An 84058-nucleotide genomic window follows, 5' to 3' on the forward strand; every position below is an offset into this window, starting at 1 on the left:
GAGCGTGGTGGTGATTCTCCAGAGCATTTTTGAAATCGGCAGGGCGATGTTGTACAAGCCGACCTGTGCAAGGCTGAAATATGCCAGCACAAGCGTATCGGAATAGCCGAGGATAATGCCCGCGCCTTCACCGAGAATTAAGGGTAGGCCAAACAAGAATATTTTTTTGCAGAGTGATGGGGAGAGCTCCATTTTTGCAGCGAGAACCTTGGGTGTGTGGCGAAGTTTACGCAACAGCAACGGAAGATATACGCCGAGCGGAAGCACAAGATACGCAACAAGATATGCAATCATCGGCGCAGAAACACCAAAACCATACGGCAAAAGAAGCGCGGTGAGAATGAGGATGGTAGTTATTTTCAGAAAGTCAACAAGGGAATAGAGCGTGTGAAACTGAAATCCTTGGAACGTCGGCTTGAACATGGAATGCAGCGAATGAATCATGAAGCCGATGGAGTAAATAATGAGCGGTGCATACGCAGCTTGAGTATGGAAATAATGAGTTGAAAGAAATGAGCCGAGGAGAATCACGACAAGGCCAATGAGAATTGAAAGCGCGACCTGGACGAGCAGCACAAAAAAAAATGCACCTTTTATTTTTCCGTACTCTTTTGAAACGACAAATGACGCGATAAATTTGCTCAACGCTGGCCGGAGGCCAAATTCATTTGCCACGAGGAGCACACCAAAGAGAGAGAAGATTGCATAGACCAGTCCAAAGTCGTTAGGTGAGAGGGCGCGTGCAAGCAGCACTTGGAGGAGATACCCCGAAAATGAGGCAAGAATGCCCATGACAAAAAGAACTGATGCACCATGCACCATGCGGCGCGTATAGTTGTGCTCTGTAGTGTGCCCTGTTTTTTTAGCACTGTTTTTTTTGATTGATTTAATTTGGTTAGTTGATTTTCGAGGCATACAATCCGCAGACTGTGGCCGTTTAATAAAGTTGTATATTCTTGAGCAGCACAATATTTATAAATAAACAGAGGGCGTAATGACACCTAATTACATTTAATTAACTTTGGGGTGTCAATGATGGCAAAAGAAAAAGACGAAAAAAATACAGCAAACGGCGAAACTGAAAGCACGCACAATTACAGCACCATTTCTCTTCCCAAGCCGCTGGTTGAAAAAATAAAAAAACGATGTGAAGGCACTGGCTTTAATTCAGTCAGCAGTTATGTCACCTATGTCCTGCGCCAGCTTATTTCAAACATGGAACAAAAAGAGCCGGCAAATCCCCGGCCAGCGAACCCCGAATACCGAGCGCCGGCAAAAGAGGCCTTTTCAAAAGATGACGAAGAAAAAGTCAAGGAGCGCCTCAAGGCATTAGGGTATATACAATAAATAAGTAGATGATACAATAAATAGGTAGATGAATAGAATAAGTAAATGGACAGAATAGATAATATCGGTGACATGACATGGACTACCTCGACGAACTGGAAAACAAAAGCGTGTACATAATTAGAGAAGCATACAAACAGTATCGAAAACTGGGCATGCTCTGGTCCATTGGCAAAGATTCTACCACACTCCTTTGGCTCTGCAGAAAAGCATTCTTTGGAAAAATTCCGTTCCCTGTCATGCACATTGACACGACATTTAAATTTCCTGAAATGTACACCTTTCGCGACCATTGGGCACAGCAATGGGGGCTGAAACTAATTGTTGAAAAAAATGAGGATGCTGTTGCCCGCGGCATCGGCTATGCAACGCATGACGCATTCACCTGCTGCCACGAACTGAAAACCATCGCGCTCCAAAAAGCAATTGCGAAACACAAATTCGAAGCACTCCTCGTCGGCATCCGGCGGGACGAACACGGCATCCGCGCCAAAGAGCGATATTTCTCGCCGAGAAATGAGGAATTTAAGTGGGACTACAAAAACCAGCCGGCAGAACTCTGGGATCAATTCAAAAATAAAGCAGAGCACGGCAACCATCTCCGTGTTCACCCACTACTGCACTGGACAGAGCTGGACATCTGGAAATATATCGAACGCGAAGGCATTCCGATTAACGAATTATATTTTGCAAAAGAAGGAAAACGCTATCGCAGTCTCGGCTGCATGCCAATTACCAAACCGATTATCTCAACAGCAGCGACGGTTCAAGAAATTATCCACGAGCTTGAAACAACTAACACGCCGGAACGTGCCGGCAGGGCGCAAGACAAAGAACAAGCATACACCATGCAAAAACTCCGCGCGTTAGGATATATGTAATAGATGTAGGCTACAACTATGGAACCATTTTTTTCACTGATCATCATTGGCTTCGTCGCGCTTGTTATGGAAATGGTCGACGCAGGCATGGGTATGGGCTACGGCACGATACTCACGCCGGTTGCGATCGCCGCAGGATACGAACCAGCGATGATAGTGCCGGTTATTCTGTTGTCACAAGCAGTCGGCGGCTTCACCGCGTCACTGTTTCATCACCGGCTGGGAAATGTCAATTTCAAGCCCAAGACCGCAAACCCGAAAAGAATTGCCAAGGCGCTCCGAAAGCTGGGAGTTGTTGAATCATTCAAGCAGGGATTTACCCATGAATTCAAGGGCACGCTCATGCTCACGCTTCTCGGCGTGCTCGCGACATTTGGTGGGGCAGTCATCGCGACAAAACTGCCGGGCACAGCGCTGAAAGTATATATTGGCGCACTGGTGCTGGCAATGGGACTGTTACTCATCTTCAAGAAAAAGCCGTGGGTTTTTTCGTGGAAAAAAATGCTCGGCATCGGTGTACTCGCGTCGTTTAACAAGGGCGCGACCGGCGGCGGTTTTGGGCCACTGGCCACGGGCGGCCAAGTGGTCATTGGCAACGACCACAAAAAAGCAATTGGCAGCACCACGCTCGCTGAAGCACCTATATGTCTCACCGCGTTCCTCACCTATATCGGCCTTCAAGGAATTCCGAATGTGCCGCTCCTCATCGCCGCATGCGTCGGCGCCATGCTCGGCGCGCCGCTCGGTGCTCTGTGCACAAAAAAACTGAATGAAACAAAGATGAAAAAGAGTATTGCAGTTGCTATGGTACTGCTCGGCCTCTGGACGCTGCTGAAACTCGTGTGGTGAAACAATGCAAAACATCATGAACATCGTCATCGTCGGCCATGTGGACCACGGCAAGTCAACACTTATTGGCAGACTATTTTATGATACCGACTCACTGCCAGTTGGGGTGATTGAGGAGATCAGAAAGACCTGCGAAATGCTCGGCAGAGACATGGAATTTGCGTATCTCCTTGACAGCCTGTCAGAAGAGCGCGAACAAAACATCACGATTGACACCACTCAAAGCTTTTTCAAAACCGCGAAGCGAAAGTATGCTATCATTGACGCGCCGGGGCACAAGGAATTCCTGCGCAACATGATTACCGGCGCAGCGCAGGCAGATGCCGGCGTGCTGATTGTTTCAGCAGAAGAGGGCGTGCAGGAACAGTCAAAGCGCCACGCCTATCTATTGTCGCTGCTTGGACTCAAGCAAGTTATCGTCGTCATCAACAAGATGGACAAATTTGAATACGGCCAAACACGGTTTGACGAGCTAAAAAATGAGATGAGCGTTTTTTTAGCAAAGCTCGGCATGGCGCCGCAGCAAGTCATCCCCATCTCGGCGCGCGAAGGCGACAATGTCGCGCAAAAATCAAAGAATATGCCATGGTATCAGGGCGCAACCGTGCTTGAAGCGCTTGACGGCTTTGTCGCCAAAGACGAAGAAACACAAAAACCACTCCGCCTGCCGGTGCAGGATGTGTACAAAATTGACGACAAGCGCATTCTTGTTGGCCGCGTGGAAAGCGGCACCATTTCAACGGGCGATGCAATCGTGTTCCTGCCATCAGGCAAGGCCACCATGGTGAAATCAGTTGAATCATTTTTGAAAAACACAACAACCGCGTACCGCGGCGAATGCATCGGCATTACCACCACTGACCCGCTCTTTGTCGAGCGCGGCGAAATTGCCATCAAACAAACAGAGCAGAAACTCGTGCCCACAACAACGCTGAATGCTGTCGTGTTTTGGATGGCGCGCAAGCCTGTGATGTGCAACCAAAAAATACTTCTCCGCTGTGCAACACAAGAAGTGTCGTGTGTCATTGAGCGAATTCACAAACGAATTGATTCATCAAATGTCACGGTGATTGAAGAAAATGCTGTACAGCTCAATGAAACAGAAGTGGGAGAAGTTACTATTATAACAACTGCGCCGATTGTCGTTGAAAACCGCACTGAAGGCGAAGAACTCGGCCGATTTGTGCTGGTCGCGGACAATGATGTAGCCGGCGGCGGACTCGTTTCGTAGGTGATTATCATGGTGTATGTTATTCTTGGTTATGATGCACTTGAACATGAGTGTGTGATGAAATTTAAAAATAAAACTCTTATGCAGGAGCGCTTCGGCACAACAAACCTTGATGGTTTTTCAGAACCGCGCACTATGGTTATTTGGTCATCTTTTCTTGCAGGAAAAAATCTGGAAAAGGAAATTCTTGCCGGAGACTTATGGAGTTTTAAATTGAAATTCGAAGACACCTTTTTTTCACAGTTCAAAAGCCACGCCGCCATCGACGTGCCCGGTTACACATACGATGATGATGACCATGCGCTGAATCGGAAGCTTATGAAAGAGACCATGGAAAAAACGTGCAGCATTGAGGACTATGACAAGCAATGCTTTGACCACCACAAAAAAGTCAAACAGCAGTTTTTTTCTGCATTGGATACTGCATGTAAAAATAAGCAGGAAGGAAAAGAACACACCGAAATGGTCATGGGCTATTTTGCGTTGCCGGACACCGTTGGACATATCAGTTTCGGCGTTGAGCCGAAGATGCGGCTCGTCTATGATGAGATGGAGCGGATTACCAAAGAGGTTTCATCAAGAAAAGAAGTTGACACCATTCTGATTATTTCAGACCATGGCATGTATCCGATTGGACGGTTTGGTGACCATTCACGCTACGGATTTTGGTCGCTGAATAAAGACGTCGACGTGGGCACGCCGAATCCAGTTGACTTTCGTGAAATTATTCTGAAGATGTGTGGAAAAAAATGAGTGATGGGCACTATAAATATTTATAAGATCGATAGATACTCTCGAATGACATGCCCTCCTTGTACCTCGTGCATACAACGATATCACCAACATTCTTGAATCAACGCGAAACGCGGCACGCACCTGCATGGAACAGCCATGGAGCGTTTGTGAGAAAAATAAGGGATCAGTGTCCTGATGCGCACCTTCCGTATCTTGCACTGTTTGCGCATGGTAATGGTATAATTCCGGATTGTGTTGAAGCAGGAAGTATGGTCTACGCCAACGGAGGCGTAGTGGTGCCGATCATCGATCAATCGGTAAAGATAAATGAATCTGGAAGTATTACGCTTGATGATTTTATTAAAACGTGTATTGAAGGACAGCCGATTCCATCGCTCGTAACCACGCCGCGCATCGGCGGCATTGTCGAATTCTCGCCAACAGAGTTGTATCCGGCAGTGATGGAGCGGCTGGCGGAGCGATATGAGATACGACGAATAACCATCGAATAAAAACCCAAACCCTTAAATACCCTTTATTCTCATACAAATCTATGGAATACAAAGGCAAGATTTTAGACAAGTTTCAGGAAGACGCGATTGCCGCCATTGAAAAAAACCATTCTGTTGTTGTGTCAGCGCCAACCGGCTCGGGCAAGACGCTGATTGCCGATTACATCATCAACACGGACCATGCTCGTGGCATCCGTGTTGTGTACACCGCTCCCATCAAAGCTCTTTCAAACCAAAAGTACAAAGAATTCTGCGCTGATTACGGCGAGAAAAATGTGGGCATGCTCACCGGCGATGTGGTCAAAAATCCTGACGCGCCGATTCTGATTATGACCACGGAAATTTACCGGAACATGGCCATCATCCGCGACCCGATGCTTGACAATGTCTCGTATGTGGTGTTTGATGAGATTCACTACATCAATGACATTGAGCGCGGCTATGTGTGGGAAGAGTCGGTTATTTTTTCACCGCCGGAAGTGCGGTTTGTCTGCCTGTCCGCAACGATTCCAAACGCCGACGAATTTGCGCAGTGGATTGAATCTATCAGCAAGCATCCGGTGAAAGTTATTCGCCATGAGCACCGCAGCGTTCCGTTGGAGAAAAAGTTTTTTGATGTTGAGTTGGGCGTCACCACATTGGAACACATTCGCGATGTCAAGGATGTGCCTGATTACAAGCACGTATTTGGCAAGCAGCGGAATCGCCGCGAGCGTGTGCCCGGACCTTCACACGTTGACTTGGTGAGTGAACTGCTGGAAAAGGAACAAGTGCCGTGCTTTTTTTTCGTGTTCTCCCGTAAGAAAACCCAGGAGTGGGCGCACGAATTATCAAAAAAAAATTGGTTCAAAATTAACCCGGATATCATCCACCGCATTCGCGTAAAGCTTGAGAATGTGTCGCCGGAAGTAAAAAATCTTGAGTCAACACGGCTTCTTCGCCATGTCCTGCCGATGGGCATCGGCTTCCACCACGCTGGCCTGATTCCAATACAAAAAGAGCTGGTTGAAGAATTGTTTGGCGATGGTTTGCTGAAAATTCTGTACACCACCGAGACATTCGCCGTCGGCATCAACATGCCGGCAAAGACCGTCTGTTTTGAATCGCTGCGCAAGTTTGACGGCATCCAGTTCCGGCTGTTGAACTCCAAGGAATATTTCCAGATTGCCGGCCGCGCAGGGCGGCGAGGCATTGACAAGGAGGGATTTGCATATGCTATGGTTGACCGCCGTGAATTTGATTATGCTGCACTCAAGCGGATTACACTGGTTGATACTGAACCAATTAAATCACAGTTCCGGCTCTCCATCAACACCACGCTGAATTTGATTAAGCGCCACTCGCCGCAGGAAATCGACCTGATACTCTGCAAGAATTTTTACACCTACCAAAAATATAAACAAAATTTTGACACGACGCATAAAGGCGTTGTCCACCACACGTTTGGCAACCTCAAAAAAAAGCTGGAGAAACTAGGGTATGTTGATGGAAACACGCTCACTGAGAAAGGCGATTTTGGCGCAAACATTTACTCGGAAGAAATTTTGACCACTGAAATATTTTCAACGTCGTTCTACCCGCGGCTTGATGAGTATCAGACGTTATTGATGGTTGCCTCAATTTGCTATGAGCACCGCGAGCGCACCCAATTCCGCCAACTCTATCCGTCTCCGCCGTATCAGGACCTTATGCACAAAATCAATACCGATCCGTATTTATCAAAAGAAAAACGTTTTGGCCACCTAAAAGAATTAACCGCGTTTGTGCATCCCTGCTACCACGGCGACACAATTTTTGACATTCTTTTAAATACGAATTTGCAGGAAGGCGATTTAATTCGGCTGTTCCGCCAGATGATGGACCGCATGAACCAAATCAAAATGGCAACCCGCGATATGCAGCTGCGCGACCGCATGGAAAACTGCCAGCGCATGGTTATTGCGTGCCTGAAGGATATTGATGCGGTTTAGATAACGATAATAACCGAAAAGTTTAAATAGTTCTTTGTAGTTATTAGTGTTAACATGGCTGAAAAAGAAGTTATTCAAAAGAATTTTGAGGAATATTGGGAGATAGCAGAGTATTCAATGAGTAAGGGAAAATACAACGCGGCAGTCATTCTCTATTACAAAGCGCTGGTTGAGATATGCGATCGTGAGCTTCTGAAAGCAGTACACAAAATTGGCGCAAACCACACCGAACGATTCGCCTTGTTAGAAAAAAATGCCCCGGAGCTGTACGGTATCGCGTCACGATTGTTTCGCTTCTATCGCGATTCATACAACAAGGAGATAACGGAGACCGTGGCAAAACTCGTTAAAAATGAGGTGGAACATGCTCAAAGAATTAGCACCACTGTTCAAAAAAATTGAGCGGTGGATGGTACACGAGAAGGCATTAGATGTTATCCTCTTTGGCTCTGCTGCCCGCGGAAAAATGCAGCCGCAGGACATTGACCTCTGCATTTTGATATCAGATACCGATGAAGAAAAAAGCATCGAATTAGTTGATTCATTGGGGAAAATAACAGAAAAAGATGTTAAAACACATATCACGATTCTCACTGCAACAGCGTTGGTGAAAGGAAACACGCTGACCAGAACGCTCTTGAGTGAAGGGGTTAGCATTAAACACAAAACAGATTTTTCCCGCAGAGGGGGATATGAGAAAAAGACATTGTTTGTCTATTCGCTTAAACACTTTTCCGCATCACAACGTGTCCGCTTTCATTATCTGCTCAGGGGAAGATATGGTATGCGAGGCATACTTGCTGAGGTTGAAGGAAAACTTATGGGCACCGGCACGATGGCTGTGCCAACCGAAAAAGAAGACATCCTGAAAGAGGTTTTTGACCAGTGGAAGGTACCGTACACGATGCACCGAGTACTCTGGAGTTAATAATGATAACCATCAAGTTCATTTAGAAGTTAAAAGTTAGCACCATTAACCAGAGCCACTGAAAGGTTTAAATACAGCCCGAATTTCCCAGCAATCAATGACTCTATTCCGAAACGCTTTACTCGCCGGCCTTTTAGCTATTGTACCCGGTTGCTTAGATTTGCCAAAATGGCATGACGCACCACGAGATGCAGGAACATCAGAAAAATATGACGCAGATAAAAAGGAGGATGTGTACCAGCCAAGAGACGCCTATCAGTTCGCAGATGGAGTGCAAGAGAGCGGAACAGACGCAACACCACCTGCACAAGACGCAGGCACCGTGCCAAAATACGACGCAGAAAAAAAAGAAGATGTACACCAACTACAGGACATCGAACACCAAGCGGATATCCAGCTGGATACAGGTCAAGAAGAACATGACGCACGAACACTGGAAGATGTCGTGAGTGACGCTCGCATATCTTTACCTGATTCTGAAGGAGATGTGTATGATGCTGGCCCAGCAGATATGGGCACACCGGATGTTAGAATAGTACCTGAATGCGTTATTACCGGAAATCTTGAACCATTTTATACTGGACTTATAGAAACAGCAGGTCGTGGAGAATGTAAAATTGGGGAACGATTATGTATTGATAATAATGGCCGACCAACGTATGTTACGGTAACGCCGGAAGTAACTCCTTTACCTGAAAGTTGTAATAATAAAGATGATGATTGTGATGGTAACATTGATAACGGGTATGATGTTGGTGCAGCATGTGAAGTCGGACAAGGCATCTGCCATTCTCAAAGAACAAAAGAATGTGCACCTAATGGATTAGAAACACGATGCAACGCACCAGTGATTCAGCCGCAGGATGAAATATGTGATAATGGTATTGATGAAAATTGTGATGGTGAAATAGATGATCAAGTGATATGTAGAAGGTTAATAGCGTATATTTGTAAGGAAAATGATAATAAGGATGTTTGTCTTATAACAATTGAGGGCAATGATAAAATAAATATTACCCAAGGAGGAACTAATTGGAACGGTATTCAGGGTGATGGCAGCCTGGGGTACACCATTCCTGTTTCTTGGTCTCCGAACAGAAGAAAAATTGCGTTTATTTCTGCAGAACAAAATGGGGTTGTTTTGTATGATATTGTTAATGAAACAGGAGAAAGAGTAGACAATACCCAAGATGTTTCACAGATTCTGTATTCACCAACAACCGGAACAAAAATGGTGTACAAAACAAATGATAATCATCTGGGGATTTTAGATTTAGAGACTGGAGAAAAGAGAATTATGACAGTTGGAGTAACACCAGCATGGTTTCCGAACGAACAAAGTTTTGTGTATGGTGCAGCAAACTCGTTAGATAGAATCTATTTAGATGGAAGAGTTCAGACGATTTTTAATGATGTTGGCACCATGCCGGATGTTTCATCTAACGGGGAAAATGTTTTGTTTATTAATCACACCAGAAACGGAGTATACGGCATACAGAATGGATATGTAGAAACCGGAGAGGTACGTGGAGAACGGGAGGAAAATAATCTTCTTCCACGATGGTTTACTGATAATCAGCGGTTCGTTTTTGGTTCAAATGGTGAAGTTTTTTTTAAAACAATGGAAGTAGGTGATACAACAAACCTCACCAACAACCCTGCACGGGATGAAATGCCCGCAGTCTCCCCCGATGGAGCATACGTCGTATTCGTCACCGACCGTAATGGCACCAAAGATTTGTACAAAGTAGAAGTAGCAACCGGTATCCAAACCCGCCTCACCGACGACCCGGGCGACGAAGAAGCACCAGTGTTTGCGCCGGCGCACCAATAAAGAATTCTTTGAGGGATATAGAAAAGCTTATATATAAGTTATCTATTGTGAAGTGGTGACACTTAAGTTTGGTGTTGATTATGGGTAAAACAAGTTATGTTGTTGGCGGAATAATCTTTCTTATAGCAGCAAGCATATTAGTGTTTGCTATTCCTTTTCCTTATAGTGCAGTTGAAGCATACACTGTACAAGAACCTTATACAGCTACAGAAACTTATCTTGATTGGGAACCGTATATGGATAAAGAATATTACACTGAGGAAGTACCTTATACAGACAAAGAGCATTATACTGATCAAGTCCCTTACACAGACGAAGATTGCCGTAAAGAACTTCCGACAAGTACTGGTGAATTAGTTGTGAGGGGAATAACTGCCTTGTTTAGTGGCGATGAAAATGCTCTTTATCGAGAAGAATGTCAAAGCGTTTTAAAATATAAAACACAACAGAAAGAAAGAGATGTTCTGAAATATAGAACAGAACAAAAAACAAAAGATGTTTTGAAGTACAGACAAGTGCCCAAACAGAGAGAAATAACAAAGCATAGAAACGTACAAAAAGAAAGATCAGTTACTAAGCAAGCTACCGTGTATAATAAATGGGCTGGAAATGTTCAATATTATTACGCTGCTTAATCCAATTAGTAAAATTTTAATACTTAAAAAGATTAGGAGGAGAATATGGGACTCGGTTCATGGATAGCAGGCTTGGGTGTTACAGCTGGAGTATTTTTTGGAATTATCGGTTTGATGTTGTTAATGATCCCATTAATTGGTTGGTTATTTGCCGTTCCATTCTTTGCTGTTGGTATAGCTGCAATAATTGCAGGACTCACTGGAGGAGCTACTGCAGGAGTAGCAAAGAAAGTTTACCATTCAACGAATTCAACCGCATATTGCGAACAATGTGGCAATCAGGTGAATAAGTCAGCTAAATATTGCGGGGAATGTGGGGAGAAGGTATAAAGATGACCAAAGTGTGTTGTAGCTGTGATAGTGAGCTAAAAGAAGGAGACGAATATGTGTGTAAACGTTGCCGAAAGTATGTGTGTGAAAAGTGTGTAAGAGAAACTGGGCGGAATAATTATTGCAGGGATTGTTATTAAACCCCCAGCGACGAAGAAGCACCCATCTTCGCGCCGATACAGAGATAAGCGTAAAAACCGAATTATTTAAATAGGCTGATTCTTTAGAAAGAGAATATGGTCAAATTGATATACCCCAGCGCTGAAAGAATTGTTGAATATAATCTTCTCGTACTTGCGTTGGTTAAAGTTAAAAAAGCAGATAAAGGCCAAGTATTAGATATGGCTGGAATTAGAAGAATAGTGAGCGAGTGTGAAGAAAAAGAAGGAGATCTGTATGATAAAGCAGTGGTTTTAGTAAAGGGTTTGGTTAAAAAACATCCGTTTGCGAGTGGCAATAGAAGAACAGCGTTCATTGTGACAAAAGAGTTTATAGCAATAAACAAAGGAACGTGGGGAATTAAGGATGAACCCTCCTCTGCAACAATTATGCGAGGGATTCGGGAAGGATATTATTCAGACGAAGAAATAAAGGAGTGGATTAACTATGGCAAAATCAGAGAATTTAGACGATACCATTAGATTGAAGATCGTACGGGAAGAACTTGAACGGTTTAACAAGTTAGTACACGGAAATGAAAAATTATTAAGAGCGATTGGAGAACTTTGAAGACCAAACCAGTTTCACCTCCGGCAACGAAGAAGCGCCCGTGTTTGCGCCAATCCAGAGATAAATTAAGCCGGCACCATTTTAATTCCGTCTTTATCAGGAATCAGAATTAATTCTTCGTTGTTTTTTAGCTTATATTTTTCTGCAAGCTCTTTGGGAATGCGCACGCCGAGGCTCATGCCCCATTTTGAAATTTTGACGTGATACTTTTTGAGAGTGCGGTAGATGGTGGCGACCTCGTGGAGCTGTTCCATATTCACGATGCCTTCACCACAGCGTGCGCAGTGAAAATAGCGGTACGGAATATTGTCTGGCGTGAATGTTCGCCGTTCTTTCATTATTCCGCCGCAGTCATGGCATTTTTTCATGTTAGTTTCCTTGTTCTATAGTGAAAATGACGAGTTTGGTGCTGATAATCTGCCCAACACAGATAATAGTTCGCTTTCCTTGACTGATAAATTTAACTCCATGTTTGCCGTATCGTTCAACACGCCCTTTATAGAGTGTATCTTGAATAAGATCAGGATCTATTCCGCGTTGAATTGCGCGATCCAATACATGCCATCGAAGTTCAAGAGTATAACGGGAAATGTCCATGACTGGACTCCCGCAACGAGAGATAGTAAATGATATCTTTTGATATATAAATGTTTGTAGTTAGAGAGTATACAGTTCATAGAAAAGAGCGCATGATTTTTTATCTATCTCCCAACCCCCACATACTTAAATCCCTTCTCCTTCATCGTGGTTGGTTCCCACACATTTCTGCCGTCAACAACACAGTGCTGTTTCATCATCTGTTTCATCTTCTCAAAGTCCGGTTCTCTAAATTCATCCCATTCAGTCATCTCAACCAGGCAGTCAGCGCCGGAAAGCGCGTCATATGGGTCAGTTCCATATCGTATTTTGTCGCCGTATATTTTTTTGACATGTTCCATGGCTTCAGGGTCAAAGACAGAAACAGAAGCGCCTTCTTTCAAGAGTTGGTCAATCAAAACAAGTGATGGCGCTTCACGAATATCATCTGTTTTCGGCTTAAACGCCAATCCCCATACTGCAATTTTTTTGCCGCGTACATCGCCAACGAGTTCCTTAATCTTCGGCAATAAGCTTTGTTTTTGCTCCTCATTCACCGCATCAACTGCCTTCAATAATTTGAAATCAACATCGTGCGAACGCGCCATATCAATAATGCCACGCACGTCTTTCGGAAAACACGAGCCACCGTAGCCCGCACCGGCCTGCAAAAACCGTGAACCAATGCGGGTATCCAGCCCCATGCCGCGGGCAACTTCTTTGACATCAGCCCCGACCTTCTCGCACAGCCGTGAAATCTCATTCATAAAAGAAATACGCGTAGCTAACATGGCGTTTGACGCATATTTTATCATCTCTGCGGTTGGAATGTCAGTAAAAATAATCGGTTTCCCCACCCGCTCAATGGCGGAATACAGCTGTTTCATAAGCTCACGTGCAGTATCAGAATCAGAGCCAATAACAACGCGGTCGGGGTTTTGGAAATCATGCACCGCTGCGCCTTCGCGTAAAAATTCTGGATTGGAAACAACATCAAACGAATAGGAAGAGCCCATGTCTTTTTGTTTTTCTTGAATGAGCTTTTTAACTCGTGCAGCCGTGCCCACTGGTACTGTGCTTTTATTCACAACAACCTTGTATTCGTTGATATAGACTCCAATGTCAGCAGCAACCGCATCCACAAACCGCAGGTCAACACTGCCGTCAAGATTTGACGGCGTTCCAACCGCAACAAAAATAACGTCGCCGTGCTCAATGGCCTGCTGTTTATTTGTGGTGAATACCAGACGGTTCTTCTGGACATTGGCAAGGACCAAATCCTTCAGCCCAGGCTCGTAGATAGGAATCACACCGGAATTCAGTTTCGCAATTTTGTCAGCGTCAATATCTAAACACACAACATCGTTGCCGAAGTTTGCCAAGCACGCTCCCGAAACCAGTCCAACGTAGCCCGTGCCGATAATTGTAATTTTCATTCGTGCACCATGCTGTTTTTAACAAAGTCACTGCCCATGTTCATTAAATATTCTGCTTGTTCTTTCGTCCGCGCCTCGGTGAAGATGCGGAATTCAGGAGCGTTCTGGGACGGCCGGAATAATATCCATGCGTTGTTTTTGAACAGCACCTTGACGCCGTCCATGGTTTCAACACCGGCAACATGGTCGTCAAATTTGGCAATAAACTCGTGCTGGCAACGCTCTAAAATCGACTCATTCAATGAAGATGCACAATCAAATTTATCTTTGAGCTGATGGTACACTGGTACGTCCTTGCGCACCTCGTGCAGCGGGCGGTGGCGAAGCCAGTTGAGCACTTCTATCGTCGGTATGCCGCCATCTCGGCTAAAATGATACTCACCAAAAATACTGCCGCCGTTACTTTCAAAGCCGAAACATTTGGTGCCTTCAGAAAGAAGCTGTTTCATCTGGGAAACAACATACGGCGCGCCAACTTTGGTGCGGAAAACTTCTTTGTTCAGGCAGTCAATAACTGAGGAAACATTAATCGGTGTGACAATCGCTTCAAAGGAAGGGTTGCGTGCAATGAGCGTGCAGATAACATCCGGCACAATAAGTGTGCCGTCTTTTTGATAGAAAACAACACGGTCGCCGTCGCCGTCATACACTACCCCGACATCGGCGTTGTGTTCCTTGAGCGCTGCGGCAAGTTCTGGATGGCCTGTTAGTTTTTCCGTGTCAACGGCGATAAAACCAGTAGCAGGAGGCAGTTCATGCACCGTCGCTCCGAGCAACCGGAGAACGCCGGGGATAACAAACGATTGGCAACTGTTTCGTGCATCAACCACAACGGTCAACCCGTTGAATGGCCGCTGTTTGGTGTGGGTGATTTTGACTGCGTGCTTGCGCAGCAATTCAGTGTACAGCGAGTTTGCATCTGATGATTCAGCCACTGCATTTGCTCGCACCAGAGGGGTAATATGTTCAAGCTCGGCATAGATTTTTTCAAGTGCCGTCTCGTCATCTTTTAATATCTCGCCAGATGGTAAGAAAAATTTAATCCCATTCATGTGTTCAGGAATGTGGCTGCCGGTAATCATGATGCCGCCGGCACATTTTTTTTCCTTGACATAGTACGCAATCGCGGGTGTTGGCGTAATTCCCTGAAACGAAACATCACATCCTTCGTCGGTAATGGCTTGTATCACGGCGTCCTTGATGTGCGGACTGCTCGGCCGCAGGTCCATGCCGATAGCAAAAACGCCTTTGCGCGACTGCGGCGCTGCGTAGGCGAGAAAGGCGCGCGTGATGGCATAACAGAAACTATCAGTCAGAGAGATATAATCCTGTGCCGAAGTTGATTCTGCATAGCCACGAATACCTGATGTCCCGAATAATTTTGTTTGTTTCATAGGCGTTCAATAACCTCAGGCGTTATTTCGGAAAATGAGCCGGCAATCAGGTCGGCATGTTGGAGCTCTTCTGCAGTGTTGCGTGAATTGAGGATGGCAATGCATTTCATGCCGGCGCTTTTTGCCGCGGTGATGCCGGTCTTTGAGTCTTCAATAACCACACAGTGATACGGATCTTCTTCCAGCAGGTGGGCAATTTTGAGGTACACTTCAGGATGTGGTTTTCCAACTTTGACGCCTTCGCCGCCGATGATGACATTGAATTTGTCGTCGATATTCAGCGTGGAAAGAACCGCATTGACGGCAACCATGCTCGTGGTGCTACCCAAACCGAGCTTGTACCCGCCGGTGGAAAGCTGGTGGATGAGTGCAACAACGCCATTCCGTGGCTGAATCGTGCCGCGCATCATGTCGCCGGCAAGATGGTCTTTTTTCATGATGAGGAGCTCACGGAATTGCACATCTTCTTTTGAGAGGTGGTTGAATTCTTCGAGCACAAGCCGCGTGCTGACGAGCCCGTGCTTGCCGCATATTTTTGAAAAATAATAAGTTCGGTCAATCGGTATGCCGATGGCTGTGTAGGTTTTAATCCATGCATCGCAGTGGAAGTCTTCGCTTTCCACAATGACGCCGTCCATGTCAAAGATGACTGTTTTCATGGGATCATGTCCTTTAATTTTTCTGGTGGAAAATCAATGTGCGCAAAAAGTTCTTGTTCAACTTGTTTTGCTTTTTCGATTTCATGCGTCCATTTCGGCAGGATTTTTGAAAGCCTTGCTTTTTTCCGTTCGTAGGCCTCTGCAGCGCGCTCATCGATGGTGACAATCGTGTCAATAAATACGCGCCAGTCGCTGTACCATTTTATTTTTTCTTCGATGGACATGCGCGCAGTGTCGTGCTCACCGTTTGCATCTTTGGTGCCACGAATGATAGCTGCCAATTCAGGATAGTTGGTATGCAGGATTTCGTACGCAATGGCGTCTTCGTGCATGCCAGCGTATTTTTTGCGGAGCTGAGCGTGCATCGCAATCTGTGCAGGAGTTGGATAAAAATTGAGTGTAGGATTTGGCGTGCTGATGTTTTCAAAGACGACTGCTTTCATCAAATCATGCAGGAGGCAGGCGCGTGAAACCAATTCAACGTTGACTGCCATTCCTTTTTTTTTGAGTTCCTGCGCCAAAAACGTGCCGACCTCGCACACTTTTTTGCAGTGGCTGAAAATGTTTGACGGCACGGCGTACGTTTCAAAGAGCGCAAGCGCTTCAGCATGCGTTGGCAGATTCATTGGTTCGCCTGCTCAAACGATTCTGTGTGGTGAAAAACATGGCCTTTGTCCATAATGGTATAGTCGACATAGTTGAATTCTTCCATTGCTTCACTGCGCATTTTTGCAAGATTTTCTGGATTGGGTGAAAAGACAAGCACGCTACCGCCGCCTGCGCCGAGTGGAAACGTGGTGCAATTGTGGCGTTCTGCCATGGCCTGTAATTTTTTGTGCGACTCGACCATGTAGCTGGCGCAGAGCTGGACACGGATATTTCTATATTCGTTAATCGCGTCAACCATGGCATGCCAGTGCTTGTTGCGCAGCGCTTCGCGAAAATTATACGCGAGCTCGCATTTTTTCTTGTGGAGCTTGAATCCATTTACTTTGCGCAGTTCGTCGTGCCATTTGGCGTTGGTGTCGGCGCTGTACCGTTCGTGGGTAAAATAAATGTCCATTCTGCTGCGCACGTCTGCGTAGTCCTCGGGCTTGAGCAGTTCTTGTCTGATGGAGGTGCCGTAGAAGTTGTCCTGCCCGGGAATGCCCCACGGAAACCAGACATAGTCGCGAATGCCGCCGAACACCGCAGCGGATTGTTCCTGCGTGCCCGTGATGCTGACGCCGAGATCATGCTCAATCATTGAGGCCATGCCGATGATTTGATGATTGGTAAATCGGTTGCCAGTCAGCTTGTTGGCAAGCAAACAAACACCGACCGTAACGGCCGCACTGCCGCCGAGTCCTGCAGATTTTAATTCCGGGCGCTCGTTTTTTACGATGAATTTCACGCCGTCGAGATTGAATGTGTCCATGATGCGCAGCAGCCAGTTTTCTCTCGTCGGAGGAATGGCGTCTTTGTTGTAGATGTAACTAAATCCAAAATCAATACTCTCAACACCCAGCTTGCCCAACTCGATGGGCACCGCAGTAATTTCCGTGCCAACAGAAATGGAAATGCCAACGGTGCGTGGAAACGTGTTGCTCCATTCCATTTTCGGATCGGCATGCGGATTTGCAGGAATATCAGTAAGGTGCCAAAATGATTGCTGGAACATACGCAGGTCAAGGCTGGAGCCCGGCCCGTCGATTCTGTTGAATACTTTGATGCTGGGCAGTTTCCCTTCTTCCTTTGCTTTGGTGAGTATTGTATGGATGTGATTCATCGTAAACCCCCACTATGCCGACGAGCGACTACCGAACGCCGAATGCCTAACAAATGTCTTCCCATTCTTTAATCGCTTTTTCATAGCGTTCCATGGTGCCGGTGTCAAACCATTGGCCGTCCGATACAAACCCAAATAGTTTTCCTTCGCCCGCAAGTTTTGGAAACACACTTTTTTCGAGCATGCAAAAGCCCGGGCTGATGTACTTCAGTACGTCGGGCTCCATAATGTAAAACCCCGAGCTGATGAGATTGCTCGGCGCTTGTTCGCGGGCTGGCTTTTCAACAAACTCAAGGATGCGTTCTCCTTCAAAGCGCGCAACGCCGTACTGGCTGGGGTCTTCGACACGCACCAGCGCGATGGTGACAAGCGCGTTATTTTTTTTGTGGAGCGCGAGCATTTTTTGAATGTCGATTTTTTTCAGCTCATCGCCGTTGGAGCAGATGAATGTTTCGGTGAGCAGGTGCTTGCCGAGCAGCAGCGGGCCGCCGGTGCCCACCGGCTCGGTCTCTTCAATATAATCCAACGCAATGCCGAGCTTTTCGCCGTTTTGAAAGTGCGCACGAATTTTGTCCCGCATGTGGCCGACTGCCAGCGTGACATTGGTGACGCCGTGCTTTTTAAGCAGGTCAATAAGGTGCTCGGTTAATGGCCTGCCATGTACCGGAATAAGCGCTTTTGGAATCTCGTAGGTTATAGGCCGGAGACGGGTTCCAAGGCCCCCTGCAAGGATGACTGCTCGGTTGATCATTTGACCACGGTGGTACCAAGGGGTATTTAAATTTAATGAGCTCAAAAACACAACTTTTAAATACCCCCTCGTTGTTGTTCATCTTGAACGGCCATAGGGGCGTGGTCCTACCCGGTCCCATTCCGAACCCGGCAGTCAAGAACGCCTCCGTTTCCGGTTGTACTGCACTCCGTGCGGGAACCCGGGAAAGCTGTTCACCTTTTTTTCTAAAACAACAAAAAGAAGTGTACCAAAATGATACTGAATAGTTAAAAATAATTAAAAAAATTATTCTGGACGGTCAGGAATTCTCAACGGCAAGCGTGCTGTATTTTCGTAATACATGACGCTTAGATTTCCTGAATGAGGCATTCCTGCAGGAACACCGGGCTTGTAGAAACGTGAATCCTTCACAAAGCCAAGTTGAGCCATAGACCGGAGCTCAGGGAAGCGTGTTTCTGTTGCATCTTCGCTCACCAGAAAATCAACACCGCGACGCTCCATACGTGTAGCAAGTGCTTCCACCAATGCAAGGCCGTATCCTTGACGCCTGAATTCTGGCTCGATGCCGATGCGGATAACTTCGGCAACGGTTTTCGCCTCATATCGTTGAGGCTCTGTTGGAGCCGATTGGCGATCGTGCACTGCAAGAACGCGGTAATCAAGAAATCCGATGCTTCCTGTTTTCGTGTCTGACTGTGGTGAAACGTCGGAAAACACGCGGCGCTCTGAAGCAGAAACAACCGAACCAACAATCAGGCGTTCAGCGTGGATTATTATATCAGAACTCCACATCTCGGCGAAGTCTTGGCTTAGCTGTTCTTTTACCCAACCAATATAGTTGACTCGAACAATACCTTCTGATTCACTGGTAACCATGAGCAAAACCTCCGAACGACGGAATTATACGGTGATTTATAAGATTTTGCCTTTTTGGGCGATAGGTTTAAAAGCAAGGCCTTTTCGGAGTGGTTGCATGCTCGCTGAGAAGTTGAACAAGAGAAAAAGAAAAACAGCACTGTATGGAGCCATAGCACTCATCGGCATGGGCGCTATTAGGGGAATAGACCGCACTACGCCGTATGGCCAGAATCCCGAGCCAGCAGCCAACCGAGTGTGTTCAGTGCCGAATTATACGGTCGATGATATTCTTGAAGGTGTGCCAATTGAAAAAGCGGTTGGTGTTGGTGACTATCTTGATTTGAGAAGAACACACGCAGATATGGTGGTGTTCATGCACGATAATAGCCCCAGTTCGGTTGGGCTTGCACGCGTGGTGCAGAAGCTTGTTGCTGCATTTCCCCAAGCGTATTTTGTTGCGTATGAATCAGCCCGTGATTTCAATGATGAAGGCCAAAACATTGTGCTGCCGGCACTGGTGGTGTACCGTGATGCAGAACAGCGCAGAACCTATCAGGCGTATGCTGTACGCGAACGAAACATTGATGCAGCCGTTGCCAGAATTACTGAAGATGTTCAGCGAGTGTTTGCCCAGTAAGACAGATTGAGAAACAGATTTATTTTCCCTTCCAGTTTATGAAGGTATCTTTCTTTTTATTGATGAAATAGACCATCAGCAGGAACGTCACCACGAGTATAATGAATCCAAGTTTGCTGCGCGTGTCAAAGTAGCGGATGGTCGCGCCAAACGTCGTTGCGATGCTTCCCAAAAACAGCCCCATGGAGACGCTGTCTTTCAGTGCAGGAATAAACACTGCCCCTAACAGAACGACGAGGTTAAAGAGGGTGATGAAAACGTACTTTGTTCCTTCATACTGCAGTTTTTCCTGCTCCCATTTCTCCTGTTCCTGCTGGTTTTGCTGCTGGCACACGCGCTGTTTTTCTGAAATGTCGCCGCGCAGCGCTTCAGTGCCGTCTTCCGGCCGCGCAGGATAGGGATATTTGTTGTAGCAGTCAATCGATGGCTGATAATAGGAATGCGTGCCGGTATATTGCGGGAAAAAGACATTGGCACCTAAGAATACCATTGGGATGTAGAGGAGAACGATGATCAACACTGATATGAGTTTGGTCCAGTTCATAAAAGTAATGAGAGCACGTTGAGATTATAAAGTTTACGCATTAGCCCAGGTGACTCACGTGGCGTTCCTCAACAGGCACCGACGCGTAGTGCCGAGTGAGAGAGTCTGCGCGAAAAAAACCGGCGGCAAGGCTTCCCGTAAGAATCGTGAAAAATTGGACAGCGCCTTTGACCGGCGAGCCTCCTTGGTAATCAGTAATTGATGCAAGCGCGGAAAGGCCCATTATTGTAAAAATACCTGCACATGCGTATTTATAGAGTGTGCGTTCGTAAAGCGATGGACGGCCAAGAAGGGCAAGCGAATGAGCAGAATGAACACTATCATGAAACGACCCCTGCACTGCACGTTGCTCAAGTGTTGACGAGGATGAAAACAGGTGAGGAGCAACAAGCCCTGAGATAGAGGGCGCCGAGTCTCCGAGCAAAGCTGCTTTTTTAGCATAGAACATTTCTTGCCAACGGGGTATTTCAGGATACAACGTGACATGAGCGCCATCGACAACGCGATGTACCGGAATCGAGCGTTTTTTAAACATAGGGACAGATACAAATAACAAGTAGATAAACATTTCGGAAAAGCTTAAATACAGAGCCAAAAAACAGATACAAATGATAAGCGTAACTGATATTGGGAATTTGTTAGATGAATTGCTTGGAGAAGGAAGTTTTTCAGAAACAAGCCCTTTTGAAATAAGTGCTTATGATACACACACAAAATTTCTCTATGCGTGTCAACTTTGGAAGAAAAAAGGGGAAGTATATATTGAGGAACAAAGACAGGTAGATTATGTGATGATAAATATGAATGATTATAAACTGAAAAGAACAAAGAATGGATGGAAAATTGATTGGCGCGACCTTAAACCATGTCAAGAAGTTAGAAAGGACAAAGAAAGAGAGCTCGAAGAGACGTATGACCACATACGAAATGCGTTGGTGCCACAACAGCGAGAGATTGGCTCGCCATCAACACGTTTGATAGAAGGAAATTAATATCATTTCAACAAAATTTAAAAAAGAACAAACAAAACATAGTTCATGCTCACCGTCTGCCCTGAATGCAAGGAAAAGCTCCATGAAGGCCAGCATAAGTTTGCTGATGGATTCTACACAATAAAATATTGCAAGCAGTGTGGGTTCCGGGAAGAGAAGCCGGAGAACATAAAAAAAGTTAAAATAAATCCTTGTTAAACTTCAGCTGCAGCGACCGTGGCCCCAGCACGCAAATCTCGCTGACCATTCCTGGCTTCACGCCGTACGCCGTAAGTTTTTTCGGCAGCAGCGCAGCGATGGATGAGCCGACTTTGATGATTTTGCGGGAGGAGTGAATGTGCTGGTTGGCTTTTTTAAGTTCCAAAGCATATTCAGCTTGTGAACGCGAGAAGGTAATCTCTTTACAGCGAGTACATTGATAGCCAGGTATCAAAAATTCCATGAAAGGAACTTCTCCAACGGTGATAGTTCCTCCACAATTACAGGGATATTCTTTTTTACGCATTTCCATGTTTCCAAAACCTCGTGATGATTCGTAGTATGTTCGGTTTTATGTCGGTGATGACAAAATATGTTTTGTTGTATTCCTTAAAATATTTTTTGAAACAAATGCGACTGAGCTTGGCATTTGATCTATGAGGAACGATGCTTCCTTCGCGAACAACGACATCAAACAAATCGATTTCCTGGATATCTGACAGCCGTTCGTAAAGCAGATGATTGCTATAACCGATCGGCACTTCTTTTCGATCGATCATGTTCAGTTTATCTTGAATCCATTGTTCTTCCATGAGTAAACCTGTTATAATATTTAAAGCTTTTTATTATAATGGCTAATTAATCAAAAAAAATAAAAAAACAAAGAATTTACAGCTTGAACAGCCGAAATCCGTGGCGGTCCCGCCCTTTTTCTTCGTCATCGTCACCCGCGTCGCCTTCCATCACTTTCTCATAGTATGATGTCGGCCGGATGTCAGTGATCACGGTGCGGTGCACCACATAGTCACCGCTCTTGCTCTTGAAAATCTTTGACTCGATGTGCGGCATCTTCGCCAGCTTTTCCTTGTTCTGCTCTTCATACTTTTCATAGGTGTTTTCATGTTGTTTTTGTTTTTTTGCCATGTGTTTACTCCGCGCAGCGAGTTTACAAAACGAGAGATACATGGATTAATAAGCGTTTCCCAGAAAAATTCGGAAGAATTCCGACACTGCCGTAATGTTTTCGGCTCGGCCGGAAGATTTGCGAAAAAGAGCCAGAAATCCGGAATTATTCCGCCCCTACCGAAACTGTTTGTTCTTTCGACGACATAAGAGAGGGGGTTATTTTGCGTAAAGCGCCGTGCCGCCGAACGTAGCGTAGGCGACACATTTTTGCTCAAGCTTTTTTGCGCTCTGAGCGCAAAAAAGATTGTTTTGGAAGGTTTTCGGCAGCGCCGGAACGCATACTCGTGGCAGGCGGACAAATAGAAACCAACGATTGAAACTGCTAACTATCCGAATCCCAACTCAATCACCACGGTGCCGTTTTTTTCGTCAATCGCCGTTACAACGTCGTTGTTTTTGTAGATTTTTTTGACCTCATCCCACGACTTCTGTTTGCGCGCCGCGGTGATGACGTCGAGAATGTTCTTGACCAGTGCATAATTGTGGTAAATCAATTCGCCTTTGCGCTGGTTTTCTTCGACTGCGGCACGGAGGTTGCCAACTTGTAATTCCTGCGCTTCAACAATTTTTTGCGTTTTCAGCAAGTCCTGATTCGATTGGACACGCTGTTTTTCTGTTGATTTTTCAAGCAGGTGCTTGGTGAACACCTCGTCGAGCCCGTGGTTGAACGTGGCAACCGGAACTGAATCAAGGCCTTCGTAGAGTTGGAAGGGAAACGGCGTAACCGCATACGGGGTGCCAAGCTTGAAGACAATGCGCGGATCAAGCGATGCGCTGCGCACTGCTTCGATACCTTCAAAGAGATGCTGGAGGTCTGCTGACGTCGCGTCAAGCGGCCGAATAGTCTTGCGCACCTGTGCTCGGATGCACATTTCTTCGGCGTACGCACCGCCGACACCGAGGTCAGTGGCAAGGGCCTTGACGATTGCGTCCTGGGTGGTATCTCGCATGAGCTGGACAAGATCCTGCGGCGTGAGGGTAAACATATTGTACCCGCGTGCAGGGATCGTGTATGGTTCGCCTTTTTTGACGCTGCGCTCTTTCCACTCCTGCACTTCCCAGGGAGACATGATAACCTCTTTTTCGTCAAGGAGAATAACATTTCCCTTGCTGTAGAGCTCAAGGGCAAGCGTGCGCTGAAGCACCTTGTTGTCTTGTTTTATTTCAAAGCCGATTTCGACGATGCGCTCAAAGCCCTTTTGCGCAACAAACGTTACTCGAGCTTGCTCAAGCTGTTTGCGGAGGTACATGCAGAAACCGTGGGGCTCCGGTGGATTTTTGAACTTTGTTGAGGTGAGATACAGCATTTTTCCCGGCAGCACGCGCAGCAAAAACTTGCCGTGTCCAGTCTTGTGAAATATGAAGAGCAGTTCTGCACGCACGGGCATGAACACTTTGTCGATTTTTGACTCAACGAGCTGCTGAAGCTCTTGGACAATAAAGGAAAGGTCCACGGCGCTGATTTCTTCTTTCATACGCTCCAGCAAGCGCACATTCTTTATAATTCTTGATTACTACTCCGTTATACTAACAAAGATTTATATGAGCAAAAAAGCCAATACGGGGTATGTATGATATTATTATCGGGCGAGATGAAAAAGAGCGGGCTAAATTCGGCACTGAAGGCACTGTCCTGCTGGGCAGGCAATACATTCAAATGGGCAGAACCACGTCGCTCGCTAATAATATCCACCTCGACGTAACCCATGCGCACGTTGTGTTTATCTGCGGTAAGCGTGGTGGGGGAAAATCGTACACTATGGGCGCGATTTCTGAAGGCATGGCAGACCTTGCGCCGAAAATAAAACAAAACCTTTCATTTATCCTTCTCGACACTATGGGTATTTATTGGACGATGAAGTACCCGAACAAACAGGATGAGCTCCTGCTTGCTGAATGGAACTTTAAGCCCAAAGCGCTCGACGTCAAGATTTTTACGCCGTATAAATATTACGACCAGTACAAAAAAGAAGGAATTCCAACTGATTTTCCATTTTCCATCAACGCGTTTGAGCTTGACGCTTCTGACTGGCAGATGACGTTTGAGATGAGCCCGAATGAACCGGTTGGTGTGCTGGTTGAGCGTATTATTCATGACCTTCAGGAAAATGGAATCCGGTTTACCGTCGATGATATTATCAAAGCACTTCAAAAGGATGAGCACACTGACCAGACCACCAAGGACGCGGCAATCAATCGTTTTCTGACGTGCAAAGGATGGGGAGTATTTGCTGAGCACGGCGAGGGAACGCCCTTAAGCCAGCTCGCCATGGCTGGTATGGTTTCGGTCTTGGATGTCAGCTGTTACGCCACTATGCCGTCGGGTTGGAAAATCAAGCACCTTATTGTTGGCCTTGTTGCCCAAAAATTGTTTGTGTACCGCATGCTTGCTCGAAAAATAGAAGAGTTCAAATCAGTCAAAAGCGCGATTCATTATTTTACTGAGGATGTGGCAAAAGAAAAAATGGACATGCCGCTCGTATGGCTGGTTATTGACGAGGCGCATGAGTTTCTTCCTCGTGAAGGAAAAAATCCGGCAACGGACCCGTTGGTCACTATTCTGCGTGAAGGCCGCCAGCCGGGCATTTCGCTGATTCTCGCGACGCAGCAGCCGGGAAAAATTCACACGGATGTCATGACGCAGTCAGACACCGTACTCAGCCACCGCATTACGGCAAAGCTTGATGTGGATGCACTTGGCATGCTCATGCAGAGCTACATGCGTGAAGGCCTTGACGTGCAACTGAACAACCTACCGCGTATGAAAGGCTCTGCAATGCTGTTTGACGACACTAACGAACGCTTATATATGATGCAGGTTCGCCCGCGGTTCACCTGGCACGGCGGCGGCTCGCCGACGGCGTTGCGGGAAGAAAAGAAAGGAGTGTAAGAAATAAGAAATTGGTAAGAGGTCGGTACGACGATTAAGAAGCGTTTAAAGAATCATTCTCATGGAACACGTTCATGCGTATCTGTTCCATATCAACACCAGACGTCCGATTTTTCAGTGCGGCAGCAATCGACTCAAATTCTCGGATTGCTTCCGGAAGCACAAAACTGAAGCCGTCGAGTTTTTTTCCGGAAAGGAAAATTTCCAATCCCTGCTGCTCGTACGTGTAGGTCGTGAAGTGGCTGAGCAGATTAAGTTTTGATGGAGCGCCATACGTCCGGTACATTTCCTCTTTATATACACGGCCAATGTGGGTGGCATTTGCGAGAAAACGGTTGAACGGCTCTTTGATCGTGATGCGTGTGAGCTTGTTGTTGACAAAGTGAAACAACAAGCCAGTATGCGGCATGGCAAGGCCTTTGTTGTATTCAAAGTTGGTAGCGTTGCCAAAATCTCTGCTCAAGTCAGGCGCGCCAAGCTTTTTGATGGCATCCTCTTTGGTGTCGCCCAGCTGAACGCCAAAAACAGAAACGTCGGTGCCTTTCCAGTCTTTTTTTGCAAACAGGTCAGTTTTGGTGAGCTCATATTTTGGCGAGGCACGCACTTCAGTGCCGCCATACGCTGGGTAGAGATTCAGGCAGCCTGACAGAAGCAGCATACTGATTAGGAGAAGAGCAATGAAAAAGGATGTGTGTTGTCTCATACAGCCAAAAACAATGAGGGGTTATTTAAAGTTTGTGCATGCCTGGTTCTGTAGAAAAGATAGGGGCAGCGCCAATTTCGTGAGCGTTGAAGCGATAAAAACTGCGGTTGCGGAGGGGGACGTCCCTTACGGGGAGGTGCCACACTCGTTCAAAAACAGCAAAGGAGCGAACCGGCGCTGCCCCCGAGCCACGCAGCGGCGAGTTTTCTACAGAGCCGCATGCCTGAACGAGAAGAAGAGGGAGAAGAAAGAAGAAGTAATAGAGAGGAGAAGGTATGCTAACACATATTTCGCGCAGTACACCACGCGCTATAGCGTGCTTGTAGTTCTTCAAGCAGCGTCCGAGACTTCGTCACCGTGCGCTTTTTGTCGACTGAACGCGTCTTCATGATGGTGCGATTGAGCGTGATATTCCGGGGTCGGCTTTCCTGATGGTAGGTCACCACATCTTGGACATTCTTTGTTGTTGCCATGCCGACTTCGTCAGGGACGAACGTACCTATGTTTTTTGGCGTGCCGAGATAACCGCTCCGGGTCTTGACGCGGGTATTTTCCGGAGAAAATTGTTGGTATTCGTCCAGCAAGGGGAAATAATTCACCACTGAGTATTCAGGCGCGTTTTTGTTGGAACCGATAAACTTGTTCTTGCAGACCAATTTTCGTGAAACATCGCCCATTTCAAGCTGAATTGTTTTTTGCGGGTCAAAATCAGTAATCCAGACGAGCAGGCGCTTGAGGCAACTCTTGGCCGGCACCCGGACAATAAGATGGTCAAGGCAACTTACTTTTGTGGCGCCGGCGTAATGGCATTCGAGCAGGTCAGTACTCATGGTCTTTCGTTCTTGATTGCAGATGGTTGCCATAATGCGCACGGCACGCTTGAAATAACCTGCATGGGTCACGGGGTCATACGTGTTGTGCTCTTTGGCAGGTGGGCTATAGCTGATGTCGTAATCATACGGCTCGAGCAGGCAATCACCTTCAGGAATCAGTAGGGGATGGGACTCCAAACGATCTCGTGGTGTGTTAATTGAAATTGTTTTTTCTTCGGTAACCGACGCAAGATCAGGAATCAGAACGGAGTACTCCTCAGTGCTGTTGTAGAAGTCGATATCCTCATACGTTTCCTCAACAGGATACGTTTCTTCAGTGGTGTACGGCACAGAGACGTAGTCCAGTGCAACTGCACCGGCAAGAAGAACCACACAGAGTGCAAGCACGATACTGATGAGAAAATGCTTTTTCCGGTGCTTCTTGTGCATCGATGGAAGACTCATGCGATACCTCTTTTTTCTATATAATTTTTATATAACTACTGGCACCAAGGATATATAAAGGTTATGGTGGAAGATAAAAAAAAGAGTAAAAAATAAAAGAAAAATAAAAGAGCAGAGAGTGGTTGTAGTGATTAGACGGTGTGCACCATGTCGGATGATTTGACGCTGTTGATGCTCATCTCCTTGAACAGGTAGCGCTCAAGCAGATTTTCAATTTCACCGTTATACACTTGCACCATGAGGGGTACGCCGGCAAACTTGTCGATTGAAATCCGAACCGTTGCGCCATCAGCGCGCTGGTATTCAACAATCACGGCAGCGCGGTTTTCCACCTGCTCGCCGCCAACAACTTGAGTGGCATAGGGAAGTGAAAAAAGCCAGTCACGGGGCAATACGGTTTTGTAATCGGCATATTCAACCGTGAATTTTTTGGTGCGGTCTCCGCAGCGCTCCTGTTCATGCGACTCGCAGTACGCTTCAGCAGTCTGTGTCGATGAATCAAGGTAGACCGTGTCAAAGTAGGTGCGTTTGTCCCATCTGTTGGGCTCGTACAACTTGATTTTCACTTTCGAGCCCTTGACAAGATACTGGTCACGAAGCAGGTTCCAGTTTTCTGAAGTTGCATAGTAAAAACTGTAGCTGGCTGCTTTTTTGAAGCTCTCGATAAGATTTGCAACGCGCTCGTCTGCATAGCCCGACGCAGAGGCGGTGTAGGGAGATGGAGAATCAGAAGGAGGTGGAACAGGCGGAACTGGTGCAGGCGATGGTTGTGGTTCAGCAATGACCAGCGCAGGTGGTTCTTCAATTAGAATGGGAGGTGTATGTGGTTGTTCTGCCGGTGCGGCTTCAACAGGAACCGGTTCTTCAACGGGAGCCACCGGTTCAGGTACTGCTACAGGCGCAGGCACTGCGGGCGTGGGTACTTGTTTTTCTTTAGGAGTAAACGAACAGCCGCTGAATAGGAGAACAGCGCACAGGAAAATAACAAAGATACCAAAATTATTTTTGATTGATCGTTTCATTGATTCATCACCCAGTATTTTTATCAGCGTTGGTCAGTCAGCGTTTTCGGTCAAGCGCAAGGATGTCTTCAACCGGCGCGCGTTCCATGGATATGATGCTGGCAACACACATGATGCCAAACACCAGCATGAATGAGAAGGCAAAACTGGGAGAGAGTTTGCCAAAGTGATAATAGAGCGCAGAGAGGAACAAGCCAAGGATTGCCATGAAAAAAAAACTGCTGGGCAATGGCGCGGCATGGAAACGTTCAAGCATGAAATCACCTTTTCTGACATAGACAGGAGGTGTGGTTTTATATAGTTTTTGTTCTTGAATAGAAAAAGGAAAAAGATTACCGAGCCAACAGCATATCAACCACTTTTTCTGCTGCTTCTTTTTTTCGAGGAAATGCCGCCAGCGCGATCTTGAGGTGGAAACACGAGCCGCCGTCGGTCAGCAGCACATCATCACGAAGCAGGTGGGTTTTGTCGAACCGGACATAGAAAAACATGCTGTCGTCAATGCGGGATGATTTCTGGCGGCGAAGCAGTTCCTTGTCTGACGGCGAAAGAATAGTGGAGAGGTGGGTGAAAAAGAGTTTGAGGTGCTTTTGTTTGAGTATCACGAGTTCAAGGATGATTATTTTTTTCTCATTGAAGCCCGCTGCAACGGTTCGTGTAAGCGTGACCAACTCTTTTTTTTCAGTTGGAGCAAAACAGTCTTCAAGAAGGCCGGAGAGGTTTTTCAGCGCAGTGGTGATAGCTTGCTCTGATTCTCCTTCGTTGACAAAAACACTGAGTTTTGCGTTGTGCGCGTACTGCATACGATTGGGGAAATCTAAATATTTAAATAGTTTAGCCCTGTGGAGAGGATTATGAAGCATTCTCTGTATATAACGCTGATTATTATTGCATTATTTGTCATCACCCAGTTTGTTGGCTTGATGACGGTCAACCGGCATATTAAGGTAGAAACGAGTGAAACCGGCGAGACGATTATTGTCCATCCGGAAACCGTGCTCGGCCAACCGTTGGTAGTGGAAGAGAGCCAGAAAAGCTATTCATTTATCTACATCAGTATGGGCGTGCTGCTCGGCACACTGCTGATACTTCTGTTCATCAAATTCAATGTGCAGACCGTCTGGAAGTACTGGTTTCTGCTCGCGGTCATCAGCACGCTTGCGGTTTCATTTGGCGTGTATGTGAATTACACTCTTGCAGGTATCGCAGCAGCGGTGCTCGGATTATGGAAAGTCTTCAAGCCCAATGTGTGGGTGCATAACCTCACGGAAATTTTTGTGTATACAGGCATTACGATTATTTTCCTGCCAATTCTCAATTTGACGTCGGTGATTGTGCTGCTGCTGATTATTTCATTGTATGATATGTTCGCGGTGTGGAAAAGCAAGCATATGATAAAAATGGCACAGTTCCAGACCAAGGCGAACGTGTTTGCGGGATTGTTTATTCCTTATGCAAAGCCAACCGGATCTGTCAGCACACAAACTGCGCCTGCTAAAGGAAAGAAGATGCCGAAAACGATACCGATGCAGCAGCAGACAAAAAATGCTGTGCTCGGCGGCGGGGATATTGCATTCCCGTTATTGTTCTCATCCACGGTGATGGAACATTTAATCAGGAACATCGGCATGGTTAAGGAAGTGGCGTTGGGGGTAACGGCTATCATCACGGCAACCACAACGCTCGCGCTGTTCTTGTTGCTCTACCTTGCAAAAGAAGACCGATTCTATCCGGCAATGCCGTTTGTAACGGCGGGATGCCTTGCCGGATTGGGAATTATTTGGCTTTGTGTTATTTGAATTAATAGAAGTGTGAGATAGTATCGTTTAGTTATTTCTATTTACTCAACTTCCAATACCAAGAACTCATTCCGATAGCCCCAGCCACCGCAATCATGCTCAACGAGCGGGGAACGGACCATGTGCCAACGATGATGTCCCATTGGTAGACAAGTCTGAGAATATGAAGAAAGGCAATGATTCCAAAGATGACTGCGCCAATCCGTAATGCTGTTTTTTGGGCCATGAGAAAAAAAAGATAAAAAATAGATTTACATATTTTTACTGACGTGGCACAGGCCCCATAGCAGGAACGCAACTGTCCACCAGTTTAGGTTCCACCAGCTTGCCCAGCCCCAACCGAGGTCTTGTGCAAGGTACAGCACGCCCACAACGAGCAATGCCCATCCTTTCCAACCTGGAGATCCACACGTGTCTTTCTTCATAACAATCACCTTCTTTTTTTATTATTGATTGAGTATATACGGGAGGTTGTCCTTTAAAAAATTTGTGGAAAAAGCAGGTGTTTTAGCTTGTCCTAACATTCACGCCTGCCATTCGCTGAGACGTGGGGTAGGTAATGATAAGGTCATTATGGGTATCCCGTGATGAGCCCAGCACAAACAGCGCGCCGTAGGTGGTCATGCCTTCAACTGTTTTCGCGGCTTTGTTGTACGTTGTATTGAGATTGGGAAGCGTAATTCCAGCAGCGCTGCCCGACACGGCAACGCGGATGGTGGTTGTTTCATCTTCTGTTCTGTTTTCAAGATAGCGTTTCGGCGTGCGCAGCACCACATCAACGGTTCCGCCAGCTCCTCCAAGCTCAAGCACGCCATTGCCCGCAACATTGATGTTGACTGAGCTGCTGTCCAGCGTGCCATCAGCGTTCTGGTCAACTACCACTCTGTTGTTGTCCGTGTTGACAAAGAAGGTATATGACTGGCCGCCAACCATGAGCGTGCCTTTTTTGCCGCCCGCCTCAACCGCGCTGAACGTGGTAAAGTGCTCAACGCTGAATGTCAAGGTGTTGTCTTTGTAGCGAACATCTTTGCATTGTCTACAAATAGAGCCATCAGCAAGCAACGATGGATTTTTGAGGGCAAGATTTTCAATGGTCAAGATGGCTGGCTTGTTCAGCTCAGGAACAGCAACAACATCAACCGTGACTGTGCCTGAACTGATTTTGACTGTGCTGTCAAAGTCAATGCCGCGCGCGTCGATGGGTTCGAGGAAGTGCACGCCGCCTTTGCCGGGCACGGTAAGTTTCAAATTTGAAACACTCTTCAGCTGCTCGTCAGCCATTTCATGGAGGGGTGTAGATTCTGCATTTCTGAAATTCTCGTTTTTGAGGATCGATGTGTTTGCAGAAGTGTTTGCGGAAGGTGCCGGCGCAGATTCTTGCACGGGCTCGACAGGTGCGTCAGGAACAACACCATCACATAGTTTTTTCGCTTCATCACGCGCTGGAATCATTTTGTTGAAATAGACATCGTGCGCCTGTCGATATACATCATCGTATTGCGATTTTGCAGCGGCGTCTTTGTAGCCGGATGCCTGATACGCGTCCCACGCTGTACGCACTTGGGGAACAACAGATTCGTATTCCGCTTTTAGTGCAAGATAACTCTGTTTCGCCTCGTCACATTTTTTCTGTTTGTCTTTTTGATCGAGATCTGTTTTTGAAGGACACGCAGGGCCGTATGTTGATGGTGGGGGGATTTCATACAAAGGATTGACACATGTTTCTCGTGTCAAATCAGTCCGCACTGCATCCGCCGATGACTCACAATTTCCGCCTTCGAGCGGGAAGTAAAACCGCGTGCCGTCAGCCAGTGAAGGACAATATTCGCAGCAGGTGAATGTATCATTTGGTGACGTATCAGGTGGTGTCTGTGGTGATGAGTCCAGTGCAGGAGGAGTGGTAGTAGAGGATGGTGGAGTAAGAGAAGGAGATGTTGCGGGAGGAGATACCTCTCCACCTGGTAATTGTGCAGGCCCCATTCCATGCGCAGCGTTCCAGGTATCAATATCCTGTTGGAGTTTCGGCAGGCATTTGTTTTTATATTCTGAAAGCAGCCGCTCCTGCATGGCGTTCATGTCCCCCAGCTTTTCGCCGAGTTCGTTGCACAAGCGATTCACGGCGCCGAGCATCTGCTGATAGTTCGTGCATTGCTGCAGACCAGGGGGGATGTTCACGCTGTTTTTGCAGCGCGCTATTTCTGCTTGAATGGCTTGGGACGACCACGGGAATGCTTTTTCGACGACAAGGAAGTTGAAAAATTCAGAGCAGAGCGAAAAGGTATTTGCACCCCAGAGTGTCATGAAGAGTTCGCCGTTGCGCTCGGTCACGCCAATATCGCCAACCATATTCCCCAAATCAGTTTCAATTATGCGCAGGTTTTGGTCGCATTGCTGTTTGAATTTTTCTTGCTGTATTTCTGCTTCAATCTGTTGTTGGCGCGCGGCATTTTCTTCCGGCGTGCCAAAGTAGCCGCCTTTGTTATCTAGTACAGGATCAGGTTCAACTACCGGCGGTACTGGTTCAGGAGGAGCCAGAGCAGGTTCAGCAACGGGCGCAGGTGATGGCTCGACAGCAGGCTCTGGTTCTGGCACTGCAGGTGGCGATGGTTCAGCAACAGGAATCGGTTCAGGAGCAGGTAGGGACACAGGTTCAGAAGGTGTTGATTCTTTTTTTACATCTCCTTCTGCGGTCTGGAATCCGATAAGTGTTTCCAGCGGCACTTTAATTCGGTTCAGCCCGACATAGTCGTCAAACAGCGATGCAAACGCACCAGTGGGGAACAGCGGCACACTTTTGGTCCCAGTACTCAAGTCGGTAAATACCGCGTTCTGGCCGCTGATGCTCTCGAACTGGAGCACGTGGGTGGTGCCCTTGCCCTCATCACTTCTGCTGGTGACAATAAAATAATCATTCTCGTCGATATTGTAGTCGGATGCGTTTGCCCCTTCAGTAAAAATCAGGTCGTTGCGGTCAGTACCGTACCGAAGATTTCCACCAGTGATGGTGAGCAGGGGAACGGTGAATGAGAGGCCGGCATTGTTCGTGAACAAAAGGCGATATCCGCTGCCGGATGCGTCGAACTTTACCATGCTACCGGATACCGGACGCGCAACGCCAAGCGTACCAAGTCCACCGTAGCGGATGTCCCATACCGACGACAGCAGACCGAGTGGATTGCGCAGGTGTGCCATGATGCTGCTGCCCGACGCAACATACACATCACCATTCGTCATGTCTGCAGCGCGGAGACGGTAAGCAATGGAATCAATGGTAAAATGATTGCCGGTTTTCACCGCGCGAATTTTTATTTTGCCGTCGTTTATTTGTTGGCTGTTCACCACGACGCTGCCCGTGGTGAATTTGTCGTCGGTATAATCGGTATCTTCAAGAATAACCGAACGGGCACCGCCGAATGCAAGAATGACATGATCCCCAACGCCGCCCTCACCGGCTTCGTTGGTGAGAAGAGTGTTGATAAGAATGTGTACGCCGTTGTTGAGTATGATGAGTTTTTTCGCTTCAAGTGGCTTGCTCGTCTGGCCGTTGATGTTGAGTACCACACGGGGCGTGGCGTCGTTTGAAATCGTGACAACTGTAACCGTGTACTGCACACCGTCAATGAGGAGTGTTTCGCTTTTTCCCTCCTCGATTGTTTTGGTGACCGCACCACCGGAGAGCCGCAATCTCAGGTTATTGCCCGTCACCACGGCTTGGGTAACGGTAAATTCCTGGCCGAGCAGGAAGAGTTTTTCGTCGTCAATGTCCTTGAGCTGGTTGTGGTCGTCAATGGTACTTTGCAGGCCTGATGAAAAGGAAACACGATATTCAAAGAGGTCATCACCTTTTTTGCAGTGGAGAAAATTGCTGGTCTCGCCCTCGTTGTTCCTTCCGAAAATAACGCTGCACGCCTCGATGGGATCAGAGGAAGCTTGGTCACGGAAGACAATGTTCTGGCTGTACGTTGTTTTGCCGTCGGCATAGATGACTCCATCTGCAAGCCCATCCCATGTTTCTTGTGTGATGGTGCGGTACTCATCGCCGATGTTTTGGTTCAGCTGGAGATTGAGGCTCAAAAGGCCGGTGGGGAGAAACGAAGACGGCGCAAATGAAAACATGCCAGCGAGGATGAGAAGTAGAACTACCAGAAGAATAGTATTTCCATCACCTCTTTCTTTTCCCATAACGATAAAATTAATTTTTGTATTTTTAAATGTTGTCACAAATAATGAGAATTAATTAATCTTTGACTGAACATACTATATATTATACAGTTATGGCTGTTAGTTCTGGAGGAAGATCCTCTCCCATATCGTGATATATACTGCTTACAATACGCCTGCCATCCTGAGAAAGTGAATATTTCGATTCTGAACATACAATTATTTTCAATTCTTCTAATCTTTTAAGTTTTTCCTTAATCGCTTCAATAGAGATTGAGAGATTTTTTTGTAAATCTTGTACTGTGACGTTTGGATTAAATTCAAGGAGGTAAAAAAGTATTTTGAGTGTGTTTACATCGCCCATTGCTTTAATCCATTCATCAAATTTGAGAGTGACCATTTTCTTAATAAAGGATTTTTTACTTATAAAGTTTATGCTTCTCCAGAAGGTTTGCCCTGTCCATTGAGTGACATATAGACTAACCTAAAACTTTCTCTTATGGCTATTTTGGTTGCTTTGTCAATCATGTCTGCATCATCCTTGCAAAAGTAGATCCGTGGAAAATATAGTAAGTAAGTGTCTATTGACAAGGCACGTTCTAGAAGTTCAGAAGTTTCTTTGACAAAGAGATAAGTCTTTTCCTGGATATTTTTGTCACCAGCAATTAAAATATTTTCGCCAATGGCTCCTGCACCACATGATTTTTTGTTCTCAAGTTTTAGTATTACCGGATATCGCTTTAAAGCTTGTCTCTCGTTATGGATATGATTTCCTTCTCTTGAAACTTCTTTTAAGGGTATTGCTGAATAAAATTGAGTGCGTAAGTTTTCAATTACTTTTTCCATTACATTAAGTTCTGTGTTATCTGATGAGTGGTCGCCCAAGATCAGAATTGGCACTGTTCGCGTCAGTAGCCTTACCTGCCTATGTGTATCAGCCCACCAATCCGTTTCTTTAGCTACTAGTTCATTTAATCTTGCGTTTTTCTGTTCTTCTGTTAAGTCAGCCATAAACATCCTCGCTTCGCTCGGAGTCCCAGCGCTTCGCGCAACGACCAACCGCTAATCAGTTAGTATCCCCTATTTTTTTATTTTTTCCGTGCGCGGAGCGCTGTTTCCGCCGGAGGCGGAAACTCGTCGTGCACAACAGTTTTTTGCGAAGCAAAAAAATGTTGATGGGGACGGAGGGATTCGAACCCTCATTCATCGCTCTGGAGGCGATTGTTCTAGCCAGGTTATACTACGTCCCCGATGACAACGAAGAGAAAGATAATGGTATATAAAGCTTTTTGAGTCCCATAAAGAATATATACCTCCTCAAAATAGCAGAGCGGAATGGTTAAAAATATCATCTTTCCCGTCAACAACAAAGGCGGTGTCGGCAAAACATCGGTTCTTGCCGATCTGTGCAGCGCTCTTGCACAACGGTATTCAGTGGGGATTGTTGATTTTGATGACCAAGCGTCACTTGCGCGAACACTGCAAGGAACGGACAACGCATGCAGGGATATTGGTGAACAGGATATTGTGGTCGCTGATGTTGAGCTTGCACCGGCAACGACATTTGGTTTTTCTGATGCGCTGAAACGAGTTCAGTTGGATGTCGCGGCAACGCACGCTCGCATGGCAGTGATTCCTCCGGGCTTGACGTATGAATTTCCTGAACGAAAAGCAGATTTGGAAGCAGTCGTGAGAGAAGAAATGCACGATGCTGCGTTTATTGCGGTTGATTTGCCGCCGATACCACACCCCGGCATGATTTTTGATTACACCATACTGCCGTTGATGAAAGGAGCAGGAGAAGAGGGAGTCCGATTATTTCCGCTGATTGTCGCAACACCTGACCATAATGTGATTGATATTGCGCTGCGCGGCTTTGCAAAAATTGCAAAGTATTTCGAGAGCCATGGGGTTCGAGCAGACAACATACACCCGCTGTTTGTGCTGAACAAAGTGCCTATTGATGAGCAAAAAAATGAGGTTGGAGACGAAGATGGTGTTCCGAAACAGAGGATAACATACGCCGAATTTGACCGGGGTTTTTCAGCAAAGTTGGGTGAAATGGGAATGCTGTATGTTTCTCCCTCATGGAATCGGAGCCAACTCAATCATGTCAACCGCTCCTTTACCTACAATGGCAGAAGGTACCGCTCAGTCGTGTTTCCCTTGGTTGACGTCATAGACGGCTCATTTTCATTGTTTCATGGGAAAAAACTGAGGCTTGCCGAATATCCACATCTGGTTGACCTCGTGGCAAGCCATAATTTCCCAATTCCAAATGAAGACGGTGCACAAGAACGAGTCTATCGCTACGGGCTGCAACAAATGGTTAATTTTATCGCTGCCTATGCAGACGTGCGGCCGCATAAAAATTATGTGAGGAAAAAAGCAGTGTTTGATACAACTAGAGTAACCAATGCTGTTGTTGATGATTTGCGTACGGTGTTGAAGCAGTATTATGAACATGAGGGGAAAGAGTATTTTTATCCGGTCACTGAATTAGTAACAGCCCCAAATGGGGGATCTTCAGAGGAAGTGTGGTGGAACATTCCAAAATCAGTTTCGCTCAGACAGCTTGCAAAAGTGCTTCTCAAAGCACAACAAGAATGTGACCCGTCAAGAAAAGGCACTGTTGCTGATATTGAAACGATGCTTGATAGAAAAGATAGTTGGGGCCAAACAGATGAAGCCTGGTACGTAACTGACTCACAGGGTGAACAGATTGTGGGAGTGTCATATTATACTTATGACCCTCTGAAGATACAACTTGCGTTTCGTCGTAAAAACATGGATCCGCGGGACGGAGAACCGGTGAATCCAGAAACATACCTGCCAAAAGTGGAAATGGTCTTGCGAAATCTGGCACGGGCGATGGAACCACCACTAACGATTTAATACTCAATCCCCCTTCTCGCTCGTATCCCACGCTGCCACGGATGTTTCACCCGCTCAACAACAGAGACATAATCAGCGTGTTCGTAGAGTTCTTTCGGCGCGTCGCGGCCCGTTAAAAGAAGTTCGGTCTTGCCTTTGTTCTTGATGAGTTCGACAATCTCAGCCATTGAAATGAGTCCTTTGTCCAGCACGCAGTTTATCTCGTCGAGAATCAACACGTCACATGCGCCACCTTCCACTATTTTTTTTGCGTGGAGAAAGCCCTGCTGCGCTGCTTCGCGCTCAAGCGCATCGGGTTGGAATACAAAGTGGCCGGTGCTGTCTTTTTCAAGCAGGTTGGCTTGCGCTTTTTGTTTTTCTTTCCACGCGTCAGCGCCGAATTGTTCGATGGTAAAATGAGGCAGGTGTTTTGTCGCGTACAGCTCACCGGTGCCGCCGCTTTTTAGAAATTGGATCATGCAAACGGTGTAGCCCGAGCCGATGGCACGCAGCGCGAGGCCAAGGGAGGACGTTGTTTTCCCTTTGCCGTCGCCGGTGATGACGTGGACCATGCCGAGGTTTTCCTTGCGTTGGTCTCCCTCGACGACAATGGGTGTTTCTATTTTGGTAACCATGCGCAGCCTCTTTACTGTTTTCTTTGCACAGGAATTTAAAAAGATTTAGCTCATGAAATCTATACGTTTACAACAGTTTCCGTTTACGACAGTTTCTCCATCACCTGATGGCTCAAGCTTGTATCGCGGTAAATCGTGATGCCGTTGCAGTTGAGCTCCCACGCAAGCATGTAGGCCGTGCGCACATCCTCGATGGAACAGTCGCGGGGAAAATTAATTGTTTTTGATACGCCACCGTCACAGTGTTTCTGAAACGCCGCCTGCATTTTGAGGTGGTACTCAGGCGGCACTTCAGGCGCGGTGATAAAGACTTTTTTGTATTTCCGCGGCAGGTCAACAGTTTGTATTCCTTTCTTTGCAATTTCGGAGATGAGCAGGGGAGTGTAGAGCTGATCGGTGCGCAGTTTTGCTTCAAGCACCTTATTCACCTTGACGAGTTCGGTTTCCAGCACCAAGGTTTGGTAGCACAGCGCAAAATGCGGCTCAAGCGATGGGCTCACGCCGGCAATAAGGCTGATAGAACCTGTCGGGCTGACACAGGTAAGAGAAGCGTTGCGCAGTTTCATCTTTTGCTCTGCGTAAATGCTTTCCGGCCAGAGGGGAAATACGCCGCGCTCTGCAGCAAGCTGAGCAGATGCCGCGCGCGCCTCGTCGCGGATGAATTTCATGACCTTTTCGCCGAGTGCAACTCCCTCGTCGCTGTTGTAAGGAATGTCAAGATGGAATAAAAGGTCGGCAAAGCCCATCACGCCGATGCCAATTTTGCGCGTCTTCAGCGTCGCTTCCTTGATTCTTGCAGAGGTGAATTGGTTGACGTCAATTGCGTTATCCAAGAAATGCACCGCGAGATGGGCGAGCGCACGGAGCTTCAGCCAGTCGATGCGGTCGGCTTCTTTGTCCTTGTCTTTATCCTTTTCTTTTTCCTTCTCTTTTTCTTTATCACTCTCGTCATCCACTGGCTCGCGGATAATCGTCGTCAGATTGATGGAGCCGAGCACTGCACCCTCGAAGGGCAGCAGCGGCTGGTCAGCGCAAGGGCTGGTGCTTTCGATAGCGCCGGCTGATGGTGTTGGATTTTTTTCGTTGAGCAGATCAATGAAAACGATGCCGGGATCGCCGCGCTTCCATGCCATGGCGAGGATGCTGTCGAACAATGATTTTGATGACACTTTTTTCACGGGCTCGTTAGTCCGCGGATTGATAAGCTCGATGTCCCAATCGCTTTTCACCGCGCGCATGAACTTGTTGGTGAGCCCGACGGAAAGATTGAAGTTAGTCATGGTGACGCCGTCTGCCTTGAAGTTGATGAATTCAAGAATATCGGGATGGTCCACCCGAAGAATACCCATGTTGGCGCCGCGACGCTTGCCTCCGCGCTTGACGTGCTCGGTGGCAGCGTCAAAAATGGTCATGAACGAAAGCGGGCCAGTACTGGCGCCGGTTGACGACGATATCGAATCGCCTTGCGGCCGCAGCCGAGAAAAGGAAAAGCCCGTGCCGCCGCCCGCGTGGTGGATGATAGCCGCTTCCTTCACCGCTTCAAAAATGCTTTCAATTGAATCGTCGATGCCGATAACAAAACAAGAGTACAACTGCTGAAGCTTAGTGCCGGCGTTCATCAGCAGCGGGGTGCTCGGCAGAAATTCAAGATTTTTCATCGCTTCATAAAATGATTCAGCGCATTTTTTTACGTCGTCGCTCGTCTTGCCGTACTTCTTGTCGGCTGCGGCAACTGCTTTTGCCACGCGCTGAAACATTTCAGCAGGGGTTTCAGTGACACTGCCCGCTGCGTCCTTTGCAAGATAGCGCTTTTCGAGCAGCTTTAATCCATTAAGGTCAATCTTGGTCTGGTCGAGCTTGCCACTGAGAATGTTTGATTTTGCCTCACGCTCTTCGCGCCGCTTTTGCCGATAGAGAATGAACGCTTTTACCGTCGTGGCGTGCCCGGTCTCGATGAGCGCGATTTCAACAGCATCCTGGACTTCTTCAACTGTGGGAATGGAATTTTCTTTGTGTTTCTGCGTAAGGTGCTGCACTGCATGCTGTGCAAGCTGTTCTGCCAGCGTATGGTCTTTGCCGCCGACTGATTCAGCGGCGTTAAAGATGGCTTCTGCTATTTTTTCCGGGCTGAAATCAACCACGCGGCCATCGCGCTTGCGGACTTTCGTGAGTGCCATACAGTTGAGAAATGAGTAGGGTTATTTAAAGATTGAGGATGCGAATGAGCTGTTTGATTTGTTTCTGGAGCATAGGTGTGGTGCCTTCATTGCTGATAACAATATCCGCCATCGCAATCGGCCCGCCTTTTTCAAGCGTTTCAATTTCTGCGGCGTCGCGCGCAGCAACTTCGTTGGATGTCAATGGCCGGACGGCGCGTGTTGCAAGCCGTGCTGCTCGAATTTTTGGCGACGCGTGCACGGCAACAACCATAAGTTTGTCGCCGAATTCCTGTTTCAGCAGTTTGTATTCGCTCCAGCTGTACAGCCCGTCAATGAGCACATTGCCGCGCTCGAGAAGAAGTTTTATTTTTGGAAGATTCAGTTTGGCATACGCCGCCATGCCGTATTTTTTTCGCAGCTCTTCGCGCACTTTTTTTTCATTCTCTTCAGAAACCGCAAGCCCGCGCTTCTTCACCTCATCCATGGTAATGCCGCCGAAATGGATTTTCGTGAATCCTTTTTTTTCGATGGCGTCGCAGACCAGTGATTTTCCCGAGCCGCACATGCCGACGACGGCGATTATTTTTCTCATGCTACTCCCTTGTCCTCTTTTTCCTTTTCTTCTTTTCGTTCTTCTTTTTGGTCTTCTTTTTTAGTAGGTGTAAGCTTGTCCAGCTCACTTTTGAACATGGTAATGTCGGCAAAGTCGCGGTACACCGACGCAAACCGGATGTAGGCAACTTTGTCAAGTTTTCTCAGCCGGCGCATCACGAGCTCGCCGAGCGCCTTGGTGGTTATTTCCTCACGCTCTTTTCCCATGAGCTCGTATTCAACATCAGAAACAACTTGGTCAACTTTTTCGCCGGACACCGGGCGCTTCTCGCACGCTTTCAGAATGCCGGATTTGAGCTTGTTACGATCAAACTTTTCCCGCCTGCCGTCTTTTTTTACGACGTTGAGATTGACGACTTCAATGTGTTCGTACGTGGTAAACCTTTTTTCGCACTTGAGGCATTCTCGTCTTCTTCGCGTAACTGCTTCATTCTCGATTTCGCGCTTGTCAACCACTTTGGTTTCAGGAGAAGGGCAGAACGGGCATTTCATGAATGCATGGTGAGCGGTGTTTTATTTAAAGATTGTTATGAAGAAGAACGGAGCCTGGTATATGCCCTTTGCGCAGATGGTGAAGACGCAGGGCCCCCAAGAGATGCAATGTGGCCTACAAGTGTGGCACGATTGTTAACATACGTTGTATGTTCCGCGCTAAAATACTCGGATTTTTTCCGAAATGCGTCCAATTCCTTAACAGCGTCACGAAGACAAGAGACTGCATGAGAATACGTTGATGTTGCGCGGCGCAGCCATCCGCCTTCAGGTTTTTGAAGCGCTGCCGAAGTGAGACGATCACGAAAATCGTGTGTTGCACGATCGAGATGAATAAGATCGTCTTTGAAGCCGCCTTCAACATATAAGGCGTCATGAGTTTCGTAACGGTGAACAAACGCATTGGTTCCAAGACGGACAAACCGGAACCCAACATGAGTCATGGCCGCTGAAAGAGCTGTGGTCAAACTATACGCGAGAATAGAGAGGGTAGCATCATGGCCTTGGCCAGGAGGAGTTGCTTGCATAACTGAATTGGCAAGTGGGCCGCAGAAGATAGTGGTGGCAGCAACCACTGCAGTGAACAAACCATCATCAACCCAAGAAGCAATGCGGTGGCCTCGCTTATAATATTCGCCGCCTCTGCCAAAATGGTCGTGCTCAAAATTGACAAGCTGTGCCTTGTAGTCATCAGCCACTTCACGGCGAACAATGCCGGAGGTAACAAGATAGTCGATCCCAGCAATCGTTTTAGCAGAAAGTTTAAACGTAAGCAACTCCGGCAAACGGCGATGGAATGCCCGATCAATATGGCGCAGCTGTAATTCAAAATCACCGCGTGCTACAGCGCGGTTTTTGAGAGCTTTTTTTGCTGATTCTTCTATGAGGATATCGTGAAGAGTGGTTCTCATGAAAGCGGCGAAATGAGGTGTTTTATTTAAAGATGATGGTTCTATTTGTGTCGGTATTTAAACGACGTACGGCAAGACTTTTAAAGCCCTTCTTTTTCTCGTCAGGATATGGCATCACCTATTCAGCGGAAGGAACAGCCCGGCACTGAAGCCGACCTCCTCAACGTACTTCACCCGCTCGTAAAAAAGTGGTTCTTTTCCAGATTCAAAGAGTTTTCCCTGCCACAATTATTTAGTGTAACTGAGATTCACAGCAGAAAAAACATTCTTGTTTCTGCACCGACCGGCGCGACAAAAACCCTGACCGCGTTTCTCTCGGTCATCAATGAGCTGGTTGATTCTGCTGAAAAAGGCATTCTTGAAAACCGGACGTATGCAGTGTACATCTCCCCGCTGAAAGCGCTCAACAATGATATTGAAAAAAACCTCAAGGAGCCGCTGGAGCAAATCGCAGCAATCGCCGGCAAGCCGCTCGGCATCCGCGTTGCCGTGCGCACCAGCGATACAACCGCACACGAAAAGCAGAAGATGACAAAAAACGCGCCGCACATTCTTATCACCACGCCGGAATCGCTGGCGATTATATTGACATCGCCAAAAATGAGGGAACATGTGCGCAGTGTGCAGTGGCTTATTGTTGATGAAATTCATGCGCTGGCGGACAACAAGCGCGGCGTGCACCTTGCGGTCAGCACCGAGCGGCTCCAGCGCTTGAGCCCGGGTATGGCGCGCGTCGGACTATCTGCCACCATTGCGCCGCTGGAAGACATTGCACAATTTCTTGTCGGACAGAACCACACTCCCACCGGCCCGGTGCTGCGGCCGTGTGTGATTGTTGACGTGCAATTTCTCAAAGAGATGGACTTGAAAGTTATCAGCCCGGTTGATGACTTGATTGATACGAGCCATGCGCTGATGCAGGTAGAGCTGTACAAAACACTCCACGAGCTTATCCAGCAGCACCGCACGACGCTTGTATTTACCAACACCCGCTCGGCAACCGAGAGAGTCGTGCACACACTCAAGGAATTTTTTCCAAAGGATTACGACGAAAAAAACATCGGCGCGCACCACGGCAGTCTCTCAAAGCCGCACCGATTCGAGCTTGAAGAAAATCTCCGGCAGGGAAAACTCAAGTGTGTCGTGTGCAGCACGAGCCTTGAGCTGGGCATTGACATTGGCTACATCGATCTCGTGCTGCTGCTCGGCAGCCCAAAATCAGTGGCGCGTGCACTGCAAAGAATTGGCAGAAGCGGCCACCAGCTGCACGCAACGACCAAGGGAAGGATTGTCGTGTTAAACCGCGATGACCTTGTTGAATGCAGCGTGCTGCTGAAATCAGCGCTTGAGAAAAAAATTGACCGCATCCACATTCCTGAAAACTGCCTTGATGTGCTTGTCCAGCATATTCACGGGCTTGCGCTGGAAGACGTGATGAGCGTTGATGACGCATATCGGCTGGTGACGCAGGCATATTGTTTCCGCACACTTCAAAAAGCAGACTTCATGCAAATCGTCGAGTACCTCGCTGGAAGATTTATCTCACTTGAAGACCGCCATGTCTATGCAAAAATATGGCACGACGAGGCAACCGGCATGATGGGCAAACGCGGAAAACTCTCACGGGTCATCCACATGACCAATATCGGCACGATTCCTGACCAGAGCGGCATCAAGGTCAAGGTCGGCGAAAAAATTATCGGCGTGATTGACGAGCATTTTCTTGAGCGCCTCAAGCCGAATGACATTTTTGTGCTCGGCGGCGAAACCTACCGGTTTCTTTTTGCGCGGGGCATGACCACGCAGGTCCAGCCGGCGCAGGGCAAACAGCCGACCGTGCCGTCATGGTTTTCAGAAATGCTCCCGTTGAGTTTTGACCTTGCTATGGAGATTGGAAAATTCCGGCGCTATATGGAAGACCAGTTCAAGGCAGGCAAGAAAAAAGAAGAGTTGCTTGCATGGCTCAATACCTATTTGTATGTTGATGAGCGCGCGGCAACGGCGCTGTATCATTATTTCAAGGAGCAGTTTGATTATGTGCAGAGTATTCCCTCGGACACCAAGATTATTATTGAACATTACACTGATGAACATGAAAATAAGTATGTTATTTTCCACACGCTCTTCGGGCGGCGGGTGAATGACTGCCTGTCCCGCGCGCTGGGCTTTGCGATTGGCAGAACCCAGCACCGTGATATCGAAATGGGCATTTCAGACAATGGATTTTATTTGCGCTGTGAGAAAAAAGTGCAGGCGCTTCGGGCATTTAAACTGTTGAAATCAACCGAACTCCGCGCGGTGCTGAATCAGGCGCTGGATAAAACAGAAATTCTTATCCGCCGGTTCCGGCAGTGTGCTGCACGTGCATTGATGATTTTGCGCCAGTACAAGGGATTCCACAAAAACGTCGGGCGCCAGCATATCAGCTCGATGATTTTGTTGAGCGCCGTGCGCAGAATTTCACCTGATTTTTTTGTTATCAAGGAAACCAAGCGAGAAGTGCTTGAAGAGGTTATGGATATTGAGCAGGCAACGCGCGTGCTCCGGCTGATAGAAAACAAAGCAATAAAAATTGAAGAGATTCAGACGGTAATTCCGACCCCGTTTGCCCTCAATCTGGTGCTGCAAGGCCATCTTGACCTGCTCCGCATGGAAGACCGCGCCGAGTTTTTGAAGCGTATGCACCAGATGACACTGGCAAAAATAGGAATGAAAAAGGCATGAAGAAATTTGACAAGGAGAATGAAGTGTGATGGAACATGAAACATCTTGAAATAAGCACAGGCATTGAACTGATTGGCCATGCACTGTGGATTCCAGAACAAAAACTGCTCGCGATTTCTGACACGCATATTGGCTATGAGGAAGCGCTCGGCAAGAGTGGCATACTCGTTCCTCGGTTTGAATTCGATGAAATGTGCACACGCGTAAAAAAAATAATTGAGGCAGTACAAAAAAAGAGCGGAGTACATGGCATACAAACAATTCTTATCAACGGCGATGTCAAGCATGAGTTTGGCACGATTTCAGACCAGGAATGGCGGGAAACACTCCAGTTTCTTGACCTACTTGGTCTCGCGTCGCCCCACACGGTTATTGTCAAAGGAAATCATGATACGATTATCGGGCCGATTGCGCGAAAGCGAACTGTAGAACTGGTCCAGTACTTTGTTGCAGGCACCTGCCTGTTCATCCATGGCAATGTAATTCCTGATGATTTTGAAAAAATCATGAACGACAACCATACCAAAACAATCATCATTGGCAACGAGCATCCGGCAATAACCATCGGCACCCGCCTGCGGCGTGAAAAATACAAATGTTTTCTCAAGGGAACCTATCATGGAAAAACATTGATTGTCATGCCCTCATTCAATGCGCTTGCTGAAGGAACTGATATGAGCCGAGGAACTGTTTTGAGCCCGTTTATTCGCAAACTGGGAACGTGTGAAGTGTATGTAATTGACGAGCTTCAGGGACGCCACCTGCGGTTTGGAACGGTTGCCCAGATAGCGCAAACAGCACAAGATTTATAAACATAACCAATCATAGTATTATTAAAATTAAACGAGGTGTTGGATATGGTTGAAGGAATTTTCCGAAGTTCAACAAAAAAAGTTCAGGTTGGCGAAAATTTGTATAATATACGTACTGACGCGCGGTTATGGCAGTCAGTGCTGGTTCACGGTCAGCGCGTATCAGGGAAACTGGTGTCGAGCGCAGTGAGTAGCGACTCAAGAAACAAGCCTGCACTTGAATTCGACCTTGACTCGGGCCATTTGAAGACTGCAATGCGCAGCAGCTCAACCGGAAAGAAAAGGTAGGTAATTATTTTTTAATCATTTTTATTTTTTAGTCCTTTTCTTGCTGTTTTTGATTTTATGTGTTCTTCTGTTTTTTGAGAAGGTGCATGCCAATAAAACCAACTCCGATAATTATCCAGAACAGCAGCACTGAAATTCTGCGCAGGGCAAAAAGAATGATATTGATAATAAGGAGGCAGATAAGAAATCCGCCAGCTAGTTTAGGGAGAGTACGAGACCAGTTCTGCATTGCGCAACACGTTAGTGCTCAAGTGGCCGCGAATAGGCGCACCGTGAAAGAGCTTTTTTTCTTCGGCACTATCAAATAAGCCTGCAAATTCAACCAGAGTCCCAGTATCAAGCCGTGCAATCCCTTGCACCAATAAACTGGAACTACGGAAACGGGAAAAGAGTTGGATAATCATCGCGTGTTCCATAGTATAACCGTACAACTGGTATAAAACCGTTAAAACCGTTTTACTTTGGTCATACGCCGAGTGCCATCGGTGTCGCCAAGGATAGTGCCGAAAATTTTTGTTTTGTTCACATCAGCATTACTAAGACCGATGATGCCGGTAAATTCAAGCACTTCTTTTGAGCCATCCAACCGCACTAAGCCCGTTGATTTGCGGGTTCCCGGGCTGTCTTTTTGGTGGAGTTTGATTACTTTTCCGACGATATATGCCATTGGTGCACCTGGAGAGATTGGAAAATATCAGTATTTTCCCGGCGCAGTTGAATCGGGAGGCACTCTGACTTCATAAAAGTTGTCGCCACGCCGCTTGGCGCCGGTTACCTGCATGCCGACGCGAATCCCAAATTTTGAGCTCGCCTTTGACGGTCGGGATTCCTGAGAAATCCACTCGACAATTTCATCGCTGCCGATAAGCTTTGCTTTTCCGGCGAGCTTCGCCGTGCCTGCACGGCTCTTCGGATACAATTCAGTAATGACTGCGCGTACCATACGTTCACCTCAGTTTAAAATCATTTTAGGATACGAATGGGGAACCAAACCAATTTTATAAATTTTGTTATTTCTCTTGCTCTTGGTTATCAGCGTTTTCAGTTTCTTCAGCTTCCAACTGGTTCGACTGGTGCCGCTTTATCGCACTTTTGGCAAACTGGGTTTTGTAGAAGTAATAAAAGAGCCCTTTCTTTTTCATGAGCTTGGCAAAGCTGCCCTGTTCTTTGATGTTCTTGTCTTTGAGCACGATGATGATGTCTGCATTTCGAATTGTGGAAAGCCGATGGGCAATCACGAGCGTTGTTCGCCCTTCAGTCACGCGCTGTAATGCCTGCTGGATAAGGTATTCTGATTCCGAGTCAAGGGATGAGGTTGCCTCGTCGAGAATGAGAATTTTTGGATTTTTCAAAAACACGCGCGCAATGGAGATGCGCTGCTTTTCGCCGCCGGAGAGCTTCACGCCATGTTCGCCGACTTTTGATTCATAGCGCTTGGGCTGTTTCATGATAAACTCGTGGATGTGCGCCAGTTTCGCTGCACGGATCACTTCAGCATCAGACGCATTTGTTTTTCCGAACCGGATATTTTCCTTCAGCGTGGTGTTGAACAGGATTGATTCCTGGCTCACGATACCGATGGCGTCGCGGATTGATTTTATTTTCAGGTCGCGCATGTCATGCCCGTCAATCGTAATGCTGCCGGATGTCGGATCAAAAAAGCGGAACATCAAATTTCCGACCGTGGTTTTGCCGGAGCCGCTCGGCCCAACGAGCCCAAACATCTGGCCCGGCTTGATTTCAAAATTGATACGCTCAAGCACGGGTTCAGCATGAGGATAACTAAACGACACTGCCTTGAAAGCGATGTGACCGCGTGGATTCTTGAGCTCGACGGCATTCGGCTTTTCCTTTATTTTTGTTTTGGTATCCATAAACTGGAACACACGGTTAACTGACACCAAGGTTGTCTGCAGGGCAATGTTCATGCTGCCCAAGCTGGCAATAGGGTCAAAGAGCTTGCCGATGTAGGTGTAGATGGCAATGAGGCTTCCGATGGTGAGTACGCCGAGAATCACCTGATAGCTGCCATACCAGAGGATGACAATGAGCGGAATGAAGGTGATGATGCCAACGACTGCTTCAGAAAAGCTGTCGAGCAGGTCCATGCGCAGGTTCAGCCGAATGAGTTTTTTCGTCTTGTCGGTATATTCGCCCAGTTTTTTTGTTTCAAGCGCAAAAGATTTGATAGCCTTGATGCCAGTAATATTTTCTTCGAGGAACGACAGCATGTCGGTAAGCCGCAGAATAATGCGCTGCTTTTGCTTGCGGATTTTGTCGCCAAAATATTTTTGCGCAATGACGAAGAACGGGAAAAATCCGAGGCTCATAACCGTGACTTTCCAGTTGAGGTTAAAGCAGATGATGAGAATAAAAATTGCGGTCAGCAGATTCAGGAGCAGCATATCAACGATGAGGTTGATAAACGAATCAATGCTATACACGTCTTCATCAAGGCGGTAGAGAATGTCCCCCACACTTTTCGAGTGATAAAAACTTAAATCAAGATCCTCGACGTGGGCGAACAGCTCGGTTTTTACATCGAGCACCATGGTTTCAACAAGCCGTGTGGTCTGATAGGAATGCCAGATGCCAACGAGCGTCTTCACCACAAAGATGAGAATGAAAATGGACATCAGCTGGAGGAGCAAGCCCACATTTTTGTACGGCAGAATGTCGTCGAGGAGAATCTTCACCAAGTACGGCCCGGCAAGGGAAAGAATTGACAGCAGAGCAGTAATGATGAATAGGAGCAGCACCATGTGCCAGTACGGCTTTGCATAGCGCAGAATACGCCATGCCTTGACGAGAAAGCGCTTAAAGCGCCCGTAGATACTGATATGGCTGTCCCCCTTTTCCATAAAGGGTATTCAGCAAAAGAGCATATATAAATATATCGTATAAATATACAAACAAAAAAGAAATGAATAACTCGTAACTCTTACTTTTAACTCTTGTACAACAGTGTTCTGCTGCGCCGGTCAGGCGCCTTGACCACATTCTGCGCAAAGCCGCCAATGTCATCAAAAGAAACAACATCCCCAATTTTCAGCGAAACACCGCTGCGCATTTTCATCTGGCGGAATGTATTATGGTCGAGCACGCGCACGGTGCCGCCGCCCAATGCATCATAGCGCTTTGCCGCAGGTGAACTATACGGCTTGTACGACAAAACAACACCACGATATTTTGGCATGAGCATCACCTTTTTTAGTATTGTTGGTTAGTATTGTTGACTAAATAAGTAGTTACTTTTTGCATTCATCAAGGCGTTTGAAACAATCTGCGGTGCACGTCGCATACGCGTCAAATGGCGTGCCGTCACACACTTTTTCGCAGTCTGCCTTTGTAGTGTGCGTCTGGCACCACACATCGGCTGGAGCGCTGCCAGTAATGGCAAGCCCATTGTCGCTGGCTGCTGGCTTCTTGAACAGCACCATGCCGATGCCAACAACAATCACAAGGATAAGGACGTAATTCATGGCAACAAGCACGCGGCTCTTGCGCTGCTTGTCCGTACCCTGATTTTCTTCATCCGCCATACAAGAATTAAAGACCGCGATGTTCTTAAATGTTGTGGTTTTTTTATGGCTTGATGTTTGAAGCTGGAGGTTTGAAAGATGGTGCTGGAAACATTTTTAAAAACAACAAATAATGATATTCAAAAAGAGGCCATTCATGGAAATTTTTACTCCAACGGTAGTCAAAGTGCTTGCCATTCTTGCCATCATGCCGCTGGGCTATTTCCTGAAAAAAATAAAGGCAGTGAAACAGAAACAAGTGCCGCTGTTGAGCGACCTGTTCGTCAAAGTCGGCTTGCCAGCGAGCGTGTTTCTTGCTTTTTCGGCGATTGAGCTACAAGAAGAATATCTGCTGTTGCCCATTGTCGGCTTTTTGATTGTGGTTGCCTTTGCCGCAATCAGTTACTTCATAGTACGTTACATCAAATTGAACCGCACCATGCGCACAGTGTTTTTGGTTGTGATGCCGACGCTCGCGCCTGCAACAGTTGCCTACCCGTTTTTGATGCAGCTGTTTGGGGAAAAAGGGTTGGTCACGATATCGCTGTTCAACATCGGCAATATCCTCTTTCTGTTTTCCATCGACAAAATGATTGCTGCACGGCTTTCTAACCACCACGTCAAGCTGAAAAATTCGCTGAAACAATTCTTTCACGAACCGGTGATTTGGGCAACCATCGCTGGGCTCGGTGTGAGTTATTTTCACCTCCAAACGCCTCTGATGCATGAATTTTTCAAGGTGCTTGCGGACGCAAGCGCATTTATCATCATGATGCTCCTTGGCATTTCATTTGAATGGAAAGCATCGCACATGAAAAACATTCTTCCTTTGATTATGGCAAAAACCGGGCTCGGCATGATGATAGGCTACGGTGCATCCGTGCTATTCGGTTTTACTGGCATGCAACAGCTGTCACTTATCATTTTCGCGCTGGTGCCGCCGAGCGCGGTGACCTATATTTTTGTGGCGCATGAGAATCATTCACCGCTCCCCGCGCAGTTTGAGGCGGAATTGCTCGCCTTTGCTATGCCGATTGGCGCGATCGTAGTGGGGCTGCTGGTGTCATTCCAACAACTCGCGCTGTCGCCGATACTGGCATATGTTGGCGCGGGGATTTTTGCAGCGGGATTACTGTTGATTGCAAAATATGGAAAGAAAATGTGATAGATAGTACCTTAAACACTAACACTAATCATTCTCAACGCGTGGCGCGAGAATAAAGCTCAAGGAAACTTTGTCAATGTCCTTGTAGTCAAGCCGCAGGGGATAGTCTTTGTTGAATTGTATCATGACTTCATCGCTTAGCTTGCTGCCGGCGATCATTTTCTTGAGGTATTCAATGGAATATTTTGCGCGGAATGGGCCGGTGTCGTGCATGTTGATGGTGGTGTTCTCGTCGTGCTTGATCTCAATGTGCGCCTTGCTCAAGTCGCCTTCTGCGGCGACGGTAAATTTTCCGGCTTCTGCAGAAAAGCTCACGCTTTCGCCCACAATGTCAACATCCTCGATGGCTTCATTGAGCATACGAGACTGTGCTTTTATGCTCGTGCCGAAGTTTAGTTCTGGAACACGCTGTTCCTTGCTTTCGACATCAATAATCGGAAGGGAGAAGGTTCGCTTGGTGGTGCCGCGAAGCGTAATCTTGAGCTTGTTTTCTTCAATCTCAAGTGTGAGCGTGTCACTGGGGCCTGCGCGGCGAAGAATTTGCTTGAGGTTGGTAAGGTTGATAGCAATCTCGGTGGGCTTGTCCACGTCGAATTCAGTAAACGCGCTGGACAACAGCTTGAAAATGACCATGGCAACATTCGCCGGGTCCATGGCAACCAGTTCGATGGAATCAGCAGTAATTTTGAACGAGCCCTCGTTAACCAATTCAGAAATGATTGCAATACTGTCTTTCAGATAGCGTGGCTCGGCAAGCGTCAGTTTCATAGTTCAACCCTTTTTGGCTCTGTTTTGCTTTTTTGCTCTTGTTCCTATTCAAGGGGTTGCGGACGGTTATTTAAAGTTTGTGCGGATGGAGAATATAGGAGGATAGTGGAGGTGCTCAAAAATCAAACAACTTCTTCTGTGCCCCTTTGATGAGGTCATCAAAGCTCGTGCCGTAAAAGCACAGAATGCTGTCGGCCAGCGGCTTGACCTGCTTGTCAATGTAGTGCTCGTAGTCAATCGTGCTGCTTCGTTTCTGAATCGGCTCGGGGCCGTTGGTCGTCATCACGTATTCAATGATGCCGAAATCTTTTTTGCCGAGAATCCGTGCTGCTTTCACATGCGGCGGCGTGGTCTTGGTGTACTCTGATGCTTCTTTGCGCAGGGCTTTCTTGTACACCAGCAGCGCATCGTGTTTTCCCGCCTTCAAATCTTTGATGAATTCTTTGATATAGATACTCGGATCTTCGTCGCGGAACACCAGATTCAAGACGTCGGTCTGGAACTTTTTTGCGAGTTCTGTCCAGTCTCGGCGCACCACTTCCATGCCGACAAATTCGAGTTTTTCTTTTCCGTCAACCACCCGAATGCCGGCATACCGCTTTTTTGCCCCGACATCAGTGCCGCGGACACGCGGCATGAGGAATTTGCTGTAGAGTTTCTCGAACTGGATTTCGAGCACGTTTTTTCGGTGATAGGTTTCAGTAACGTGATTTTTGTAAAAGTCGTTAATGTAGGTTTGTAGTTCTTCGCCAATTTTGTTGGATTCTTCGCTGGTGTCTTTTTTTGGATTGACGAACACGCTGTCCGTGTCGCCATAGATAACCTCATATCCTTTTTCGTTGATTTTTTTCGTCGTCAGTTTGTTGATGTGCTGACCGAAATGGGTAATCGCATTGGCAACCTCAAGATTGTAAAATCGACAGCTTGGATTCGCAAGCACACCAAACATTGAATTCATCAAAATCTTGATGGCGTGCGTCGCGAGCGTGTCTTTTCGCTTCTTTGCAGCATCACGCTGTGCCCAGAGCGTTTTGAGAATGTCAGACAAAATCCCGTCCTCATTTTTGAACATCGCGCCGTTCGGGGCGATAATTGCTTGTGACGAATTGAACAAGTGGCGTTGGTTTGGCGGAACATAACTTTTCGGGTCAATGTTGAACGTGCGGATGATACTTGGGTACAGGCTCTTGAAATCAAGCACGAGAATATTCTTGTACACGCCCGGCTTTGATTCCTGCACAAATCCGCCTTTAATACGTTCGCCACGTTCAGCATAGCCGCCGCTGGGCACAACGAGTTTTCGCTTGCGCGCTTCGCTGATGTACACAAAATCCAGCGACGCGACCGAACTCTTGACGCGGTCGAGAAACATGCCGGCAAGCATCGAGCGCCGCATGGCAAGGCCGAGCACATTGCTTTTTTCAAGAATTTCAATAACGAGCTCGGCGTCGTGAATATTGTATTCAACCAGTTTCTGCGGATTTTCTGTGTACAGCGAGTGAATTTCCAGAAATCGGTCTTCGCCCACAATGGTTTTTTCCTTGCCGAGAAAATGTTTCGCCGCGGTGTTGAGCTTGTAATCTTCCAGTTTCACAAACGCGCCTTTCATCAGGTGGATGCCATCCAGCACCTGCCGGCCAAGAAAGTCTGCTTTTGAGTCGGAAAAATAGTTCTCTTGGATATCAAGCTTGCATTCGCCCGGCATTCTGCCGAGAACCATCGGAAGCCCGTACTGTTTGTACTTGTCACGTAACAAGGCGAGGTCGAAATCAATTACGTTCCATCCGACAAGCACATCCGGATCTAATTCTTTGATTGCTTTGGTGAATTTTTCAAGCAGCTCTTTTTCATCCTTCACCGTATCAGCGGTCACGGCGTGGCGGTTGATAATCCATGCCTTGGTGATTTCTTTTGTTTCATTGTCTTTTTTTATTTTTCCGTACAGCGAAAGGCATAAGATGGTTTTTCCATCTGGGGTTGTTTCAATGTCAAACGATATGACGTTTAATTCAGGAATCTGGCTCGTGTCCTCAGGGCCCTGCACATCGGGCTCGTCAAATACAACGTCCACAAACTCGGTGTCTGGATTCGGTACACGGTATTCACCGTTAATTTCGACCAAGCCGCGAATTTCGTGGTCGATGAGGAAACGCGTGACAAAACGAATGTCAGCTTCATAATGTTGAATTCCTTTGTTGACGAAAATGTCTCGCACGTCTTTGACTTGACCGGGAATCTGAACCGTGACTTTGGTCATCGGCTCGCCAGCAAAGTTTTTGAAGTCGGTGCTGGTAAATTCAAACGCCGCAGCTTCTTTCAGAGCTTTTGCTTTTTCTGTGTCTGCAGTGGTGATGTAGAAATACGGGCGGCAGGTCTTAATGATGAGAAAGCTTTCGCCGGACAACAGACGGCCGAATAGATAAACCTTGGTTGTTTTTCCCTGCGTGCGATAGGTTCCGTAGACGATAAAGCCGATGGCCATACAACACAACGAACAGAGGTGGTTTAAATCGTTATTGGTAATCTATCATTATGCTACCATTTCTTGATGTGGAAACATATCTATCGTTAATTCGCTCTGTAGATGAGGTATTTTTTTGTTATCTTTTTCTGTTAGTTTGATTAATCCAATTCCTTCAAGATATTTTATGTTTCTGAAGACGACTTCATAGGGTTTATCAAGTTCTTTGGCAAGTTGATAAATGCTTCTGATGTTATTTCGGTGAATCTTTTGAAGGAGCTTAATACGTTCCGGGCTGAATACTTTGCTGAATGTTTCCGGGGTCATGACCATTCCACGTTCGGGTTCCTCAAGAAGCCCTTTCATTGCCTTTTCGTTGAGCTCGCGACTATATCTCTTCACTGATTCCACGATTTTTATCTTGTAGTGCATGAGTATCTTCTCCTATTCAAAATCTATGATTTCATTAAATTTTTCTTGTAGTATTCTTTTGGTTATCTCTTCTATGCGTTCTTCTGCTTCCTCAAATGATAAGGAAACGCGAATGACTTCCTTTTTCCCGTGCTGATGGATATGGCTTCCCTGCTGATTTTCATGAGGATAATTATCAATCCGGCAAATTTCCATCCATACACCCTCATGCAAATAAAGTGTTTGTAATTTCCATTTGAGCAATTCAGTATACTCCTCAAGTGACTCCCGTTTCATCAGTGTCTTGATGAGGCGAACCTTTTCGCTGTAAGAGATGTTGAGGTCGTCAATGAGTATTCGCATCTAATCACCTATGACTTGGCAAGTCATATATTTATATCTTTCGTTTTTAGAACAGAGAATTACTGGTTTATATACCTGGCGCGGGTGTTTGTCCAGTGTCCAGTGGTGCGGAATACTGATCTTAGACTGAATAGGCTACAACCACAGGCCGAGAACTCACTTGAACTAATGTTCCATCAAGAGACTGTAATCTTGTTTCTAATTCTAATCTACACGATTCAGTTACTGACCTTTCTGGTTCTTGGGGAGATACGTCAAGAACAGTAACACCCATTTCAGCGAGACTGTCAAAAAATGATCTTATTTTTGGCCTTTGTCGAATAGTTTCTACATGTGCCATTAAGAAATTCAAATACGCACGTACCTGATCTTTATATCCTCTTTGAGCTGCAATTTTATCAACTTGGTATTCAGGCAAACCATGATGAGTAATTCGAAAATGATAATTAGGTTGTTGTCGTGCAAGGATTACTTCTGCTAATTCATGCGCTAAAAGACCTTGTAATGCTTCATTACTTATGTCCTCAAATGCAGTTTCTAATCCGGGAGCCGGATCAATTGCGATTAAATAGGCAAGCACTTCTTTTACTGATGTATTTTTAGTTTCAGGGTATACAAATATCTCTCCTTTTTCAGCAGGCTCATACTTGTCAACACGACCACCGCCGGTGATCTCATAGGGAGTTTTCCATAAAAAAGATCGAGGCCTTTTAATTCCTTTAATTGGTAGAACTGTACCGGTCGCCACACCAGTATGCCAAAAATTATCCCCGCCTACTGCGACGGCGTCATCTAAACCAAATGTTTTTCGCACATTAGGAAAAAGTTCTGATAATCGGTCTTTGAGAGGTACCATGGTAGAATTATATACCCATATGGCGTTCATAATCAAAAACAGCTCGTGGTTGTTCAGGTGTCAAACCCAATACTCTTTGGCCGATGTCCGTTCCAACAAAAGGAATTGCAGCAACTAAACCTGAATGAGTTAATCCAGAAGAAACTGGTTTGTAGGGACGTTCCATAGTGGTTGATTGTCGCTGCTCACCAAGAGGAGTTATCTGCTGTTCTAAAGCATATATACCGTCCTCTCTTCGACCCTCAACTAAGGTTACTCTCCAATAAAAGTGTGCGCCACCCATAGAAGGAGAGAAATAAGGAGTTGTTTATATTCCTTTCGCTATTTCACAACTTCAACCGTTTCCCATCTGCCATCAGATGCACCTTGGTTGGTATCCCCATTTCTTTGACCAGCTCAACTGTGGGGCCAACAAGGTCATGCGGACCGTGGGAGGGGATAAGGTGTTCTGGATTGAGAAGAGAAATCAGTTCGCGATGATCCTCGCGGCTGCCGTGGCCGGATGCGTGAATATCTTTGAAAATCCGCACGCCTCTCTTTTTCAGTTTTGCTTCAAGCCGCTCGCGGTTTTTCAAGTTGATGGGCGCGGGAATTGTTTTGCAGGAGAAAATTACATGGTCGCCTTTGTCGAGCTTGAACGGAAGCACATCGTCAGCGATTTTTGACAGCACTGCTGTTGGCTCTCCCTGATGGCCGGTGCAGATGATGAGGTATGCCCCTTTATTTTTTTCTATCTGCGCCAGCAGTTTTTTCATCTTATCCTTGTACTTCACCATTTTGACGTCGTCAAAGCGGATGACGCCCGCAGTTTCGCCGGCTGCTGCATAGCGAATGAGCGAACGGCCAAGAAACACAATCTGGCGATTGAGCTTTTTGCCAAACTCAATTGCAGATTTTAGGCGTGCGAGATGCGAAGAGAATGTGGTGAGGATAATTGCGCGGCCGCGCGCATCAGTGCCGAGCATCACTTCGCGCAATAATTCTTTTGCAACGGCTTCTGACGCGGTTTTTGTCAAATCTTTTGCATAGAGCGCATCGAGAATAACACAGCGCACATTTCCCTTGCCGATTTCTGCAAGCCGCTCGGTGTTTGTTTTTTTTCCGAGAATGGGCGAAAGGTCGAGCTTGAAATCATCCGTATAGACAACGGCGCCGTAGGGCGTGTGGAGCACCACGATGGCAGACTGCGGCACCGAGTGGGTAACGTGGATAAATTCAACAGTTATCTTGTCTGATAGTTTGTAGGTGGAATTGGGAGTGACTGAAATAATGCTGTTGTGGGCCTTGAAATTATTATCACGCATAATGGCTTCCAGCAATGCTTTGGTAAACGGCGTGCACAGAATGTCTGCGTTGAAGCGGTTGGCAAGAAAGGGAATCGCGCCGATGTGGTCGAGGTGCGCGTGCGATGGGATGATGGCGAGCACTTCAGGCCACCAGTCCTTGATAAGGTTGATGTCAGGAATCACACCGGCAGTCATCAGCCGCTTCGGCGAGACTGTTGAAATGTCTTCTTCTTCATCAGTTATCTGGACGTACTTGTCCATCTGCACGCCCATGTCAAGAATCACGACTTCGTCATCAACGCGCACCACAGTACAATTTCTGCCAACTTCGTTGTAGCCGCTAAGCGTGCATATTTCGAGCATGACGTTTATAGGGAGGTTGGAGTATTTAAAATAGATGGATTAGTTTAATCAGCCAATACGAAACGGTGTACACACAACGAGCAAGAAACGGGCAAGATGTAAATGCTGTCCGCACGGTTTGATTTTCTTGCGCGGCGAAAACGTGGCGCCACGTTTTCGCCTCTGATAAAGTGATTGAGAGTGCCGCTGCACTCGCCCTATTTATTTAACAGTTTATTCCTTGCCGTTCCCGTTCGTGATGGTCGATGCAGAATATAGTAGTATTAAAAAGAAATAAAAGTGCGGAGGAAGGGATACAGAACCAACCTTTTTTGCTGACGCAAAAAAGCTTGCGCAACGACAAACGAGTACAACCTTTTTGCGCTGATGCGCAAAAAGCTTGCGGGACGACGAAGTACGACCTACGAATTACTAAATGCGGAGGAAGGGATTCGAACCCTCGAACCCACTAAGGGAACAGCTCTTGAGGCTGTCGCGTTTGACCACTTCGCTACCTCCGCGCAGGGCGATGGGAGAATGGCAGGTTTATAAAAGTAATGGAGAAAATCAGATAAAAAGATTTATTTTTTCAACTCAAGATATGCAGCTTCCCTTCAATGTCTTTTAATTGTTTCTCAAGCGCTGCGAGACCTGCGGGAAGGGTATGCTGCTCTTCTTTTGCCAAGGGCTTTATTTTTGCGGCTTTTGTTTTTCCTGTGGTGCTTTTTTTTGCTTTCGCTGATTCAGCAGCAGGCGCAGCATGGTGTTCCGGCAGTACCGGAAACAACCCTTTTGTTTTATTCATCAGGAGCTGGAGCTCTTTCATTTGTTTTGCCAGAAGAATTGATTTTTCTGCTTTTTCAGTGCGTATTTGAGAAAGCTTCTCAAAGCCTTGCAGAAGGTGAAGTGTATCTTTCACTGATTCAAGTTCAGCACGGCGAAAGCCCTGTGCATTGTCAATTTTCGTGAAAATGATGTGCTCATCACTCATGGCTGGTCACCAGCGTGGTGGAGAATGTGCGTCATGACGTCTATTTTTTTCTCAATCTCGTCAACCGAACTGTGCCAGCGTGCAAGTTCCTCTTCTTCGTGCCGCTTGAGGGAATCAATTTCGTATAATGTTTTTTTGATGTCGCCGACTTTGGCCTTGACGAGCTGGACAATATCACGGATGTCCTTGTAGTCGTTAATTTTGATGAACAGAGGCTTGTTATCCATGGGAATCAGGTAGTAGTGTTATTATATATAGTTTGTTGTTTATGCTTCTTGTTTCTCAAACAGCGCTGCGTCAATATACAGCAGTTTGCGCTGCATGCTTTCAAGCCCGCCCTGCAGATGGTTCAGCGCTGCATCTTCACGGTTCTTCAGCAGCATGAGTGTGTCGGATTTTGCCGACTGGCGCGCGCGCTCTTTCACGTCGTCAAGAGCACAGAGCACCTCTTTGAACGCAGGCGCATGGAGGAAAATAAAAGTGCAGTCAGGAAGCTGTTCAGAACGTTCCTGCGACTGACTGGGGCGGGGCCAGTGTACCTGCACGTCGATGGAAGGAAGCTCGAGGGGAATGGAATCATCAGAGCCGGAAAAATCAGGCGGCTCTGGCGCTGGCAATTCGGGTGCAGAATATTTTTCTTCATGAAAGTCCGGAGGAAGTTCAGGAAACGTGGGCAGTTCATGCGCGGTCTCTTGCAGCAGTTTTGTTTCTTCTGATGGTGGTGCGGGTGATTCCTCAATTTCAGAGGGAACCGGAAGGTCAACATCAAAGTTATGGTTTGATTGTGGAGCAAGTTCAGGCAGGGGAGGCAGCAGCGGCAGTGATGAACGTGACGCGCTGATTTTTCCTTCGATGTCTGACAGCGGCTGTTTTTGAGCGGGGGCTTGGTACTTTGAGGGTGATTCGTGCGGCTGTGCAGATGGAATGTTGCCGGCAAATTCAGCAGCCTCTTCTGAAGCAGGAATATTCAGCGGGGGCGGTGGAGGAATGCCAAAAGAAGGAGCTTGCTGTTTTTTTTTGAACACATCAAATAAACCCAACCTGATTCACCCCTTTTGGGAAGAAAATGCCATCGAGAGTATTAAAATGTTTGTATATATTTGAGAGTGGTAAAATTCGTATTTCGTAGGTTGTACATCGTAATGGATAGTATTCGTCGACAACAAAAACCCCTTCCGGCGCATCCGGAATGTTACCAAACAACCTTTTGCGCAAGCGCAAAAGCTTGGCCAAAAAAGGGACATCCTCACTTCGTTCGGAGTCCCTGCGCTTCGCGCAAAACAAATAAAACGAGTTCATTATCGACAGAAAAATTGCGTTCCGCCCCAACCGGAATGTTTCCGGATTTGTTCGCGGTTTTCGGAAATCTTCCGCCATCGCCGGAAACCTTCCGGCACTGCCGGAAATCATCCGGTTTTTTCACCGAAGCGCATATTAAAAACAGCATCTTCCCGAACAGCATGAAAAAATTCATCTGGATGCTGCTGGCACTCGTGATGATGGGCGATGTATCCGGCCTCGTCATCAACGAAGTTATGTACGACCCGCCCGGTAATGATAACAATAACGAGTTTGTTGAGGTGTTCAATGAAGAGCCCTTTAATCTCACGGGATGGATTGTTGCTGACAGCGAAGCAAACGACACACTCGTTGAACTACGGGTGTATGCACCAATCGTGTCAAACGAATCAGATGAGCCATATCAATCATATTACGCACTCATCGTTGAAGAGGGATTCAACCATACCGGCATCAATGCGTCCATCTACAGCGCCGGCGCAACTATCGGCAACAACCTCAACAACGACCACGATGAAATAAAACTGTTTTCCCCCAACGGCACACGCATCGCGAATATGAGCTACAACAAAACAACCAACACGAGCCTTGAATATACCAATGGAATGTATGATGAAAGCCTGATTCCGGAAGGAACGCCCGGACGAAAAAACAGCAGGGAAGAAAAGGTAAGTGAAAATGATGCGCCAAACACTACGAACAACACAACCCCGGCACATACCGTTCCTGACCCACCAGCGGAAGAAACAGAAGAAAATGAAATCATAAACTTGAGTGCTCCACCATCCACCCTATCCGATTCTGTACCAGACCCATGCGCTGACCACTTTGTCATCGAAACAGACAAGGAAATTATCCAAAACAAGGAACAGCTCACCTATCGCCTCGTGCTCAATGGTTCAGCCAATGATTCAACAGGAGCAACATTCGAGTATTGGATTGAAGACCTTTATGGAACGGTGCTGCGGAAAAAGCGCACAACAACCAGCACGCTGCCAAAAAGTTTCACTCCTTCAATCGCCGAAAAAGAAAAAGCAATCGTCATCAAGGCAACTGCACAAACAGATGAATGCGTATTTGAAGCTGAAAAACTTATTGTTGTACAAAATCCGGATGCGCAGGAGAGTACAACAAAACTAATAACAAAACAAAAATCTCCGAAAGCGCCTGAAATAAAAAAACAGTCGCAAGAACTAAAAAATAAAAACCGAATAGAGTATGCTCTGACGGGCATGCCTGAAAATGCTTCGCTCGCCAACAACACCGCAACCATTGCTTTTTTCCTTGACATTACAAATGATGGCGAAGACCACCATTTTGAGGCATGGAGCTACGTTTTTCGCGGCGCGAAATCATACTCGGGCAATCGAGAAGAAAACAAGCAGGAGCTGATTCTGGGCGCCGGCCAGGACGCACGCATTCCTCTCGTCAACACCGTGAATCTCACCCCGGGAACCTACGAATTAAAAATAAAAATCCGTAAGGATTTTCAGTCATCAACCGCTGATTTGGTACATGAAATAGTGTTTGAAGAACCAGACGAATTAACAGTTACCGAACAAAAAAAAGTGCCTGAAGAAGTCAAAACATTCATCTCACCTCAATCAGCCCAAACCCCGGCTGCGAGGGTGGTGCAGCGGCAGAGCCCGCTGCCAGCCATCCTCGGCGCCATAGCGGTTGGTGTTATTATCGTGTTTATTTGGGTGAAGACATAAGAGGAAAAGAATGAAACTGATTCAGTGGGAGATACGAATGATGGAAATAAGTATTTTCGTTACTTTTATATATGTAATTATCTTTAAAACAGACAAGATAAATTATGGAGTCGCGAGCATACTCATAACCGGAATCGCGATTATCTTTCAAAATAAGTACAGACAGCTCATGGTCAAAAAACAGGAGGAAAACAACAATGAAAAAAAGGAAAGTACTGGGCCTTGATATCCCCCCGTTTACAGTCATGCTATCAGTTGTCGGTGGTCTTGCACAGGGCTGGCCAGGAGCAATAGCAGGAGCCTTGTTTGGCATGGCTCTGGATACACTGCATCCACGCTGATTCTAACAATAACCTTTAAAAACACCCCACCTTCTCCCCATCCCATGAAAACGATTACTAAAGATGATGTTGCTGATTACCTCGACAAGGGCTACCTGCAGTGCCGGTGCATCATAGAGCTGGTCGGAGCACCCGAAGAGTACATTAAAGAGACTATGAAAAAATACGTTGAAAAAATTAGCGAAACAAGGACTATCAAGCTCATTTTCGCAGATGTTGCTGAGCCAAAAAAAGAGCGCAACCTGTTTGTCACATTTGCGGAGCTCGAATTTATGGTGAAGAGCCCTGACGAACTCATTTTCTTCTGCTTTGATTACATGCCAGCGTCCATTGAAGTCATGGCGCCTGAAGCATTGCACTTCCGCGCACCGGATTTCACGGTTTTTTTCAACGATTTTATGGCGCGGCTGCACAAGGTCGACCTGCTTGTAAAGGATCTCACGGCAAAAAACAAGAACCTGCTGATGAACAGCAACCGCATCCTGCGCAACATGGTGGTGGTGACGCTTGCGTATAACGGGCCAATGAAGCACGACCAGCTTGGAGAAAAGATTGGCATCACTGGGAAACAGCTGTTGCCCTTTTTGAAAGAGATGGAAAAAGAGCACTGGATCAACTATAAAGACGGAACCTGGAGCGAATCAAAAAACAGGCCTGCAGAAAAGAAATAATTATAAAACACAACGTGTCTGGATGCAGAAAAGAGGGAACGCATGGATACCGACACTGCCATTTCTGAACTGAAGAATAAAGTGTACGCAGTACTATTTTCCGCCGGCAGGGCAGTTGACTGTGAAGAGCTCGGAAAGCTGGTTAAAGCGCCGGAAGAGCTCATTCGTGAAGCAGTCCGTGAGCTCAAAAAGCAGCTGGACGACCCGTCCTCACCCCTGTTTCTGACTGAAGAAAGCAATGGCAATGCATGGAAGCTGGCGGTGCGTGACCGGTATGTTGATGTGGTACGAAATGTGACGCCGCATACTGAACTTGAAATTCCCGTGCTTGCAACTCTGGCGCTCATTGCATGGAAACAGCCCATGCTCCAGTCAGACGTGATTAAGCGACGCTCGACTGTTGCGTATGAGCATATTGCAAAGCTCGAAGAACTCGGCTTTGTGTCAAAAGAAAAAAAAGGGCGAAGTTTTGTACTCAAGCCAACCGGTAAATTTTTTGATTATTTTGACTTGCCCAGCCAAGAGGCAGTCAAGAAACTCTTTGAGGAAATTGAGCCGCGTGTCTTGAAGATAGAACAAATGAGCAACCAGCTAAGGGATGAAGCACAAGAAATACAGAACGAGCAGAAAAAAATCAGCAAAAAGGGCAAGCTGGGTGGTTTAGACGTCTATGAACCACCGGAAGCGCCGCTGGAAAAAACGCTTGAACAAAAAGAGCAAGAAGGCGATGAAGCAGAAGAAGAAACAGAAGAGGAAGAAAACGAACAAACAGAAGAAGGAGATGATGTGAAAGAAAAAAAAGTGCTTGACGAGTTGTTTGAAGACGATGAAAAGGAACAAGTAACTGAAGAAGAGAAAGAAACAGAACAGGAAGAAGAACAAAAAGAAAATGAAGAAAGCGAAGAGGAAGCCCAACCAAAAAAGGAAAAAGAAACAAAACGGAAACTCCCCCGCGAACTTGAAGATTTTGCAGGAAAGGAAGACAAGATTGGTGAGGATTGATGTACCTCATTCATTGCGCCAAATGCAATAATGACATGAAGTACCAGCCAGCAAAGAATATTCAGCTTCTCGAAAAACCGGTCAAACGGTGCGTGTATTGTGGCAAGAACATTAATGTGAAGAAGAGTATTCTACGACAGATATGAGCACGTTCCCATTTTTCTAAAACACCATTAAAACACATGTATAAGCCCCATAAAGCCATTCTACAACCAAAATCTTTATATAGTGTGTGGGGTGCAAAAAAGAGATGGAAGCAGCTGAAAAGCCGGCAGAAAGCCAAGAAAGAGACCACATTGTCCCGCGCATTATTGAGCAGGAGATGAAGCAGTCGTATCTGGATTATGCCATGTCGGTCATCGTCGGCAGGGCATTGCCTGATGTCAGAGACGGCCTCAAACCGGTCCACCGTCGTATTCTATTTGCTATGCGCGAAGCAGGCCAGCTGCACAACAAGCCCTACAAAAAATCAGCCCACATTGTGGGTAAAGTTCTCGGTGAACTCCACCCACACGGCGACGCTGCAGTGTATGACACCATGGTGCGCATGGCGCAGAACTTTTCGTTGAGATACCCGCTGATGGACGGCCATGGAAATTGGGGAAGCATTGACGGCGACAGCGCAGCAGCATACCGGTACACTGAAGTGCGCCTCAAAAAAATCGCTGAAGAACTCCTCGCCGACATTGAGAAAGATACGGTTGATTTCCAGCCGAATTTTGACGGCAGCCTCAAGGAGCCAACTGTGCTTCCGGGAAAGCTTCCAAATCTGCTCATCAACGGCAGCAGTGGCATTGCAGTGGGCATGGCAACCAACATTCCGCCGCATAACATCAGCGAAGTTATCGACGGAACTATTGCACTCATCGAGAACCCCAGCCTCACGATTCCTGAACTGATGCAGTTCATCAAAGCCCCTGACTTTCCTACGGGAGCACATATAGTCGGAATGGCAGGCATTCATGAGGCGTATGAAACTGGCCACGGCAAAGCTATCATGAAAGCAAAGTCGGAAATTATCGAGCTTAAAGGCAGAAACGCGATTATCGTCAGCGAAATTCCGTACATGATTAACAAATCCCAGCTGATTGAAGAAATTGCTGCGATGGTGCGCGACAAGCGCATCATGGGTGTCAGCGACATCCGCGACGAATCCAACAAAGAAGGCATCCGGGTGGTGTTTGAATTAAAAAAAGACGCCCAGCCGAAAGTGGTGTTGAATCAGTTGCATACCTTCTCCCGCTTGACGAGCACGTTCGGCATCAACATGCTGGCACTCGTTAACAATGAACCGGTTGTGCTCAATCTGAAGCAGCTCGTCCAGCACCATATCACCTACCGACAAATTGTGGTGCGGCGAAGAACTGCGTTTGAATTGCGCAAAGCAGAGGAACGCAAGCATGTGCTTGAAGGGTTGATTATTGCGCTGAACCATATTGATGAGGTCGTACGAAAAATCAAGGCGTCAAAAACTGTTGAAGACGCGCAGTTCATGCTCATACAGGATTATACGCTGACTGAAATTCAGGCAAAGGCTATTCTTGACCTGCGCCTGCAAAAACTGGCAAGTTTGGAGCAGGAAAAAATAAAACAGGAGCATAGCGAATTGCTCAAGACTATTGCCCATCTTGAGAGTATTCTTGCATCAGAGCCAAAAATTTTCGCCATCATCAAAGAAGAACTGATGAAACTCCGAGAAGAATATGGTGATGGCCGGCGAACAATCATCGAACATGCTGAAGGCGAAGATGATATGCCGGTTGAAGCGCTCATCAAAAAAGAAGAAGTGGTCGTGACCATCAGCCACAAGGGCTATGTCAAACGAACTCCACTTACTGAATACCGAAGCCAAGCGCGTGGTGGCATCGGCGTCAAGGCAGCGGAAACCGGCGACGATGATTATGTGCAGGATTTGTTCACTGCATCAACACATTCCTATCTGTTGGCATTTACCAATCAGGGAAGAGTATATTGGCTGAAAGTCCATGAGCTTCCTGAAGCAAGTCGACAGGCAAGAGGAAAAGCATTTGTCAACCTTATCCAATTCCAGCAGAATGAAAAAGTGAACGCGGTTGTGCCAGTAACGGAATTTGACGACCAGCATTTTGTGGTGCTCGCAACCAAACAGGGCACGATAAAGAAAACAAACTTGAGTGAGTTTTCACGGCCACGCGCAAATGGCATCGCTGCCATCACGCTCGACGGTGATGAGCTGGTGAATGTGCTTTTAACGGACGGCAAACAGCAATTGCTCATCGCAACAGCAAATGGAAATGCGGTCCGATTCGACGAAACTGATGTGCGCTCCATGGGCAGAACTGCATCCGGAGTTCGTGGCATTGAATTACGCGACAACGATGGAAAGATTGTTGATAGTGTTATTGACCTTATTTTGGTGGATGAGAAAAAAACCGTGCTGACGATTACTGAGAATGGATATGGAAAACGAACTGCGGTTGATGAATACCGGCTCACCCGACGGGGCGGCAGCGGGGTTATCAATATCCAAACCAGCGAACGAAATGGAAAAGTGGTTGCGGTTGACAGCGTTACTGACGAGGATGAAGTGATTGTGATTAGCCAAGATGGCACCATGATTCGCATTCCATGCAAGGATATTTCTACCATCGGCAGAAACACGCAAGGTGTACGCGTGATGAAACTGCGCGAAGGAGACAAGGTTGTTTCTGCGACAAAGGTTGCACGGGAGTAAGTTATTTAAAGTGCTGATTTCTTCAGAACTATATGAAAATCGTCGTAGTAACTAACCGTGGCATTGAACAACAATGTGCGCAGGAAGTAGAAGAAATTACCGGCGAAAAAGCAGAAGCTACAGATTATCTCGTGTTCTCATCCTGCGCCGATACAAAAAAACTCAACGAGCTTTATTATTTTTCTCAATCAGCGCGGCGCATTGGTGTTGTTGTTGGAGAATGCGCGTTTACTGATGCTGATGAAATTCTGAAACACGCTCGCGCGTGGAATTTTCCCATGACGCCGGAAACCTCGTTTTTTGTGCGCGTGGTCAAGGAAGATAATGAGGAACTGCCATCAGCGGACGTTGAGGCGGATCTTGGCGAGCTGATTATCGAAAAAACAAACGCTCCCGTGAATGTCAAACAACCAGAGGTCACCGTGCTGTGCATCGTCGTCAAAAACAGATGTGTTGTTGCGCTTGACTATGGCGGCTTTGATGTCAGCAAACGCCAATATGTGTTGTACCATCACCGTGAAGCCCTCAAGCCAACTCTTGCGTACGCCCTACTCCGTCACGCGCAGGCTGAAAAAGCAAAGATAGTTCTCGATCCGTTCTGTGGCACTGGAACCATTCCCATTGAAGCAGCTCATTTTCTTTCCAATCAATCCATTAATTATTACCGCAAGGATGAGTTTGCGTTGGTGAAAAAAGATGCGGAAAACAAAAAACTGATGGAACAGCTCGACAAAAAACGAAAAGAGCCGAAGCAAAAAATCATCGGCTATGACAGCCAGCTTGGCTTTGTGTCACAGGCGCAGAAAAACGCAAAAATTGCCGGCGTGCATAAATCAATCAATTTCGCGCGCGTCGATATGGAATGGCTTGAGACAAAATGCGAGCAGGAAAGCGTTGATTGTGTGGTGACGCACCCGCCGGAGCTGACCGCCGCAAACAGGAAACACGTTCTTGCATTGTATCACCAATTTTTTTACCAGATGGACTTTGTACTGGCGAAAAAAGGAAGAATTGTGCTTGCCATTGCCAACCCAGCCGAATTAAAGCAAAAAGCAGAAGAAAATAAGTTTACTTGCGTGCATGAACATGAAATCTGGCAGGGAAAAAAGAAGCTGTGGATGGTTGAGTTTCACCGCAACGTTTAAATATCCCCCTTCATTTTCTCTTCTAAACGCTTCAGGGAGGGCAGGTGACTGACGGTGCGCAAGCGCTGAGGAAAGTCCGCCCACTCTTGATGTATCATCATGGTAGCTATTCTCGGAAATCGGGAGGCCTTGAAAGAGGCGGCAACCACACAGAAACGAGACCGCGCATTGGACGCGATGAGGCTTGCGAAGCTTCCGGCAACGGAAGGGAGTACCAGCCGAGTTTGCCAATGTGATTGGATGAAACGATGAGCCCTAGCTGGTGCAAGTCCGTATGGACGCTTAGTTGAATGTCACCATGAACCATCGCAATGACGCTTGACGTTGTTGTTTGGGTTCTCACAAAAGGCGGCTTACGTCCTCCCGAAGCGTTTTTTTATTTTTTAGAAATTAGTTCTTCTCAACCATGAGTTCCTGAAACACGTTGTACGCCCGCGTCGCATCCTTCTCGGCAATGATGAAAATCAGTTCCGTCATCGTCGAAATATTTTCGCAGATGTTAATGTTTTCCCATGCCAACTTTCGGGTTGCAAGGGCAAGCACGCCGGGTGTGGTGAAGAAATCCTTGGTCATGCTCAAGGTGAGGGCAACAAGGTTTGTGGCAGTGTTGAGTATTTTTTCGCTTTTCAGGATTTTTTTGGCAGCGTCGAGGTGCTTTTGAGGAAGCACGAGGGTTACTTCGTAGTTGCCGTAGATGGCGTTGAGGGTTTCTCCTTTGTGCACGTCGATAAGCGAATGAAGCGTTCTGATTTTCTCAACTGCGCTGGGTGTTTTGACGAGGGTAATGTCGCAGAGGTTGGTCTTCATGATAATTTCAGAGACCAGGCGAAATGAACGGGGAGCGGATACGCGGCCGTTCAGCTCTTCGGCATGTCTCCGCAGTGCCATGACAATGGACTGAGTTTGAACGCCCGTGCCGAGCTCACGCTCGATTCTTGGCTGCAGATGCTCGGCAAGGTTCGCGAAGCTGACGATATTCTCAAGAATTGCCTCTTGTAGGTTGGGGCGTTCGGCAATGATTTTCTTGACAAGGTGGCTGACGGTGGGCATGTTAGTATGGTAACAAGATGTTATATTTAAACTTTTGCCAAAAAGCCATAACCTTTAAATAACCCCACCACAATTCGGGTAGTATGGCACAAGAGCGCATTTCCATGCCGTCCTCCATGGGCGGACTCGTCCGGTATTTTGACGAGTATAAATCGAAGTTCGAACTGAAGCCCGGCCATGTTGTCATTCTGGTTGTGATCGTAATTCTTATTGAGATTTTCTTGCATTGGCAGGGTGCATCCCTGCTTGGATTGGCGTGAGACTATGTTTCCCGGCATGAATATGAACCCAGCACTGATGAAGCAGGCCATGAAAAAAATGGGCGTGCAACAGCTGGAATTAGACGCTGTTGAAGTCGTCATCAAAACCAAGGACAAGGAGCTGGTGTTTCCCAATCCCTCGGTTACGAAGATCAACATGATGGGACAGGAAAGCTTCCAAATCACCGGAGAATTTCACGAACGGTCGCGCGGTGCAAGCGTCGTAGAAATCAGCGATGACGACGTCAAAACCGTTGCCCAGCAGGCGAATGTGTCTGAAAAAGACGCGCGTGACGCGCTGAAAAAGGCGAACGGTGATATTGCTGCGGCGATTATGGGATTGCAAGAATAAGATATCTGATTCTATTTTTAATTTATAATTCAAGTATCCGCCGGTCATTCACATCTTCAAATATTGCTGATTCATTCCACCCATGCGGATTCCACGGATGGTTTGGTTCACCATAGATCTTGTGAAGAATATCAAGCGTCCACCCGGGCAGGGCAACTGTTTTCTTTAAGGCGCCCGCGCTATGAAGAAAAGTTGCCATGCTGTTGGCTGCGTATGCTGCAGCATATTCAAGATTGCGAGCGTCGGGCGCCATTACTGCCTGCGGTGGGAGTTCTGTCTGAACAGTAACCGACCCTTCAGGCAGATTCGGCACAACAGAAATGTTTACCAAAAAATGGACCTGCCAGGGGTTATGTGGAAACAGGGTCAGCACAAGGTCTCGAAGATTGGCGCCAAAGTTGTGATATGGTTTCAGGAGCGGTGGCTGCCTGCGCACGGGTGATGGAGCCATTGGTGCGTAGAGTGCTTCAAAGTCATGCTCGTATAAATAGCGAACGTGTACAACCCCCGGTTCTGAAACAAGCCATGTTTTGGCAACTTCGCCGAGAATATATCCGATGACATGACGATAGAAGGGTGTACGGTCTCGTTTGGTTAGTTCAGCAATAGGGCCATCAGGACGGCCAGATTCTAATTCCATAAACTGCTGATCAAGGGGAAGGTAGAGCACGGGCTGCTGATTTTTGTGGGTACGTTCTGCAACTTTCTTAAAGATTGCTGTTACCATGTCTTCAGGAATGCGGCCATATTTTTTAATAAGAATTTCACGAATGGAAGGTTCGATCATCAACTGGTGGAGCCGTGCTGCAGCACGGTCAATAAGAGAATGTTCGAGCCCTGATTCAGCGTGCTGTGCAGCGTCAATTAACTCCGACAATTCAGAGGATGAATGGAGTTCCATAGCTGTGCCTGATTTCAACTCGTATAAATGCGTATCGCTAAATCTTTATATAGTCTAATCGTATTCCCACCCCATGGACAAAATCAGCGAATATCGAGATAAAGCCGCACGAAACCTCCATATTGCTGACCACATTCTGACGCAGACCTACCCGATGCTGAATGACCCAAAACTGCTTCTTGCGGTCCTGGAAAACCTGTTTTTATCCATGAATCACGCGCTGACCTGCCTGCTCCATTATGAGGAATACCACGGCAGGATTCCAAAGTTTTCCGACGAATTTGACAGCAAATTGAACATGCTCAAGCTGAAGGTTGCCAAGCAGAACAACATAACCCCTGAAGTGGTCAACTTCCTGCAGGAACTCAAGGCAAAGGTCTCTGCCCACAAAAAAAGCCCGCTGGAGTTTGCGCGAAAGGACCGGTTTGTCATCTGCTCGGATACCTACCAGACCCAGGTCATTTCTGCGCCCCAGCTTAAAAAGGACCTTCAAAGAACTAAGCTCTTTCTGCAATTAGTGCAGTCAATCATTGCCCGAGAAGCAAAAAAATAAATAGTACGACCTATATATAGGTGAGGAGAAGGAGTATATGGAAGAATCACTATCAAATGCCCGGGAAGAGCTTAAGCGTGTTGACCACCTTATCTACGTCAGCTTAAAGTACACGCGGACCTGTGATATTTTCAAGAGCATTATCCAACGGCTGATTGATTCGCTGGACAACACCCTACTTGCTATTCTCAAGAAGTTCGAGGATGAAAAGAAGATTTATGAGATTCCCAGCCAGCCGGGAGTGCGGTGCAGCACCATCCGGGAACATATGACGGATGAGAAGGTTAACGAGCTTATTGAGTTCTATTTGCTGCTGCGCCAGATTAACCGCGCTGAATTTACCCGCTTCCGGGAATTCCGACGCCATGTGACCATGACGGTCAATCTTGCCGGCGAGGAGCTTGAAATAACAATTGATAGAATCACGGAATATTACAAAAGAACAAGAGAATATATTGAGCACGTTGATAAAACACTACACCCTGAAAAAGTAAGTTGAAACGATAGAAGAGAAAATGATAGAAGAGAGAAAGAGAGCAGAAGAAGAGAGACAACGACTATGAAAACGCGATTTATTCTTGTGGCTTCAGGCAAAGGAGGAGTTGGAAAAACAACCGCATCGCTGAACATCGCCTGCGCCTTGGCACAGTTTGGTAGAGATGTTGTTGTCGTCGATGCCAATATGAGCACGCCCCACATCGGCATTATGCTCGGCTCGCCGCTGTTGGAAAACACGCTCAACAAGGCACTGCGCGGCAGCCGCTCGGTGCGCGATTGTGCGTATGTTCACCCATCGGGCATCAGGATTGTGCCATCCAGCATTGCACTCGGTGAGTATGCGCCAGAACACACCAAACAGCTGCGCAGTGTGCTGGCAGAGCTTGCCGGCACGGCTGAATTTGTGCTCATTGATGCAAGCGCCGGACTTGGCCCGGAATTTCGCGACGCAGTCCGCGCATCAGACGAGATACTTGTGGTGACCAGCCCGGACCTTCCGGCCGTGTCTGACGCGCTGAAACTCATTGCTGGTGCAGGAGAGCAAGGCATGCCTATTCTCGGTGTCGTGGTCAATAGGGTTGGATTGTCTGAAACACTCACGCTGGACAACATCCGCGACCTGATTAGCGAACCTATCATTGGCTGGGTGCCGGAAGACCGCGCCGTGCGTTCATCGCTTCTTATCAAACAACCGGTTGTGTTCTCACATCCTGATACCGCAGCAGCTGTTGGCTTCAAGAAAGTTGCAGCAACACTGCTCGGACAAGTGTATCAGCCCGAAGTGCGCACCATGCACAAGCCCGGCATGATTGATAAGATTATTGAGGGGATTAATCGGATTGGGGCGAAGAAGTAGACATGGTGATCCATAACTACATTTTTATATACGGAATTCTATAACAGAACCATGCCATTGCTTGAAAAGAAAAAAGATCTTGCCCAAACATTGCGTGACAAGGGTTGGGATGACGCCGATATAGAAAAAACACTGCGCATCATGGGCAAGGGCAGTGAACAGACCGGTGATGCTGAACAGAAAACACAGCAAGTTGTGTATTGGATGATTCTGTTGGATTTGGGCATTGGTAACCTTATGGTTTCCTTCGGCCTGATTCCGTTTCTCATGGTGCTCCAGCCAAGTTTTGTGCTCGGCATTATGGTGACGATTGGTTTTGTGCTCGGGCTTTTTTTTAACATGCTGGTGTGGGATTTAGAGCGTGTCAAGACGGAACATCATTTTGCCGCCATGTTTTTCATTCCCGGAACGGCGATAGTGAACATTGCGATTATTGTTATTGTGGCAAACGCAATGTCCTCATTTCTTAAGACGGCAGTGCCGAAAAATCCGTACCTCTTGAGCGGCGCCTATGTCGCTGCATTCATTGTTCCCTATGTCATTGCCTTGGTTCGCGACGGCATGAAAAAACGGCAGGAACAACGACAGCTGGCGCGCGACGCGGAATCACAAAAGAGTATGCACGTGTATGGTGGAGTGGAATAGTTTTATAATAATAGAGAAAAATAAAAAGGGCCGCCAGTGGGAATTGAACCCACTCCAAAAGCTCCACAGGCTTCTATGCGAACCGGTACACTATGGCAGCCATTGAGTAGGGTGTCAATAGGCAGTTCTTATAAATATTGCTGTTACATTCGTTTATATATTCTTGCTCGATGATCAATAAAACGTACCCAGAGCGTATCCGGATTGAACGTAAGGTCGACAAGAACTCGGTAATCACCAATCCGAATTTTGTAGCCGTACGGCGCGGCAGTTAATGGCTCTATGCCTTGACCATTTTCACCAACTTGTTTTAGTTTCAGAACAATGCGGCGGGCAACAAGAGGAGCAAGTTTCTCCAATTGTTTTTCAGATTTTGGATCGTAATGAACATCATACTTCATGCAAACTTCGTCTCCATCTCGGTTTGTGTTTTAAACTGAGAGACGGGACGCTTGCGGGACTCTTGTACCTGCGCAATGACTTCGTCACGAAGCTGGAGCTGGTTCTCTTCAAGAAGTTCTTTAATTTCATCCATCTCCCGCTTGAGCAAGAGCACGTTTTCATTGACCTGTTCGAGGGTTACCTGTTCCATATCAGTCAGAAAGGTGCTGAGGTTTAAAAACTTTACTCGAAAGAATCCAATAGCTTTATAAACAACCTCCTTGTTTATTCAGTAAAAAGCCCGAGTGAACAGCGTATAGGGCTCTCAGAACTTCTATACGCACTGTATTCTGGCTTTCTGACTTTGTGATTGCATGGCAGACCAACCAAAACCTGAACAAAAAGACTTTAACCATTTAGTCCGTATTGCAAATACTGACTTAGATGGCAAGAAGCAGATAGGAATGGCCTTGATGAAAATCAAGGGAGTTGGATTTATGTTCGCCAATGCGCTGTGCAAAATGGCCAACATCAACAATCGCGACCAGGTGGGATATCTTGCACAAACAAAAATTGACCTTCTCGATGAAATTCTTAAAAATCCAACAAAATACGAATGCCCAGCATGGCTCTTCAATCGCCGGAATGATTACGAAACTGGCGTCGACAAGCACCTGGTCAAAAGCGATCTTGATTTCCAAAAAAGCAATGATATCAAACGACTGCGAATGATTCGCAGCTACCGCGGCTCACGCCACGCATCAGGCCTGCCGACCCGCGGCCAGAAAACCCGTTCAAACTTCAGGCGAAATAAAGGAAAAGTCCTCGGCGTCCAGCGCAAGAAACTCGCGCCGGGCAGCGACGAAGCTGCAAAAGGGAAAGATAAAGGAAAAGGTAAGGATAAAAAGTAAACAGGATGTACTATGGGCGACCCGCGACGACTCAAAAAGAAATACCAGAAGCCAAGCCACCCGTGGCAGCTTGACCGGATTGAAGAGGAAAAAATCCTCGTCGATGAATACGGCTTCAAGAACAAGCGGGAACTCTGGAAAATGCGCGCCGTGCTAAAGCACGCCGCAGACGAAGGAAAGCGGCTTATTGTCGCAACCGGCCCGCAGGCAATCAAGGAAGAAAAACAGCTCATTGCGCGGCTGAGCAAATATGGGCTTGTGCCAACAACCGCAACCATTGACAATGTACTTGGCCTCACGCTGAAAGACATCCTCGAACGCCGGCTCCAAACACAGGTGTACAAGAAAGGCCTTGCGCACACGATCAAACAAGCACGCCAACTTATCACCCACAACCATATTCAAGTGGGTGGAAAAACAATCAACGCACCGTCGTATTTAGTCCTGCAAGCAGAGGAAGCAACAATCGTGTTTGACTCGGTTTCATCATTCAACAATCCTGACCATCCGGAACGCACGGTCAAGCCTGCTCCGAAAAAAATCAGAAAAGAAAAGGACGACAAAGGACGAGGCGGCCGTGGACAGCGTGGCGGACAGAGAAAACAGCGCTTCAGCCCCCAAAGAAAATAGAGAAAATAAAAGTACATACGAAGAACACCTAACGATAAGCGATCACGCAGAAAAGGAACACCAATGGAACAAGAAAAAGCACCTGAAAAACCAGCAGCAGAAACCGCAGCTCCAGCTCCGCAGCAAGAGCAACGCGAACAGCGGTATGAGCGGCCTGACCGGGATTACCGGCGAAGCATGCGCTGGGGTGTTGCGCATATTTACTCATCATACAACAACACAATTATTCACGTCACTGACCTCACGGGCAGAGAAACAATTGCCCGCGCATCAGGAGGCATGGTGGTAAAAGCGCACCGGCTCGAAAGCAGCCCAACCGCAGCCATGCTCGCTGCAAAAAAGGCAGCAGACACGGCAATTGAAAAAGGAATTAATGGTATTCACATTAAAATCAAGGCACCCGGCGGCCACAATGGCCCAAACAACCCCGGGCCCGGCGCACAGGCAGCAGTCCGTGCATTGTCCAGAATGGGGTTGCGCATCGGTGTCATCCAAGACGTCACGCCTATTCCTCACGATTCCTGCAGAAAGAAAGGCGGAAAACGGGGACGGAGAGTATAAACATGGAACTCATGCTCTTGAATCAGGAAAAGAAAACCGGCAAGGTTTCGCTGTTAATCAAGGACACGACTCCCGCCCTTACAAATACTATTCGCCGACTGATTGTTAACGAAGTGCCGACCATGGCGATTGACACTGCTGAAATAAAAAAGAACAGCACGGTGTTGTATGATGAAATGGTTGCTCACCGCCTCGGCCTTGTCCCGCTGAAAACTGATTTGAAAAGTTATGAGCTGCCAGAAAAATGCTCATGCAAAAAAGAAGGCTGCGCAAAATGCCGGCTCTTGCTCTCACTTAAAACAAAAGGCAGCGGCTATGTGTACGCTGAACGGCTCGAGTCAACTGACCCGAAAGTGGTTCCTGCGCATCCAAAAATGCCCATTGCAAAACTCATCAAAGGCCAGCAGCTTGAGGTGGATGCAACAGCAACACTCGGCCGCGGAAGAGAGCACATGAAATGGTCGCCTGGTTGTGTCTGGTTCACCAACCAGCCGCAGATTACCGTTAATAACAATTCACCAAAACTCGACGAGTTCAAGAACAAGTACCCGCCGCAGATTTTCAACAAGGCAGGAAAAATTGACAAGAATGTGATACTCGACCTGAACCTGGTTGATGCCTGCGACAGTGTATGCGATGACGTCGTAAAAGTCGAGTACCTGCCCAATAATTTCATACTTCACATCGAGCCATTCGGCCAGCTTAGTGCAAAAGAAATGCTCACCACTGCAGTTGAGGTGATGGAAGAAAAAATCGCCGAGATGGAAAAACTCATCGAAGAATAAATAGATAGTATGTTCACATTCATATGCGGGAGTGCCGGAGCGGTCAAACGGGCTATTCAGTGCGCATGAAAGTGCGTGGTGAGCCTTGGGTTGAGGGCCTAGTAGCTTAGTGCTTACGCGGGTTCGAGTCCCGTCTCCCGCATCATTATTATCAAAAAGATCCAGATCAAAAGTGCAGGATGTGTGGCCGAGCGCAAAGCGCCGGGACTCCGAACGAAGTGAGGATGTCCCTCTTTTGGTCAAGCTTTTTTGCTTGCAAAAAAGATTGCGCAGGTTCGTCCCGTCTCCCGCATTTTATTGATCATTGATATAAAATCAAAAAATCCTGAAAACCATGGTACGAAGAACAGGCCCAACAAATGTGCATCTGCAGGAGCTCATCAAGACGCTCAAAAAAGCAGCGTTGGATAGTGAAACGCCTCTGTGGAAGCGCCTTGCCGACGAACTTGAAGCACCGTCACGGCGTCGGCGCATGGTAAACCTGTACAAGATTAGCAAGTACGCTCAAGATAATGAAATTATTGTCGTGCCGGGCAAAGTGCTCGCTACGGGCGATGTCACAAAAAAACTTGCTGTTGCCGCATGGGCATTTTCAGGCAGTGCAAAAGAAAAAATCCAGAAAGCAAAAGGCGAGGCATTCAGCATTGGGGAACTGCTCAAGCGCAACCCGAATGTGCAAAACATACGAATCATGGGATAACAAGGTAACAACAATGGCAGTAATTGACGGAACAGAACGGATTTTGGGAAGAATCGCGGCATATGCGGCAAAGCAGGCATTGCTCGGCGAAAAGGTTGACATTGTTAATTGCGAAAAGATGATTATCACCGGCTCACGCGGCCATATCATTGGAGAATATATACATAAAGTCAAGCGCGGCACACCCCGTTCAGGGCCGTTTTTCCCGCGTACGCCCCAGCGCATCGTGCGCAGAACCATCAGGGGTATGCTGCCGTGGGACAAGAACCGTGGCCGTGAAGCGTATAAATTGGTCAAATGTTATATCGGCGTGCCAGTTGGATTTGAAAAAGAAAAGCTCACTGAAGTTCCAGGTACGCACGTTTCGAAGCTCACGACCACAAAATATATAACAATCGCTGAAATTGCAAAACAAGTTGGATCAAAGGTATAATACTATGGTCAAAAAATATATTACCACATCAGGAAAGCGAAAAACCGCAACAGCCCGCGCAGTACTTAGGGCTGGCACGGGCAAGATTCGCGTAAACAAAATGCTCCTCACGGCGTATGCGCCGGAAGTAGCACGCTTATTTATCCAAGAGCCGCTGGTGCTTGCGCCGGAATATGCTGACAAGGTTGATATTGATGTTAATTTCCACGGCGGCGGCGCCATGGGCGGTGCAGAAGCATCTCGGCTTGCCATTGCCAAAGCACTCGTTGAATTTGCCGGCAAGGGAAGCAACTTGAAAGAGCGCTTCCTGCAATACGACCGCCAGCTCCTTGTTGCTGATGTGCGGCGCAAGGAAACCTGCAAACCAAACGACTCAAAGGCACGTGCCAAGCGTCAAAAATCATACCGGTGAAACCATGATCATACCTATGCGATGTGTATCCTGCGGAAAGCCAGTCGGCCACCTGTGGGAAGAATATGAAGAGAAGTCAACCAAGAAAAATGCCGACGTGAAAAAAATTCTTGATGAACTTGGTGTTGAGCGCTACTGCTGCCGAAGCACATTCCTCGGGCATGTCGAGCTGATTGACGTCGCTGCGCAGTTTAAGAAGTTTTGAGACAAAAAGTATTTAAAACAGTTTATCTTTCTTTTTTATCTGAAACCATGAAATACCGCGTACGCATATATCAGGATGAAGACGGCATGTTTGTAGCAGAATGCCCATCACTCCCCGGCTGTATTTCTCAAGGAAAAACACGCCAAGAAGCAGTTAAAAACATTACCGAAGCGATTGAGGGCTATCTGGAAAGTCTCAAAAAACACAATGAGGCAGTGCCGCCAGCAATAGAAGAAGAGATGATACACAATGCATGTTCAGCATCAGTCTAATTCTTCAAATTCGCCGGTCTTCTTGTTTTTCTTTACATTATTCCATTTGAAGAATTTTCCATTCATTGCAACATACACACCGACGGGAAGTGTTTGTACAAAAGCGAGTGCACAGCCAAGATTAAAGAGCCCGTCTGAACTGCCAAATTTGTAGGGAACCATCGCGCCGGTCAAGATGATTGTTTTTGTTTTAAGTGCTGCGCCGAGAACTTTTGCTGTTTCAGCCATCGTATCAGTTCCATGCGTGATGATGATTTTGTCTTCTTTTGTTTTTTTGACATTATCAAGAATAAGCTGTCGATCGGCAGCGCCCATATCAAGACTATCAATCATCATCAATGTCCTGAGATCCACATCAAGTTTATTTCTTCCCAGTTTTAACATTTCAGGAAGATGTGTGTCCTTAAAGAAAAGTTCGCCGTTCAGTTCGTTATATTCTTTATCAAAGGTTCCGCCGGTTATAAAGATACGAATGGTCATAACGACAAGAGGAAATTAAGGATTAATAAATCTTTGGATAAAAATGGTACTTAAAAATAATCCGGGTCATCCGAGCGGATTGTTATTTCTCGCGGCGTGCTTCTTATGGGCTGTTCAGTGCTTAGTTCGTTTGTTTTTATCGGTGCGCTGTGTACGCCTTCATTTATTTCAAGCGCCTTCCGCAGGTTCAGGTTGCCGCAGTTCAAACACGAAAAGAAGATTCCCCATTTGCCCGAGCGCATTTCCAAGGTTTTGCCGCACATGCATTTCATCTCGTTCAAAGAATAATTTTTGTGGTCGTGACACACCGGAACGTCCTGCTTGTTTTTTATAAGCGCCTGACGGCCGCAAAAAGGGCATTTTTCCAGTTTACTTTGGCCATACCGTTTTGGAATGTACATAGGTGATATCTTTGAAAGTCTTGATTTAAAAGGATAGTGGTGTTCTGCGTGAGCAAATACGAACGATAACGGAATTAGGAAGAAAGGTTAAGGCAGGATAGTGGTGCAGCAGCACGTTCAATCAAATCATCAGAGGCAAAAATCGGACGTGCACAAAAGCTTTAGCTTTTGGCATCTCAAAAATCGCAATTTTTGAAGACCCGATTTTTGCCCCACAAGAAAAGCAGAATATGAGACAGCATTTTTTCCTTGCCCGAGTTCTTGTTTGTCTTGCATAATCCGTTTTGTAATGGCTGATGAGAATATACATTCGTCAAACAAATTTTAGAAAACTAATATAAAAGAATAAAAAATTACCGTCGGTTAAACGATCCAGAACGTGCAGGCCGTGCATGGCGATTATCATGCGAACGATGCGGCCCTGCATGAGATGAATGACGCGGTGGGCCGCGATGGCTATGGCCACGATGCCCTCCTTGCCCGCCTCGGTTGAAGCCGCCTTCTCGCTGTCCTTGTCCTTCAGTCCATCGGAAGGGAACTGGCTCTACGGTAGGAACAACCTCTTTGGTGATGCTCACGTCGTTTTCACGGAGCACTCGGCGGAAATTGTCATGGTCCCTGCTGGTGAGGATGGTGATTGCTTTTCCTTCGCGGCCTGCTCGTGCTGTTCTGCCGATGCGATGGATGTATTGCTTGCCTTCTTTGGGAACGTCGTAATTGTACACGTGAGAAACACCACCAATATCAAGGCCGCGTGCTGCAACATCAGTGCAGACGAGCACGTGCACTTTTCCGGCGTGGAACTGTTTCATCACACTATTGCGCTTTGCTTGCGAAAAGCCGCCGTGAATTGGAAGTGCATCAACGCCAACGCGTTTGAGGTTGGTTGCAACAATGTCAGTTGTTCTTTGCGAATTGCAGAAGACCATAATCAGGTCAGCTTCTTCATGCTGGAGCATGTGCACCAGCAAAGAGAATTTCATGTTGTCAGGAGTGTCATAATATGATTGGGAGAGTTTAGAGGCATCAACATAGCACTCAACAGATACTTCAGCTGGGTTCTCCATGTATTTTTGCGCAAGCGATGTTATGTCGCTGGACAGCGTTGCAGAAAACAAAAGTGTCTGCCGTTTGATGGGGCAGGCGCCGATGATTCGTTCAACATCCTGAATAAAGCCCATGTCAAGCATACGGTCGGCTTCGTCGAGAACCAGTGTGGTAATGTGCCGGAGTGATAGTGTGCCGCGCTCGAGGTGGTCAATGATTCTTCCGGGCGTGCCAACAACAACATCGGCATGGCGGAGCTCACCGATTTGCGGCTGGATGGAAACGCCGCCGTAGGAAACAGCAATGCGCAGTTGTTTGAATTTTGAGAATTTTTTGAGTGAGCCGGCAACTTGTTCGGCAAGTTCGCGGGTTGGTGTCAGAATAAGTGCCTGAACACCTTTTCCGGAAATTGCGTGTTGGATAATGCCTGCGCCAAAGGCGAGTGTTTTTCCTGAACCGGTTGCCGAGCCTGCGAGAACATCGCGCCCTTGGAGAACCAGTGGTATTGCTCGTTCTTGGATTTCACTCGGCTGGGTAAAATGCTCTTCCTCAATTGCCCGAAGCAGGAAATCACTTAAGCCAAGTTTTTTGAATGGGTTTATCTGTTGATGTGTCTGTATAGTTTCCATAGGTATGCGTGCCTTTAAATTGCTTTAATGGTTAAGTGCTGTTAAGAAAAAGTCTTATTGCCGTGATGAGGCACCGCACAAGCTCTTTCTTATGACGTCACCATACTGGGTGAATATGATGAACAATGAGCCGGTCCTTTATATACCTTTCGGAAAAGGAGGGCGTGGGACAGAAATATTTTTAAGCGCATGGTTAATCACACCAAAAGTATGACAGACACCATAAACGTTGGCGTTATCGGCCATACAGGACGATTAGGCAAACCGCTCGTTGAGATGTTAGAAAGACATCCTCATTTTAAAATCGCCTATACCGAGAGTAGAACAGAAGGAACATCGGGAAATAAGAAAGATGCAGAGCTTGTTTTCTTGGCGCTTCCCAAAGGAGAGAGTGAATCATATTTACGAGATTTACGGGGAAAACGGCTCATTGATTTAAGTGTTGATCATCGAGCTGCCGAAGGATGGACTTATGGATTACCAGAATTAAATGCCGATGAAATAGCGGCTGCCAAATTGGTTGCGAATCCAGGGTGTTATGCGACGTCAGTTATTTTGGGACTGGCGCCGCTGAAGGGAAAGGTTATGCACGTTCAGGTGGCGTCAACAAGTGGTATTTCAGGAGCAGGATTACCGGTAAAAGAGACTGATAATTTTCTCACCTATGATGAAGGCATGGTCCACGGACACATTCCTGAAATGGAGCGTGCACTTGGATTGGAAGATATGCTATTCGTACCACAACGCATTGATGTTGCTGAACGGGGCATCGTGTCAACGATATTTGCGTTTTATTCTCATGGAACCCGTGCTGATGTTGAAAATGTTCGTGAAGTATATGAATCATTTTATGCAACAGCGCCGTTTGTACGCGTCACTGATTCTATTGAAACAAGAAAAGTAAATGGCACAAATTACTGCGACATAAAAGTGCTTGGCTGTGGAGAAAATGTTGTTGTAGTCTCTGCCATCGATAATCTCATCAAAGGTGGCGCGGGGCAGGCAATCCAAAATGCCAACATCATGTACGGATTTCGTCAGGCGACAGGCCTACCAACTGCTTTACATTAACGAATAATCGTCGCATCCCGTTCTTTTCCCACACTGATAATTCGAAATAGTACGCCGCTCAATTCTTCAAGTTTTCTCACATAATTTTGCGCTGCAGGAGGTAGGTGTGCAAAAGTTCGCGCACCGCTGATATCGCATTTCCAGCCGGGCAGTTCCATCAGCATGGGCTCGCAGTGTGCCATGATGTTTGTCGGCGGCATGGTGCGTAACTCCATCCCTGGTTTGTACGCTTTATCAGCAAAACAAGGCGATCCTGTGTACTGATAGCCAACACAAACAGGAATTTTTTCTAACGACGACAACACATCAAGTTTTGTCAGCACAGCTTCAGTGGTGCCGTTGACTGCTGCTGCGTGGCGCGCCATAACAGAGTCATACCAACCGCAGCGCCGCGGTCTGCCAGTGGTTGCGCCGTACTCTTCGCCGGATGCACGCAATGCGTCGCCGTCTTTGCCGTGCAGTTCGCTCACAAATGGCCCTTCGCCAACGCGAGTGGTGTATGCTTTTAAGACGATAAGTGTTTGCGAAATACGTGCAACACCAGAGCCAGCGATAATGCCGCCGATGGTTGGATGTGATGAGGTCACATAAGGATACGTGCCATGGTAGGGATCAAGAAAAGTTCCCTGCGCTCCTTCGAAGAGGATTCGCTTCCCGAACGCATGGGCACGGTGAAGAAGCGCAGTGGTGTTGGTGACGTACTGCTGAATCCGAGTGCCAAGTTCGGCGTAGATGTCCACCAATACCAATGCGAGAGTGTCAAGCGTTGGCGCTGCACCGGAGGAAGCAAGGGCATGATTGATGCGCGCAAGGTAGGATGCGGTGATTTCATTTTCGCTGATGAAATTGGAAAAAGAGTGCCTGATTTTTTCGTCGTCATAGCCGCAATAATGCGCGAGCAGTGCAATTTTCTCTTCAAGATTCTGGCGGATTGAGTTGTGCAGCGCAGTTTTGTCAAACAGCATGCGTAGGGGAATGCCGGTGCGTGCTGCCGTATCTGCGTAACACGGCCCGATGCCCCTGCCAGTGGTGCCGATTTTTGCGCCAATGCCTGAAAGCTTTTCTTCTCGCGCAACATCCAGAATTCGATGGTACGGCATGAGGATATGTGCATTGGCGCTGATGCGCAGGTTTTCAACACGAAGTCCATTTTTTTCGAGCTCTCGAATTTCTTCCAACAAAACAAAAAGATCAATCACAACGCCGTCAGCGATGACGTTCAGTTTTTCCGGATAGAGAATACCGGAAGGAAGAAGGTGGAACACGTGTTTTTTTCCGTTGATGACAATCGTGTGGCCGGCATTGTTGCCACCGGTTGCCCGCACCACCATGTCGAAGTTGGGTGCAAGAAGGTCGACGATTTTTCCTTTTCCCTCATCGCCCCATTGCCCGCCGATGATAGCAGCGGTTGGCGCAAGCCAGGAACTCATTGCTTCACCACGGCACTTCTTGTTTTTTCCCACTGTGTCACGGCGAGGTGCGCCAACCGTGATGCTTCGCCAGTGTACGTTGCCGGAGTAAGCTTTGCAAGCCGCGCTCTATTGTCGTCGGAAAGCGGAAGTGATTGGACAAGGGCGCGATAGCCATCGCGCGTTAACAAATGCCCACGTGTCTGGTCTTTGATGAGGTCATACGCGCCGACATGCCTTTCTTTTCGCATCACAGTCTGCACTGCTTCAGTGAGCACGGCGTAATCTGCTTCGAGGTCTGCTGTCATTTTTTCATGGTTTGGCGCAACTTTTGCAAGGCCGCGCGTGAGGCACACAAGCGCATCATACGACCATGCCAAGACCGTGCCGATATCGCGCTTTACCGTCGAATCAGACAGGTCGCGCTGGAGCCGCGAAACAGAAATTGAGTACATGGCTGTCAGGAGAGCGTTGCTTTTTTTCAATGCACCTTCGGCGTGCTCGAAGTCGATGGGATTTACTTTGTGCGGCATGGTCGATGAGCCAACTTCGCCTGCCGTTGGCTTCAACAGAAGATATGAATCGGAAATATACCGCCATGTGTCTTGCGCAAAATCCAACATGATAGTGTTGATGCGCTGATAGCACTGCAACATTTCGACGAGTGAATCGCCGGGCTCGACTTGAGTGGTCAGATAGTTTGGCAACAAGCCGAGTGAGCGGACAAATTGTGAAGAAAGATGCAGCCAGGGAACATTGGGCGCAGCAATCAGATACGCGTTGTGATTCCCTGTTGCGCCATTGAGTTTTCCGGTAAGCTGAAATTCGGAAAGCGTGACGAGCTGACGCCGAAGCCGGTCAAGAAACACCGCCATTTCTTTGCCCAGTGTTGTTGGGCTTGCCGGCTGGCCATGGGTACGCGCGGGCATGGCAAGGTCTTTGTATGTTTCTGCGAATGAGGCGAGGGAATCGAGAAACGAAACCATCGCCGGAACATACACCTCATCTCGAAAGCCGTGCATGCTCATGCCGAGCGCGAGATTTTTCGCATCTTCTGACGTCAAGCCAAAGTGCACCATTTCGAGCACATCGCCGATGCTTGGCTGGTTGTCCTCTATTTTGATGCGGAGAAAATATTCGATTGATTTGATATCGTGATTGGTTTTTGGAATGGTGCGACGTTCGTCGTGATACCCTTCACGTTCAATGTCGTTGATGATGATTGCATCATCCAGCGTGAACCCTGACACCAGCCCGCGCAGAAATGCTTTTTCTTGGTCGGTCATGGCGCGGCACACCCGCTGGTCGCCAAGCATGATGAGATATTCAACCTCAACGCGCAGCACACCCCGCATCGTGGCGTATTCGGAAAAATAATTCGCAACGGGTTCGGTGGTGTGCCGGTCGCGGCCGTCAACTGATGCAATGGCCATGAGAGGGTGAGTGGGTTCCATGGAGGTGTTCT

Annotated in this window: 101 protein-coding genes, 4 tRNA genes, 1 rRNA gene, 1 other RNA gene and 2 pseudogenes (1 of these 109 cut by a window edge); 49 read left to right on the top strand and 60 right to left on the bottom strand. The window is 47.1% G+C overall.

All coding sequences use genetic code 11. The features are described from left to right. Window positions 1-915, bottom strand: partial view of a flippase gene (locus Q7R76_06570; GenBank protein ID MDO8643210.1) — the 5' portion only. Its footprint begins 663 nt before the window's first position; 915 of the gene's 1578 nt are visible here — the first part of the coding sequence; it begins with the start codon at window positions 913-915; its stop codon lies off the left edge, out of view. 120 nt (window positions 916-1035) lie between these two features. Here Q7R76_06570 and Q7R76_06575 point away from each other — a divergent pair, with 120 nt between their 5' ends. The 13 genes from Q7R76_06575 to Q7R76_06635 all read left to right on the top strand — a co-directional run bounded on the left by Q7R76_06575 (window position 1036) and on the right by Q7R76_06635 (window position 11893). Continuing rightward, a complete protein-coding gene (locus Q7R76_06575) occupies window positions 1036-1347 on the top strand; it encodes a CopG family transcriptional regulator (GenBank protein ID MDO8643211.1) in 312 nt (103 codons plus the stop codon). A gap of 77 nt (window positions 1348-1424) precedes the next feature. Beyond that, the gene (gene cysD, locus Q7R76_06580; protein ID MDO8643212.1) at window positions 1425-2228 is read left to right on the top strand and encodes a sulfate adenylyltransferase subunit CysD; all 804 of its coding nucleotides are present in this window, start codon (window positions 1425-1427) and stop codon (window positions 2226-2228) included. A gap of 18 nt (window positions 2229-2246) precedes the next feature. Beyond that, complete coding sequence (locus Q7R76_06585; GenBank protein ID MDO8643213.1) at window positions 2247-3077, top strand: sulfite exporter TauE/SafE family protein; 831 nt, start codon at window positions 2247-2249, stop codon at window positions 3075-3077. A 4-nt stretch (window positions 3078-3081) separates the two neighbouring features. After that, window positions 3082-4308, top strand: a complete 1227-nt coding sequence (locus Q7R76_06590) for a GTP-binding protein (GenBank protein MDO8643214.1) — start codon at window positions 3082-3084, stop codon at window positions 4306-4308. 9 nt (window positions 4309-4317) lie between these two features. Continuing rightward, window positions 4318-5061 (top strand): alkaline phosphatase family protein, encoded by a 744-nt coding sequence (locus Q7R76_06595; GenBank protein ID MDO8643215.1) that lies wholly within the window; start codon window positions 4318-4320, stop codon window positions 5059-5061. A gap of 50 nt (window positions 5062-5111) precedes the next feature. Beyond that, complete coding sequence (locus Q7R76_06600; GenBank protein ID MDO8643216.1) at window positions 5112-5555, top strand: hypothetical protein; 444 nt, start codon at window positions 5112-5114, stop codon at window positions 5553-5555. A 41-nt stretch (window positions 5556-5596) separates the two neighbouring features. Then, the gene (locus Q7R76_06605; GenBank protein ID MDO8643217.1) at window positions 5597-7525 is read left to right on the top strand and encodes a DEAD/DEAH box helicase; all 1929 of its coding nucleotides are present in this window, start codon (window positions 5597-5599) and stop codon (window positions 7523-7525) included. A 54-nt stretch (window positions 7526-7579) separates the two neighbouring features. Next, window positions 7580-7927 (top strand): hypothetical protein, encoded by a 348-nt coding sequence (locus tag Q7R76_06610; GenBank protein ID MDO8643218.1) that lies wholly within the window; start codon window positions 7580-7582, stop codon window positions 7925-7927. After that, window positions 7890-8453, top strand: a complete 564-nt coding sequence (locus Q7R76_06615; protein ID MDO8643219.1) for a nucleotidyltransferase domain-containing protein — start codon at window positions 7890-7892, stop codon at window positions 8451-8453. Before Q7R76_06610 ends, Q7R76_06615 begins: the two co-directional genes overlap by 38 nt. Window positions 8454-8550: 97 nt before the next feature. Further along, a complete protein-coding gene (locus Q7R76_06620) occupies window positions 8551-10287 on the top strand; it encodes a hypothetical protein (protein ID MDO8643220.1) in 1737 nt (578 codons plus the stop codon). Window positions 10288-10367: 80 nt separating this feature from the next. Beyond that, window positions 10368-10922, top strand: coding sequence for a hypothetical protein (locus Q7R76_06625; protein ID MDO8643221.1), 555 nt, complete (start codon window positions 10368-10370; stop codon window positions 10920-10922). 45 nt (window positions 10923-10967) lie between these two features. Further along, window positions 10968-11252 (top strand): zinc ribbon domain-containing protein, encoded by a 285-nt coding sequence (locus Q7R76_06630; protein MDO8643222.1) that lies wholly within the window; start codon window positions 10968-10970, stop codon window positions 11250-11252. A 236-nt stretch (window positions 11253-11488) separates the two neighbouring features. Then, window positions 11489-11893, top strand: a complete 405-nt coding sequence (locus tag Q7R76_06635) for a Fic family protein (protein MDO8643223.1) — start codon at window positions 11489-11491, stop codon at window positions 11891-11893. Between the two features lie 153 nt (window positions 11894-12046). On the opposite strand, the gene Q7R76_06640 is transcribed toward Q7R76_06635, so the two are convergent. From Q7R76_06640 to Q7R76_06675, 8 genes are all read right to left on the bottom strand, one after another. Beyond that, complete coding sequence (locus Q7R76_06640; GenBank protein MDO8643224.1) at window positions 12047-12349, bottom strand: AbrB/MazE/SpoVT family DNA-binding domain-containing protein; 303 nt, start codon at window positions 12347-12349, stop codon at window positions 12047-12049. Between the two features lies 1 nt (window position 12350). Further along, window positions 12351-12536 (bottom strand): hypothetical protein, encoded by a 186-nt coding sequence (locus tag Q7R76_06645; GenBank protein MDO8643225.1) that lies wholly within the window; start codon window positions 12534-12536, stop codon window positions 12351-12353. A 146-nt stretch (window positions 12537-12682) separates the two neighbouring features. Then, window positions 12683-13993 carry a UDP-glucose/GDP-mannose dehydrogenase family protein gene (locus Q7R76_06650; protein MDO8643226.1) on the bottom strand — a complete coding sequence of 437 codons (1311 nt, stop codon included), beginning with the start codon at window positions 13991-13993 and terminating at the stop codon, window positions 12683-12685. After that, complete coding sequence (locus tag Q7R76_06655) at window positions 13990-15387, bottom strand: hypothetical protein (GenBank protein ID MDO8643227.1); 1398 nt, start codon at window positions 15385-15387, stop codon at window positions 13990-13992. Before Q7R76_06655 ends, Q7R76_06650 begins: the two co-directional genes overlap by 4 nt. After that, window positions 15384-16046: an HAD family phosphatase gene (locus Q7R76_06660; GenBank protein MDO8643228.1), complete on the bottom strand. Its 663-nt coding sequence runs from the start codon at window positions 16044-16046 to the stop codon at window positions 15384-15386. The genes Q7R76_06655 and Q7R76_06660 overlap by 4 nt, the downstream gene beginning before the upstream one ends. Next, on the bottom strand, window positions 16043-16672 hold the full coding sequence (locus Q7R76_06665; protein MDO8643229.1) for an HDIG domain-containing protein: 630 nt from the start codon (window positions 16670-16672) through the stop codon (window positions 16043-16045). The genes Q7R76_06660 and Q7R76_06665 overlap by 4 nt, the downstream gene beginning before the upstream one ends. Further along, window positions 16669-17814 (bottom strand): GHMP kinase, encoded by a 1146-nt coding sequence (locus tag Q7R76_06670; GenBank protein ID MDO8643230.1) that lies wholly within the window; start codon window positions 17812-17814, stop codon window positions 16669-16671. The genes Q7R76_06665 and Q7R76_06670 overlap by 4 nt, the downstream gene beginning before the upstream one ends. Window positions 17815-17860: 46 nt before the next feature. Beyond that, entirely contained in the window at window positions 17861-18565 is a 705-nt protein-coding gene (locus Q7R76_06675) for a nucleotidyltransferase family protein (protein MDO8643231.1), read from the bottom strand. An 83-nt stretch (window positions 18566-18648) separates the two neighbouring features. Here Q7R76_06675 and rrf point away from each other — a divergent pair. After that, window positions 18649-18764 (top strand): 5S ribosomal RNA (rrf, locus tag Q7R76_06680). A 68-nt stretch (window positions 18765-18832) separates the two neighbouring features. Here the strand turns inward: rrf and Q7R76_06685 are convergent. Beyond that, on the bottom strand, window positions 18833-19423 hold the full coding sequence (locus tag Q7R76_06685) for a GNAT family N-acetyltransferase (protein ID MDO8643232.1): 591 nt from the start codon (window positions 19421-19423) through the stop codon (window positions 18833-18835). A gap of 97 nt (window positions 19424-19520) precedes the next feature. Here Q7R76_06685 and Q7R76_06690 point away from each other — a divergent pair, with 97 nt between their 5' ends. Continuing rightward, window positions 19521-20042: a hypothetical protein gene (locus tag Q7R76_06690; GenBank protein ID MDO8643233.1), complete on the top strand. Its 522-nt coding sequence runs from the start codon at window positions 19521-19523 to the stop codon at window positions 20040-20042. A gap of 19 nt (window positions 20043-20061) precedes the next feature. Here the strand turns inward: Q7R76_06690 and Q7R76_06695 are convergent, their stop codons facing one another. Further along, window positions 20062-20586: a hypothetical protein gene (locus Q7R76_06695; GenBank protein MDO8643234.1), complete on the bottom strand. Its 525-nt coding sequence runs from the start codon at window positions 20584-20586 to the stop codon at window positions 20062-20064. Between the two features lie 40 nt (window positions 20587-20626). Beyond that, window positions 20627-21121: a hypothetical protein gene (locus tag Q7R76_06700; protein ID MDO8643235.1), complete on the bottom strand. Its 495-nt coding sequence runs from the start codon at window positions 21119-21121 to the stop codon at window positions 20627-20629. Window positions 21122-21194: 73 nt separating this feature from the next. Between Q7R76_06700 and Q7R76_06705 the strand changes: the two genes are divergently transcribed. Together Q7R76_06705 and Q7R76_06710 are read left to right on the top strand one after the other, a co-directional pair. After that, window positions 21195-21578 (top strand): hypothetical protein, encoded by a 384-nt coding sequence (locus Q7R76_06705; protein ID MDO8643236.1) that lies wholly within the window; start codon window positions 21195-21197, stop codon window positions 21576-21578. 45 nt (window positions 21579-21623) lie between these two features. Next, on the top strand, window positions 21624-21776 hold the full coding sequence (locus Q7R76_06710) for a hypothetical protein (protein MDO8643237.1): 153 nt from the start codon (window positions 21624-21626) through the stop codon (window positions 21774-21776). Here Q7R76_06710 and Q7R76_06715 read toward each other — a convergent pair. From Q7R76_06715 to Q7R76_06730, 4 genes are all read right to left on the bottom strand, one after another. After that, a complete protein-coding gene (locus Q7R76_06715) occupies window positions 21757-22089 on the bottom strand; it encodes a hypothetical protein (protein MDO8643238.1) in 333 nt (110 codons plus the stop codon). The genes Q7R76_06710 and Q7R76_06715 overlap by 20 nt on opposite strands. Continuing rightward, window positions 22076-22369, bottom strand: a complete 294-nt coding sequence (locus Q7R76_06720) for a hypothetical protein (GenBank protein MDO8643239.1) — start codon at window positions 22367-22369, stop codon at window positions 22076-22078. The genes Q7R76_06715 and Q7R76_06720 overlap by 14 nt, the downstream gene beginning before the upstream one ends. Before the next feature lie 76 nt (window positions 22370-22445). Continuing rightward, complete coding sequence (locus tag Q7R76_06725) at window positions 22446-22700, bottom strand: hypothetical protein (protein MDO8643240.1); 255 nt, start codon at window positions 22698-22700, stop codon at window positions 22446-22448. Between the two features lie 368 nt (window positions 22701-23068). Continuing rightward, window positions 23069-24217 (bottom strand): NFACT family protein, encoded by a 1149-nt coding sequence (locus Q7R76_06730; GenBank protein ID MDO8643241.1) that lies wholly within the window; start codon window positions 24215-24217, stop codon window positions 23069-23071. A 92-nt stretch (window positions 24218-24309) separates the two neighbouring features. Here Q7R76_06730 and Q7R76_06735 point away from each other — a divergent pair, with 92 nt between their 5' ends. Next, window positions 24310-25632 carry an ATP-binding protein gene (locus Q7R76_06735; GenBank protein MDO8643242.1) on the top strand — a complete coding sequence of 441 codons (1323 nt, stop codon included), beginning with the start codon at window positions 24310-24312 and terminating at the stop codon, window positions 25630-25632. Between the two features lie 34 nt (window positions 25633-25666). Here the strand turns inward: Q7R76_06735 and Q7R76_06740 are convergent, their stop codons facing one another. The 5 genes from Q7R76_06740 to Q7R76_06760 form a co-directional block, all read right to left on the bottom strand. Continuing rightward, window positions 25667-26335, bottom strand: coding sequence for a hypothetical protein (locus tag Q7R76_06740; protein ID MDO8643243.1), 669 nt, complete (start codon window positions 26333-26335; stop codon window positions 25667-25669). A gap of 278 nt (window positions 26336-26613) precedes the next feature. Continuing rightward, window positions 26614-27612: a hypothetical protein gene (locus Q7R76_06745; GenBank protein MDO8643244.1), complete on the bottom strand. Its 999-nt coding sequence runs from the start codon at window positions 27610-27612 to the stop codon at window positions 26614-26616. Between the two features lie 131 nt (window positions 27613-27743). After that, window positions 27744-28634, bottom strand: a complete 891-nt coding sequence (locus Q7R76_06750) for a hypothetical protein (protein ID MDO8643245.1) — start codon at window positions 28632-28634, stop codon at window positions 27744-27746. Between the two features lie 37 nt (window positions 28635-28671). Beyond that, window positions 28672-28890: a hypothetical protein gene (locus tag Q7R76_06755; GenBank protein MDO8643246.1), complete on the bottom strand. Its 219-nt coding sequence runs from the start codon at window positions 28888-28890 to the stop codon at window positions 28672-28674. A 76-nt stretch (window positions 28891-28966) separates the two neighbouring features. Beyond that, window positions 28967-29437 (bottom strand): RNA-binding domain-containing protein, encoded by a 471-nt coding sequence (locus Q7R76_06760; protein MDO8643247.1) that lies wholly within the window; start codon window positions 29435-29437, stop codon window positions 28967-28969. Between the two features lie 51 nt (window positions 29438-29488). On the opposite strand from Q7R76_06760, the gene Q7R76_06765 reads away from it, so the two are divergent. Beyond that, a complete protein-coding gene (locus tag Q7R76_06765; protein ID MDO8643248.1) occupies window positions 29489-30433 on the top strand; it encodes a presenilin family intramembrane aspartyl protease in 945 nt (314 codons plus the stop codon). Window positions 30434-30470: 37 nt separating this feature from the next. On the opposite strand, the gene Q7R76_06770 is transcribed toward Q7R76_06765, so the two are convergent. From Q7R76_06770 to Q7R76_06795, 6 genes are all read right to left on the bottom strand, one after another. Then, complete coding sequence (locus Q7R76_06770; GenBank protein ID MDO8643249.1) at window positions 30471-30659, bottom strand: hypothetical protein; 189 nt, start codon at window positions 30657-30659, stop codon at window positions 30471-30473. Window positions 30660-30684: 25 nt separating this feature from the next. Beyond that, the gene (locus tag Q7R76_06775; GenBank protein ID MDO8643250.1) at window positions 30685-30858 is read right to left on the bottom strand and encodes a hypothetical protein; all 174 of its coding nucleotides are present in this window, start codon (window positions 30856-30858) and stop codon (window positions 30685-30687) included. Window positions 30859-30940: 82 nt separating this feature from the next. Then, window positions 30941-34615 (bottom strand): hypothetical protein, encoded by a 3675-nt coding sequence (locus Q7R76_06780; protein ID MDO8643251.1) that lies wholly within the window; start codon window positions 34613-34615, stop codon window positions 30941-30943. Between the two features lie 82 nt (window positions 34616-34697). After that, window positions 34698-34994, bottom strand: coding sequence for a winged helix-turn-helix domain-containing protein (locus Q7R76_06785; protein ID MDO8643252.1), 297 nt, complete (start codon window positions 34992-34994; stop codon window positions 34698-34700). Window positions 34995-35026: 32 nt separating this feature from the next. Further along, a complete protein-coding gene (locus tag Q7R76_06790) occupies window positions 35027-35605 on the bottom strand; it encodes a hypothetical protein (protein MDO8643253.1) in 579 nt (192 codons plus the stop codon). 165 nt (window positions 35606-35770) lie between these two features. Further along, window positions 35771-35844 (bottom strand) — tRNA-Trp (locus tag Q7R76_06795). Window positions 35845-35929: 85 nt separating this feature from the next. On the opposite strand from Q7R76_06795, the gene Q7R76_06800 reads away from it, so the two are divergent. Beyond that, window positions 35930-37489 carry an AAA family ATPase gene (locus Q7R76_06800; protein ID MDO8643254.1) on the top strand — a complete coding sequence of 520 codons (1560 nt, stop codon included), beginning with the start codon at window positions 35930-35932 and terminating at the stop codon, window positions 37487-37489. Here the strand turns inward: Q7R76_06800 and Q7R76_06805 are convergent. The 5 genes from Q7R76_06805 to Q7R76_06825 all read right to left on the bottom strand — a co-directional run bounded on the left by Q7R76_06805 (window position 37486) and on the right by Q7R76_06825 (window position 42277). Next, window positions 37486-38103, bottom strand: a complete 618-nt coding sequence (locus Q7R76_06805; GenBank protein ID MDO8643255.1) for a cob(I)yrinic acid a,c-diamide adenosyltransferase — start codon at window positions 38101-38103, stop codon at window positions 37486-37488. The genes Q7R76_06800 and Q7R76_06805 overlap by 4 nt on opposite strands. A gap of 83 nt (window positions 38104-38186) precedes the next feature. Beyond that, window positions 38187-40280, bottom strand: coding sequence for an adenosylcobalamin-dependent ribonucleoside-diphosphate reductase (locus Q7R76_06810; protein ID MDO8643256.1), 2094 nt, complete (start codon window positions 40278-40280; stop codon window positions 38187-38189). A gap of 25 nt (window positions 40281-40305) precedes the next feature. Continuing rightward, entirely contained in the window at window positions 40306-40854 is a 549-nt protein-coding gene (locus Q7R76_06815; protein MDO8643257.1) for an AAA family ATPase, read from the bottom strand. Beyond that, on the bottom strand, window positions 40851-41366 hold the full coding sequence (nrdR, locus tag Q7R76_06820) for a transcriptional regulator NrdR (protein MDO8643258.1): 516 nt from the start codon (window positions 41364-41366) through the stop codon (window positions 40851-40853). Before nrdR ends, Q7R76_06815 begins: the two co-directional genes overlap by 4 nt. 35 nt (window positions 41367-41401) lie before the next feature. Continuing rightward, window positions 41402-42277, bottom strand: a complete 876-nt coding sequence (locus Q7R76_06825) for a hypothetical protein (GenBank protein MDO8643259.1) — start codon at window positions 42275-42277, stop codon at window positions 41402-41404. A gap of 108 nt (window positions 42278-42385) precedes the next feature. Between Q7R76_06825 and Q7R76_06830 the strand changes: the two genes are divergently transcribed. The 3 genes from Q7R76_06830 to Q7R76_06840 are packed head-to-tail and all read left to right on the top strand — an operon-like array spanning window position 42386 to window position 46101. Continuing rightward, the gene (locus Q7R76_06830) at window positions 42386-45001 is read left to right on the top strand and encodes an ATP-dependent helicase (protein ID MDO8643260.1); all 2616 of its coding nucleotides are present in this window, start codon (window positions 42386-42388) and stop codon (window positions 44999-45001) included. A gap of 35 nt (window positions 45002-45036) precedes the next feature. Next, a complete protein-coding gene (locus tag Q7R76_06835; protein ID MDO8643261.1) occupies window positions 45037-45813 on the top strand; it encodes a metallophosphoesterase in 777 nt (258 codons plus the stop codon). Between the two features lie 45 nt (window positions 45814-45858). Beyond that, on the top strand, window positions 45859-46101 hold the full coding sequence (locus tag Q7R76_06840; GenBank protein ID MDO8643262.1) for a hypothetical protein: 243 nt from the start codon (window positions 45859-45861) through the stop codon (window positions 46099-46101). A gap of 200 nt (window positions 46102-46301) precedes the next feature. Here Q7R76_06840 and Q7R76_06845 read toward each other — a convergent pair whose 3' ends face one another. The 6 genes from Q7R76_06845 to Q7R76_06870 form a co-directional block, all read right to left on the bottom strand. Beyond that, complete coding sequence (locus Q7R76_06845; GenBank protein MDO8643263.1) at window positions 46302-46517, bottom strand: hypothetical protein; 216 nt, start codon at window positions 46515-46517, stop codon at window positions 46302-46304. A 29-nt stretch (window positions 46518-46546) separates the two neighbouring features. Further along, window positions 46547-46768, bottom strand: a complete 222-nt coding sequence (locus Q7R76_06850) for a hypothetical protein (GenBank protein MDO8643264.1) — start codon at window positions 46766-46768, stop codon at window positions 46547-46549. 27 nt (window positions 46769-46795) lie between these two features. After that, on the bottom strand, window positions 46796-47044 hold the full coding sequence (locus Q7R76_06855) for a hypothetical protein (GenBank protein ID MDO8643265.1): 249 nt from the start codon (window positions 47042-47044) through the stop codon (window positions 46796-46798). Between the two features lie 67 nt (window positions 47045-47111). Next, the gene (locus tag Q7R76_06860; protein MDO8643266.1) at window positions 47112-48962 is read right to left on the bottom strand and encodes an ABC transporter ATP-binding protein; all 1851 of its coding nucleotides are present in this window, start codon (window positions 48960-48962) and stop codon (window positions 47112-47114) included. Window positions 48963-49048: 86 nt separating this feature from the next. Beyond that, window positions 49049-49297: a hypothetical protein gene (locus Q7R76_06865; GenBank protein ID MDO8643267.1), complete on the bottom strand. Its 249-nt coding sequence runs from the start codon at window positions 49295-49297 to the stop codon at window positions 49049-49051. A gap of 52 nt (window positions 49298-49349) precedes the next feature. After that, entirely contained in the window at window positions 49350-49643 is a 294-nt protein-coding gene (locus tag Q7R76_06870) for a hypothetical protein (protein MDO8643268.1), read from the bottom strand. A gap of 136 nt (window positions 49644-49779) precedes the next feature. On the opposite strand from Q7R76_06870, the gene Q7R76_06875 reads away from it, so the two are divergent. After that, the gene (locus Q7R76_06875) at window positions 49780-50787 is read left to right on the top strand and encodes a hypothetical protein (GenBank protein ID MDO8643269.1); all 1008 of its coding nucleotides are present in this window, start codon (window positions 49780-49782) and stop codon (window positions 50785-50787) included. Window positions 50788-50811: 24 nt separating this feature from the next. Here the strand turns inward: Q7R76_06875 and pcn are convergent, their stop codons facing one another. The 12 genes from pcn to Q7R76_06935 all read right to left on the bottom strand — a co-directional run bounded on the left by pcn (window position 50812) and on the right by Q7R76_06935 (window position 59739). Continuing rightward, window positions 50812-51555 carry a proliferating cell nuclear antigen (pcna) gene (gene pcn, locus Q7R76_06880; protein ID MDO8643270.1) on the bottom strand — a complete coding sequence of 248 codons (744 nt, stop codon included), beginning with the start codon at window positions 51553-51555 and terminating at the stop codon, window positions 50812-50814. Between the two features lie 115 nt (window positions 51556-51670). Beyond that, window positions 51671-54037, bottom strand: a complete 2367-nt coding sequence (locus tag Q7R76_06885) for a DNA polymerase II (protein ID MDO8643271.1) — start codon at window positions 54035-54037, stop codon at window positions 51671-51673. Window positions 54038-54085: 48 nt separating this feature from the next. Continuing rightward, window positions 54086-54448, bottom strand: a complete 363-nt coding sequence (locus Q7R76_06890; protein ID MDO8643272.1) for a hypothetical protein — start codon at window positions 54446-54448, stop codon at window positions 54086-54088. Window positions 54449-54460: 12 nt separating this feature from the next. Beyond that, the gene (locus Q7R76_06895) at window positions 54461-54790 is read right to left on the bottom strand and encodes a hypothetical protein (GenBank protein ID MDO8643273.1); all 330 of its coding nucleotides are present in this window, start codon (window positions 54788-54790) and stop codon (window positions 54461-54463) included. Window positions 54791-54911: 121 nt separating this feature from the next. Further along, a complete protein-coding gene (locus tag Q7R76_06900) occupies window positions 54912-55646 on the bottom strand; it encodes a hypothetical protein (GenBank protein ID MDO8643274.1) in 735 nt (244 codons plus the stop codon). 7 nt (window positions 55647-55653) lie between these two features. Then, on the bottom strand, window positions 55654-55929 hold the full coding sequence (locus Q7R76_06905) for a hypothetical protein (protein MDO8643275.1): 276 nt from the start codon (window positions 55927-55929) through the stop codon (window positions 55654-55656). Between the two features lie 43 nt (window positions 55930-55972). Then, entirely contained in the window at window positions 55973-57295 is a 1323-nt protein-coding gene (locus tag Q7R76_06910) for an RNase J family beta-CASP ribonuclease (protein ID MDO8643276.1), read from the bottom strand. A 416-nt stretch (window positions 57296-57711) separates the two neighbouring features. After that, window positions 57712-57795, bottom strand: a tRNA-Leu gene (locus Q7R76_06915). Window positions 57796-57863: 68 nt separating this feature from the next. Beyond that, window positions 57864-58265, bottom strand: coding sequence for a hypothetical protein (locus Q7R76_06920; GenBank protein MDO8643277.1), 402 nt, complete (start codon window positions 58263-58265; stop codon window positions 57864-57866). Next, window positions 58262-58492 carry a hypothetical protein gene (locus tag Q7R76_06925; protein MDO8643278.1) on the bottom strand — a complete coding sequence of 77 codons (231 nt, stop codon included), beginning with the start codon at window positions 58490-58492 and terminating at the stop codon, window positions 58262-58264. The genes Q7R76_06920 and Q7R76_06925 overlap by 4 nt, the downstream gene beginning before the upstream one ends. 39 nt (window positions 58493-58531) lie before the next feature. Further along, the gene (locus Q7R76_06930; protein MDO8643279.1) at window positions 58532-59305 is read right to left on the bottom strand and encodes a hypothetical protein; all 774 of its coding nucleotides are present in this window, start codon (window positions 59303-59305) and stop codon (window positions 58532-58534) included. A gap of 206 nt (window positions 59306-59511) precedes the next feature. After that, the gene (locus tag Q7R76_06935) at window positions 59512-59739 is read right to left on the bottom strand and encodes a hypothetical protein (protein ID MDO8643280.1); all 228 of its coding nucleotides are present in this window, start codon (window positions 59737-59739) and stop codon (window positions 59512-59514) included. Between Q7R76_06935 and Q7R76_06940 the strand changes: the two genes are divergently transcribed. From Q7R76_06940 to rnpB, 8 genes are all read left to right on the top strand, one after another. Next, window positions 59726-61279 carry a lamin tail domain-containing protein gene (locus Q7R76_06940; GenBank protein ID MDO8643281.1) on the top strand — a complete coding sequence of 518 codons (1554 nt, stop codon included), beginning with the start codon at window positions 59726-59728 and terminating at the stop codon, window positions 61277-61279. The two genes, Q7R76_06935 and Q7R76_06940, sit on opposite strands and share 14 nt — an antisense overlap. A gap of 197 nt (window positions 61280-61476) precedes the next feature. Continuing rightward, window positions 61477-61620, top strand: a complete 144-nt coding sequence (locus tag Q7R76_06945) for a hypothetical protein (protein MDO8643282.1) — start codon at window positions 61477-61479, stop codon at window positions 61618-61620. A 44-nt stretch (window positions 61621-61664) separates the two neighbouring features. Next, window positions 61665-62291: a hypothetical protein gene (locus tag Q7R76_06950; protein MDO8643283.1), complete on the top strand. Its 627-nt coding sequence runs from the start codon at window positions 61665-61667 to the stop codon at window positions 62289-62291. Window positions 62292-62333: 42 nt separating this feature from the next. Beyond that, window positions 62334-63293, top strand: coding sequence for an SMC-Scp complex subunit ScpB (locus tag Q7R76_06955; GenBank protein MDO8643284.1), 960 nt, complete (start codon window positions 62334-62336; stop codon window positions 63291-63293). Beyond that, the gene (locus Q7R76_06960) at window positions 63293-63439 is read left to right on the top strand and encodes a hypothetical protein (protein ID MDO8643285.1); all 147 of its coding nucleotides are present in this window, start codon (window positions 63293-63295) and stop codon (window positions 63437-63439) included. Before Q7R76_06955 ends, Q7R76_06960 begins: the two co-directional genes overlap by 1 nt. Before the next feature lie 104 nt (window positions 63440-63543). Next, on the top strand, window positions 63544-66006 hold the full coding sequence (gene gyrA / locus Q7R76_06965) for a DNA gyrase subunit A (GenBank protein ID MDO8643286.1): 2463 nt from the start codon (window positions 63544-63546) through the stop codon (window positions 66004-66006). 32 nt (window positions 66007-66038) lie between these two features. Further along, window positions 66039-67151 (top strand): THUMP domain-containing protein, encoded by a 1113-nt coding sequence (locus Q7R76_06970; protein MDO8643287.1) that lies wholly within the window; start codon window positions 66039-66041, stop codon window positions 67149-67151. Between the two features lie 34 nt (window positions 67152-67185). Then, window positions 67186-67516, top strand: an RNA gene (gene rnpB / locus Q7R76_06975) — RNase P RNA component. A gap of 25 nt (window positions 67517-67541) precedes the next feature. Here the strand turns inward: rnpB and Q7R76_06980 are convergent. Then, window positions 67542-68201, bottom strand: a complete 660-nt coding sequence (locus Q7R76_06980) for a hypothetical protein (GenBank protein ID MDO8643288.1) — start codon at window positions 68199-68201, stop codon at window positions 67542-67544. Between the two features lie 83 nt (window positions 68202-68284). On the opposite strand from Q7R76_06980, the gene Q7R76_06985 reads away from it, so the two are divergent. Further along, window positions 68285-68461 carry a preprotein translocase subunit Sec61beta gene (locus tag Q7R76_06985; protein ID MDO8643289.1) on the top strand — a complete coding sequence of 59 codons (177 nt, stop codon included), beginning with the start codon at window positions 68285-68287 and terminating at the stop codon, window positions 68459-68461. 22 nt (window positions 68462-68483) lie between these two features. After that, a complete protein-coding gene (locus Q7R76_06990) occupies window positions 68484-68813 on the top strand; it encodes a nascent polypeptide-associated complex protein (protein MDO8643290.1) in 330 nt (109 codons plus the stop codon). A 22-nt stretch (window positions 68814-68835) separates the two neighbouring features. Here the strand turns inward: Q7R76_06990 and Q7R76_06995 are convergent, their stop codons facing one another. Further along, window positions 68836-69714 (bottom strand): hypothetical protein, encoded by an 879-nt coding sequence (locus tag Q7R76_06995; GenBank protein MDO8643291.1) that lies wholly within the window; start codon window positions 69712-69714, stop codon window positions 68836-68838. Between the two features lie 73 nt (window positions 69715-69787). Here Q7R76_06995 and Q7R76_07000 point away from each other — a divergent pair, with 73 nt between their 5' ends. From Q7R76_07000 to Q7R76_07015, 4 genes are read left to right on the top strand one after another with little or no spacing between them, the layout of a single operon-like run. Next, window positions 69788-70267 (top strand): hypothetical protein, encoded by a 480-nt coding sequence (locus Q7R76_07000; protein MDO8643292.1) that lies wholly within the window; start codon window positions 69788-69790, stop codon window positions 70265-70267. 37 nt (window positions 70268-70304) lie between these two features. Beyond that, window positions 70305-70766: a hypothetical protein gene (locus tag Q7R76_07005; protein ID MDO8643293.1), complete on the top strand. Its 462-nt coding sequence runs from the start codon at window positions 70305-70307 to the stop codon at window positions 70764-70766. A 60-nt stretch (window positions 70767-70826) separates the two neighbouring features. Then, window positions 70827-71621, top strand: a complete 795-nt coding sequence (minD, locus tag Q7R76_07010) for a cell division ATPase MinD (GenBank protein ID MDO8643294.1) — start codon at window positions 70827-70829, stop codon at window positions 71619-71621. Window positions 71622-71672: 51 nt separating this feature from the next. Continuing rightward, window positions 71673-72266 carry a hypothetical protein gene (locus Q7R76_07015; protein MDO8643295.1) on the top strand — a complete coding sequence of 198 codons (594 nt, stop codon included), beginning with the start codon at window positions 71673-71675 and terminating at the stop codon, window positions 72264-72266. 28 nt (window positions 72267-72294) lie between these two features. Here the strand turns inward: Q7R76_07015 and Q7R76_07020 are convergent. The 3 genes from Q7R76_07020 to Q7R76_07030 form a co-directional block, all read right to left on the bottom strand. Continuing rightward, window positions 72295-72366, bottom strand: a tRNA-His gene (locus tag Q7R76_07020). Window positions 72367-72409: 43 nt separating this feature from the next. Next, window positions 72410-72667, bottom strand: a complete 258-nt coding sequence (locus tag Q7R76_07025) for a type II toxin-antitoxin system RelE/ParE family toxin (protein ID MDO8643296.1) — start codon at window positions 72665-72667, stop codon at window positions 72410-72412. Further along, entirely contained in the window at window positions 72664-72858 is a 195-nt protein-coding gene (locus tag Q7R76_07030; GenBank protein ID MDO8643297.1) for a hypothetical protein, read from the bottom strand. The genes Q7R76_07025 and Q7R76_07030 overlap by 4 nt, the downstream gene beginning before the upstream one ends. A gap of 163 nt (window positions 72859-73021) precedes the next feature. Between Q7R76_07030 and Q7R76_07035 the strand changes: the two are divergent. The 10 genes and pseudogenes from Q7R76_07035 to Q7R76_07080 all read left to right on the top strand — a co-directional run bounded on the left by Q7R76_07035 (window position 73022) and on the right by Q7R76_07080 (window position 77556). Beyond that, window positions 73022-73492, top strand: a pseudogene (locus Q7R76_07035) (30S ribosomal protein S13). 78 nt (window positions 73493-73570) lie between these two features. Further along, a pseudogene (locus tag Q7R76_07040) lies at window positions 73571-74080 on the top strand (30S ribosomal protein S4). Window positions 74081-74365: 285 nt separating this feature from the next. Continuing rightward, entirely contained in the window at window positions 74366-74749 is a 384-nt protein-coding gene (locus Q7R76_07045; GenBank protein ID MDO8643298.1) for a 30S ribosomal protein S11, read from the top strand. 2 nt (window positions 74750-74751) lie between these two features. After that, the gene (locus Q7R76_07050; GenBank protein ID MDO8643299.1) at window positions 74752-75534 is read left to right on the top strand and encodes a DNA-directed RNA polymerase subunit D; all 783 of its coding nucleotides are present in this window, start codon (window positions 74752-74754) and stop codon (window positions 75532-75534) included. A gap of 25 nt (window positions 75535-75559) precedes the next feature. Beyond that, window positions 75560-75676, top strand: a tRNA-OTHER gene (locus Q7R76_07055). Between the two features lie 192 nt (window positions 75677-75868). After that, the gene (locus Q7R76_07060) at window positions 75869-76234 is read left to right on the top strand and encodes a 50S ribosomal protein L18e (protein MDO8643300.1); all 366 of its coding nucleotides are present in this window, start codon (window positions 75869-75871) and stop codon (window positions 76232-76234) included. A gap of 13 nt (window positions 76235-76247) precedes the next feature. Next, on the top strand, window positions 76248-76667 hold the full coding sequence (locus tag Q7R76_07065) for a 50S ribosomal protein L13 (protein ID MDO8643301.1): 420 nt from the start codon (window positions 76248-76250) through the stop codon (window positions 76665-76667). A gap of 4 nt (window positions 76668-76671) precedes the next feature. Then, window positions 76672-77079, top strand: coding sequence for a 30S ribosomal protein S9 (locus tag Q7R76_07070; protein MDO8643302.1), 408 nt, complete (start codon window positions 76672-76674; stop codon window positions 77077-77079). Window positions 77080-77083: 4 nt separating this feature from the next. Beyond that, complete coding sequence (locus Q7R76_07075) at window positions 77084-77284, top strand: DNA-directed RNA polymerase subunit N (GenBank protein MDO8643303.1); 201 nt, start codon at window positions 77084-77086, stop codon at window positions 77282-77284. Between the two features lie 47 nt (window positions 77285-77331). Beyond that, window positions 77332-77556 (top strand): type II toxin-antitoxin system HicB family antitoxin, encoded by a 225-nt coding sequence (locus Q7R76_07080; protein MDO8643304.1) that lies wholly within the window; start codon window positions 77332-77334, stop codon window positions 77554-77556. On the opposite strand, the gene Q7R76_07085 is transcribed toward Q7R76_07080, so the two are convergent. The 3 genes from Q7R76_07085 to Q7R76_07095 form a co-directional block, all read right to left on the bottom strand. After that, window positions 77548-78036, bottom strand: a complete 489-nt coding sequence (locus Q7R76_07085) for an asparaginase domain-containing protein (protein ID MDO8643305.1) — start codon at window positions 78034-78036, stop codon at window positions 77548-77550. The two genes, Q7R76_07080 and Q7R76_07085, sit on opposite strands and share 9 nt — an antisense overlap. Before the next feature lie 50 nt (window positions 78037-78086). Beyond that, the gene (locus Q7R76_07090) at window positions 78087-78437 is read right to left on the bottom strand and encodes a hypothetical protein (protein ID MDO8643306.1); all 351 of its coding nucleotides are present in this window, start codon (window positions 78435-78437) and stop codon (window positions 78087-78089) included. 353 nt (window positions 78438-78790) lie between these two features. Beyond that, window positions 78791-80113 (bottom strand): DEAD/DEAH box helicase, encoded by a 1323-nt coding sequence (locus Q7R76_07095; GenBank protein MDO8643307.1) that lies wholly within the window; start codon window positions 80111-80113, stop codon window positions 78791-78793. Between the two features lie 210 nt (window positions 80114-80323). Here Q7R76_07095 and Q7R76_07100 point away from each other — a divergent pair, with 210 nt between their 5' ends. Beyond that, a complete protein-coding gene (locus Q7R76_07100; protein MDO8643308.1) occupies window positions 80324-81184 on the top strand; it encodes a hypothetical protein in 861 nt (286 codons plus the stop codon). Here the strand turns inward: Q7R76_07100 and Q7R76_07105 are convergent. Beyond that, window positions 81181-82614, bottom strand: coding sequence for an adenylosuccinate synthetase (locus tag Q7R76_07105; protein ID MDO8643309.1), 1434 nt, complete (start codon window positions 82612-82614; stop codon window positions 81181-81183). The genes Q7R76_07100 and Q7R76_07105 overlap by 4 nt on opposite strands. After that, window positions 82611-84058: adenylosuccinate lyase (gene purB / locus Q7R76_07110; protein MDO8643310.1), on the bottom strand; the 1448-nt coding region annotated here is incomplete at its 5' end. The genes purB and Q7R76_07105, both read right to left, overlap by 4 nt.

The organism is Candidatus Woesearchaeota archaeon, from assembly GCA_030651375.1.
In the GTDB taxonomy this organism is placed as follows: Archaea; Nanobdellota; Nanobdellia; order Woesearchaeales; family UBA12501; genus JAUSFM01.

What these genes read in the sequence shown, in the direction of transcription:
- Q7R76_07025 (MDO8643296.1), bottom strand. Translation starts at nt 72,667, where the DNA reads ATGAAGTATGATGTTCATTACGATCCAAAATCTGAAAAACAATTGGAG.
- Q7R76_06840 (MDO8643262.1), top strand. Translation starts at nt 45,859, where the DNA reads ATGGTTGAAGGAATTTTCCGAAGTTCAACAAAAAAAGTTCAGGTTGGC.
- Q7R76_06765 (MDO8643248.1), top strand. Translation starts at nt 29,489, where the DNA reads ATGAAGCATTCTCTGTATATAACGCTGATTATTATTGCATTATTTGTC.
- Q7R76_06805 (MDO8643255.1), bottom strand. Translation starts at nt 38,103, where the DNA reads ATGGTTACCAAAATAGAAACACCCATTGTCGTCGAGGGAGACCAACGC.
- nrdR (MDO8643258.1), bottom strand. Translation starts at nt 41,366, where the DNA reads ATGAAATGCCCGTTCTGCCCTTCTCCTGAAACCAAAGTGGTTGACAAG.
- Q7R76_06585 (MDO8643213.1), top strand. Translation starts at nt 2,247, where the DNA reads ATGGAACCATTTTTTTCACTGATCATCATTGGCTTCGTCGCGCTTGTT.
- Q7R76_06945 (MDO8643282.1), top strand. Translation starts at nt 61,477, where the DNA reads ATGAAAAAAAGGAAAGTACTGGGCCTTGATATCCCCCCGTTTACAGTC.
- Q7R76_06780 (MDO8643251.1), bottom strand. Translation starts at nt 34,615, where the DNA reads ATGGGAAAAGAAAGAGGTGATGGAAATACTATTCTTCTGGTAGTTCTA.
- Q7R76_07045 (MDO8643298.1), top strand. Translation starts at nt 74,366, where the DNA reads ATGCGCTGGGGTGTTGCGCATATTTACTCATCATACAACAACACAATT.
- Q7R76_07095 (MDO8643307.1), bottom strand. Translation starts at nt 80,113, where the DNA reads ATGGAAACTATACAGACACATCAACAGATAAACCCATTCAAAAAACTT.
- Q7R76_06600 (MDO8643216.1), top strand. Translation starts at nt 5,112, where the DNA reads ATGCCCTCCTTGTACCTCGTGCATACAACGATATCACCAACATTCTTG.
- Q7R76_06935 (MDO8643280.1), bottom strand. Translation starts at nt 59,739, where the DNA reads ATGAATTTTTTCATGCTGTTCGGGAAGATGCTGTTTTTAATATGCGCT.
- Q7R76_07075 (MDO8643303.1), top strand. Translation starts at nt 77,084, where the DNA reads ATGATCATACCTATGCGATGTGTATCCTGCGGAAAGCCAGTCGGCCAC.
- Q7R76_07090 (MDO8643306.1), bottom strand. Translation starts at nt 78,437, where the DNA reads ATGTACATTCCAAAACGGTATGGCCAAAGTAAACTGGAAAAATGCCCT.
- Q7R76_06825 (MDO8643259.1), bottom strand. Translation starts at nt 42,277, where the DNA reads ATGAGAACCACTCTTCACGATATCCTCATAGAAGAATCAGCAAAAAAA.
- Q7R76_07080 (MDO8643304.1), top strand. Translation starts at nt 77,332, where the DNA reads ATGAAATACCGCGTACGCATATATCAGGATGAAGACGGCATGTTTGTA.
- pcn (MDO8643270.1), bottom strand. Translation starts at nt 51,555, where the DNA reads ATGAAACTGACGCTTGCCGAGCCACGCTATCTGAAAGACAGTATTGCA.
- Q7R76_06705 (MDO8643236.1), top strand. Translation starts at nt 21,195, where the DNA reads ATGATAAGCGTAACTGATATTGGGAATTTGTTAGATGAATTGCTTGGA.
- Q7R76_07015 (MDO8643295.1), top strand. Translation starts at nt 71,673, where the DNA reads ATGCCATTGCTTGAAAAGAAAAAAGATCTTGCCCAAACATTGCGTGAC.
- Q7R76_06895 (MDO8643273.1), bottom strand. Translation starts at nt 54,790, where the DNA reads ATGCGAATACTCATTGACGACCTCAACATCTCTTACAGCGAAAAGGTT.
- Q7R76_07050 (MDO8643299.1), top strand. Translation starts at nt 74,752, where the DNA reads ATGGAACTCATGCTCTTGAATCAGGAAAAGAAAACCGGCAAGGTTTCG.
- Q7R76_06970 (MDO8643287.1), top strand. Translation starts at nt 66,039, where the DNA reads ATGAAAATCGTCGTAGTAACTAACCGTGGCATTGAACAACAATGTGCG.
- minD (MDO8643294.1), top strand. Translation starts at nt 70,827, where the DNA reads ATGAAAACGCGATTTATTCTTGTGGCTTCAGGCAAAGGAGGAGTTGGA.
- Q7R76_06745 (MDO8643244.1), bottom strand. Translation starts at nt 27,612, where the DNA reads ATGAGTCTTCCATCGATGCACAAGAAGCACCGGAAAAAGCATTTTCTC.
- Q7R76_06755 (MDO8643246.1), bottom strand. Translation starts at nt 28,890, where the DNA reads ATGCTTGAACGTTTCCATGCCGCGCCATTGCCCAGCAGTTTTTTTTTC.
- Q7R76_06670 (MDO8643230.1), bottom strand. Translation starts at nt 17,814, where the DNA reads ATGAATCACATCCATACAATACTCACCAAAGCAAAGGAAGAAGGGAAA.
- Q7R76_06955 (MDO8643284.1), top strand. Translation starts at nt 62,334, where the DNA reads ATGGATACCGACACTGCCATTTCTGAACTGAAGAATAAAGTGTACGCA.
- Q7R76_06665 (MDO8643229.1), bottom strand. Translation starts at nt 16,672, where the DNA reads ATGAATCTGCCAACGCATGCTGAAGCGCTTGCGCTCTTTGAAACGTAC.
- Q7R76_07030 (MDO8643297.1), bottom strand. Translation starts at nt 72,858, where the DNA reads ATGGAACAGGTAACCCTCGAACAGGTCAATGAAAACGTGCTCTTGCTC.
- Q7R76_06990 (MDO8643290.1), top strand. Translation starts at nt 68,484, where the DNA reads ATGAACCCAGCACTGATGAAGCAGGCCATGAAAAAAATGGGCGTGCAA.
- Q7R76_06740 (MDO8643243.1), bottom strand. Translation starts at nt 26,335, where the DNA reads ATGAGACAACACACATCCTTTTTCATTGCTCTTCTCCTAATCAGTATG.
- Q7R76_06920 (MDO8643277.1), bottom strand. Translation starts at nt 58,265, where the DNA reads ATGAGTGATGAGCACATCATTTTCACGAAAATTGACAATGCACAGGGC.
- Q7R76_06850 (MDO8643264.1), bottom strand. Translation starts at nt 46,768, where the DNA reads ATGGCATATATCGTCGGAAAAGTAATCAAACTCCACCAAAAAGACAGC.
- Q7R76_06620 (MDO8643220.1), top strand. Translation starts at nt 8,551, where the DNA reads ATGACTCTATTCCGAAACGCTTTACTCGCCGGCCTTTTAGCTATTGTA.
- Q7R76_06860 (MDO8643266.1), bottom strand. Translation starts at nt 48,962, where the DNA reads ATGGAAAAGGGGGACAGCCATATCAGTATCTACGGGCGCTTTAAGCGC.
- Q7R76_06995 (MDO8643291.1), bottom strand. Translation starts at nt 69,714, where the DNA reads ATGGAACTCCATTCATCCTCTGAATTGTCGGAGTTAATTGACGCTGCA.
- Q7R76_06800 (MDO8643254.1), top strand. Translation starts at nt 35,930, where the DNA reads ATGGTTAAAAATATCATCTTTCCCGTCAACAACAAAGGCGGTGTCGGC.
- Q7R76_06925 (MDO8643278.1), bottom strand. Translation starts at nt 58,492, where the DNA reads ATGGATAACAAGCCTCTGTTCATCAAAATTAACGACTACAAGGACATC.
- Q7R76_06960 (MDO8643285.1), top strand. Translation starts at nt 63,293, where the DNA reads ATGTACCTCATTCATTGCGCCAAATGCAATAATGACATGAAGTACCAG.
- Q7R76_06610 (MDO8643218.1), top strand. Translation starts at nt 7,580, where the DNA reads ATGGCTGAAAAAGAAGTTATTCAAAAGAATTTTGAGGAATATTGGGAG.
- Q7R76_06775 (MDO8643250.1), bottom strand. Translation starts at nt 30,858, where the DNA reads ATGAAGAAAGACACGTGTGGATCTCCAGGTTGGAAAGGATGGGCATTG.
- Q7R76_06655 (MDO8643227.1), bottom strand. Translation starts at nt 15,387, where the DNA reads ATGAAACAAACAAAATTATTCGGGACATCAGGTATTCGTGGCTATGCA.
- Q7R76_06710 (MDO8643237.1), top strand. Translation starts at nt 21,624, where the DNA reads ATGCTCACCGTCTGCCCTGAATGCAAGGAAAAGCTCCATGAAGGCCAG.
- Q7R76_06980 (MDO8643288.1), bottom strand. Translation starts at nt 68,201, where the DNA reads ATGCCCACCGTCAGCCACCTTGTCAAGAAAATCATTGCCGAACGCCCC.
- Q7R76_06830 (MDO8643260.1), top strand. Translation starts at nt 42,386, where the DNA reads ATGGCATCACCTATTCAGCGGAAGGAACAGCCCGGCACTGAAGCCGAC.
- Q7R76_06635 (MDO8643223.1), top strand. Translation starts at nt 11,489, where the DNA reads ATGGTCAAATTGATATACCCCAGCGCTGAAAGAATTGTTGAATATAAT.
- Q7R76_07065 (MDO8643301.1), top strand. Translation starts at nt 76,248, where the DNA reads ATGGCAGTAATTGACGGAACAGAACGGATTTTGGGAAGAATCGCGGCA.
- Q7R76_06985 (MDO8643289.1), top strand. Translation starts at nt 68,285, where the DNA reads ATGGCACAAGAGCGCATTTCCATGCCGTCCTCCATGGGCGGACTCGTC.
- Q7R76_06675 (MDO8643231.1), bottom strand. Translation starts at nt 18,565, where the DNA reads ATGATCAACCGAGCAGTCATCCTTGCAGGGGGCCTTGGAACCCGTCTC.
- Q7R76_06950 (MDO8643283.1), top strand. Translation starts at nt 61,665, where the DNA reads ATGAAAACGATTACTAAAGATGATGTTGCTGATTACCTCGACAAGGGC.
- Q7R76_06870 (MDO8643268.1), bottom strand. Translation starts at nt 49,643, where the DNA reads ATGGCGGATGAAGAAAATCAGGGTACGGACAAGCAGCGCAAGAGCCGC.
- Q7R76_06650 (MDO8643226.1), bottom strand. Translation starts at nt 13,993, where the DNA reads ATGAAAATTACAATTATCGGCACGGGCTACGTTGGACTGGTTTCGGGA.
- cysD (MDO8643212.1), top strand. Translation starts at nt 1,425, where the DNA reads ATGGACTACCTCGACGAACTGGAAAACAAAAGCGTGTACATAATTAGA.
- Q7R76_06885 (MDO8643271.1), bottom strand. Translation starts at nt 54,037, where the DNA reads ATGGCCATCGGCTTTATCGTCTACGGAACCTATCGCACGCAGGGAAAA.
- gyrA (MDO8643286.1), top strand. Translation starts at nt 63,544, where the DNA reads ATGGAAGCAGCTGAAAAGCCGGCAGAAAGCCAAGAAAGAGACCACATT.
- Q7R76_06630 (MDO8643222.1), top strand. Translation starts at nt 10,968, where the DNA reads ATGGGACTCGGTTCATGGATAGCAGGCTTGGGTGTTACAGCTGGAGTA.
- Q7R76_06730 (MDO8643241.1), bottom strand. Translation starts at nt 24,217, where the DNA reads ATGAAAGAAGAAATCAGCGCCGTGGACCTTTCCTTTATTGTCCAAGAG.
- Q7R76_06865 (MDO8643267.1), bottom strand. Translation starts at nt 49,297, where the DNA reads ATGCCAAAATATCGTGGTGTTGTTTTGTCGTACAAGCCGTATAGTTCA.
- Q7R76_06575 (MDO8643211.1), top strand. Translation starts at nt 1,036, where the DNA reads ATGGCAAAAGAAAAAGACGAAAAAAATACAGCAAACGGCGAAACTGAA.
- Q7R76_06900 (MDO8643274.1), bottom strand. Translation starts at nt 55,646, where the DNA reads ATGGTACCTCTCAAAGACCGATTATCAGAACTTTTTCCTAATGTGCGA.
- Q7R76_06910 (MDO8643276.1), bottom strand. Translation starts at nt 57,295, where the DNA reads ATGCTCGAAATATGCACGCTTAGCGGCTACAACGAAGTTGGCAGAAAT.
- Q7R76_06695 (MDO8643234.1), bottom strand. Translation starts at nt 20,586, where the DNA reads ATGAACTGGACCAAACTCATATCAGTGTTGATCATCGTTCTCCTCTAC.
- Q7R76_06690 (MDO8643233.1), top strand. Translation starts at nt 19,521, where the DNA reads ATGCTCGCTGAGAAGTTGAACAAGAGAAAAAGAAAAACAGCACTGTAT.
- Q7R76_06790 (MDO8643253.1), bottom strand. Translation starts at nt 35,605, where the DNA reads ATGGCTGACTTAACAGAAGAACAGAAAAACGCAAGATTAAATGAACTA.
- Q7R76_06810 (MDO8643256.1), bottom strand. Translation starts at nt 40,280, where the DNA reads ATGGCACTCACGAAAGTCCGCAAGCGCGATGGCCGCGTGGTTGATTTC.
- Q7R76_06720 (MDO8643239.1), bottom strand. Translation starts at nt 22,369, where the DNA reads ATGGAAGAACAATGGATTCAAGATAAACTGAACATGATCGATCGAAAA.
- Q7R76_06845 (MDO8643263.1), bottom strand. Translation starts at nt 46,517, where the DNA reads ATGGAACACGCGATGATTATCCAACTCTTTTCCCGTTTCCGTAGTTCC.
- Q7R76_06625 (MDO8643221.1), top strand. Translation starts at nt 10,368, where the DNA reads ATGGGTAAAACAAGTTATGTTGTTGGCGGAATAATCTTTCTTATAGCA.
- Q7R76_07085 (MDO8643305.1), bottom strand. Translation starts at nt 78,036, where the DNA reads ATGACCATTCGTATCTTTATAACCGGCGGAACCTTTGATAAAGAATAT.
- Q7R76_07070 (MDO8643302.1), top strand. Translation starts at nt 76,672, where the DNA reads ATGGTCAAAAAATATATTACCACATCAGGAAAGCGAAAAACCGCAACA.
- Q7R76_06905 (MDO8643275.1), bottom strand. Translation starts at nt 55,929, where the DNA reads ATGGGTGGCGCACACTTTTATTGGAGAGTAACCTTAGTTGAGGGTCGA.
- Q7R76_06735 (MDO8643242.1), top strand. Translation starts at nt 24,310, where the DNA reads ATGTATGATATTATTATCGGGCGAGATGAAAAAGAGCGGGCTAAATTC.
- Q7R76_06750 (MDO8643245.1), bottom strand. Translation starts at nt 28,634, where the DNA reads ATGAAACGATCAATCAAAAATAATTTTGGTATCTTTGTTATTTTCCTG.
- Q7R76_07100 (MDO8643308.1), top strand. Translation starts at nt 80,324, where the DNA reads ATGACAGACACCATAAACGTTGGCGTTATCGGCCATACAGGACGATTA.
- Q7R76_07000 (MDO8643292.1), top strand. Translation starts at nt 69,788, where the DNA reads ATGGACAAAATCAGCGAATATCGAGATAAAGCCGCACGAAACCTCCAT.
- Q7R76_06715 (MDO8643238.1), bottom strand. Translation starts at nt 22,089, where the DNA reads ATGGAAATGCGTAAAAAAGAATATCCCTGTAATTGTGGAGGAACTATC.
- Q7R76_06640 (MDO8643224.1), bottom strand. Translation starts at nt 12,349, where the DNA reads ATGAAAAAATGCCATGACTGCGGCGGAATAATGAAAGAACGGCGAACA.
- Q7R76_06615 (MDO8643219.1), top strand. Translation starts at nt 7,890, where the DNA reads ATGCTCAAAGAATTAGCACCACTGTTCAAAAAAATTGAGCGGTGGATG.
- Q7R76_06835 (MDO8643261.1), top strand. Translation starts at nt 45,037, where the DNA reads ATGAAACATCTTGAAATAAGCACAGGCATTGAACTGATTGGCCATGCA.
- Q7R76_06770 (MDO8643249.1), bottom strand. Translation starts at nt 30,659, where the DNA reads ATGGCCCAAAAAACAGCATTACGGATTGGCGCAGTCATCTTTGGAATC.
- Q7R76_06595 (MDO8643215.1), top strand. Translation starts at nt 4,318, where the DNA reads ATGGTGTATGTTATTCTTGGTTATGATGCACTTGAACATGAGTGTGTG.
- Q7R76_06760 (MDO8643247.1), bottom strand. Translation starts at nt 29,437, where the DNA reads ATGCAGTACGCGCACAACGCAAAACTCAGTGTTTTTGTCAACGAAGGA.
- Q7R76_06855 (MDO8643265.1), bottom strand. Translation starts at nt 47,044, where the DNA reads ATGGTACGCGCAGTCATTACTGAATTGTATCCGAAGAGCCGTGCAGGC.
- Q7R76_06785 (MDO8643252.1), bottom strand. Translation starts at nt 34,994, where the DNA reads ATGGTCACTCTCAAATTTGATGAATGGATTAAAGCAATGGGCGATGTA.
- Q7R76_06605 (MDO8643217.1), top strand. Translation starts at nt 5,597, where the DNA reads ATGGAATACAAAGGCAAGATTTTAGACAAGTTTCAGGAAGACGCGATT.
- Q7R76_06700 (MDO8643235.1), bottom strand. Translation starts at nt 21,121, where the DNA reads ATGTTTAAAAAACGCTCGATTCCGGTACATCGCGTTGTCGATGGCGCT.
- Q7R76_06685 (MDO8643232.1), bottom strand. Translation starts at nt 19,423, where the DNA reads ATGGTTACCAGTGAATCAGAAGGTATTGTTCGAGTCAACTATATTGGT.
- Q7R76_06875 (MDO8643269.1), top strand. Translation starts at nt 49,780, where the DNA reads ATGGAAATTTTTACTCCAACGGTAGTCAAAGTGCTTGCCATTCTTGCC.
- Q7R76_07105 (MDO8643309.1), bottom strand. Translation starts at nt 82,614, where the DNA reads ATGAGTTCCTGGCTTGCGCCAACCGCTGCTATCATCGGCGGGCAATGG.
- Q7R76_06660 (MDO8643228.1), bottom strand. Translation starts at nt 16,046, where the DNA reads ATGAAAACAGTCATCTTTGACATGGACGGCGTCATTGTGGAAAGCGAA.
- Q7R76_06725 (MDO8643240.1), bottom strand. Translation starts at nt 22,700, where the DNA reads ATGGCAAAAAAACAAAAACAACATGAAAACACCTATGAAAAGTATGAA.
- Q7R76_06590 (MDO8643214.1), top strand. Translation starts at nt 3,082, where the DNA reads ATGCAAAACATCATGAACATCGTCATCGTCGGCCATGTGGACCACGGC.
- Q7R76_06890 (MDO8643272.1), bottom strand. Translation starts at nt 54,448, where the DNA reads ATGCACTACAAGATAAAAATCGTGGAATCAGTGAAGAGATATAGTCGC.
- Q7R76_06940 (MDO8643281.1), top strand. Translation starts at nt 59,726, where the DNA reads ATGAAAAAATTCATCTGGATGCTGCTGGCACTCGTGATGATGGGCGAT.
- Q7R76_07005 (MDO8643293.1), top strand. Translation starts at nt 70,305, where the DNA reads ATGGAAGAATCACTATCAAATGCCCGGGAAGAGCTTAAGCGTGTTGAC.
- Q7R76_07060 (MDO8643300.1), top strand. Translation starts at nt 75,869, where the DNA reads ATGGTACGAAGAACAGGCCCAACAAATGTGCATCTGCAGGAGCTCATC.
- Q7R76_06815 (MDO8643257.1), bottom strand. Translation starts at nt 40,854, where the DNA reads ATGAGAAAAATAATCGCCGTCGTCGGCATGTGCGGCTCGGGAAAATCA.